This is a genomic window from Pandoraea sp. E26 (genome assembly GCF_000681415.1).
Classification (GTDB): domain Bacteria; phylum Pseudomonadota; class Gammaproteobacteria; order Burkholderiales; family Burkholderiaceae; genus Pandoraea; species Pandoraea pnomenusa.
The window spans coordinates 1-114,483 of record NZ_AYXJ01000030.1 but is presented as its reverse complement, the minus strand read 5'-3'; the positions used below and the strand labels follow the sequence as shown (position 1 = coordinate 114,483).

The following is a 114,483-nucleotide window of genomic DNA, read 5'->3' as shown; positions in this document are numbered from 1 at the left end:
GACCGCCCGCCGCCTGGATCGATTGCACCACGCGCAAGGCATCGGCTTCGCGTCCGGCGTAGTTCACGACGACCGCAATGCCGTCCGCCGCGAGGCGCCGCGCAATGGCGGCGCCAATACCGCGGGAGGCGCCCGTGACGATCGCGACCTTGGCAAATTCCGTGTTGTGGGCTTGGGTGTTCATGGCAAATCTCCTTGAGAAAACATCGTGGGTTGACTGCGATGAGTGAATTCTCGCGGGACACCTGGTTAAACGGTAGCCGAATAATCCAAATATCGGTTATGCTTTTTTTGTATGAGCATCTTCGACAATCTCGACCTTCTTCGCGCCTTTGTCGCCATCGTCGACAGTGGCAGCATTTCTTCGGCCGCCCGTCGGCTGCGGGTGAGCCAGCCCACGCTGAGCCGCCAGTTGCGGGCGCTCGAGACCGCGGCCGGCGCCGAGCTTCTGCGCCGCGACACGCACCGCATGAGTCTGACCGACACGGGTCAGCAAATCCTTGCCGACGCTCGCGCGTTACTCTCGATGGCCGAGGAATTCGAGGCCCGGTTGCACACGAGTGAGACCACATTGAGCGGACGGATTCGCGTCTTCTCCACCATCGACTTCGGTCAGTCGGTGGTAAGCCGCCTGATCAGCAGCTTCCTTCAGGCCAACCCGGCGGTACGCATCGAACTGGGGTACACGAACCGGCCCTTGCACATGATCGAAGAGGGATGCGACGCAGGCATTCTTGCCGGCACGTTGACCGACGATCGGGTCGTGGCGCGCTCGCTGGGCGAGATCCGGCGATTCGTCGTCGCGTCACCGTCGCTCCTCAAGGACCATGCAAAGGTGGGCCATCCTGATGCGTTGGTCAGGCTTCCGTGGATCGGGTTGTCAGGGAGTCAGTTCGGGGGGCCAAGGCAGGTCGCGCTGCACTCGGGGTCTGTGAGTCGTACTCTCGAAATGGAGCCATTGTTCGTCACGGAGGGCAGTGCCAGCATTCGCGAAGCGGTGCGAATGGGGCTCGGCGTCGCGGTGCTGCCCGAGTGGCTCGTGGAAGAAGACTTGCAGTCGGGAAGCGTCGCGCGGGTGCTGCCCAAATGGCACGCGACGCCGCTCGAAGCGCACATCGTCTATCCCGCGCAACGCGCGATGCCGATGCGAGTGAGGGCGTTTGTCGACTTCGCGACGCAATACATGGCGTCGGTGCTCAAGCCTCGGGGCGCGAAATAGCGCAAACGCCGACGTGCCTCGCGTTCGTCGGCACGACGTCGCATCGGTCAAGCCTCCTGCCGGAGTGGCCGAATGGCGGGAAACGCGCCGGGGGAAGGCGATCACTTGCGGGGATGATCGCGCGTCACGCGCTGCCGCCCAACAACTCGACCATCAGAACGTCCGTGTCGCTCAATGCGGTGAGCGACAAGTTGTCTTCGTCCATCGCCAGCGCACCGTCGCGTGCATCGAGCCGTACCCCCGCGAGGTCGATTCCGCCGTGATCGGGCACGAAGTACGCCGCATGAGGCGACGCCAGGGCCACGCGAATCGATGCCCCTTCGCGCAGGGTGGCAATCCTCACGCGCGCGTCGGCGTCGATCGGTAACGCCCCTGCCCGCACATCGGCAGGATCGCCGCTAGCGAGCGTCACGAAGCGTCCGTCACGCCGCCCCGGGCAGCAGCTCCGCATCGTCCAGCTCGGCGTGCCGCCGGGCGCACGGGGCCGCAGCCAGATTTGAAACATCCGCGCCGGTACCGCCTCCTCATTGCGCTCGGCGTGGTGAATGCCCGTGCCTGCGTGCATGGCCTGCACGCTGCCGGCAACCAGACGCGCACGATTGCCCGCATCGTCTTCGTGCGTGATGGCACCCGAGCGCACCCACGTGACGATTTCCATGTCGCGATGCGAATGCAGCCCGAAGCCTGAGCGCGGCGCCACTTCGTCGTCGTTCCACACCAACAACGGCGCCGGGGCGCAATGTTTCGGGTGACCGGAATTGCCCACGCGGAAGTGCAGTCGGGCCTTGAGCCAATCACGCGAGAGCGTGGACAACGTCGCAAACGGGCGATGTTCGATCATGATGCGTCCTCTGGCGCCGCCCGGTTGCGCCACCACGCGTCGTGCGCAGTCGGCCACCGGACTCGGCGCTCATCCCGTTCAGATCTGTTGTTGGCCGCCGTCGACGAACAACTCGGCGCCGTTGACGAAGCTGGCGTCGTCGGAGGCGAGGAACAGGGCCGCGCTGGCAATTTCCGTGGGCTCGCCCAGGCGTCCCAGCGGGATCTGCGCGGCGAGGTAATCGGCCAGCCCCTGGCGTTGTGCGGCGTCGTCACCGGCCAGATCCAGCAGGCCGGGCGTGCGGGTCGCCCCCGGGCTGATCGTGTTCACGCGGATGTGACGCGGCTTCAGGTCGAGAATCCAGTTGCGGGCAAATGCGCGCACTGCCGCCTTCGACGCCGAGTACACGCTGAACGCCGCCGTGCCGGAGCTGCCGGCCGTGGAGCCGGTCAGGATCACCGACGCGCCGTCCGCCAGCAGCGGCAGCGCCTTCTGTACCGTGAACAGCACGGCCTTCACGTTGCGATCGAACGTTTCGTCGTAGTGCGCTTCGGTAATGTCGCCGAAGGCGAGCATCGAGCCGCCGCCGGCATTGGCGAACAGCACGTCGAGACGCCCGTGGGCTTTGGCGATTTGCGCGTAGAGCGCATCGAGTTCGTCGAGCTTCGTCGAATCGATGCGCAGGCCGGTGGCCGCGCCGCCGGCGTCGCGAATCGATGCGACGGCCGCGTCGAGTTCGGCCTGACGGCGACCGGTCAGATAAACGTGCGCGCCTTCGGCGGCAAAGCGCTGGGCGGTGGCGAGACCGATACCGCTGGTGGCGCCGGTGACGAGTGCGATTTTGTTTTCGAGCTTGCGTGCCATGGTGTAACTCCTTCGTTTCGGTGATGTCGATGGTTGCGCCGGGTTTCGGGTTTCGGCGTTCGCGGCGAGTTGTTTGCTGCGATGTGTGAAGAATATCGACGGACCGATGATTTCGAAATAGAATCAATTGCAAATCAACGTTGCAAATTTGAAATGAAGAGTGATCATGTCGAAGCTGCCTGATTTCGAAGGACTCGCGATGTTCGCCAAGGTGGCCGAGGAAGGCTCGTTCGCGGCTGCGGCACGCGAGATGGGGGTGTCGGTCGCCACGGTGTCGCGCGGCGTTGCGCGTCTGGAGGAGCGTTTGGGTGCGCGGTTGCTCAATCGCACATCGCGCCAGCTCGCGTTGACCGAGTTTGGCCGGACGCTATGCGAGAAGGCGGGAGAGATCTATCGGCAGGCCGAGGCTGCCGAGGGTGCGGCACGCGAGTTGTCGGTGCAGCCGCGCGGGCTCGTGCGACTTGCGGTGCCGATGTCGTTCGGGCTGCGCTGGGTCGCGCCGCTGATGCCAGAGTTCTTCCGCCGTTACCCGGACGTGCAGGTCGATCTGCATCTGGCCGACTCGACCGTCGATCTGGTGGCCGACGGGTTCGATGCGGCACTGCGCATCGCCGCTTTACCCGATTCGTCGCTGGTGGCGCGGCGTCTGTGCGCGGTCACGCAATATGTGGTCGCCTCGCCCGGCTATCTAGCCCGCGAGGGACGACCCATGCATCCGCGCGAGCTGGTGGACCGGCCTTGCATGTCTTATGCCTATCGCGCGCGCAGCGATGTATGGCGCTTCGTCAACGACGCCGGCGACGAGGAACCTGTGCTGCCGAACGGCCCGCTGCGCGTGACGAATTCCGATGCCTTGTTACCGATGCTGCTCGAAGGTCTGGCGATTGCCGAGTTGCCGGAATTCATCGCGGCGGAGTATCTGAGCGATGGCCGGCTCGAAGCGATTCTGACCGACTGGTCGTTGACGAAAGGCGGGCTGTATTTCGTCACACCGTCGGCGCGCGCGCGCCCGGCCAAGGTGAGCGCTTTGTCGGACTACTTTGCCGAACACCTGAGCGAACCGACCTGGCGATGGCCGAAGTGATTGCCGGATGCGCCCGAGAGCGATCATTTCAATAACGCAACAATAAATTTCAATCTTTTCTATTTCGAGAATCATGTCAGGTATCTATTCTGGACGCCATGGACTTCACAGTCGTCCTTGAACACGCTTTGATACTTGATCGGATTCATCATGAAAAACGCTACCCAACTGCTTACCGACTACCTCCAGGCCATTCGTGATCCACGTAAGGCCGCTGCGCTGTTCGCCGATGACGGCGTACTGGAGTTGCCATATTTGAAATCGCTCGGCATCGATGCGCATGCCCGGGGTACTGAAGCGATCGAGCGTTTCATCGCGTCGTTGCTTACGAAGGTGCCCGACTTCCGATTTCACAACGCACGCTTTCTGATCGAGACACCTGAGCAGGTGTTTGCCGAGTACGAAGTCGAAGCTCTGGTTCCGTCGACGGGAAAAATCTACCGCCAGATGTACGCGGGACGACTTGTCGCGCGAGACGGAAAGATTGCACTGCTTCGCGAAGCGCTCGACACCGTCGCTGCGGCAACGGCGTTCTCGCCCGCCTGAGCGTCGTCTTGCTCGCGCCCGCCCAGCGAAGCCCAACCCGGTCGACTTCATCGGAGCCCAACATGCACCCATCTACCATTCCCGGCGATTACAGCGCGCAGTTTCCCGACCACGGGCGATCGCCGGCGGATCATGACAAGAACGTCTCGACAGGCATTGTCGTCACCGCTTACTACCGCGTGCATCCTTCGGATCGGCAGACCTTCATCGACGTCGTCATTCCGGAAATGACGGCCGCAAGGCGGATGCCGGGATGCGTCTACTACGCATTTGCGGCTGATCTTACGGACCCCAACCTCTTTCATCTGGTCGAGGGCTGGGTCGATCAGGCGGCATACGAGCGGCACGGGCGCGCCGACACCTTCCTCACTGCGTTGGCGTTGGTGGTGAAGCACGTGCGAATACAGGATCGCCAGGGCGTCCGATACGAAATCGCGCAGCAATTCATCGACGATCCGCGTGCAAAGGTGGCTTGAGACGTTTGAAAAATCGGCGCACGTTTGGTGCACCGTTGCGGAAGTGATCACCGTGGGAAATGCTCGTCACGGATGACTGCTTCCGACCCATTGCGGACAATCCGAGCCGGTGCTCGAATATGTCCGCTTTCAGTTTTCCTTCAGCCAATCAGCTCAAAGGAATTTGCGTTTCAGGAAGCCCTCGATGGTGGTCGCGAAATAAGGCGGGCACTCCTGCATTGGGTAGTGACCGCAGTTGGGGATAACGTGCAGTTCCGCGTTCGGATGCCACGCGAGGAAGGTTCGTTTCATTGCTTCCGGATCGAGTCCGGGGTCCCTGTCACCGACAATCACCAAAAAGGGCGTTTCAAGCCCCCGAATGTCATCGACGAAGTCGGCCGTGATCAGCATTTCAAGGTATCTCGTCCGGCAGACCGAGGAGACTGTGTCGCGGCTTTGTCGCACTTTGCGATCCGCCCACGCATCGGAAAGGCCGCCGGTGACGAATTTGAACAGTCGCCGAAGGGCCTCATCGCTTTCTATCGTGCTGCCAAAGAAAGCGCGGGCGTCCGGACTCAACCGATTACCAGCGGCAGAAACGGGACATACGGCGATCGCGCTCGTGATGCGAGACGGAGCGTCTGCAGCGACGCGTTGCGTAATCATCCCGGTCATCGAGTGACCAACTACGTGGAAGTACTCCCAACCGAGGTGGTCCGCAAGCGTGAGGCAATCGGCGGCGATCTCTTCTACCGTGTATTCACCGGCCAATTCAATGGACTGTCCGTAGCCACGCAAATCGACAAAGACATACGTGAACGCGTGGCCATCAAGCCAGGGCATGACTGCATCGTAGCTGGAGTGATCGCCCAGCCAGTCATGCATGACCAGCACACGAACGGGGCCATTGCCATACTGCACATATCCGAGGATTGCTTCAGATCCAGGGCGGATTTCAACGGGTACTTTCATTCCAAGGTTCCATCGTGATTAAGGGAACCAAAACGAAACGCCCTCCCGGCGAACCGGGAGAGCGTTTTGAAAGTGGTTCCATGCTATCAAGCTCTCGGACCTCGGTCAACAGGTAGAGGAATCGATGGAAGAATGGCTGGAGTTCAGGCATCAAGCGTCGCTCAAACGCGCGCATCGAGTCTTGGTCCAATGGCAGAATTTGGCCGATTGCTGCCGGTCACGAGAGCCCGTTGCCGACCCTGAAGCGTCGGTTAAGAGCGCGACTCGTATGACTCAAGGGAAGCCATGAACAGACGCCGGCAGTGAGGACACGACCACGTCAATATAGACAATCAGGTCTAGACAAACTACTCTACGTCATCCCGTCTTTGCACGAAGGTGCCGTCATGACCAAAGCTACTCCCGCGAACAGGCCGACTGCGGCTGAACTCGAACTCCTGCGGGTTCTATGGCCAATCGGCCCCGCCACCGTCAAGCAGGTCCATCAGGCCATGCATGAGGAACGTGCGGACGTTACCTATGCCAGCGTATTGCGCCAGATGCAGGTCATGCATGCGAAGGGGCTGCTTACGCGCGACGAAAGCGAGCGTTCCCACATCTACGCGCCCGCGCAAAGCCAGAACATGCTGCAAACCAGCCTGCTGAAGGAACTGATTCACAAGGCGTTCTCGGGTTCGGGCAAGGCACTCGTCATGGCCGCTTTGCGCAAGCACGTTAGTCAGGAGGAACGGGAGGAAATTCGCAAGTTTCTCCATGAAGATGAGCGATGAGCCCGTTTGCCTGGACGTTTGTTCAGGTATTGGGATGGGCGCTCATTCACTTCGCGTGGAAGGGCGCCTTGATCGGCGTGGTAACGGCACTGTCGTTGCGGCTAATGCGTGACGCCAGCCCGCAAGGTCGCTATGCGCTCCTCTGCCTTTCGCTTCTTTTGTGTCTCGCGATACCAGTGCTCGACGTGTACCGGGGTATCGAAGCCGCGTCGCGGCCATCCGGCTGGTTTCGCGCGACCGATTCTCTGATCGTGCCAACGGAACACACACGCGAGGTGGTTACGAATGAGAACGTCCTGCCTTGTCTGGTTGCGGCATGGCTAATCGGTGTCGCGGCCATGTCGTGCCGTCTGGCCGCCGGCTTGCTGTGGGTTCGTCGGATCGGCCACACGTTTCCCGATTGGCCGGATACCCGGTGGCAGGCCTACGTGTCGGCGCTGGCCGCGCGTTGCGGGCTGTCGCGTCCGGTGACGCTGTGCGTGGCAAGGCATCTCGCAAGCCCGCTGACGATCGGCTGGTGGCGACCGCTGGTGCTCGTTCCGGCTGCGTTGCTGGCGCGCATGCCACCCGATCTGCTCGAAGCGTTGCTTGCGCACGAAATCGCGCATATCAAACGCGCCGACTATCTGGTCAACCTGCTGCAAAGCGTGATCGAGGCGCTGCTCTTTTTTCATCCAGCAGCGTGGTGGCTGTCGCAACAAATTCGTATTGAGCGTGAATACGTCGCTGATCAAATCGCTGGCACGCTTATTCAAAACCCGCGACGTTTGGCGCTTGCGCTTGAGCAGCTGGACGCTCTTCAATCGACGAGTGCCGGATACTCGCCAGTCGCGCAATCGGCGCGGGGTGGCCACTTGCTGGATCGCATCAAGCGCCTCTGCCACCCCGTCCCGTCCTCGCCGCATTGGGTCGCGTACGCGGCTATCACAGCCGGCTTCGTCGCGTTGTGCGTGACGGCGCAGACACTGTGGCACGCGCCCGTGTCGCAACACGAGGCGGGCATCGTGCCAGTCGGGTTGCTCGCATCGAACCACGTCGTGGTGATCGACGACAACTCCGGTCAGGTCCTGTTCCAAAAGCGACCCGACGATATCGTGCCGATCGCATCGTTGACTAAATTGATGACGGCAATGGTCGTGCTCGACGCACGGCCCGACATGAATCGGATCATTCGTATCGACGCCGGCAACGCCGAGGCGGTGCGTCCCAGCCGCACAGGATTGCCAGTCGGCACGAGCCTGCCGCTTTACGCAGTGTTGCAACTCGCGCTGATGTCGTCGAACAACAGCGCCGCGTATGCGCTGGCGCATGGCTATCCTGGCGGCTTCCCGGCATTCCAGGCCGCGATGCGCGCCAAGATCGCGGCGCTCGGGCTGAAGCACACGACGATCAGTGAGCCGACCGGCCTCTCGCCGCTCAACACGTCGACGGCAAGCGACGTCTCGGTCATGGTGAACGCGGCGGCCCGCTATCCGGCCATCGTGCGTGCCACGACTGCCCCCCGCAGCGTCGTCCCGATCGACGGCAAGCTCGTCGAGTACCAGAACACGAATCCACTCGTTGGGCAAAAAGGCTGGGACATCGCGTTATCGAAGACCGGCTTTACCGACGCGGCCGGACGTTGCCTGATCATGCGGCTGCGCTCGGTTCGGGACAGCGTCACGATGGTGTTTCTGGACGCCGGGCCGGCTGCGTTCCCTGCGCGCGACGCGATCAACATCCGTCGCCTCCTGCTCGCCCACAAGCTGGCTTGACGTTCGTCGCGCTAACCGCGTTTCCTCACTCTGACTAACTGGACCTAACCTTGACTCACTCGATCACGCGTCGAAAGCTGTTGATTGGATTGCCGCTGCTCGCCGGCATGGGCGTGGCTCCCGCATTGCGTGCAGCCGATTCACCGTTCTCCGATATCGAGCGTCGCCATGGCGGCCGCCTCGGCGTGTTTGCGATCGATACAGGCTCGGGCCGCACATTGAGCCACCGCGCCGACGAACGCTTCTTGATGTGCAGCACGTTCAAGGGATTGCTCGCAGCGCAGATACTGTCACGCGTCGATAGCGGCGCGGAGCGACTCGATCGACTCGTTCACTACACGGAAAAGGACCTTATTTTCACGTCACCCGTGACCAAGGCCAACGTCGCGCGTGGTGCGTTGTCGATCGACGCACTCTGCCAGGCGACCCTGGTGGAGAGCGACAACACGGCCGCGATCTTGCTAATGCGCAGCGCCGGTGGTCCCGCGGCATTGACCCGGTTCGTTCGTGGACTTGGCGATCCGGTCACGCGCTCGGACCGCTATGAGCCGGAGTCGAACCGTTATCGCGGTGTGCTCGACACCACGACGCCGAAGGCCATCACCACCACGGCGCAACACCTTCTGCTCGGTGATGCTCTGAGCGCCAGCTCTCGCGCACAACTGGAACGCGGAATGACCGACTGCAAGCCGGGGCTTAACCGGATTCGCGCCGTGTTGCCGGCCGGCTGGCAGGCGGCCGACCGGCCCGGTACCAGCGTCGAGAGCGAGACCAACGACTACGCGCTCGTGCGCCCGCCTGGGCGCGCGCCGTTGCTCGTTGCTGTCTACTACGATGCGCCGGGCGTCAGCATGGACGCGCGTGAGGCCGTTTTGCGCGAAGCGGGCACGGCGTTCGTGCAGTGGGCCACGAGCGCGGCATGACCGACGTCGCCACGCGAAACCGGAAGATCGATTTCCTCCGTGGCATCTCGATCCTGCTCGTGCTGTTTCACCACTTCAATATCGCCTATCGGCTGAACGACACTTTTCTGTCGCGCGTATTCGGCTGGGAGGCGGTTCGTGCCGTTGTGAGAAACGGCAACTACGGGGTCACGATGTTTTTCGTGATTTCGGGCTATCTGATCACGAGCAACGCAATTCGTCGCTGGTCCGAACTCGGCCAGGTCGATGTCCGGGCGTTTTACGGCTTACGCATTGCGCGCATCGTTCCGTGCCTGTTGCTGCTATTGGCCGTCGTCAATGCGCTGGCGCTAGCCGGCATCGCCGTCTTCCAGAACCACTCGCCGGCCGGGACACCAGTTTCGTTTTGGCTAGTAAATCTGGCTTCGTTGACGTTCTGGATGAACGTGTTGATCAGCACGCACGGTTGGACCAACTATGCGCTCGGCGTGTTGTGGTCGCTTTCCGTCGAGGAGGTGTTTTACCTCTCGTTTCCTCTGCTTTGTCTCGCGTTTCGCAGGGAGGCGCAGCTCGTTGCTTTCTGGCTCGCGTGCATCGTCGTCGGTCCGGCTTACCGTTTCCTGCATCAAGGTGACGAGGGTGGTTATCTCTACGCGTATTTCGCCTGCTTCGACGCAATCGCCACCGGCTGTTGCGCGGCGCTGCTCGCGAGGCGCGCCGTGTGGCGTGGCCGCGCGTGGAGCATGTTGGCGTGGCCGACGGCGGTGGCCATGACGTTCGTTTATCTGGCCTGGCCGATCCACGAAAGCAACGTGTTCGGTGTCACGGCAATTGCCTTCGGCACTGCGGTTTTGCTGCTGGCCGCAAATGATCGCCCGGACGGATCAATAGTACGAAGCACGCGTGCGTCCACTGTGCTAGAAGGGTTCGGAAGGCTTAGCTATGAACTCTATCTGTTTCACCTTATCGTGCTGGGCCTGTTGCGGACGATTTTCCCGCCTTCCGGCGTGACGGGCGACGAGAAACTGGCGGTTCTGGTCGGTTATCTGTTGCTTTCTGCCTGCCTGAGCGTATCCATCGCGCGAATGTACGCTGAACCGTCGAGTCGCATTGTGCGCCGGTGGCTGATTCCGAGAAGATCTCGACCTAATAGCGAGTACAACGAGCGGAATCAACCTGACGCCGAACACCCTCAATCTCGAATCGAGTGAACAGGTTGAGCGACTGGTTCTGATCGGCGTGCGGCCGGTCCCATGACCACCACCAATGTCCGAGTTTGGCCGATTGCGGCCGGTCACGAGAGCCCATTTCCGACCCAGCCGAGTCACTTGACACACGGCCGGTTGAATGGCGATTCTCGCCTGTGAAGTAGCCGTTCGGCTTCCGGCCTCAATGGCCTTTACCTGCTCGTGGGAAGAGCCAAGGCGCACGAATGATCGACCGGACCGCCCCGTGGCCACCTCGGACGAATGCGAGCCCCGCGGATAGGCGGTTGATGCACTCGACGCGTTAGCGCCCGCTGCCAGGGCGCGGCCACTTCCACGATCGATTACAAGCCAAAAATGAGCGAGCGATGTGCCGCGACGCCCGCTGCAACGCCGGCGGCCGAGGCGAACGTCGCGTTGGACCATGCGCTCGCCGCATCGCCAGCGGCAAACACTCCCGGAACGGTGGTCTGCTTACAGTCGTCCACGCGGATAACGGGACCTATCGGACCTTCGTCGAACTCGCATCCGAGCTGCTTTGCGAGCGGACTTGCCATCTGGGTGCGCGGCCCCACAAACAGTGCATCGATGTCGATGGCGCGGCCGTCGGCGAGACGCAATCCTGTCATGCCGGGTACGTCGCCAAGCACTTCCACGACTGGCGTCCGTTCGATTCGCACATTGCGGGCTTCGAGCAACGCAGTCTCTTCGGGCGACGGCTCGACGATGCCTTGCGAAAACCAGGTTGTCGGCCCCCAGTCGGGAACGAGCATCGCCTGATGAATCGATAATGAATGCGTCGCCAGGACGCCGAGCCGTTTGTCCGCGACTTCGTAACCGTGACAATACGGACAATGCAGCACGCTGATACCCCATCGTTCATCCAGGCCGGGGAGAGAGGGCAGTTCGTCTCGAACGCCCGTCGCAAGGATCAATCGATCCGCGCTTGCGATGCTCCCACTGCTTTGCGTGACGATGAAGCCATCGTCAACACGCTCCGCCGTGCGTGCTTCGCCTGTCGCGAAGTGCGCCGTCGGATACGCCGAGAGTTGCGCCGTCGCCTCATGGATGATCTCGCCGGGCGCCTTGCCATCCTGCCCGAGAAAACCATGAGCGTGTGATGCGAATCGATTGCGTGGCGTTCTGCTATCGAGCACAAGCACACGCCGTCGCGCGCGCGCCAGCTGCATTGCGGCGGAAAGACCGGCGAAGCTGCCGCCGATCACGATGACATCGTAGTGCTCGTCCATACGTTCCCTCTCCAGATCATCACGCAACATTGAGAGTTGCATGATAGCGCCATGTTAAACTTTTACGCAACTTGAAAAGTTTCTTGAGATGAGTGCCCACGATGAAGACCGATAGCCGCATGTCTCGCGTCTTGCACGCGTTGATTCACATGAAGCATGCGGATGGTCCGCTCACCTCCGAAGCGCTCGGTGAAATGCTGTGCACGAACGCCGTCGTCGTGAGGCGCTTGTTCAGCGGCCTGCGCGATATTGGATACGTCACTTCGGGGAAAGGGCACGGAGGCGGTTGGGTGCTGGCCGAATCCCTCGAAAACATCACGCTACTGGACGTCTACCGTGCGGTCGGCGAACCTTCGCTTTTCTCGCATCTTGTTTCGGAGGATCATCCGGAATGTCTTGTCGAACAAGCTGTGAATGCCCATCTTTCGGCGACGCTTCTCGAAGCCGAGGCTGTCCTGCTGAAAAAGTTCGGGACGGTCACCATTGCGATGCTTGCTGGAGAGGTTGAAACTTCGGCGTTGCGGTCGAAATCGTCTCGCGCAGGGAATAAATAGCGGTCGCCGTATGCGGCCCGTCTGGTTCCACGATGCAGACCTGGGCAATTGGCAGGATTGGAATGCGAACCCGCCGCTTCGTTTAAGCGGAAGTTTTGCGGGACGGGCTAGTGACTGCAACTGGCCGAGATCTGCCTGATGCGGTTAGTCGAGATGAATTCAATGATCAGATGCGCTGGACTTCGTGGCTGCGCTTTATGTCTGTTGCAATCTCCCACGCCTTAGTTCTTAAAGCATCTATCTCATCGTTCAGTTCGAAGTACCCGGATTTCCCCGGTGGGCTGCCCCTCTATAGCGCGCTGTGGCGCAACAAAGTCATTGAACGAGCCCATACCTCCGTGCGCCTGAAGCAAATATTCAATACCGGAGTAATCCGAATTTTCTAAACGAGCTTTGGCACGAAGCAACCAAGCGCGCCAGTGCTGTCCCCCGTTGATTTCAAGTAGATCGGCGAGTTTGGCCAACACCTCGATCAGCTCTTGCCTTTTGGGTCCCATATTTGCCTCCATCCGTCCAACGCCGCTCTTGATAATGTCGAATTGTCGACGATCTGGTCGGGTCACGTCGACTGACCGAAATTGACCGACTGTTGCCGCAGACCTACTCTGTTCCATCAATCGCCGACGCAGCGAGCACAGAACCTCTATACATTCTGGCGTCGAAAGCAAACGGTCCAAACGCCTCTAATGTCTTCAAGTCAGATTCACTTGTCTGGTAGGCGAAGCTCTCCCATACATAGGATTCGCGTTCGCGTCGCACAAGGACCGAATATGCGCCGCAAGCGACGTCGCCGCACTCTGGACAGATATAAAGTAGTACGCGCTTTCCGCTCCCCGGTAAAACGCCGAGCAGCATCGAAGACATGTGCTCGCATTCCTTCGCGTAACCACTCGCGAAACAGCCCATGAAGTCGGCGTGTCCCCCGGCTCTTTTAACCAGCATTTCCAGCAAACACTGTCCGTCTATCAAAAAGTCCGCAGAGGTTCTCTCTGTGCAGGTCGCGCCCCCCGACCCGGTTGCGGGTCGATACCGTTTGCGATGAGCAAGTAGGTTCATGTTCGTGTGCGGAATAGGCTTAACTTGCCAAGATTGTTACCGATCGATGAGTCTGTGTCGAACGGCCGTTCCTGGCCGACTTCAGCCCGTCGTGCGTGCTAGCGGCACACTTGAACTACGTCCCGCCCTCGCGCAACGCATTCCGGATGCCTGTCGAGATCACCAGAACATCCTTGCGTGCCGGTGCGCCATTCCATACCACGAGCCACCCCACTAGACATACGCCTGCCCCCATACCAGCAGGAATCCGGTGACGGTCAGTGCATTGAGCAGATGGATGCTTGTGTAACCGCTTGACAGAGGCCACCGAACAGCCCACCGAAGCGCATAACGCCCACCAATACCAAGACTACTGCGGTAATGAAGCGGCCATAACCTGAAGACATAAACGATCCAACAAGTATCGACCCCTCGCCACTCGTCAGTAAGCGCCCTCGGGACCGCGTGCCATTTCCTCGCATGAAGACATGTGAGATGTGCAACTCGACAGTGTCGTTACTCACAGAGCCTATCAAGGAATTTTTGTCAGGACGCCATTCGGTGAGCATTTGCAACTGAGCGAGCGCCTGCGCACAAGGCAAAGGACTTTGAAAGTCGAACGGCTCGCCATCGAACACCTTCAAAAGGAGCCTCGCCGCCCCGTTCGGGACGAGGAGCCTTAGGACTTCCATCTGGCGTCAGACAGTTGAGAATTCGTGAACTTTTTGGTGCAAATTTCGGTGCAAATCTGGTGCACTGAGAAGCGAAAATAGCTTTCTTGGGCTACTTTTGACTACGCTATTGCACAACTACTGAAACAGAACATCCAACACAAGCCCCTGAAACAACAGGGATTACTGTGTCTGTCTTGATGTGGCGCGAAGCCTTGGTGGTACCGGGGACCGGACTTGAACCGGCAAGCCCGAAGGCGGCGGATTTTAAGTCCGCTATGTTTACCAATTTCATCACCCCGGCAAGGGCACGCATTCTAACATCCCCCACCGCGATACGTCAGTTGGGTATCATGAGGGCATGCACGCTCTGCGCGCGCCATCGGAGATCGACCCATGCTGGAAAATCTCGACCGCATCGCCCTTTCGCTCGACGCCATCGAAGCCGCCGCCCGCGACGTTGCACTGCAATCCCCTCAGAACGCGCAAGCCCTCTACACCGCGCTCATGGAAATCCGCAACGCCATCGCACTCGTCGCCCAGGAAGTCGTCCGGCTCGAACACGAGCTCCATGGCCCCGCCGGTAACGGACAATCGTGAGCACCGATCCCACTGCCACCACCGCGCCCCGCGCTTCCAACTCCCCGAGCGCCACTTACGACGTCGCCCGTACGCCAACCCCGCCCACCTGCTGGGAACTGGCCCTCGCCTTCGGCACCGTCGGCGCCACGGGTTTCGGGGGGGTGCTGCCCTGGGCCCGCCGGATGATCGTCGATCAGCGCCGCTGGCTCACCGACCGTGAATTCGCGGAACTGCTGCCGCTCGCCCAATTGCTCCCGGGCCCGAACGTCGCCAACATCGCCACCGTACTCGGACGCCGCTTCCGCGGTCCCCGCGGCGCGGCAGCCGCCGTCGCCGGCCTCTACACCTGCCCGACCCTCGTCATCATCCTGATCGGCTTCGCTTACGCGCGTTGGGGACAAACGCCCACTGTCCAGCATCTGCTCTCCGGCCTGATGCCGGCCGCCACCGGACTCGTGATCGCCACCGCGCTGCGCCTGCTCGCCGGGCTGGAACGACACTGGACCACCGCGACGTTCGCCGCCGCCACGTTCGTCGGCAGTTTCGTGTTCGGCCTGCCACTGTTGCTCGTGCTCGGCGTGCTCGGCCCCTGCGCGATCGTCACGGCCCATCACCTTCGCAGAAAACGCGACGCCGCTTCGTGAATACCCTCCTCGACCTGTTCCTGCATGGCTCGCTCTGGTCGCTGCTCGCCGTTGGCGGCACCAACGTCACGCTCGCCGATATCCATCGCTACGCCGTCGACACCCGCCACTGGATCACCGACGCACAGTTCGTCACGTTCTTCTCGCTCGCCCAGGCCGCCCCCGGCCCCAATGGCATGGCTGTCACGCTGATCGGCCTGCAAGCGGCCGGCCTCCCCGGCGCATTCACCGCCACACTCGCCAAATGTGCCCCCAGCTCGCTACTGGCCTATCTCGTCGGCGGCTGGGTCGATCGCCACGAAACGTCGCCGTGGGTGCGCGCCGTTCGCGCGGGCCTCGCGCCCATCACCGTCGGCCTGCTCGCCGCCAGCAGCGCCTTGCTCGCGCGAGAAATCGACATCAATGCGGCACGCGCTCTGGTCACGCTCGTGGCCATCGTCATCACGCTTCGCACTCGCTGGAACCCGTTGTGGCTCATTGCCGGCGGCAGCCTGCTCGGCCTGACCGGCTGGTTGACCTAACGGCCCCTCGCAACCGACGGCCCCGCGCCGTCAACCCCAGTTACGAACCGTCACACGGCGCCGGAACAACCGGTCTACAATAGGCAGCACGTTTCACAGTACGGTGTGTCCCATGACCCTGCCCTGTCGTACGTCGCAAGCCGAGGCGCCCTCCGGCGCCTCCCCCGAAGCCCCCCGATCCCGCACCGCGCGAGACGGCCCGTCGATCCGCGTATTGACGTCCACCGCGTCGCTGCCGGAACGATTCGATGCCGTGCGAGCCGCGTCGGTCGCTTTCGCGCAAGGCCTGTCGGATGCCGATGCCACCGTGCAGTCGATGCCCGATGCGAGCCCCGTCAAGTGGCATCTCGCCCACACGACCTGGTTCTTCGAAACCTTCCTGCTCGGCGAGCCCGGGCACCTCGGCGGCCAGCGCTACCGCCCCTACGATCCGCGCTTCGCCTATCTCTTCAACTCGTATTACGAAGCGGCCGGCCCGCGACATCCGCGTCCGCAGCGCGGACTGCTCACGCGCCCCACTCTCGACGACGTGCTCGCCTACCGCCGTCATGTCGACGCCGCCATGCACGCGTTGCTGTTGCACGCCGACCTGCATCCGGATGTCGCCGCCCTCGTGACACTCGGCCTGCATCACGAGCAGCAGCACCAGGAACTGATGCACACCGACTTGCTGCATCTGTTCGCGCAGAATCCGCTGCGCCCCGCACACCTCGCTTCGCCGCGCCGCATCGAGCCCGCGGGTCCGCTGCAATGGATCGAGCACGACGGTGGACGATACCGCGTCGGCCATGAAGGCGCGACGCACGAGCACTTCGCCTTCGACTGCGAAACCCCCGCGCACGACGTGCTGCTGCGCCCCTTCGCCATCGCCTCGCGCGTGGTGACCAATGCCGAGTGGCGGGCGTTCATCGAAGACGGCGGCTACCGCATGGCCGGCCTGTGGCTGTCCGACGGATGGGCAACCGTGCAGCGCGAAGGCTGGGGCCATCCGCTTTACTGGGAGTTGCGCGACGGCCAGTGGCAATCGATGACGCTCGCGGGCATGCATCCCGTCGACGATGACGCGCCAGTCCAGCACGTGAGCTACTTCGAAGCCGACGCCTTCGCCCGCTGGGCGGACAAGCGTCTGCCGACAGAACAAGAGTGGGAGGTCGCGGCGAACGCGGCATCATCCACGTCGACCGCCATGACGCAATGCTTTGGCCCGGTATGGCAATGGACCGCCAGTCCATATGTCGCCTATCCGGGTTTCCGCACGGCGGCGGGGGCCGTCGGCGAATACAACGGCAAATTCATGTGCGGACAGTTCGTGTTGCGCGGCGGCTCGGTTGCCACGCCGCCCGGCCACACACGCGCCACGTACCGCAACTTCTTCTACCCGCATCAGCGCTGGCAATTCAGCGGCCTGAGGCTCGCGGAGGACCGCTGATGTCGCAAGCTACCCAAGCCACGGCGTTCGTTTGCCCGTCGTTACCGGACAACGCCTTTGCCACCGACGTGCTCGCCGGTCTCGGCCACACGCCCAAGACCCTGCCCAGTGTCTGGCTGTACGACCGGCGTGGCAGCGAACTCTTCGAGGAAATCACCGGCCTCGACGAGTATTACCAGACGCGCACCGAAACCGCGCTGCTCGGCGAATGCGCGGCAGCCATCGCCGACGTGATCGGCCCCGACGCCGTGGTCGTCGAATTCGGCAGCGGTTCGAGCCGCAAGACGCCGCTGCTGCTCGATGCCCTCGTCACGCCGCGCGCCTACGTGCCCGTGGACATCGCCGACGACTTCCTCGACGACGCCGTCGCCACGCTCGCGCGCCGCTGCCCCGGCATTCCCATGCTGCCGGTGCGCGCCGACTTCACCCGGCCATTCCGCCTGCCGCCGCAGTTGCAGAACACGCAGGGTCCTCGACTCGGCTTCTTTCCCGGCTCGACCATCGGCAATTTCGCGCCCGGGCAGGCTGCGGCATTCCTCGCCCACGTGGGCAAGATGCTCGGCCCGCGCCGCCGCATGGTCGTGGGGGTCGACGCCTGCAAGGACCCCGCGGTGCTGCTGCCGGCCTACGATGACGCGCGTGGCGTGACGGCACGCTTCGACCTGAATGTGCTCACGCGCATCAACCGTGAGCTGGACGGTGACCTGCCGCTCGACGCCTTCCGCCACGAAGCCCGCTTCAATGCCAGCGCCAGCCGCATCGAAATGCATCTGGTGGCGCAGCGCCCGTTCCAGGCGACGGTGCTCGGCCGTCGCTTCGATTTCGCCGCCGGCGAGTCCATCCACACGGAGAACTCCTACAAGTACGGACAAACGGAGTTCCGGGCATTGGCCGCCTCCGCAGGCTGGGACGTCGAGCGCGTCTGGCTCGACGCCCGGGCGCGATTCGCCGTCTACCTGCTGCGCCCGGTCAGCGAAGAAAAATGACCGGCCGTCGCTAAAGTTTTCCCGCCGATCTGCCGTTGACCCATCCAGACGCCTGCCGCGCGCACCGGAGATTTTGAATTTTCGTGGCGCCCGGTCGGCATGCGTGGCGATGCGTACGCTAGCATCGCCGCCATATTTGCCATGGGACCCCGCACACCGGGACGCCGGTTCGTGTGCCCATCCGGCCATCTTCACAGCGCTCGGCCACGACCGCAGCGCAACGCTTACGTATCGCTGCAAATGACTTCACGCGCAATGGGGATGCACGTGGCACGAGCTTCGGCGACAGCGCCCGTGGCTTGCCGCACTCGGACAGACGCCGCACCGGGCGGCGTACACGCGCCCGCGCGCCCGCGCGCTGCGGCCGTGACCGGGAGTCCGTCACGATGAGCCGCATCGCCCTGACCCTCTCCGATACCGCCCTCGCCGACCTGAGGAAGGATTTCGACGCCTTCGTGCGCATCAGCGCCGCCGTCGATCGCCACTTCACCCCGCCGCCGTTCGACGACTTCCTGCGCGCCCGCTTGCTCGACAGCACCGTGCCGCTCACCGAAGCCGCCGTGGCGCAACTGCTCGCCGGCGGCCACTACGCCTGGGCAAAACGCACCTTCGACAAGCAATTCCCCGACGTCGTCTCGATCATCCTGAATCAGGCGCGCCAGCACGGGTTCTATTTCGTCTCTCGCCCCGAGTGGACGCGCGAGGACATGTCGCGCCAGGCAAGCCGCTGGGCCGAAGGCATCGTGCGCGAGGCGAAAGGCGAGGAGCGCATCGTGGAATCGCTCGCCGGTCAGATCGTCAGTTCGGCGCAGGACCTGCGCGCGCTCGAAGCCACCCTGCAAACGCCCGCGTGGCGCACCGCTTCGGTGCTTCGCGAACGCGTTTTCGAGGCCAAGCGCGCCGTCGAGTCGGTGCGCCCGCTGCAAGCCCGCGAGAAGCTCGGCGAATTGCGTGCGCTATTGGACCTGGCGGTGATTTACGGGTCGATCGGCACTCAGGAGGCCGAACAGATTCTGGAGTACCTGCGGGTGTTGCGTCCGGAACTGTTCAACGACGATCCGGGAATCTTCGAGCGCCTGGCCGCATGGCTGCGCCGCCTGCTCACGCCGAGCGTCGCTCGCCCGAGCATTGCGCCGCCCGTGTCGCCGCCGCAACTCACTGAAGAAGCGCCGCATCAGACCCGCGACGCCTTGCAGTCCCCGATGACGCGCTAGCGCACTCGGCGCCCCTCGCGCGCATCGCGATGCGCGCGCCGGATGTCAATACCGCGCCGGGGTGCCGAATCGTGGCCGCCCGATCGAGGTGGCTACGCGTCGAGTTACCGCGTGCCCCTCATCGATTGAAGATCAGCGCCACGCCGGCGCTTGCGATCAGCGCCCCCCACCACGCGCCTGCCGCCGGACGCTGACGCGTGCGAATCCACAGCAGGGGCAGCACCATGACCGGCGTGGTCGCCGAGAGCGTTGCAATGACGCCCGTGTTGCCATGCCCCATGCCATAGAGCAGCAGCGTCATGCCGACGGCCACGCCGACGAAGCCCGACGCCGCCGTAAGCGCCAGCGTACCGGGCGTGAAATTGGCGAAGACGGCGCGCCCACGCCGTGCCGCGACGATCGTGAGACCCAGCGCCGACACCCCCACTCGAATGGCCGACGCCCCAACCGGGTCCACGCCCGCCGCCATCACCGGCTTGGCGATCAACGTGCCGATGGCGTGGCACAACGCCGCCGTCAGTCCGATCGCCACCCCCACCCGAACATCGCCGCGCACCGACTCCCAGTGGTGCGCATCGTCCCGGCGTCCGCCGAACGCGATCGCCAGCGCCACGCCCGCCGTCACCAGCGCCACCCCGGCCACCGCGCGCCATCCGAGCGACTCGCCGAGCCACGCATAACCGAGCACGGCGGTCATCGGTGCGTTCGTCGCGAAGATGATCGAATTGCGGCGCGGCCCGAGCCGGCCGAGCGAGGTGTACAGAATCGTGTCGCCCACGAGAATGCCGATCAGGCCCGACGCCGCGAGCCGCAGCCATTGTTCCAGCGTGAGCGACGGCCAGCCGCGCAGCACCGCGAGCGCAACGAGCAGCATCGCGAAGACCAGCAGCATGCGGGCGTAATTGAAGGGGAACGAGCCGGCCCGGCGAACAGGCGTGATGGCGATCATGCCGCTGCAGGCCCAGCAGAGGGCGGCGCCGAGCGCGGCGAGGTAGGCGAGTTGGGTCGTCATGGTCAGGGGGCGGGCGGCGCGGAGCCGCAACCGCCCCGCCGTTGGGACGCCATTATACGAGCCGCATGCCCCATTCGGGGGCATGAACGGCGCCCCGGACTCAGATATCTTCGTCGAGACGATGCAGCGCGTCGAACATCCCCCGATAAGCCGCGGCCACGCCGCGTGCCCCGCGCAACATGCGAAGACGCGACGCCGCATCGGGCTCGCCCGCCTCGGTCACCCATTGCGCAAGCAACGGCACGCTGGCGCTGACGCTCGCGTCGTGCTTCGCGTGCGCGCAGACCGCCGCGAATCCGTCGGCAGCCGAGGGGTACCGTTGTGCGAGGGCATCGAACTGTGCCTCGATTTCGCTGACCGCGCGCACGGTCGCCGGTGCCTGGCAGAGCGCACAGCACCCGACGTACGACGCCATGTCGCCCGCCGCCCCGATGATGAAATCGATCAGGGCGTGCGTGGTGTCGAACGCCCCGCTGTCGAGAAACGTGCGCGCGGCGGGACCGCACCGCAGCAGGCCCGCCGCGAGCATCGTGGCCTGCCCGCGCTGCTCGCGATACTGCCGCAGCAACAGCGGTCGCAACGCCATGTCGGTGCAGCGCTCGACCGCAATTCGATTGTGGACGTCCGCCCCCGCGGCGCGATGATAGAGCTGCGCAAGAAATGCCAGCACAAGGATCTCACTCGACTCGCCCTCGAGAAAGCGAGTCCAGAACGGCGCGGCGAAAATGCCGCGCACCCAGGCGTCGCAGATCTCGCCGAAGGCCGTCACGGTGCCGTCGCGCGTCGCGGGCAGCGCCTGCACCAGCCCTTCGTCGACGAGCGTCGCCAGCCAGGTGCCTGGCGCCGGCGCGTGCGTGAGGAGTACGCCATGCCGAAGGCGTTCGAGCCATGTCATGGTATCGGCGGGCGCGCCGTGCAGCGTACAGCACACCTCGTCCGACGCGACGCTCAGCGCCTGAACGTCGCCCGAGGCGCTGGCCCAACGCGCATGGGGCGAAGCGATCATCCAGACCGCGTCGTGGCCCGCCTCGGGCACGTCGCGCCGGGCCGGCGTCCCGCCACTCTCGGGAACGGCGCTCATCGGACGATCGCCCCGAGCAGGGTCAATCCTTCGGATGCCGTACGACGCACCACCTCCACCCGGAACGCCCGAATGCCGTCCTCGTCCATCGCGGGGGGCGGCGCCATGCGTTCGGCGCCATGACGCGCCGCTGCCCTCCCTCCAGCGCCGGAAGCCCGCGCGGGACCGTCAGGCATTCGTTCCCGCCGCGCCGCCTTCGCGGGCGAGGAAGGGGGGAGCACAACGGGCAAAAAGGGAAATGGCATCGGCGACGATTTGGACGACATGGCGGCTCCTGTCGAAACGCGGAAAAACACAGAATGCCCACCTTAGGAAGCGCTGGCAGCTTTCGGAAAGAACCCAGACTCTAGGATCTTTCACATGTCATGCCGTCACTCGCCCCGCGCGCGCGCCACATTCACCGCCCATCAAGGCTTTCCGCCATTCCGCTTCACGCATATCGAGCCACGCCCAGGTTCCCCGTCAAAATAAAATTTGAGATTTTTCCCATGCATGCGAGTCGATTTTCGGAAGACGCCGCGGCGCCATTCACACGCAGCGCGGTCGACGCGCCACGCCGCGCGAGTACAATCGTTCGCACGCCATACGTCGCCACACGGGGAGTGCCAGCCATGCATCTTTATCAGCGTTTGCCGATCTTCGTTTTCGAGATCGAAGCGTGCGAGAACTTGAAGTACATCACGATGGCGATCCGCTTCAATCTGGATCGCAACGGCCTGCATCTTTCGCTGGCCGACTGGCAGCGCCTGCCGCAGGAAGCGCGCAATACGCTGGCGTCGTGCGTGCCCGGCGACGATGACTTCGCGGCGCGGCTGGCGGAAATCGCCCGCGACCATCTCGGACAGGCGGTCGAACGCTGCGAGGATGCCGCGTCCACCGCATGGCAGGATACGAACGCCTTGCCCCCGGGGCTGCTCAGGCAATGCGAGATGGCCGACTTGCTGCCACCCGACGTCGGCGACTGGGCTACGCTCACGCCGTTTCGTCGCTATGTACTCACGAAGCTGTCGCGCCGCGACACGCTCAATCACTGCTTCGTGCCTGCCATGCTCGAGTTCGGGCTGGCACAAACCCAGGCCGGGATCTAAGCGCCCACGGCACGCCAGGTTGGGACGCGCACCTCGGCCAGGCCCCAAGGCGGGCCGCGCGGCGGTGCGCCAGCGGGAGAGTCACGCCACCCGATGGCATCCCTGATGGCGTTTCGCCCTCCCCAGCCTACCCGTCCTTCCCGTCCTTCCCGCCTTTCCCGTCCGATGCGTCTGATGCGGCCGATGCGTCGTGCACTGCGCCGTCGCCGATCCGTGTGCGCGGTCGTGTTGCCCGGTTTCGACCGGGGGTCGGTTGTCGTTGATGTTGGCTCAACCGAGCATCACTTATGCGTCATCATACATCCAAGGTTGAGCCGGTCCCATATGCTGCAACGGTTCCGACAGGATCAGGGCAAACGCCTATAAAACCTCCATCATTGTTGTTTCCGGGTTTATCCCACTGCCGTTCGACACCGCCCCCTCTTGTCCGGCGTCATCACATGTTATACGATGACATATAACTAAGCGCCGAGCGCTGGTTGAGCGCCATCTTTCTTCATCGAATCCGGCCTTGTTGCCGACAGGAACTCTTGAAATGACCGCACCTCAAGAACTCAAGCAGATCGTCTCCGACGGCTTGTTGTCTTTCCCCGTGACCGACTTCGACGCCCACGGCGACTTCGATGCCCGTGGCTACGCCGCGCGCCTGGAGTGGCTCTCGCCGTTCGGCGCAACGGCGCTCTTCGCGGCGGGCGGCACGGGCGAATTCTTCTCGCTCACCCCGCAGGACTACAGCGCCGTGATCAAGACGGCGGTCGATACCTGCGCGGGCAAGGTGCCGATCCTGGCCGGTGCGGGTGGACCGACGCGCATGGCGATCGCCTATGCGCAGGAAGCCGAGCGCCTCGGCGCCAAGGGGGTGCTGCTCATGCCGCACTACCTCACCGAGGCGAGCCTCGACGGCATTGCCGCTCACGTCGAACAGGTCTGCCGGTCGGTGAACATCGGCGTGATCGTCTACAACCGCGCCAATTCGAAACTGGGCGCCGACGAGCTGGAACGCCTGGCCGACGCCTGCCCCAACCTGATCGGCTTCAAGGACGGTGTGGGCGACATCGAGCGCATGGTGCAGATCCGTCGCCGCATGGGCGAGCGCTTCTCGTATCTCGGCGGCCTGCCCACGGCGGAAGTCTATGCCGCGGCCTACCGCGCGCTGGGCGTGCCGGTGTATTCCTCGGCCGTGTTCAACTTCATTCCGAAAACGGCCATGGCGTTCTACCGCGCCGTGTGCGAGAACGATCAGGCCACCATGGGCCGCCTGCTCGACACGTTCTTCCTGCCCTACCTGGAAATCCGTAATCGCTGCCCGGGCTACGCGGTGAGTATCGTCAAGGCGGGAGCGAAGCTCGTCGGCCATGACGCCGGTCCGGTGCGTGCGCCGCTGACCGACCTGTTGCCGCAGGAAGTCGAAGCCCTCGACGCACTCATCAAGCAAGTCGAAGGCTAAGGAGCACAGGCATGCAGATCACTGGAGAGATGTTGATCGGTCGCGCCGACGTGCGCGGCAGTGCGGGCGCGCTCGAAGCCTTCGACCCGACGCGCGGCGAGCGACTCGCCCCCGCGTTCGGCGCGGGAACCGTGCAGGACGTCGAGCGCGCGTGCGAACTGGCCCGCGAAGCGTTCGATCCGTTCCGCACCCTGCCGCTCGAGCGACGCGCACAATTTCTCGAGGCCGTGGCGCAGGCGATTCTCGATCTGGGCGACGCGCTCATCGAACGCGCGCATGCCGAGACCGGTCTGCCTGTTGCACGCCTGCAAGGCGAGCGTGGCCGCACGGTCGGCCAGTTGCGTCTGTTTGCGCGCGTGGTGCGCGACGGACACTTCCTCGATGCCACCGTCGATCCCGCCCAACCGGCGCGCGAACCGATGCCGCGCAGCGACCTGCGGCTGGCGAAGATCGGCCTCGGCCCCGTCGCGGTGTTCGGCGCAAGCAACTTCCCGCTCGCGTTTTCCGTGGCCGGCGGCGATACGGCGTCGGCATTCGCGGCGGGCTGCCCCGTCGTGGTCAAGGCGCACTCGGCCCACCTCGGCACGTCGGAACTCGTGGCGCGCGCCGTACGCTCGGCCGTGCAGCAGCTCGATCTTCCGGAAGGCGTGTTCTCGCTGCTCGTCGGCGAAAGGGCCGTGGGCGAGGCGCTGGTCGCGCACCCGGCGATCGCGGCCGTGGGATTCACCGGATCGCGCACGGGCGGGCTCGCACTGCAACGCATCGCGCAAGCGCGTGCGGTGCCGATTCCCGTTTATGCCGAGATGAGCAGCATCAACCCCGTGTACTTGCTTCCGGAAGCTCTGGCCGCGCGCACGGACGCCATCGCCCGGGGCTTCGTGGACTCGCTCACGATGGGCGTCGGTCAGTTCTGCACCAATCCCGGATTGGTGCTGGCGATGTCGGGTGCGTCGCTCGAGCGATTTTGCGCCGTCGCGACCGAAGCCCTCGGCGCGAAGGCCGCCGGCACCATGCTCACACCGGGCATTCACCGGGCGTACGACACCGGCGTGGCGCGGCTGTCCGGCGAATCCGAGGTGACGCTGCTCGCGAAGGGCCAGACGGGCGGCGCGTGCCAGGGACAAGCGGCGCTGTTCCGCACCACGGCGGCGGCATTTCTCGCGACGCCGGCACTGCACGACGAAGTCTTCGGGCCGGCCTCGGTGATCATCGCCTGCGACACCGTCGACGAAATGATCGCCATCACGGAACGTCTGGAAGGCCAACTTACCGCCACGCTGCAACTCGATGCCGGCGACACCGCCATCGCGCGCCGCCTGTTGCCGGGGTTGGAGCGTCGCGCCGGACGCATTCTCGCCAACGGCTTCCCCACGGGCGTGGAAGTCTGTCATGCCATGGTGCACGGCGGCCCCTTCCCCGCCACGTCGAACGCGATGTTCACCTCAGTCGGCGCGTCGGCCATCGACCGCTTCCTGCGTCCAGTGTGCTATCAGGATCTACCTGACGCCTTACTGCCCGACGCCCTCAAGGAAGGCAATCCGCTCGGCTTGTGGCGCCTTCGCGACGGCGTACGCTCGCAGGCGTGACCGCGCGGCCCCGACAGGGGCCGGCGTCGCAGCACCGGCCGCAGCGCAAAACGCCCTCGATTCGAGGGCGTTTTGCATCAAGTGGCGCGGTTCGACGCCGTCAGCGAGTCCCGTGCGCCGACAACGCGTATCGCACTCGCGGGCTGAACGCTCCCCCTTGACGTCACCCGTTGAATTCGCGCATCGGCATCGATCAAAGATACGGTTTACGAGGACGCCTGCGACCGGGTCCCGTCGGTTCCATCGGGCGGCAGCGCCAGACCGTACAACGGCGCCACGGCCCCTTCGGCGAGCGCCTTTGCCACCGCCTTCAGATCGACCGAACTGCCCGGCGCGCCGATGAGCGCGTAACCGAGCTTGCCCTTGCGCCACGTCACCACGCCCATGCCGTCGATCGTCTGCTCGGCCACGCCCTGATCCGCACGCCCGTCACGCACCACGCACAAGGCGATCGGATCGCCGACGTGCGGCAGATAGACCATCTGCACCAGCGCCCGATCCTGCCAGCGAAGGCGCTGCACGCGCTTGAACGAGAGCCCCTGCGCGGTCAGGTCGGGCACGCGGATGTCGAGGCTGTCGCTCTGGCGGATGTCTCGCACCGTCTGCTCGACATCGCGCGCCTCCACCGGCAAGTCGGCAACGGTGTCGCGCACGTACAACTGCTGATAGTCGGCCGCCGCACGCACCCATGTCACGCCCTGCGGCGATTTCGGCGGTGCGTCAACGGCGGCCGTGGTCATCGGACCGGCACCGGCATTTTCGCCAGGTCGCGACAGCACGCCGGAGACGATCGGCAACGCGACCACGGTGGCCGCCACGCCGGCCGCAAACGCAGCGCCCAACCACCACGCGCGTACCCGCCGGCCCCCTCGAGGCTCGTTGGCCGCGGGCGTTCGCCGCGTGTCATCGTGCTTTCCGCTCGCGGGCAGCTCGCTCGCCGCCTCCGTCCGGGCCGCGGACGTCTGGCGCTGCGCATGCTCACGCAACAACGCGTCGAGCCCGGCGCTCAGCCGTTCCGGCACCGGCGGCATCACTTGCGCCGCGAACGTCTCCCGATATGGCAGGCGCGACGCGCGCAGCGACGCCACCACGTCAGCGAGCACCGGAGACGCCGCGATGGCCGCCTCCACGTCGGCTCGCGCTTCGGGGGACAGCGCTTCGTCGACGTACGCGAGCAGGCGGATATCGTCTTCGTTCATCACGCGTCCTCCTCTCGTGCGCCGAATGTCGGGCCGGAACTGCGGGAACTGCCGGAAGCGCCGGCATCGGGGGCATGGCGGCCATGTTCCCCGGATTGGCGGAACTGCTCGCCGATGGTGCGGCGTGCGCGCGAGAGCCGACTCATCACGGTGCCGACGGGCACGTCGAGCACCAGCGCCGCCTCGTGGTAAGTCAGGCCTTCCACGGCAACGAGCAGCATCACGAGCCGCTGCGCCTCAGGCAGCCTGTCGACAGCGCCGAACACCTGGCGATAGCTCGCGAGGTCCTCGGGCGTGGAGGCGTGCAGATCGGGGACGGTCTCGACGTCGGCGTCCTCCCAGGCGAGACTGCCGCGCGAGCGCACACGGCGTGCGCGGATCTCGTTGATCCACGTGGTGTGCACGATGCGATACATCCAGCTCAGGGCCGAGGTACCCGGCTGCCATTGATGCGTGCGCTCGAGGGCATGCACGCAGGCGCGTTGCACGAGATCTTCCGCGTCGTGGCGGTCGCCCGAAATGCGCAACGCGAACGCCCAGAGGCGTGGCAGCAAATCCGGTAGCAGGCTCGGCAAATCCTGGGCGGTCATCGGCGCATGTCCTGACGGAGGAGGCGCGGCGGCAAGCCGGCGCGAAGCATCGTCAGCGCGCATCGCCAACGCCTGCCGCGAAATTATATCGAGCCGGCGCGGCGCTGCACTGCGCCGCATGGCATCGATGGCCGCCCACACCGCCCTCACGTTCCCACTCCACGCCGCACGGGCGCCATGCGCCCGCTCGCTGGCGCCTCAGGGCTTGACGACGTGCCACACGTCCTTGAAGCCGTCCCCCTTCATCTCGCCGGGCGCGGTGTCCTTGCTGAACAAGTAAACGGGCTTGCCCTTGTAGGCCCACTGCTTCGTGCCGTCGTCGCGCGTGACGATGGTGTAGTCGCCCTCGGCCTTCGCGCCGGCGGGTGCCATCACCGGCGGCCAGGCCTCGGCGCACGGGCCGTTGCAGGCGCTCTTGCCACTGCCTGCCACATCCTTGTCGAAGGTGTAGACAGTGTGGTTCTTGCCGTCGACCAGCATGCCGCTCATTGCCTTGAGCGGGGCCTCGGCGTGGGCCGCGACGGCCCCGAGAAGGCCGGCGGCGGCCACAAGCGCGGACAGGACGGCGGACATCGATTGACGTTGGTTCATGGCATTGGCTCCTTGGATGAATGTCGATGACGACACTCTCAGAACGCCTGCCGCGCACGTGTTATTCCCCGCGTCGGTCGATATTTTTCTGCTGCGACGCAACATACCGACCGAACGCAATGCCGTTGTCCGGGCACCACTGCCCGGACAGGCCCGGCCTTGCTGCGATCACTCGCCCTTGGGCGCCTCCTTGACCCGGCTGACGAGCTGCGTCGGGCTTACGAACTGCAACGCTATCAGCACCCACAGCAGCGTGATGGCCATGTAGATCATCGCCATTGCGTCAATGGACTGTGGCGCACGCACCCCGGTCGAGAACACCGCGTAGTACAGCGCGACCACGAGCGTCTGCGTGTCCGGCCCCGCGGTAAAGAACGTGAGTTCGAACATGCCGATCGTGCGCACCAGCACCAGCAGTCCGGCCGCGAGAATGCCGGGCACCAGCAACGGCAACAACACGTGACGGAAATACTTGAAAGTGTTGGCGCCGAAGATGCGCGCCGCCGCTTCGAGATTCGGGTCGATCTGCTCGATGAACGGCGTCATCACGAGAATCACGAACGGCAGCGATGGCACGAGGTTCGCCAGGATCACACCGGTCAGCGTGCCACCCAGTCCGACCTTGTAGAGCACCGTTGCCATCGGGATGCCGTACGTGACCGGCGGGACCATCAGCGGCAACAGGAAGACCAGCATCGCGAGCTTCTTGCCGGGGAACTGCGCACGCGCGAGCGCGTACGCCGCAGGCACGCCCAGTGCGATCGACAACAGCACCACGGCACCCACGACCTCGACGGTCACCCACAGCACGTCCGCCAACTGGAAGTCCCGCCACGCCTGCGCGTACCAATGCAGCGTGAAACCCTCGGGCAGCGGCGTGCCGAACCAACGGGTGGCGACCGAGTTCATCGTCACGGTCGCGATCATCAGCCCCACGTTGACCAGGAAGAAGATCATTGCGCCCCACACCAGCATGCGCCACAGACGCGATCCCGGCCCTTCGCGGCGCGTCTTATGCCGCGACGCGGGCGCCGCGGCGGCCGGGCTCACGGAAGAAGGGGTCGTCATGAAGTCTCCATTCTGCGCGGCCAGCGTACCGGCCAAAGGCTTTTTCGTCGCGTTCATCCCTTGCCTCCCGTGGTCGGACCGCTGTAGAACGCCCGGCGCGCGCCGAGCATGCCTGCCACGATCAGCAACTGCACGAAGCCCATCACGATTGCCACGCACGACGCGAGCGAATAGTCATAACTTTCGAACGCCGCCTCGTAGGCTGCGATCGACACCACGCGCGTGGCGCCTGCGGGCACCCCGAGCAGCACGGCCGACGGGAACACCGAAAACGCCTGCACGAACGACAGGCATGCCGCCATCGTCAGCCCCGGCACGAGCAACGGCAGATAGATCAGGCGGAACTGCTGCCAGGGTCCGGCGCCGAGCGTGCCGGCCGCGCGCGCAAGCGTGGGGTCGATGCCCGTCACGTACGACAGGATCAGCAGGAATGCAAACGGAAATCCCGAAATCACCAGCGAGATCAGCACGCCCCAGTAGTTGTGCGTGAGACGAACCTCGTCGTGATACAAGCCCAGGGCGTGCAACGCCTGCGGGAACCAGCCATTGGGCCCGTAGTAAGTCAGCATGCCGTCGGCGATGAGCACGGTGCCGAGCGTGACCGGCACCACCAGCAACATCGTCACGAACTTCGACGCCCGCGTGCTCTTGCGAAGCGCGAAGGCCGCCGGCACCGACGCCCCCACGTTGATCAGCGTCGCGGGCACCGCGAGCTTGAGCGTGATGAGCACCGTCGGCCACAGCGTCGGTTCGCTGAAGAACTTCAGATAGTTCGCAAACACGCCACCGCCGTCCATCGGCTGGAACGACAGGAACAGGCCGTAGGCGAACGGGTACACGAACATCGCCACCAGGCATACGAGCGCGGGCGCGACCAGCCAGCCACGGCCGTCGAAGCGTGGGGCCGGCGTCATCGAGACGCCGGCAGAGGGTGCCACGGTACTCATGCGCGTTCCCCTGCGTAGACGAGCGTGCGTTCGGCCGGCACACACAGCGGTACGCGCTCACCGACCGCGTAGTCGCCGGGCAGGCGTGCATAGAGCTGGCCGAACGGCGACGCCACGCGCAACAGCGAATCGCGACCGCCGTACTCGACCGTCTCGACCACCGCCTCGAAGGCGTTGTCGTTGGCCGCCGGAGCGCGCTCGAAGTCGTCCGGACGGATCGCCACGCTGACCTTGCCTCCGGTGCCCGGCGGTTCCATGAGCACGCCGTCGAACGACGCGTCGCCGCACGACACGCGCGCGTGATCGCCCTGTGCCGAGGTGATCGACACGTCGAGCACGTTGCGATAGCCCATGAAGCGCGCCACATGCAGATTGCGCGGGCGCGCGTACACATCGCGCGGCGCGCCGATCTGCTGGACCACGCCTTCCTTCATCACCACGATACGGTCGGCCATCGACAGCGCTTCGTCCTGATCGTGCGTGACGTAGATCGTGGCCCGGTCCAGCTTGCCGTGAATGCGGCGGATCTCGGCACGCATCTCGATGCGCAGCTTGGCGTCGAGGTTCGAGAGCGGCTCGTCCATCAACACCACCGGCGGCTCGATCACGATGGCGCGGGCGATCGCCACGCGCTGCTGTTGTCCGCCCGAGAGCTGGCCGGGCAACTTGCGCTCATGGCCGACGAGCTGCACGAGCTGCAAGGCTTCGCGCGAGCGCGCTTCGATCTCGGCGCGCGGCACGCCGCGCATGCGCAGGCCGAAGCCGACGTTATCGAGCACGCTCATGTGCGGAAACAGCGCGTAGTTCTGAAAGACCATGCCGAAGCCGCGCTTCTCGCTGGGCAGCACGTCGATACGCTCGTCGTCGAGCCAGATCGCGCCGCCCGTGAGCGGCGTCAATCCGGCAATGCAGTTGAGCGCGGTCGACTTGCCGCAGCCCGACGGCCCGAGCAAGGCGATGAACTCGCCGCGCTCGATGGTCAGGTCCAGGCCGTTCAGGGCAGCCACGGACTGCCCCTCGGCGTTGGTGAAACTGCGCGCGACGCTATCGAGACGCAGATGTTGAAAGTTGTGCTTCATTGACGACTCCGATCGCTCCGATCACTTCGATTTCAGTGCACCGATCTCGGCATCCCACTTCTGGAACGCCGCGACCATCGCCGTCGCGTCGAGCGGCACGGCGTGCGGGTAGTCGGCAATGAGCTTCGCGTACTCCGGACGGCCGTACTTCGCGATCACTTCCTGGCTCTTCGCCGGGGCGGCCGAGAGCGGCACGTCCTTCACCGCAGGACCCGGATAGAAGTAGCCATCGTCATACGTCAGCGCCTGCTGGGCCGGTTCGAGCATGAAGTTGATGAGCTTGAGAATGACCTCCATCTTCTCTTTCGACACGCCCTTCGGAACCACCATGTAGTGCGCGTCGTTGACCCACGTGAGCTTGTCGAATGCCTGCACCCGGAAGCTCGCCGGCACGATACCCAGCGCGCGCGGATTGATGTCCCAGCCCGTGACGGTCAGCGTCATGTCGCGGCTGCCCTCGCCCAATTCCTTCATCACCGCCGAGGTGCCGCCCGGATAGTACGGAATGCACGAATCGAGCTCCTTCAGGAACGCCCAGGTCTTGTCCCAGCCCTTGATCGGATCGTGCGGGTCCTTGTCGCCGAGCAGATACGGCAGCCCCATCAGGAACGTGCGCCCCGGGCCCGAATTGGCCGGGCGCGCGTATATCAGCTTGCCCGGGTTCGCCTTGCACCAGGCCAGCAGTTCGGCGGGCGTCTTCGGCGGCTGCGTCACCTTCGCCGGGTTGTACTCCACGAGCGGACCGGCGGGCATGAAAGTCACCGTCAGTCCGTACCCCTTCGAGAGATCCTGCATCGCGCGCACATTGGGCGGGTACTTGTCGAGCACGCCCGGCAGCTTCGCGCTGTAGTCGGGCAGCAGGCGCTGCCAGAGGTTCTGCTGTATCCCCGCGGCCAGCGCATCGGTGCCCGTGAGCACGATGTCGATATCGGCGCGACCGGCCGCCTGCATGGCCTTGATCTTGCCCGGCAACTGCGGCGCGGGCGCATTGGTAAACGTCATCCTGGAAACGAGATCCGGATACTTGTCGCGGAACGCCTCGAAGCCCTTTTGCGTGAGCGCGAGGTTGCCCGCCACATCCACGATGTTCAGCGCGACCGGCGCGGCGGTCGCGGTACCCGCCATGCTCCCCAATGCGGCGGCACATGCCAGTGCGCCAAGCGTGCGTTGCCAGAATCCCCTGCGACTGAAGGCCATGCTGTCTCCTCTTTGCGTTGAATTTCTCGTAAGTCATCATATGACTGAGGTCGCGAATTTGCAATCGGAAGACATGCCGAATCGCCTCAGAGATTTCCCTAACAGGGCGAGACAACCCCGATAATTCAGGCGTTTATCGGCGATCTCAACGAAGTTTCATGCCCTCGATCAGGGATATTACTGATAGAGGAATGATCGGCCGCTCACTAAATTACGGCCAGTCATACGATGACGTAAAAGCTACGTCGCAACCCCAAAACGACACCTCACCATGCCTCCGCGGCCGGTGGGGTCCAAGGACACGCCGCAGTGAAAATCCAACGCATCACGATCACCCCGATCGCTTTTCGCGATCCGCCGCTGCTCAACGCGGCGGGCATTCACGAGCCGTACGCGCTTCGCTCCATCATCGAAATCGAGACCGACAACGGGCATGTCGGATTGGGCGAAACCTATGGCGACGCGCCGATGCTGGCGCTGCTCGAGAACGCTCGCGAGAGCCTGATCGGCATGGACCCGTTCAACACCAACGGCCTGCGCGAGCGGGTCGCGGCAGTGGTTCGCCAGGGTGTGCGCGGCGAGCGCGTGGAGTACGAACTCGCGCCTGGCACCGATCCGCGCAAGGACGCCGAGAAGCTTTACTCCGCCTTCGAGGTCCCCTTTCTCGATTTGCAGGCACGTCACCTTGGTGTTCCGCTGGTCGAACTGCTCGGTGGCGCCGTGCGCGACGAGGTGCAATACAGCGCCTATCTGTTCTTCAAGTACGCGCAGCACATCGACGCGCCTTATGCGTCCGATCCGTGGGGCGAGACGCTGAACGCCGAACAACTCGTCGCGCAGGCGCGCACGATGATCGACACCTACGGTTTCGGCAGCATCAAGCTCAAGGCCGGCGTACTCGAACCCGCCGAGGAAGTGAAATGCCTCAAGGCGCTCAAGCGCGCCTTCCCCGACAAGCCGTTGCGCATCGACCCGAACGGCAACTGGTCGCTCGCCACCGCGATTGCGATGGGGCGTGAACTCGCGGGCGACCTCGAGTATTACGAAGACCCGACCCCGACACTCGAGGGCATGGCGCAACTGCATCGCGAGACCGGCATGCCGCTCGCCACGAACATGGTCGTGACCGATCTGCGCCAGTTCCGCGAGAACGTCCGCCTGAACGGCGCGCAGATCATTCTCTCCGACCACCACTACTGGGGCGGTCTGCGCGACACGCAGACGCTGGCGCGGATGTGCGAGACGTTCGACCTCGGCCTGTCGATGCACTCCAACTCGCATCTCGGCATCAGCCTGATGGCCATGACCCACCTGGCCGCGAGCGTGCCACGCCTGTCCTACGCCTGCGACACCCACTACCCGTGGCAGGCCCCCGACGAGGAGGTCGTGCGTGGCGGAAAGATCGCCATTCGCAACGGCGCGGTCGCCCTCACGCAGGCGCCCGGGCTCGGCCTGGAAATCGATCCGGACCAGTTGGCCAGGCTGCACGAGCAGTATCTGCGCTGCGGCTTGCGCACGCGCAACGACGCGGTCCAGATGCGCAAGTACCGCCCCGACTGGAGCGGCAAGGCCCCCCGTTTTTAGTACCGGTAGCACGCATCAGCGATTCACAGGAAGTCAACGAAAACACATCAGAAGAGGAGAAGTCGTGAGACATTCGAAACGGTTTGCCGGGCTGGTATGGGCCGGTCTCGCTGTCGGCGCCATGCCGGCATTCGCGCAGTCGAACGTGACGCTCTACGGGATCGTCGACGACGCATTGACGTATAGCAGCAACCAGAACGGCAGTTCCAACACGTATCTGCGCAACGGCAACCTCGCGGGCAGCCGCTGGGGCTTGCGTGGCACGGAAGATCTCGGTGGGGGCACCAAGGCGCTGTTCCAGCTGGAAAACGGGTTCGACGTCAATAACGGCACAATGAGTTCGTCGGGCGTGATGTTCAACCGCCAGGCGTTCGTCGGCCTGAAGAACGACCGGGTCGGCACGGTGACGATCGGCCGTCAGTACTCGCCGTACTACCTGATGGTCGGCACCATTGGCCCGACGTCTTACGTGACGGGCGCGACCGGCGCCCACCCGGGCGATATCGACGGCCTGGACACGACGATTCGCATCAACAACTCCGTCACGTACACCTCGCCGCTGCTCTGGGGGGTGACCGCGAGCGTGCAATACGGCTTCGGCGGACAGGCCGGCGCCATGAGCAAGGGCAACACATTCTCCGGCGCGCTGCGTTACGACGGCGGCCCCCTGTCGCTGGCGGCCGGGTACCTGCGCCTGAACAACATCGGTGGCGGCACCACGTGGAACAGCGCGTCGACAGGCGTGCCGGGCACGTCGGCCGTCAATCAGGGCTACGTCACCGCCGACTCGTTGCAGCACATCGCGGTGGCCGGCATCTATACGATCGGCAGCGTGACGCTGGGCGCCACCTACAGCAACGTGCAGTACAAGCCGGGCGCGGCGTCGCTCTTCCACGACACGGCGATCTTCAACACGGCGGGCGTGCATGCGTCGTGGACGGCGTCGCCGCAGTGGCGCCTGGCGGCGGCGTACAGCTACACGGCCGCGTCCAAGGCGAATGGCATCACCGATTCGGCGACCTATCACCAGATCTCGCTCGCACAGGTCTATTCGCTCTCGAAGCGCACGTCGCTGTACGCGCTCGAGGCGTGGCAACACGCGAACGGCAAGTCGCTCGCGGCAAACGCCACGAGCATCATCAACGCCGGCCCGGTGGTTGGCGATTCGCAGAACAGCACGCCGTCGGCCACGAGTTCGCAGTTCGTCGGCATGCTGGGGGTACGCGTCGATTTCTGACGCGCCAGGGTGTTCGCAATACGATCCGGGCGGCGCCGTGCGCGTGCCGCCCCGGATCGATCCGAAGGGTCGCGAGAAGTCGCACGAGGCAGCATTTTCGACCGCCGACGCCTGATGTGGACTGGGCCGTGGCGTTGGCGGTCGATTCTTATCGGTTGTCGTATGTATGCGACGGTCGATGAGGTAAACTGGGAGCGTTTTTTCACGCTCTCCACATTCGAACCGACGCCATGTCCATGTCCAGCTCGTTGCCCGCTCGTCCTCGCCGCAAGTCCCGCAGCCTCACCGAAGAGGTCGTGAGCGCCTTGTCCGAGCAGATTCGCAGCGGCACGTTCCGCCCGGGCGACAAGCTGCCGACCGAGTCGGCCATCATGGAAAGTCTGGGCGTCAGCCGCACCGTGGTACGCGAGGCCATCTCGCGACTGCAGGCGGCGCAGCTGGTCGAGACGCGTCACGGCATCGGCACCTTCGTGCTCGAGGCGCCGCGCGAGAACGCGCTTCAGGTCGATACCAACAGCATTCTCACCATGCTCGACGTGATGGCGATCCTGGAGCTGCGCATCTCGCTCGAGACGGAGGCCGCCGGGCTGGCCGCCAACCGTCGCACGGACACGCAACTCAAGCTGATGCGCCAGGCGCTCGACGACTTCGAGATGCATGTGCGCCAGCGCACGGGCAATGCCGTGACCGCCGACGTGGCATTTCACCTGCAAGTTGCCAACGCCACCGGCAACCGCTACTTCCACGACATTCTGGAGCAACTCGGCAACACGATCATTCCGCGCACGCGGGTGAATTCCGCCGCGCTGGCCGACGACGACCAGGTGTCGTACCTGAATCGCGTGAACCGCGAGCACGAAGACATCTACAACGCCATTGCGCGACGCGACCCGGAAGCGGCGCGCGCGGCAATGCGCACGCACCTCACCAACAGCCGCGAGCGTCTGCGTCGCGCTCAGGAATCCGCAGCCTCACCGAGCTGAGCCCGCGCGGCGCGAACGCGGCGAGTCCGTACGGATCGCTGCGAATCGCGCGGCGGTACCCTGCATCCATCTCGGCCGCTCCGGCCATGTCGATGCCGGCCATCGCCGTCTTCATTTCGCCCAGCGACGGCATCGCCACGCGATTCGGGCCGATTAGGCCGTCATCTTCGATGTCCGCTGCGACACGCGCCGAGGGTCGCGATCAGGGCGTCAGATGACTGGCCTCGTCGAGCAACCATCTGGCGAACGCCTGCATCGGTGACGCGCTCAACTCGATGGGGTCGGGCAGCACCAGACAAAAGCGCTTGGTGACCGCGCGGCTGTCCGGCCATGGCGTGATCAGGCGGCCCTGCGCCACTTCCGCGGCAATGTACAGACGTGGCACCAGCGCCACGCCAAGACCGGCAATGGCGGCTTCGATCAGCATGGAGTGAAGATCGAACCGCGCGCCCACCGCCGGGTTGGACAGGGCGATGCCGAACTCCTGCGCGTAGCGTTGCCAGGCATCCGGATTCTGACGTCGGTGCAGGCGAGGCAGTGCGTTGAGCGAGACGTGCTTGCCGGCGCCGGCGAGCAGCGCCGGACTGCACACCGGCACCAGCACTTCTTCCATCAACGCATGCACATGCATGCCCGCCCATGCCGGGTGCTCGAAATGGATCGCCGCGTCGAAGCCGCTTCCCGCCAGAAGAAACGGCTCGATGCGTTCGGCGATGTGCACCGTGATGTTCGGATGCTTGTCGTGAAAGTGCTTCAACCGGGGAATCAGCCAGCGGATCGCGAACGTCGGGCTTGCCGCCACGTCGAGGCTGGCACCCTCGCTGGGCTGCCCCATCAGGTAAAGACTGTCGCGCTCGAGCCGGTCGAGAATCTCGCGCACCTGCCCGGCGTAGCGAGCGCCATTGGGCGCGAGCCGCACGCGGTTGCCGATGCGCTCGAACAACGTGACGCCCAGGAACGCCTCCAGCCGCCCGATCTGGCGGCTGACCGCGCCCTCCGTACGCGACAACTCTTCGGCAGCGCGCGCGAAGCTGCCATGCCGGGCCGCCGCCTCGAAGGCCTGAAGCGCGGAATTGCTCGGAATCTTTCGGCTCATGAATGTCTCGCGGGTACAGGGTGGGTCGCCTTCAGCTTGAGCAAATGTCACTGAAGCCTGAGCATTATTCGATTTATTGACGGAAATCTGGAGCCTAGCATTACGTTACCGCAATGAACACGCGTTATCCGCGCCAACCCGTCAATGATCTACACCGTCGAATGCAGCTTCGCCGACCCCACTTGCGAAGCCGAATGGAACGACTTCTACAGTCTCGAGAAACTGCCGGCGCTCATTGGCGTGTCGGGATTTCACACATCGCAGCGCTTCAAGGCGATCAGTGACGGATGCCCGACTTATCTCGCGCTTCACACCGTGCACGGAATCGACGTGCTGCACGGCGAGGAGTATCGACGCAAAGGCGGCGGCAATTTCGCGAAGTGGCAGCCGCACATCACCGATTGGCACCGCAATCTGTACGGCGGCATCGGGCCGGCGCCGGCCGTGCAAGTCGACGAATGCCTCGCGCTCGACGCGCGCGGCCCCGAGCACCTGCATGCCGTGGGATTGGAACCATTGGCCATGCGCGCCGTGGCACTCGAGAAATCTCCGGCGCTACGTTGGCTCGCCGTACTGCCGCGGACAATGGCGCAAGCACTGCAGCGCGCCGGTCGGATCGCGAATGGCGTCTGTCTTTATGCACCGATGACGAAGCAGCTCACACACGCCGACGCGCTCGCGCGTCGCCAACGATGAACGGATCCGATATGTCGAATAGCGCCATTTTCCCCACACAACACGTCGGGGACTTCACGATCACTGCCATCAGCGACGGCTATCTCACCGCAAGTCTCGATCTTCTGTCGAACATCGACGCGCAAGACGCGTCCAGAATGCAGCGCGCCGCGGGACAGACGGAACCCGGCGCGATCCACATCAATAGCTACGTCGTGCGCGGCGCGGGCCGCACGCTGCTCATCGATGCCGGCGCCGGCGGCATCCGGCAATGGGGTGGGCGCCTGGTGGCGAATCTCAGGCGCGCCGGCATCCAGCCGGACAGCATCGATACGGTACTGCTCACCCACGCCCATCCGGACCATGTCGGCGGACTAGTGGACAGCGAAGGGCACGCGGCCTTCGGGAACGCGTCGCTCGTGGTGCATCGCAAGGAAATCGCATTCTGGCAGGACGACGCGAATCTCAACCGGGCCAACGAGCGCGCACGCGGGAATTTTCTGATCGCACGCACGGCGTTCGACGTATATCGCGACCGGCTTTGCCTCTTCGACGACGGCGAGGTGGCGCCCGGTATTCACGCGATGCCATTGCCGGGACATACCGAAGGGCACACGGGCTATGTGGTCGAATCGGGCGACGAGGGCCTGCTGGTCTGGGGCGACGTGGTGCACTTCCCGCACATCCAGATTCAGCGCCCCGAGGTTTCCATCGCCTTCGATCAGGACGCATCGCTGGCCGCCGTCACTCGTTCACGCCTGTTGGATCGTGTGAGCGCCGAACGCCTGCGCATCGCCGGGATGCATCTCGGCGAACTCGGGTTCGCGCGGATTGGTCGGGTCAATGGGGGATTCGATTTGCAGTACGAAGCATAGTCGCGCCCTCGGGGCGACGTTCTCGTGAAAGCCGTAAGACCTGCCGCGTCAGGGCCTTGCGATGTTCTGCAATTGACGAGCCGGTCCGGCCTCATGGATCGCCATGTCCTTCATCCACTGCTCGAAAGCGGACACGGCGGCATCGTCGGCGCGGTCGGCGTTCGTCACCAGCATGTAGTCGTCGGCACGCCATGCGGGCGACGCGATGGGACACACGAGGCGCCCTTCGGCGAGATCGCGCGCGATCAGCGGCAGCGACGCCAGCGCCACGCCCAGTCCCTCGATGGCTGCGCCCAACTGAAGATTCACGTGATCGAACTCGACGTGACGCGCCGCTCGCAGATCGGGAGCGCCCGCCTCCTTCAACCAGTGAGACCAGGCGGCGCGTGTCGTCGCGGAGTGGAGCAGTGTATGTTGACGCAGGTCGGCCACGTGCTGAATCGGATGCCGGCGCAGCAACGCGGGACTGCAGGCCGGGATGCGCACGTCGGGCATCAACGGCCGCGATACGACCCCCGCACCCTGCTCCGGACCGGAACGAACCCCGATATCGAACGCGTCGGCGACGTAGCGCAGCCTGCGCGATGTGGTCGACACCCTGACGTCGATGTCCGGGTATCGCGAGTGGAAATCGGCCAATCGCGGCAGCAACCAGCAGAACGCAAAACTCATCGGCACGTTCACCCGCACGACCCCGGATATCCGCTGCCTGGCCGTGTTGTGACGCAACCGCACCACCGCGGTACCGAGGGACTCGAACGCACTGCTCACGTCGCTCAGCAGCGCGGCGCCCTCGTCGGTCAACACGACACCCCGCGGCCGACGGTCGAACAGCGGCAGGCCGAACCAGTCCTCCAACAACCGGATCTGCTTTCCGATGGCCCAGTGCGTCACGTGCAGTTCCGCTGCCGCGCCCGCGAAACTGCCATGCCTCGCAACCGCATCGAAGGCACGCAATGCGTTGAGCGGGGGCAACTCGGTGCGGGACTTCGAAGCGCCTGGGTTCGCATTCATGACGTGACTTTTTCTCTCTATTGACGCGATTTTAGCTCAATTGAACTATCGGGCATCCCGGCCATAGAATTTTCCACATCGAGCCAGAAAGTGACAGCGCGAGCGGCTTTCGATGACAATCCGCCCCCCGCTCGCCCGGAGAGAATAACGATGCGCCTGCCGGTTTTTTCCCCTCCGCTTGCTCGGGAGGCCATGCCATCACGACCACGCGTGCTGTGGCTGTCCTGCGTTGCGCACGCCATGCACGACGGCTACACCGACATGATCTATGCGCTGCTGCCGGTGTGGCAGTCCGAATTCGGACTCGACTTTGCGGCTCTGGCGATCCTGCGCGGCATCTACGCAGGTGCAATGGCGGCATTGCAGTTGCCCGCCGGATGGCTGGCACAGCGACTGGGCAGTCGCGTCACGCTTGCCAGCGGTACGCTCCTGGCCGCGCTCGGCTACGCCATCGCAGGCATGTCCGGCGGCCTGATCGGTTTGTGCGTGGCGCTGGCGATCTCGGGCAGCGGATCGAGCACGCAGCACCCCATCGCATCGGGCGCCGTCTCGCGCACCTTCGGACGCGATGCAAGAGGTCCGCTCAGTCTTTACAATTTCTCCGGCGACCTCGGAAAGTCGATCCTTCCGGCGGCCATTTCGGTGCTCGTGACAGTAATGTCGTGGCGACACGCGCTATGGATCGTCGCCGCCATGGGCGCCATTGTTGCGGCCGTCATCGTACTCATGTTTCCCGCCGTCCCCCGCAGCGCCGGCACGGCGGCGGAAGCGGAAGCGGAAGCGGAAGCGCCGCCCGGGCAACGCGGTGATCGCGGAGGTACCGGAAAGCGCGGATTTTCCACCCTGTTTTCCATCGGCGTGCTGGACACGGCGGTCCGCATGGGGCTGCTAACCTTCCTGCCTTTCCTGCTGGAGGCCAAGGGCATCTCGCCTGGACTTCTTGGAACAGCGCTCGCGCTGGTCTTCGTTGGCGGCGCGGCGGGCAAGTTCGTCTGCGGCTGGCTGGGGGCGCGCATGGGGGTGGTGCGCACGGTGTTGTTCACCGAGGGCGGCACCGCTGTGAGTATCGTCGCGCTGATCTACCTGCCGCTGCCCCTCGCCATGGTGCTGCTGCCGATGCTGGGCATGATGCTCAATGGCACATCGTCGGTGTTGTACGGCACCGTTCCGGAGTTGACGGCGCCCGAAGGCGCCGAGCGCGCATTCGCGATTTTCTACACGGGCACGATTGCGTCCGGCGCGATATCGCCGGTCCTTTACGGCTTTCTGGGCGACGGCATCGGCGTGCAGGCGGCCACCTACGCGACCGCGCTCACCGCCCTGGCGATCGTTCCTCTTGCCCTGGCCCTGCGCCCTCACCTTGCAGATGATCGAACCGGATGAACCCTATGACAACGCGAGACCTCCCCTCTGTCGCCCTCGTCGGTCCGGGCGCCATCGGAACGACAGTGGCGGCATCCCTTCATGAGGCGGGACGCACGCCGATGATCTGCGGCCGCTCGGCGCACGAGCGGTTGGTGCTGCGCCATGATGACGGCGAGATCGTCGTGCCCGGACCGGTCGTGACCGATCCCCGGGCGGTGAAAGACAAGTTCGATCTCGTGTTCATCGCGGTGAAGGCGACGCAGGTGACAAGCGCGGCGCCCTGGATCTCCGCGCTTTGCCATGCGGAATCGGTTGTCTGCGTGTTGCAGAACGGCGTCGAGCAGAAGACCGCCTTCGCACCGTATGCGTCAGGCGCGACTGTCCTGCCTTCGGTCGTCTGGTTTCCCGCGCAGCGCGAATCCGACGCGTCGGTGTGGTTGCGCGCAAGTCCCCGGATCACGCTGCCCGATGTGCCGGAAAGCCGAAGCGTGGTCTCGGCATTGGGCGGCACGCGATGCTCGGTGGAGGTGGCGGAAAATTTCGTGACGCTCGCGTGGCGAAAGCTCTTGCAGAACGCGGTGGCGGGCCTCATGGTGCTGACGGGGCGTCGCGCGGGCATGTTCTCGCGAAGCGACATCACCGCATTGTCGCTCGCTTACCTGCGGGAGTGTCTCGAAGTCGCCCGCGCCGAGGGTGCGAAGCTGGACGATGACGTGCCGCGTGCGATCGTCGATGGGTTCCACCGGGCGCCGCCCGATCTCGGGACGTCGATCCTTGCCGACCGGCAGGGGAATCGCCCGCTCGAGTGGGATTGCCGCAATGGCGTCGTGCAACGATACGGTCGCGCTCATGGAATTCCGACGCCGATCAGCGATCTGATCGTGCCGCTTCTCGCGGCGGCCAGCGATGGGCCGGGCTAGGCGTGGCAAGGCGTCATCGTGTCGGCGGACGCTGCGGTTGATCCAAACGACGACGCAACGACATGGCAAGACAAAATTGCTATCCCCATCGGCCTGACTGGGGCGGGCATGTGTCGTCGCCGGGGTGACGGCAATGACTGTTACGTCACGAGACGTCGCCAGCCGGAGTGACTGACGGCTCATAACAACGGTGCGGCTTGCATCGTGTTCGCGAGCCGCGCGACGTCGTCAGGCCGTCAACCGTGAGGCGGAATGGCGTCCGGGTCCATCCACATCACCTCCCAGATATGACCGTCCAGATCCTCGAAGCTGCGTCCGTACATGAAGCCGAAATCCTGAACAGGCGTGGGGTCCGCCTTGCCGCCGGCGTCGGTCGCCTTCTGCACGAGTTCGGACACCTCCGCCCGTCCACCCGCTGACAGACACAGCAATACCTGGGCCTCCGCGTGCGCATCGACGATTCGCTTACCCGTGAACTGGCGCCATTTGTCGTGGGTCAGCAGCATGACGTAAATCGTCTCGGAGATCACCATGCATGCCGCGGTTTCATCCGTAAACGCGGGGTTGTTGACCGCGCCGATGGCCTCGTAGAAGGCCTGGGATCGCGGCAGGTGTGTCACGGGCAAGTTGATGAAAATCTGCTTGGTCATGATCTGGCTTCCTGTCATCGAGCGATATGTGGACTTGGGGGTGAATGTAAGCCGTGCAGCGATTGTCACGGCACTGTACTGACGACCGGGGCCGTCGATCCGGCGTACCTTACCGGCTCGCTCCCGTGACAGGAAGCCTACAGGTTGCAACGAGGCGTTGCGGAACTGGAACGCCCCCCCCAACGGACATGAGGACGGGAGGACACCAGCGATCAGGCGGTGGCCGGATCGGACGCCCACCTTGCGCGCAAGAGTTCGAGGAACACACGCACGGCCGACGTGATGCCGCGCCGGCTGGGATACATGGCGTAAAGCGTGGCCGGGCGCGAGCGCACGGCTTGCAGCACGGGCACCAGCGTGCCGCCATCGATGGCGTCCTGGCAAAGATAGGACGGCAACTGTGCCATGCCGGCGCCGCGCAGTGCGAGTTCGCGGATGACCAGCAGGTTATCCACGGCAATGCCTGGCGTGATGGCGATATCGATCGGTTTGTCATCTGCGTCGACGAACTGCCATGGCCGCGGATTTGCCAGCGTGCCCTGCGCGAGACAGGGGTAGGCGGACAACTCGTCGAGGCGCGCGGGCGGACCGTCGGCATTCAGCAAGGACGGATGGGCTACGACCATCGACGCCGATGTCGCCACCGGCATGGCGATCACGTCCTCCGAGGCGAGAGGCACAACGGCCGCGCGAATGACCAGATCCAGTCGCTCCTCGGCAAGATCGACAAAGCGATTCGAAAGCGTCAACTGCACCCGCACGCCCGGGTGCGCGCGCGCGAACTCGGCCAGGATGGGGGGAAGCGTGGTCTCGGCGATCAGCACGGACGTGTGGAGGTGGATCACGCCCGATGGCTCCGCAACGGCATTGCGCGTGAGGGCGCCGATCTTGTCGACGTGCACGGCGGCCTCTCGCGCGTGCGCGAGCACGGCCTCGCCCACCGGCGTGAGGCCGAAGGCTTGCCCCGAACGGTGCAGCAGCCGCACGCCGAGCGCGCGCTCGAGTGTCGCCACCCGGCGGGACAACCGCGACTTGGCGATCCCGGTCTCCCGCTCCGCGGCACTGAATCCGCCGGCATCGACCACGAGGGTGAAGAGCAGCAAGTCGTCGAGATGTGCGCCGCGACTCTGCAGCATAGGGACGGATGCGCTATGGACGACGGAAGCGGCTCGTGAACCTGGCATAGGAGGCGCAATAGGAGACGGAGAGGAGACTCAAACGCGGGGCCGCGAGATTGCGGTCATGCCGATGCTACCGTCAAGACGAGCCGCTGGGAAGGTCGCGGTCTTTCCGTCATCCGATTGGGGAGCCATTCCCGGGGGGGGGACAACTGTCGAGCCGCCATTGTGGATGCCCTCGTCTGGCCGAATGTTCTCGGCCGTGACAGGGCGCTAACGCCCCAATGCGGCCCCTCGCATTTCTCAAAACCAGTCACTGGGACAGCGTGTGGTGGGAGAGTCGTGCTATCCCTTCTGCCAGAGAACGTAGGCGTTGGTACCCATGGCGTCGACATTGGGCATTTCGCCGACCCGCACATGCTGAAAGAAGCCCAAACAATGACTCCATGGCGATGTGTCGGGATCGGATTCAATCCGACACGAATACCCCAACTGCTTCCACGCTATCGACCTGTCGTTATTGCAGCACGAAAGGACCTCTTGGGCGATTGCCTCGCACCAAATCAAAGCATCTTCTGCTGACTCCGCCGCGATGAAAACTCCGGTCATCGATTCATAATCTTCGATCACTCCGCGCTCGAATAGCTGTCGTGGTTCAGGTTCGTGGTATTGAAAAATGACGAGGTATTCGTGTGCCATGTCGAAGAAGATTTGTTTAACGACATCAAGTCGTGGCCTGTCGTTGCAGATTGCCGAAGAACCCAGCACAGACGTCAATCGTCCGCTTCTGACCGCACTCAGACGAACAACGTCGTCTCGCTCGCTCTGGAACCACCAAAGACACACGTCGATTCATCCCAATCGAAAAACCCTCCCGATCCATTTACAGAGATTCAACGATCGTCCCTTGGTGGTAGAGGATCTTCCAGCCTTCGGACGAACGCCTCCAAAGTGTCGCGCGCCGTGTAGTCTTAGCGCCCTGCAGCAGCGTATATGTCAGCAGGTAAGTATCGGGAGCAATTTCCTGGCAGAAAAAGTCCTTCGTCTCCCAATTGTCTTCGACCGGGCTGGCGTATCGCTCCTCCAGCGTGTCGAGCACGTACTGCCGACTATAGAGTCGTCCCGACGCTCCCACCTCCCAAAAACTGGCGTCGGTCATCGATTCGAAAGCCGCACGGTCGGTTCCACGCTCTGGCCGGTGGAAAATCGGTTCTCTCGATGACAATTCGGTTTGCACGGAGAGAAGCGCTGGGTCCGTGATTCGAGCGCGTTCCATTGCGTGGATGGCAAGGTGTCGAGATTGGGGACCAATTATCACCGCATCGGGAATCTACGTCGAGCGACCGCTCTTGGCCGATCGCAGTCGTCGGCACACTCGACATGGCGCGCCAGCGATATACAGATGAACTCGCCGATTAGCGCTGAAGCACCATAGCAGCGTAGAAAAAGAAAAAGCCCTGACAAGTCAGGGCTTTTGAATTTTGGAGGCGGGAGTCGGAATCGAACCGGCGTACACGGCTTTGCAGGCCGCTGCATGACCACTCTGCCATCCCGCCATCGGGATATGCCGCATTGTAACCACTCGCTGTCGCCATCGAGGGCGCCCGTCGGATCGATCGCCGTGGGCTCTTCGGCAAATAAAAAGGGAAGCCAGGCTTCCCTCTGGATTTGGAGCGGGAGACGAGTCTCGAACTCGCGACCTCAACCTTGGCAAGGTTGCGCTCTACCAACTGAGCTACTCCCGCATGACACCGAACACCAAGGATTCACTCACTCAATGTCCAGTGTGAAAACTGGAGCGGGAGACGAGTCTCGAACTCGCGACCTCAACCTTGGCAAGGTTGCGCTCTACCAACTGAGCTACTCCCGCATTGTCATGCGTACTACCAATCCAACCACTTCTTAAAACTTCGCTGCCGGGCTAGTGCCGTAGCAGCGAGAAGGAGATTATGTCCAAACCGCGATTCAGTGTCAAGCACCTGCACCGAAAATTTGTGGAGATTTTTCTCCTCCACCGCGCAAATCCCGCATCCTCAGAGACTTGCGCTCACATCTTGACGCCACCACGCTCGCGAATCTGCGGCCATGCGCGGCGCAGATAATACAGCATCGACCACAACGTGAGAACCGCCGCCACGTAAATCAACCACGTGCCCCAAAACCGCGTGTCGAAACGCAACCCGCCCCACGCCAGTACGCCGTTGAACAGCAACAGTGGAATCGCCACCATCTGCGCCGCCGTCTTGATCTTGCCCAACTGGTGCACCGCCACGCTGCGCGACGCGCCAATCTGCGCCATCCATTCGCGCAACGCCGAAATCGTGATCTCGCGGCCAATGATGATCAATGCCACCAACGCGTTGATCCGTCCCATCTGCAACAGCATCAGCAGCGCCGCCGCCACCATCAGCTTGTCGGCCACCGGGTCCAGAAACGCCCCGAAGGCCGACGTCTGGTTCCAGCGCCGCGCCAGAAACCCGTCGAACCAGTCGGTCAACGCCGCCAGCACGAAGATGGCGCACGCCACCCAGTTCATCTCGACCGACGACAGCCACGTCGTCGGCAAATAGTAGACGCCGACCACCAGCGGGATCAGCACGATCCGAAGCCAGGTCAGGAAGATGGGGACGTTGAAAGGCATGGCAGCATGAGTTCGGCACACAGCAGTCGACACACGGCGCACTCGGCAGCCGTACCAGACCCGCATTGTGCCGTGTATGCCCCGCAGCGACAAGGCCGGAGCGCCCGCGCGCCTGTTGACATGTGCGCCGGTGTGCCCCTATCTTGCTCGCAACCACCTGCCAATAGCGCCGATCTCGTGAAACTGCCCTGGCCCCTGTCCGCCCCGCGACGGCCGCTGCTGTCGCCGCACATCCTCATCGCGGCGCTCGTCGGGATCGACGGTCTGCTGCTCGTCGCCTCCGTGCTGCTGCGCGTGCCCGGCACCCTGCTCATCGACCTCTTCGTGCGCGGCGACATGTCCGCGCTCGAACGCATCGAAGCCACCCACCTGCCCCGGCTGCTGTTCGGCCTGAACGCCATCGAGCGCATCGACTTCTCTCACTTGCCCCGCGCACTCGTCGGCCTGGCGCTCGTCGCGCTCGCCTGCGGACTCGCCATTCGCGCACGCACCGCCTGGGCCTTCACGCTCGTGATGCTCACGCTCGCCGCCGCGATCAATTTCCACCTCGACATCCGCTTCGATCTCACGTTCGTTCTCTCGGTCGCCTGCTTCGCGCTGCTGCTTTGGTATTGGCGCGAATTCGACCGCGCCAGCTTCGCCGCCGCCACGCTCTACACACTCGTGGCCGTGTTCGCACTGCTCGTCTACTCGACGTTCGGCACGATGTACCTCGGCCGCGAATTCCAGCCCGCCGTCACCGATCTCGCCACGGCGTTCTACTTCGCCATCGTGACGATGACCACCGTGGGCTACGGCGACATCGTGCCGCATACGACCGATGCACGATTGTTCACCGCATCCGTCATCCTGTTCGGCATCAGCGTGTTCGCGACCTCGTTGACGGTCGTGATCGGCCCGCTCGTCGGCGGCAATCTCAGGAAAATTCTCGCGGGGAGATTCACTCACGTGATCAGAAAGAACCACTTCATCGTCGCCGGTACGTCGCCGCTCGCCGTCAACGTCCACCACGAACTGACCAAGCGCGGCTGGCCCGTCACAGTCATCATCGCCAACGGCTCCGACAACCCCTACCCGGAAGATGCCGACGTAATGCACGGCGACGCCAGCGACAACAATGTGCTGAGCCATGCCGGCATCGAACGCGCGAAAGCCTTGCTGGCGCTGCGGGCCGACGACTCCGAAAACGCCTTCATCGTGCTCGCCGCCAAGGAAATCGCACCGTCGGTGCGCACCATCGCTTCGGTCAACGACAGCAAGCATCTGAGCAAGCTCAAGCGCGTGCAGCCGGACATGATCTTCGCGCCGCCGGTGGTCGGCGGCGAACTGCTAGCACGCACGCTCTCCGGCGAAACCGTCGACAACGAGACCGTCATGCGGCTGCTGTTCCACGGCGACACCTGAGACGCCACCGGGCCGTTGACTCGAACCTCGCATCGGCGACACGCCGCTCAATGCAACTGGCGGTAAATCTGCTCGGCCAACGTTGTCGAGATGCCCTCCACGCTTGCCAGTTCGTCGATGCTCGCGGAAGCCACGCCCTGCAGCCCGCCGAATCGCATCAGCAACCGCTGACGGCGCTTCGCGCCGATGCCCTCGATCTCCTCGAGCCGCGACGTCTGGCGCGCCTTCGCGCGCTTGGCCCGCATGCCGGTGATGGCAAAACGGTGCGCCTCGTCGCGAATCTGCGCGATCAACATCAGCACGGCGCTCTCGCGCCCAAGCTCCAGCGGGGCGCGTCCGTCGGCGAAGATCAGCGTCTCGAGGCCCACCTTGCGGCCCTCGCCCTTGGCCACCCCCACCAGCCGTCCGATGTCGATGCCCAGCTCGACGAAGACCTGTCGCGCCACTTCGACCTGCCCCTTGCCGCCGTCGATCAGCACCAGTTGCGGCAGATTGCCCTCCACGTCCGAAGCGTCCGACGGCGCCGACGGCGCAGCCGCCGTCCCGGGCGCGCCGCTAACCTGGCTTGCATCGCCCGCCGACACTGCGGCGCTGTCGGGCATCACCTCCGTGCCGGCCTCCGCTCGCGCGACATCGGCCGCCACGGACGACGGGTCAGTCGCGTCGCTCACGGTCGAGGCGGCCGCCTCCATCAAGCGGCCGTACCGGCGCGTGAGCACCTGACGCATCGCCGCGTAATCGTCGCCCGGCGTAATGCCGGTGATGTTGTAGCGACGGTATTCGCTCGTCTGCATCTTGTGATGATGGAACACCACGCACGACGCCTGCGTCGCTTCGCCCTGCGTGTGGCTGATGTCGAAGCATTCCACGCGCAGCAGCGCCGGGTCGTCGATGTCGAGCCCGATCGTCTGCACCAGCTCGCGCGTTCGGGCCTGCTGACTGCCCTGCTCCGTCAACAACCGGGTCAGCGCCAACTGCGCCCCCTGCAACGCCATGTCGAGCCATGCGCGGCGCTGGCCCTGCGGTTGCCGCACCATGGCGATACGGCGGCCGGCCTGCTCCGACAATGCGGCGAGCAACTCGTCGCTCGGCAATGCGTGGCTCACGATCAGCACCGGCGGCACGGACTGGCCCAGATAGTGCTGCGCGACGAACGCCTCCAGCAACCTCGACTCGAGCGATGCCGACGGCGTATCCGACGGCATATCCGACGGCATCTCGCCCGCGATGTCGCCGGCGGTTCCGGCTTCGTGCGATTCGTCATCGGCGGCCGTCGCCGGAATGGCGGCGTCCTCGTCGAACTCGTCGGCAATGCCGCCCTCGACGCCACGCTCCACATGCGCCGGAAAGTACGCTTTGTCGCCCAGGTGACGCCCGCCGCGCACCATGGCGAGGTTCACGCACGCGCGGCCGCCCGCGTAGGCGACAGCAAGAATGTCGGCATCGACATCGCCCGCGGTCTCCACCGACTGCTGCTGGAGCACGCCGGAAAGCGCCTGCATCTGATTGCGCACGACCGCCGCCTGCTCGAACTGAAGCGCCTCGGCGTACGCCATCATCTTGCTCTCCAACGCGCCGAGCACTTCGTTCTGGCGCCCCGAGAGGAACGCCGCCGCATTGTTCACGTCGCGGGCATAGTCTTCGTCCTGAATCGCGCCGACGCATGGCGCGCTGCACCGCTCGATCTGATGCAGCAGGCACGGGCGCGTGCGATTCGAAAAGACCGAGTCCTCGCAGGTCCGCAACTGGAAAACCTTCTGGAGAATCTGGATGCTCTCACGCACGGCCCACGCGCTCGGGAACGGCCCGAAGTACTGCCCGCGACGATCCACCGATCCCCGGTAATACGCCATGCGCGGATACTTGTGCTGCGTGAGCTTCAGAAACGGATACGACTTGTCGTCGCGGAACAGAATGTTGTACCGGGGATGCAGCGCCTTGATCAGGTTATTCTCGAGCAGCAGCGCCTCGGTTTCCGATCGCGTGACGGTCGTCTCGAGTTTCGCGATGCGCGCGACCATCAATGCGATGCGCGGCGAGAGCTGCGTCTTGTTGAAGTAGCTCGACACGCGCTTCTTGAGATTGCGCGCCTTGCCAACGTACAGCACGTTGCCCGCCGCATCGTAGTAGCGGTAGACGCCCGGCAGATTGGGCAGTTGCGCGAGCAACTTGCGGGCGTCGAACAGCGGCGCGTCGTTCGCCGTCTGTGCCGAAGGGGCCGGCGGTTGCGCGGCATCCGTCGCCGTGGCGGCTTTCGCCTTGCGGGACTTGCGCGGAGGGACGACGTCGTTGGCGTCTTCTGTCATGGACTCTGGCGATCGGGGCTTCACTGCGAGTGCCGCGCTGACGACTTGGCGCCGATGGCGAACGTCACGCGTCACAGGGACTAAAATCAGAAGTTTAGACCAATCCGCGTTGCCGCTTCTCAATGTCCCTGTCCACCTCATCCCACGCTGCGAGCGCCTTTCCCCTGGTGCCCCGCTGCGATCTGTTCTGCACCGTCGTCGACAATTTCGGCGACATCGGCGTGTGCTGGCGACTCGCCCGGCAACTCGTGCGGGAGCATGGCTGGTCGGTGCGGCTGTGGGTCGACGACCTCGCAAGTTTCCGTCACCTGCGCCCGGACATCGACACCTCGCGCGCCGCACAGCGGTGCGACGGCGTTGACGTGAGGCGCTGGGATGCCGACTTCGGCCCGGTGACCGACGACAATGCGCCGGGCGACATCGTCATCGAGGCGTTCGCCTGCCGGATTCCCGAGACCTACGTCGAGGCGATGCACGCGCGCAAGCTGGCCGGCAATGCGCCGGTCTGGATCAATCTCGACTATCTGAGCGCCGAAGACTGGGTGGAAGGCTGCCATCTGCAGAAATCGGTGCACCCACAACTGGGGCTCCTCAAGACGTTCTTTTTCCCCGGCTTCACCGAGCGCACGGGCGGCCTCGCACGCGAACGCGAACTGCTTTCGCGCAGAGACGCCTTCCTCGCATCGCGCGAGTTGCAGGACGCCTGGTGGCAACGCGTGCCCGGACTCGCCGAGGCGCCGCGAGACGCCCTCGTGATTTCGCTCTTCGCCTACGAAAACGCCGCGCTGCCGGCGTTGCTCGACCAATGGGCCAGCAGCACGACGCCGATCGTCTGCCTCGTCCCGCAGGGGCGCATCGCGCCTGCGGTGGGCGCCTGGTTCGGCCGCGATGCCCTTGCCCCACGCGAGTCGGCGTCGCGCGGGGCGCTGACGGTCCTTGGGCTGCCGTTCGTTCCGCAGTCCGAATTCGACACGCTGCTGTGGGCCTGCGACCTGAATTTCGTGCGCGGGGAAGATTCGTTCGTGCGGGCGCAATGGGCGGCCAAACCGTTCGTCTGGCACATTTATCCGCAGCGCGAAAACGCCCACCATGAGAAGCTGGACGCCTTCCTCTCACGCTATCTGAGCGACTGGGCCGCTCGCAAGGCCGACGCCGGCACCGATGCCGCGCCATTGAGCCACGCTGCCCGTGAGGCGCTGCGCACTTTCTGGCATCTCTGGAACGGTTACGCCAGCACGGCGCCGGACTGGCCGGCACTGGCCGCCGCCTTGCCGGAATTGCAGCGGTACGCGCGGGTGTGGGCCAACGCGCAGGCGACGCTCCCCGACCTCGCGCGACAACTGGCAAGCTTTGCGGAAAATCAGGTAAAATAGCTGGTTTTTCAACGCTTTGCTGCTGAACCGCTGTCCCGGATCGTTCCGGCGGATGCGGGAATCAAGCGGCGAATGAGCGTATGGAAGCGCTCAACAAGCGGCAAATCGCTTATTTCGTCACAGGATCTCGTTTTTTATGAAAACCGCTCAAGAACTCCGCGTCGGCAACGTCGTCATGATCGACGGCGAGCCCAATGTCGTACTCAAGACCGAATACGTCAAGTCGGGCCGTAACTCCAGCGTCGTCAAGATGAAGTACAAGAAGCTGCTGAGCGAAGGCCGCGGCGAATTCGCGTACAAGGCCGACGACAAGTTCGACGTCGTCGTGCTCGACAAGAAGGAAGTGACCTACTCGTACTTCGCCGACCCGATGTACGTGTTCATGGACGCCGACTACAACCAGTACGAAGTCGAAGCCGAGAACATGGACAACGCCATCAAGTACCTGGAAGACGGTATGCCCTGCGAAGTCGTGTTCTACAACGACAAGGCCATCTCGGTCGAACTCCCGACGTCGCTCGTGCGCACTGTCGAATACACCGAGCCGGCCGTCAAGGGCGACACGTCGTCGGGCCGCGTGCTGAAGAACGCCAAGATCAACGATCTGCTGGAAATCCAGGTGCCGCTGTTCGTCAACACCGGCGACAAGATCGAAATCGACACGCGCGACGACTCGTATCGCAGCCGCGTCTAAGCGTTAGCGGACCGCCGCGGCGCCCTCGGGCAACGCGGCCGTCACGTAACGAAAAAAGCGCTCGTCCCTTCGGGATCGAGCGCTTTTTGTTTGCGCGTCGCGGTTGGCGATCGGGTCGTCCGGCCACCCGCCCGATCACCCACTCGGCCTATGCGCCGAACGTCTGCGCGATGAGGCGCTTCGCGGCCTGGTACTCCGGCTGGGTCTGCATCTTCTCCCAGCCGTGCGCCTTGCCGCGCCCCTTCAAATGCTTGATACGACGTTGCGACACCGGATCGGGCGTCGACGTCATCTCGCGCAGCAGACGATCGGCTTTCTCCGGGCTATTGCAGATGAGCACCATATCGCAACCGGCTGCCATCGCCGCATGCGCGGCGCTCACGACGTCGCCTGCCGCGCTGGCGCCCTGCATCGACAGATCGTCGCTGAAAATCACGCCATCGAAGCCATATCGCCCACGCAGGATGTCCTTGAGCCACTTCGACGAAAAGCCCGCGGGATTCGGATCGACCTGCGGGTAGATCACGTGCGCCGGCATGACCGCCGAGAGCGACATGCCGAGCCAGTCGTACGGCTGCGCGTCGACGGACAGGATTTCGTCGAGCGAGCGCTCGTCGACCGGAATCTCGTGGTGCGAATCGGCCGCGACAAAACCATGCCCCGGGAAATGCTTGCCGCAGTTCGCCATGCCGGCGAGCAGCAGGCCGTGATTCAGACTCTTGGCCAGCATGGCCACCACGCGCGGGTCGGCATCGAACGCGCGGTCGCCGATGACCGTCGACGTGCCATAGTCCAGGTCCAACACCGGCGTGAAGCTCAGATCGATGTCACAGGCACGCAGTTCGGACGCCAGCACGTAGCCCACCGCCGTCGCCGCGCGCGTGGCCGTGAACACGTCCTCGTGCCAGAGCTTGCCCAGCTTGCCCATCGCGGGCAGATGCGTGAAGCCGTCGGTGCGAAAACGTTGCACGCGCCCGCCCTCGTGGTCCACCGCGATCAGGATGTCGTCGCGCACCTCGCGAATCTGCTTCGTGAGCGAACACAGTTGCGCGCGGTCGTCGAAATTGCGGGCAAACAGGATGACACCCCCGGTCAGCGGGTGATCGATGCGGCGGATGTCGTCCTCACTGAGGGTCAGCCCGACGACGTCCAGCATCACCGGGCCCGGCCTGCGCTTCGTCATTGCGTATTCTCCGATGCAATATTGCCAATGTTGCCTAAGTTACGTGACGCGATCGCAAACGCGACCGCATATTCCTTCTCGTCCGTGATCGAGATTTCGATCGTCAACTGCCGCTCGGCCAGCCACTGCACCAAGGCGCCCGAGGCAACCACTACGGGCTTGCCCGATGGCGCATTGAGCGTTTGCACGGCACGCCACGTCATGGGCGAGCGCATGCCGAGCCCGATGGCCTTCGACACGGCTTCCTTCGCCGCGAAACGGGTACACAGATAGGCCAGCCCGCGCGCTTCGGAGCGATTCCGACGCGCGTGATACACCTTGAGTTCCTCCGGACCCAGCACGCGCTCGGCGAAACGTCCACGGGTGCGCTCCATCACGCCGATCACGCGGCTGATCTGAAGAATGTCGGTGCCAACGCCGTAGAGCGTCGTGGCCAGCGGGGCCGCCGGCGTCGACACCGGCGTCGGCGACTGGGGTTGCGACTGAGATGGCGACGGGGTCGGCGCCTGGGACGACGGTGAGGACACCGGGGACGGCGGAGTGGATTCGCTCATGGGCAGACGTAGACCATGTTGCCGCGGTTCAGCCGCGCGCCGCGATACGGCTGGCGACCATGATGGCCTTCATCTCGCGAACGGCGTTTTCCCAACCGGCAAAAATGGCGTGGGCCACGATCGCATGGCCGATGTTCAGCTCGGAAATACCCTCGATGGCGGCGATCGGCTGCACATTTTCATAGTGCAACCCGTGCCCCGCGTTCACGCGAAGGCCCAGCGACAGACCCAGCGCCACGGCACGCTCGATGCGCGCGAACTCCGCCTCGCGCGCGGCTTCGTCGTGGGCTTCGGCATACCGCCCGGTGTGCAGCTCGACCACGGGCGCCCCCATGCGGGCGGCGGCACGAATCGGCGCCTCGTCCGGGTCGATGAACAGCGACACGCGACTGCCCGCCGCGGCAAGCTGCTGCGTGGCCGCAGCCACCCGGTCGTAGAGGCCGACGACATCCAGCCCACCCTCGGTCGTCAGTTCCTGGCGACGCTCCGGCACGAGGCAGACGTCGTGCGGCTTCACGCGGCACGCGATCGCCAGCATCTCTTCCGTCACGGCGCACTCGAGGTTCATGCGCGTCATCAGCTTGTCGCGCAGGTTCGTCACGTCGTCATCGCGAATGTGACGACGATCCTCGCGCAGATGCAGCGTGATGACATCCGCGCCCGCTTCTTCGGCCAGCAACGCAGCCTTGATCGGATCGGGGTACGAGGTACCGCGCGCATTGCGCACGGTCGCGACGTGATCGATGTTCACCCCCAGGTCGATGGGGTTGCCTTGGAAGAAGAGGCTCATAGTTTTTGCAGGTCGAGCAGGATCTGCCGGGTATTGAGCGGCACACCGCCCAAATGGTGATTGAGAAGAAAGCGCATGAGCAGCTTGCTTTGCTGCACGGTCTGCGCCCGCGAGTAGTCGTCCTGCTCCATGTCGAGCAAGGTCTGCCCGCTGATGACGGGCCAGTCGGACGGCTCGTCGCCGAGCGCCGGTCGCACGCCCCAGTCGGGATGGAACACGTAGCGACGTTCGGGCACGACCTTGCCGCGCGTTTGCGTGCAACGGTCGAATGCCACGGCGTAGCCAGTCTCGCGCAGCAGCACGCGTTCGAACGCCCGCAGGATGATGCCCGCCGGCTCGCCGTGCGCGAGATGATGCAGGGTCGTGAGATAGTGCTGGAACAACTTGTCGTGCGGGTCGTCGCGCGCGCAGAACTTCACCAGCAATTCGTTGAGGTAGAAGCCGGAGAGCAAGGCGTCGCCCTCGAGCGGACGCAAGCCACCGACCCATTCGGCCTTGGTCAATGTCCTTAGCTCGCCTTTGCCGAGCCAGGCGAGCGAGAGCGGCTGGAACGTCTGGAGCACACCGCGCAGTGCCGAATGTGGACGCTTCGCCCCCTTCGCCACCAGCGCAATCCGACCATGGTCGCGCGTGAGCACGTCGATAATCAGGCTGGTCTCGCGATACGGATAGCTGTGGAGCACAAAGCCGGGCTGCTCCGTCACCCGGCTTTGCTCGCGCTCGGCCGCCTTCGCTGGCGACGTCACGCGACGCACCCGCTTCGTCTCGCGTTTCGCGGCGTCGGCGTTTGTTTCGGCCTGCTGGAAGGCCTCCGACGCATCGTCGTCCACCGCACGGGGGCGCGCGCTGCGCGGCTGACGCGAGCTCCGCGCACCCGATGCGGCCGTGCTGCCTGCCGTGGCCTCGCTTCGCGATGCGCGCGGCGCGGCCGCCGCAGCCGGCGTTACCGATTCCGGCGCGGAAACTTCGTCACGGGTCGTGTCGAGTTCACTCGTAGCCATACGCCCGCAGGCCGGCCTCGTTGTCGGCCCAGCCGCCCTTGACCTTGATCCAGACCTCCAGATACACCGGCCCGTCGAAGAGCTTCACCATGTCGAGGCGAGCATCGGTGGAAATCTGCTTGAGCTTGGCCCCCTTGTTGCCGATGATCATCGCCTTGTGGCTGTCGCGATCGACCAGGATAGTGGCAAAAATACGCCGCAGATTGCCTTCCTGCTCGAACTTGTCGATGATGACCGTGCTGGTGTAGGGCAACTCGTCGCCGGTCCAGCGGAAGACCTTCTCGCGAAGGATTTCAGCGGCCATGAAGCGCTCGCTGCGATCGGTAAGATCGTCTTCGCCGTAGATTGGATCTCCTTCGAGCAGGTACGGACGCAGCACGCCCAGCAGGCGCTTGATGTCGTCCGGACGCTTAGCCGAAAGCGGCACGATCTCACGGAAGTCGCGCGCCTCACCCACCTTGCGCAGGAACGGCAGCATTTCGGCCTTGTCGGCAATCCGATCGAGCTTGTTGACGATCAGCAGCACCGGCGTGGTCTCCGGCAGGAGCTTGAGCACCTTTTCGTCGTCCGGGCCGAAGTTGCCCGCTTCGATGACGAACAGCACGACATCGACGCTCGACAGCGTGGACGTCACGGCGCGATTGAGAGAACGGTTCAGCGCCGTTGCGTGACGCGTCTGGAAGCCCGGCGTATCGACGAAGATGTACTGCGCGTCGTCCGTGGTGCAGATGCCGGTAATGCGATGTCGCGTCGTCTGCGCCTTGCGCGACGTAATGCTGATCTTCTGACCGACGAGGGCGTTGAGCAACGTCGATTTGCCGACGTTCGGACGCCCGACGATCGCCACGGTCCCGCAGCGAAAATCCGTCTTATCGTTCATGGTGGGTAACTCTCTTGAAAGGGGCCGGCGCGATGCGCGCCCCTTGAATGGGACTCAGGCGGCTGCCGGGGGTTGCTTGGCGGCGTCGATCTTGTCGGACGCCTTTTCCGATGTCTTTTCCTGCGCTTTCTCGGGCGTTCGCTCCACCGCCTTTTCGGCCGTCGCCGCGCGCGACGCGACGTTGCCGCCCGATGCCGTCATGGCGGGTGCGCTGGACGCGCCGGCGGTACCTTCTCTCGACTCCCTGCCGTCCTTCACATCCTTCACGTCCTTCGGTTCGCGAATTTCCACAGGGGCCACAACGCTCATCTGCCCCGCCTTCTCCGCCTTCTTGGCCTCGGAGGCGGCGGCCTTCGCCGCGCGTTTTTTCGCCGCCTTGGCGCTCTTCTCGGCCTTCGGCTTCGCAAGTGCCGGCATCTTCTGCACTTCTTCCAGCGCCTTTTTCGCGGCCGCCTGCTCCGCGGCGCGACGGCTGGCACCGGATCCGCCCACCTTGATGTCCAGCTTCGGCACCGTGCACTCCACCTCGAATTGCTGGTTGTGCGCGGCACCGTGCGTGGCGATCACTGTGTACTGCGGCAGTGCAATCTTGTGACCTTGCAGATACTCCTGCAGCAGCGTCTTCGCATCCTTGCCGAGGGTCTTCGGATCGACATGCTCCAGTACCGGCGTATACAGACGCTCGATCACCGCGTAAGCCGCTTCGAACCCGCCGTCGAGATACATCGCGCCGAACAGCGCCTCCAGCGTATCGGCCAGAATCGACGGGCGACGGAATCCACCGCTCTTGAGCTCACCTTCGCCCAGACGCAGGAAATCCGACACGCCAAGCGTCTGCGCAATTTCGTACAGGGACTGCTGCTTGACGAGATTGGCGCGCACACGCGAGAGGTCGCCTTCGTCGAGCTTGCCGTAGCGACGGAACAGAATGGCCGCGACGGAACAGTTCAGAATGGAATCGCCGAGAAACTCCAACCGCTCATTGTTGGCGGCACTGTGGCTACGATGCGTCAATGCTTGGCAAAGCAATTCCGCATCGTGGAAGCGATACTGGAGGCGTTCTTCCAGTTGGTTCAGAGATTGAGGCATGGCGCAAGTATAGCGCGACGCTCCCGCCCCGGCGTGCGTCGTCGCCAAGAAACGACGCGCTTAACGGCCGTCGGACGGGCTTTTCGGACTCGCTTGAGCGTGATGGATCGGAGATTTCCGAGGTGAGCATGACGTCATCTCCCCGGCGGTCACTACCCGCCACATCATTACCCACGAATCACAAAACAATAATGCGAAAATTGGCAAATTATTGCCAATTTTCGCATCAATAAAATCTTACCTCGGAAGGATGATTTCCCCGGGGCGCGCGAGCGGCTTACTGGAATTTGCCGAGGCGCTTGAGATTCGAGAAGTTCATCCAGATGAAGAATGCGCGCCCCACGATGTTCTGCTCGGGCACAAAGCCCCAGTAGCGACTGTCCGCACTGTTGTCGCGGTTGTCGCCCATCATGAAATAGTTGCCCGGCGGCACCTTGCAGATCACGCCCTGGCTGTTGTACTGGCAGTTCTGCTTGTTCGGGAAGTCGTCGGCGCCCATGATATACGGCGGCACGTTCGGATCGTTCAGAATCCGGTGCTTCACGCCTCCCACCGTTTCTTCGAATTGCTTGAAGTAGGCGATGTGTTCGTCGTCGAAATAATCCGGCATGGCGGTTTCCGGCACCGGCACGCCGTTGACCGTCAGCTTCTTGTTCTGGTACGCCACCACGTCGCCCGGCACGCCGATCACGCGCTTGATGTAGTCCATGGACTCATCCTTCGGGTAGCGGAACACGACCACGTCGCCGCGCTTGGGCTCGCCCACGTCGATGATCTTCGTGTTGATCACCGGCAGGCGAATGCCGTAGTCGAACTTGTTCACGAGGATGAAATCGCCCACGAGCAGCGTCGGGATCATGGAACCCGACGGAATCTTGAACGGCTCGACCACGAACGAGCGCAGTACGAACACCGCCAGAATCACCGGGAAGAAGCTCGCCGAGTACTCGAGCCACCACGGCTGGCGCAGCTTCTCGTCGCGTAGCTTCGCGCGCGCGCTTGCCACCGCGCCGCCTTCCTGGGCACCGGAGCCCTGAATGCCGGAACCCTGCAACGAGAGCTGCTGCTGATCGAACTGCGCCACGGCCTCCTGTGCGGCCCGGCGGCGCGCCGGTTGAAACACCAACTTGTCGGCCACCCAGGCCACCCCGGTCACCAGCACCAGGATCAAAAGAATCAGGGCGAAATTCATGCGGGACCTGTCGCTACGTTATTTGTCTTCGACTTGCAAAATGGCAAGGAACGCTTCCTGAGGAATTTCAACGCTCCCCACCTGCTTCATGCGCTTCTTGCCTTCCTTCTGTTTCTCGAGCAGCTTCTTCTTGCGTGTGATGTCGCCACCATAGCACTTCGCCAGCACGTTCTTGCGCAGCGCCTTGATATTTTCACGCGCGATGATGTTCGCGCCGATGGCCGCCTGGATCGCAACATCGTACATCTGGCGCGGAATGATCTCGCGCATCTTCGCGGCCACCTGCGCACCGCGGCGACGGCTCTCCGAACGGTGCACGATGATCGACAACGCATCGACCTTGTCACTGTTGATGAGCATGTCGACCTTGACCACGTCCGACGCGCGGTATTCCTTGAATTCGTAGTCCATCGAGGCGTAGCCGCGCGACACCGACTTCAGACGATCGAAGAAATCGAGCACGATTTCGGCCATCGGAATTTCATAGATCAGGCGCACCTGGCGGCCGTGATACTGCATGTCGATCTGGACACCGCGCTTTTGCTGGCACAGCGTGACGACCGGGCCGACGTATTCCTGCGGCATGTACAGATTGACCGTGACGATCGGCTCGCGAATTTCTTCGATGCGGCCCGGGTCCGGCATCTTCGACGGGTTTTCCACCGACACCACCGTGCCGTCGCGCTCGGTTACCTCATAGATCACGGTCGGCGCCGTGGTGATGAGGTCCATGTCGAACTCGCGCTCGAGACGTTCCTGCACGATTTCCATGTGCAGCAGACCGAGGAAGCCGCAACGGAAGCCGAAGCCCAGCGCCTGCGACACTTCCGGTTCGTATTGCAGCGATGCGTCGTTGAGCTTGAGCTTTTCGAGCGATTCGCGCAGCGCGTCGTACTGGTTCGCCTCGACCGGATACAGGCCCGCGAACACCTGCGGCTTGACTTCCTTGAAGCCCGGCAACGGTTCCGGCGCGGGCTTGGTCGTGGTCGTCAACGCGTGCGTGACGGTATCGCCCACCTTCGCGGCACCCAGTTCCTTGATGCCCGAAATGATGAAGCCCACCTGACCGGCCGACAGCGACGTGCGTTGCTGCGACTTCGGGGTGAACACGCCGACCTGCTCGACCAGATGGGTCGAACCCGTGGCCATCAGAAGAATCTTGTCCTTGGGCTTGAGCGTGCCGTTCACGACACGCACGAGCATCACCACGCCCACGTAGCTGTCGAACCACGAGTCGATGATCAACGCCTGCAGCGGCGCGTTGGCATTGCCCTTGGGCGGCGGCACCTTGGCGATCAGCGCCTCGAGCACGTCTTCCACACCGAAACCGGTCTTTGCCGAACAGCGCACGGCGTCGGTCGCCTCGATACCGATAACGTCCTCGATCTCCTGGATCGCGTTCTCGGGCTCGGCCGACGGCAGATCGATCTTGTTGAGCACCGGCACGACTTCCACGCCCAGTTCGATGGCCGTGTAGCAGTTCGCCACGGTCTGGGCTTCCACCCCCTGCGAGGCGTCGACCACTAGCAGCGCGCCTTCGCATGCGGACAGCGAGCGGCTCACTTCGTACGAGAAGTCGACGTGTCCGGGCGTGTCGATGAGATTCAGGTTGTAGATCTTGCCATCACGCGCCTTGTATTGAAGCGCGGCCGTCTGGGCCTTGATGGTGATGCCGCGCTCGCGCTCGAGGTCCATCGAGTCGAGCACCCGCGATTCCATTTCACGATCGGACAAACCGCCGCTCAACTGGATGATGCGATCGGCCAGGGTCGATTTCCCGTGGTCGATGTGGGCGATGATCGAAAAATTGCGAATAAGGTCCATGAGGCGGGCTATAGAAAAGTCGGTGCCATCGGATTCGGCTCGGCAGCGGCTTTCGAGAGAATCGGCAAACACGACATTTTAGCCGAAAGCGCATCGATTCCGTCCGGAATCGGATGCCTCGCGGCGTTTTACCGGTAATGACGGGAAGGTTTCGAGGACGTTCGTGGAATACGCTCGCGGCGTGGCGTGGATCCGCCTCACTCGGCGGGGAAGACGGCGGCAACGGCAGCCGCGTCGAATCGGTACCGGCACAACTCGCGATCGCCGAGCGCAAGCACCGGCACGATTTCATCGTACTTCGCTTCGAGCGCCGGGTCGCTGTCGACATCGACGACAGTGACGGAGAAATCGCGCGCCGGACGCCACGCTTCGAGGGCCGCCAGCATGTCATCGCACAGATGACACCACTTGCGGCCGTATAGCGTGAACGCCGGCGCACTCATGAGTCGGCGGCTGGCTTACTTGCCCTGCGCGCGGGGGCGCAACGGCACGAACTGCGTGGCATCGCCGCGGCGCACGAGGATCGGGACGAGACGCTTGGGATCGAGCGCCTTGACCACTTCCTCGAATTGCTTCGCGCTGGTGATGTCCGCATCGCCCACCCGCAGGATGATGTCGCCCTGTTGCAACCCCGCGCGGCCCGCCGGGCCTTCGGCCAGTTCGACGGCCACACCGCCGCGCAGCTTCAGATCCTTCTTCTGCGCGTCGGTGAGATCCGAGACGACCAGGCCCAGCGCGTTGGGATGCGGCGTATCGGCGCTGCCGCCCTGCGCCTTCGACGCCTTCGGCGTGTCGACGTCGGCCTCGGCGATCGTGATACGCAGATCCTGGTTCTTGCCCTTGCGCAGCACCTGCAGCGTGGCGGTCGAGCCCGGCTTCGTCTCGCCGACCATGCGTGGCAGGTCGGTCGCATGATCCACCGGCCGTCCCTCGAACTTCATGATGATGTCGCCCGGCTGCACACCCGCCTTCTCGGCCGGACTGCCCGGCTCGATGCTGCGCACCAGTGCGCCTTGCGCACGCGGCAGGCCGAGCGAATCCGCGACGTCCTTGCTGACTTCGCTGATCGCCACGCCGATGCGGCCACGCACGACCTTGCCCGTTTTCTTGAGCTGATCGACCACGCGCATGACCTCGTCGATCGGAATCGCGAACGAGATGCCCATGAAGCCGCCGGTCTGGCTGTAAATCATCGAATTGATGCCCACCACCTCGCCGCGCATATTGATGAGCGGACCGCCGGAGTTGCCGGGATTTACCGCAACGTCGGTCTGGATGAACGGCAGGTAATCGCCCGTGTCGCGCCCCTTGGCCGACACGATGCCCGCGGTTACCGTATTTTCGAGGCCGAACGGCGAGCCGATGGCCACCACCCATTCGCCGACCCGCAGCTTGTTCGAATCGCCGACCGGCACGGTCGGCAGGTCCTTCGCTTCAACCTTCACCACGGCGACGTCGGTCCGCTTGTCCGCGCCCACGAGCTTCGCCTTGAACTCGCGCTTGTCGGTGAGGGTGACGTAGATGCTGTCCGCACCGTCCACCACGTGGGCGTTGGTCAGGATATAGCCGTCGCTCGACATGATGAAACCTGACCCCACGCCGCTGTTCTGCTCTTCGTCCGGCTGTGGCTGGCCACGCTTGGGCGCACCGCCCTTGGGTCCCGGCTGCGGCATGGGTACGCCGAAGAAGCGCCGGAACAGTTCGGCCATGTCGTCGTCCATGCCGGGCGGCAAGCCTCGCTGGGACCGACTTACGCGCTCGGTCGTGCGGATGTTCACCACGGCCGGGCCGACGCGATCGACGAGCTGGGTGAAATCGGGAAGATTGGTGACAAGCGGGGGGTTCGACGCTATCGATCCGCTGCCCGGCGCCGAGGCCGGAGCAGCGAATGCGGCGGGAACTCCCGCCAATTGCGCGGCGATGGCGCCGCCAAGGATGACACGAAGCAGGAGAGTCTTCTTCATTGGAAGATCGTAGTGCGCGAAAGTCTCGGAATTCCTGAGAGCCGTCCGGCGCCTGACACGGCATTGCGTCTCTTGTGCGCCTCGCTGCCCGGACCGCGCCGTTACCGGCGACGGCCCACCCGACAACCGGTCACTTCGCCGGCTGTTTGTACTCGATGCTGGAGGCGAACTGCTGCAGCGTGGCCTGCGGCACTTCGCCGAGCAAGGTCAGCCAGAAATCGCCGTGGCGCTTGATGAGAATGTTCGTCGCACCGGCGCTGCCGTGACCTTCCTTGCGCTCGCGCGTGGCCGGCTCGATGAACACCGAAAGTCCGGCCATGCCGTCGGAATATACCACCTGCTGCACTTCCAACGGCTTCCCGTCGGCCGTCGAACGCATCGTACGGCGCACTTCACGAACGGCCTTGAAACCCGGCACCTTCTTCGGCGCATCGATGGTCCACCCGGCATCGGACAGACGCATGGGCACGATCTGTGGCTTCACGACATGCCAGCCATGCGTGGCCTGAATCGCATGAACGATGCGCGTACGTTCGCTCGGCACCCCGATGGCGATCTGCGAGAACGCCGCCTGCTCGAGCAGGTGCCCGTCGGCATCGATCGTCTGGGCGCGCAGCAACAGACCGGTGTTGCGGTCGGCCCACAAACGGTAGCCGAAACGGTATTCGTCCTTCGGCGTGAGCTCGATCACCATGCAGTCGAAACCCGCCATCCGTTCGTTCGGCAGCAGCTTCGGAGCGTAATAGTCGAGTACGTCGCGATTGGGCGTTGCGAGCAACGCGGGGAACGAGTCCTTGCTCTCGCGCTTTTCCTGGAAGACGGTCTTCTGCTCGGGAATGAGCGTATAGACGTCCTCGTTCTGACGAAGAATGCGGCGCTGACGACCGTCGAGGGTTTCAAGCTCTTCGTACTCGTTGCCCTTATCAGCGAAGTGGCTGATCTTCGACGAACGCATGGTCGAACCACGCTGATAGACGAAGGTGCCGATGTAGTTCTGCGTCTGTGCCGCACGGTGGATCTTGTTGAGCCACGCCGCGACTTCGCGTCGCTCGACGAGCGGATCGGCGGACGGCGCGGACGCCTGGGCCCACGCCTGCGATTGCAGCGTGGTTGCCAGCAGGAACGCGAACAGTAAGAAAGTGCGCCCGATGGGCGCACGCGGCAAGGATTCGGTACTCAGGCGCTGCATTTATTCGTCCGCTTGCGCCGAGGCTCGCATGTAAGGAGAAACGCTCTGGCCGATGGGGGCCGGCGCGTATTGCTGGTGTGCGGCCAGATATTGGTCCAGGCGCGCATCGCGCAGCACGATCACGTCGTTCGTGGCCGCGTTGGCCGCCACGGCGGCCTGGGGCTGCTGGGCAAGCGCCACACGCGTGACGTTGGCCCCGGCTGGCGCCGGTGCCGCGGTCTGGGCCAGCACCTGCGGCTGAGCCCCGCCCGCCGGATGATCCTGCAGACGCGGCACCACCACCCACGACAACGCAGCCACGGCAGCGGCGGCGGCAGCCGTCGGCAACACGCGGCGCACGCGCAGGAAAGGATTGATGCGCGTCACGCGCGATCCCGAAGCCTTCACCGCCTGGGCGGCACCGGCCTGAGCGTCGGCCAGGGCGGCCGGCGCGAGCAGGTGGGGCTCGGCTTCGAGGCGTGCCGCGAAGGCCGCCATGAAGGCCGACTCCGAACGCGGCAGCGTCAGTTCATCGGAACGCAGCGCGTCGCCGATCAGATGGTAGTCGCCCCAGAGCGGACGGCCAGAGGTGTCGGCCTCGTCCAGCAGGGCAGCCAGTTCGTCCGGATCGAATTCCCCGTCCACCAACGCGGAAATCCGCTCGGCTTGCAGCCCCCGCTGCGTTTGCACCGTCGCTGATCCCATGATATCCCCCAACGAAATTAACTTTCCCGGCGGCGCGCTCACCAGCGCTTGCCGTCAGGCGTGTCCAGCAGCGGCCGCAGCCGGCTGGCAATCGCTTCACGCGCCCGGAAAATTCGCGAACGGACCGTTCCGATCGGGCACCCCATGGCTTCGGCGATCTCTTCGTAGCTCAACCCCTCGATTTCCCGCAGGGTAATGGCCGTTCGAAGTTCATCGGGCAAAGCCTCCATCGCCAGATTGACCGTTTGAGCAATCTGCTTGCTCATGAGCATCGACTCAGGCGTGTTGATATCCCTTAGTTGATCGGCCTCGGCAAAAGTTTCCGCTTCTTCAGCGTTCGCTTCAGTCGAGGTCGGGGCACGGCGCCCTTGCGTTGCCAGGTGGTTCTTCGCCGTGTTGACAGCAATACGATACAACCAGGTATAGAACGCCGACTCGCCGCGAAACTGCGGCAAGGCACGGTAGGCTTTGATGAAAGCCTCCTGCGTCACATCCTCGACCTCGGCGGCGTCGCGCACGAGCCGCGATACGAGGCGGATGATCTTGCGGTGATATTTCGCGACCAACAGCTCGAAGGCGGCTTTGTCGCCCTTTTGCACGCGCTCGACGAGCGCCTGGTCGATTTCTCGTTCACTCACCTGATATGGATCCGTATTTTCTCTGGCTGCCGGACCCGGTCGGGCCCGATGGCGCCACGCCGGCGCCTGGCCGCCGTGGCTGGAAGTGTCTTGAACGCCGCACGCCCGGGCACACTCACCGGAGCGTGGGTCAGCGGGACGGGACGCCGGCAAGGCGTCCCGCGAACATCAGACGCGCTGGAAGACCAGCGTGCCGTTAGTCCCGCCAAATCCGAAAGAGTTCTTCAATGCGACGTCAATTTTCATGTCGCGGGCCACGTTTGCGCAGTAGTCCAGGTCGCAAGCAGGGTCCTGATTGAAGATGTTGATCGTCGGCGGCGACTTCTGGTGATGCACGGCCAACACGGTGAACACCGACTCCAGGCCGCCCGCGCCACCCAACAGGTGGCCCGTCATCGACTTGGTCGAGTTCACCACGACCTGCTTCGCCGCGTCACCCATCAGGCGCTTGATCGCAACCGTCTCGGCGATGTCGCCCAGCGGGGTCGACGTGCCGTGGGCATTCACGTAATTCACGGTGTCGGCGTTCAGGCCGGCGTCGCGCAGGGCGTTCTTCATGGAGCGCAGCGCGCCGTCACCGTCTTCGCAAGGTGCCGTCATGTGATACGCGTCGGCACTCATGCCGAAACCCGTGAGTTCGGCGTAGATCTTCGCGCCGCGCGCCTTGGCGTGTTCGTACTCTTCGACCATCATCACGCCGGCGCCTTCGCCCAGCACGAAGCCGTCGCGATCCTTGTCCCACGGACGGCTGGCCGTTGCCGGGTCGTCATTGCGGGTCGACAGCGCCGTCATGGCGGCGAAACCGCCGATGCCCAACGGCGAAACGGTCGATTCCGCGCCGCCGGCGAGCACAGCGTCGGCATCGCCGTACTGGATCATGCGCGCGGCCTGGCCGATACAGTGCAGGCCGGTCGTGCACGCCGTGACGATCGCCAGGTTCGGGCCCTTCAACCCGTACCTGATCGACAGGTGGCCCGAAATCATGTTGATGATCGAGCCCGGCACGAAGAAGGGGGAGATCTTGCGCGGACCGCCATTGAGCAGGTCGGTCTGCGTGTCTTCGATCATCGGCAGGCCGCCAATGCCCGAGCCGACCAGCACGCCAATGCGCTCTGCGTTCTCTGCGGTGACCTGCAGGCCGCTATCCTCAAACGCCTGAATACCGGCGGCGAGACCGAAATGGATAAACGTATCCATACGGCGCGCTTCCTTGGGCGACAGGTACTTATCGGTATCGAAGTTTTTGACTTCGCCTGCGAAGCGCACCTTGTGCGCGCTCGCATCGAACTTCGTGATGTTGGCGATGCCCGAACGGCCCGCGACCAGATTTTCCCAACCCTCGGCAACGGTGTTGCCGACCGGCGAGATCAGGCCCAGACCGGTAATGACGACGCGACGACGACTCACGATACTCCCCTTCTTCTGCTGGGTCATACAAAACAAAAGCCACAGAGGCAGCAGGGTTCGACCCCGCGCTCCCTGCGGCTCACAGGCATGCCTGGCGCCAGGAACCGGTCGGCACCCCGGCCAGCCAGGCGAACCATGATGATTACTTGGCCGAGTTAGCCGTCACGTAATCGATAGCCTGTTGCACGGTGGTGATCTTCTCGGCTTCTTCGTCCGGAATTTCCGTTTCGAATTCTTCTTCGAGGGCCATCACCAGCTCAACCGTGTCGAGCGAATCGGCGCCAAGATCGGTCACAAAGTTCGAATCGTTCTTGACGTCGGCTTCCGCCACGCCAAGTTGTTCCGCGACGATCTTCTTGACGCGTTCTTCAAAGTTAGCCATGCAAACCCTCCGGGGTAGTTAGTTCAGACAAGTGCGCGCATTTTAACAGGTTTGCCAAGCAAAGTTAGCCTGCGCCAAATAATGTTCAACGTCGCGCAAATTAATCGATTTCTCCAGTAAATTGCGCGATTTTCATTCAACTCATGAACATGCCGCCGTTCACGTGGAGCGTCGTGCCGGTGATGTAGCCGGCTTGCGGCGACGCGAGAAACGCGACGGCATTGGCAATATCCTCGGGCGCACCGAGGCGCCCCAGCGGAATACGCGCCTTGAGCGCTTCCTGCTGGGCTTCGGGCAACGCCTTCGTCATGTCGGTATCGATGAATCCCGGCGCGACGCAGTTGACGGTGATGTTCCGGCTACCAATCTCCGCGGCCAAGGAACGCGCCATGCCGGCCACGCCGGCCTTGGCGGCAGCGTAGTTCGCCTGTCCGGGGTTGCCGGCCGAACCCACCACCGACGTCACGTTGATGATGCGGCCGTTACGCGCCTTCATCATCGGCTTGATCACCGCGCGCGACAAACGGAAGATCGCCTTGAGATTGGTGTCGATGACGTCGTCCCACTCGTCGTCCTTCATCCGCATGGCGAGATTATCTCGCGTGATGCCGGCGTTATTGACGAGGATGTCGAGTTTGCCGTACTGCTTCAGGATGTCGTCGAGGGCGGCGGAAACACCGTCGGCATCGGTCACATTCAGGACGATGCCCTTGCCGCCGGCCAGACCGGCTTCGGCGAAGTAGGCGTCGATGCCTTGCGCGCCGGCTTCGCTCGTGGCGGTGCCGATGACCGTGGCTCCCTGACGGGCCAGTTCCAGGGCGATCGCGCGACCGATGCCGCGCGAGGCACCGGTCACCAGTGCCACGTGGTTGTCGAGTTGCTTGCTCATGAGAGAATTTCCCTGCCTGTTGCTTACGAGAGTTGGGCGCGCACGTCGGCGAGCGACGCCGGGTCCGTGATCGCCAACCCCGTGAGATTGCCGTCGATACGCTTGGTCAGACCGGTCAGCACCTTGCCCGGGCCGCACTCGATCACTTGCGTCACGCCTTGCGATGCGAGCCATTTCACCGACTCGACCCACCGCACGGGTGCTGCGGCCTGGCGCACCAAGGCGTCCTTGATGCGGGCCACGTCCGTCTCGACCGCAACGTCGACATTATTGACCAGCGGGATTTGCGGCGCATTGAACGTCACGTTTGCCAGATATTCGCGCAGGCGGTCCGACGCCGGCTTGAGCAGCGACGAATGGAACGGCGCGGAGACCGGCAGCACCAGCGCGCGCTTGGCACCGGCGGCCTTGGCCAGCTCGCAAGCCTTCTCCACGCCCGCCTTGGCACCCGCGATCACGACTTGCGCCGGCGCGTTGAAGTTGACGGCTTCGACCACGCCAGCGGCCGACGCCTCGGCGCAGACCTGACGCACCGTGTCATCGTCGAGGCCAAGAATGGCGGCCATGCCACCCTGGCCGACCGGCACCGCTTCCTGCATGGCTTGCGCACGGAAGCGAACGAGCGGCACGGCGTCCTTGAACGCGATCACGCCCGCAGCGACCAGTGCCGAATACTCACCCAGGCTATGGCCTGCGACGAATGCCGGCGTGGCGCCGCCCTCGGCCAGCCATGCGCGGTACATCGCGTAAGCGGCGGTGAGCATGACCGGCTGGGTGTTGGTGGTGAGGTTGAGTTCCTCGGCGGGACCGGCGGCGATCAGTTTGGCCATATCCAGTCCGAGGGCATCCGAGGCTTCGGCAACGGTCTCGCGCACGACCGCGTTATCCGCGAATGCATCGAGCATGCCCACCGATTGGGACCCTTGTCCCGGGAAAACGAAAGCGAATGTCATAGCGCCTGGTTTTGCAGTCAGATTCAGAAATAAGGCAGCGTCCTGTCGTGCGCCAAAATGAAGACGACGAGACAGGAAGCGGCACGATCACACCTGGCGCGCACTTCCGTGCGCCCGCGTCGGTCACCGCGCCGCAGCGCCGGGGCAATTACATGCGGAACAGTACCGCGCCCCACGTGAAGCCACCGCCAACGCCTTCGATCATGACGTTCTGGCCCGGCTTGATGCGCCCATCGCGCACGGCCACGTCGAGGGCCAACGGAATCGAAGCGGCAGATGTGTTGCCATGCTGGTCGACGGTCACGACCATCTTCTCGTCCGGCAGGCCCAGCTTGCGTGCCGTGCTCGACATGATGCGCAGGTTGGCCTGGTGCGGAATCAGCCAGTCGAGCGCCGACGGCGCCATCCCGGCCTTTTCGAGGGCCTCGTGGGCCACTTTGTCCAGTACCTTGACGGCAAGCTTGAACACCGCCTGGCCGTCCATGTGAAGGAATGCCGCGCCCTGCACGGCACCGGCGTTCACGTTGCCCGGCACGCACAGGATGTTCGAATGGCTACCGTCCGCGTGCAGCGCGCTCGACAGGATGCCCGGCTCGCTCGATGCCTGAAGCACCACGGCACCCGCACCATCGCCGAACAGCACGCACGTCGTGCGGTCATTGAAATCGAGGATTCGGGAAAACGCCTCGGCGCCGATCACCAGCGCGTTCCGATACGTACCGGAGCGGATGAAGTTGTCGGCCGTGGCCATCGCGTAAGCGAAACCCGAGCATACCGCCTGGATGTCGAATGCCGCGCAGCCGTTGGTCACGCCAAGCTTGCTCTGCACGAGACATGCAGTGCTCGGGAACACGAAGTCGGGCGTCGACGTAGCCACCATGATCAGGTCGATCTGATCGGGGCTGAGTCCGGCCATGTCGAGTGCGTGCTTTGCCGCCTCCACCGCCATGTCGCTGGTCGTCTGGTCGGGCGCGGCGAAATGGCGGGCCTTGATACCGGTACGCGCGACGATCCACTCGTCGCTCGTCTCGACGCCGCGGGCCGCAAGCTCGTCGGCCAACTGCTGATTGGTCACGCGTCGTGCCGGCAGGTAGCTGCCGGTACCGACGACACGGGAATAAATCGCGGACTGGGTCATCTTATGATCGATTAGCGCGCCGGGGGAGCCGCCGGCTTCAAAGCGCCGGAATGGCGCTCACCGGCTTGTTGTCCTGGAGCTGGGTCTGGTTCTCTTGCATGGCGTGCGACAAACGGTCGAGCACGCCATTGCGAACTGCATCATAGCCGCGTTTGATAGCCCATTCAAACGAGTAGGCATCGGCGGAACCGTGACTCTTGATGACGAGCGCACGCAATCCGAGCAACGCCGCACCGTTGTAACGGCGATGATCGACGCGGTTCTTGAAGCGGGTAAGAATCGGCAGCGCAACGACAGCGATCACCTTGGTCCACCACGTGCGGGTGAATTCCTCGCGGATCATGTCGCCGAGCATCTGGGCCAGGCCTTCGGAGGTCTTGAGTGCAACGTTGCCCACGAACCCGTCGCACACCACGATGTCCGTCGTGCCGCGATAGATGTCGTTGCCTTCCACGTTGCCGTAGAAATTCAGCGTGGAGCCACGCAGCAGCTCGCCGGCCTGCTTGATGACGTCGTTGCCCTTGATGACTTCCTCGCCGATGTTGAGCAAACCGATCGACGGGCGGTCCTTGCCGTCGACGGCCGCGACGAGCGCATGGCCCATTTCGGCGAATTGCAGCAAGTGCGTCGGCTCGCAATCCACGTTGGCGCCCAGATCGAGCATCGTGGTGTAGCCGCCCTTCTGGTTCGGCAACACCGTGGCGATCGCGGGCCGCTCGATCCCGGGCAAGGTCTTGAGCACGTAGCGCGAGACGGCCATCAGCGCACCGGTATTGCCGGCGGACACGCAAGCCTGCGCGCGCGCTTCCTTGACCAGATTGAGCGCCACGCGCATCGAGGAGTCTTTCTTCCTGCGCAGGGCGGTCTCGACGGAGTCGTCCATGGCGACGACTTCGGTCGCATTGACCACGGACAGGCGTGGGTGATCCGTCACGCGCAGCTTCGCGAGCTGCGCGTTGATGATCTCCTGCTGTCCGACCAGCACAAGTTCGACATCGTCGGTGGATTGCACGAAGCGAACCGCGGCCGGCACCGTCACCGATGGGCCGTGATCTCCGCCCATACAATCGATCGTCAGGGTGACTGTCATGTCGACGTGATTGGCTTGCGGTACAGGTAACAAAAAAAGCGGCAGGATGAGTGCCGCTTTTGCCACATCAAACGATCAAACAGCGCCATGATGGGCGCGTATCGCCTGGAGGGCCGAGTTAGTCGTTCTTGGTCTTGATGACCTTACGACCACGGTAGAAACCGTTCGGCGAGATGTGGTGACGCAGGTGCGTCTCACCCGACGTCGGCTCGACGGCGGTCGACGGTGCGGTCAGGAAATCGTGCGAACGGTGCATGCCGCGCTTCGACGGCGACTTCTTGTTCTGTTGAACGGCCATGATAACTCCTCAAAATATCGCGAAATTTTAACACAGTTCGAGCGCCGCCCTACGGTGTCGGCCTGTCGGCCCGACCTGTGCGACTAACGCAAACATGTACTTTGGTGAGCCGGAAACCCGGCCGCACATTACTTTCCGTCCTTGTCCGGCGAGCGCTTGAGCGCTGCCAGCGCCGCGAACGGAGACGGCTTATCCTCTTCTTCGGGCGGGGGCGGCGGCTCCGCCAACCCGTCGTCGCCCGTGGCCAGGCTTTCGTGCACAGTCGGACAAACCTCATGCTTCGGCACGATTGGCAAAGCCAACAGCAATTCTTCCTCGATCAGCTCGCGCAGATCGAAATGCCGGGAGCCGACCAGCGCCTCGAGTTCGTCTTCATCGAGGGGGCGCGCTTCCGCGGCCGCTTCGTCGCGCACGATCTCGAAGGTCGTCTCCGAGTCGAGCAGCTCCTGGTACGGCGTCAGGCAGCGCTGGCATTCGAGCCACATCGGTCCGCTGACCGACAGCGTCAGAAACTGCGCCACCGTGGGCTTGCCATCCGCCCGCAACACCGGCTTCTCGACGCCTTCGGCGCGCCAGTGGAAAACGCCCTGCGCACGCCCGGACGCCGAGACTTCGGCAGGCACTTCGGTTACCATGCGCGGCAATGCCGCAAGTTGCACGTCACCTTCCGCCACCCGGCCGGTACGCGCGAATTCGAACAGATCGACGATGTATTCGCTCATCACGCTCATCCTTGCCCTGGCGCATCCGAACGCGTCTTTCATGCCCCGTACCACTCGCAGCGCCTTGATTCGACACCACTTCCAGGCATTCGAACAGGGATCGCGCGGGCTGGCGGGACCGAGCGCCAGATTGCAAAAGCCGTGAATTCTAAATAGTTTTTCGTTTCTCGTCAAACACTTAAACCCGATGACCGCACAGCCCCATCCACCGCTGATCCTGGCCTCCGGATCGCGCTATCGCCGTGAACTGCTCGAGCGCCTGCGCCTGCCGTTCTCGGTCGACGTCCCGGACATCGACGAAACGCCCGCCCCGGGCGAAACGCCGCGCGATACGTCGCTGCGCCTGGCCCGCGAGAAGGCCGTCGCCGTGGCCGCGCGGCGCCCCGGCGCCGTCATCATCGGCTCGGACCAGGTCGCCACCTTCGAAGGCCGCCAGATCGGCAAACCCGGCAACTTCGAGAACGCCATGGCACAGCTACGTGACATGCGCGGCAAGATGGTCGAATTCCACTCCGCCCTTTGCGTCTATGACGCACGCAACGGCGAGACCCAGGCCACAGACGTCGTGACACGGGTGAAGTTCCGCGACCTGCCTGACACCGTGCTGGCCGCGTATCTCCACGCGGAGACCCCCTACGATTGCGCCGGCAGCGCCAAGTCCGAGGGACTCGGCATCATGCTGCTCGAGTCGATCGAGAATGACGACCCGACCGCGCTGATCGGCCTGCCACTCATTGCGCTGACGTCGATGCTCATGCGCGCGGGAATCGCGCTCCCGGGCGCAGCCCCAGCCCTTGCGGGGAGCGCGGCATGAGCGGCACGCTGTATCTGATTCCCAACACACTCGGGACCAACACGCGCGGTGGCCTGCCGGCGGTACTCCCGGAAGAAGTGCGAGCGGTCACGGCACATCTGAAGTACTTCGTCGGCGAACAGGCCAAGAGCACGCGCGCATTCCTGAAGCTGGTGGGGGTGAGCACACCGATCCAGGAAATCGATATCCGCGAACTGAATGTCAACACGCCGGCCGCTGCCGTCGATGCCCTTCTCGCCCCCATTCTCGCCGGCGCGAACGGCGGCCTCGTATCCGAAGCCGGATGCCCGGCCGTCGCCGACCCGGGCGCATTGCTGGTTCGACGCGCCCATGAAAAAGGCGTGCGCGTCGTGCCATTCGTCGGCCCGAGCTCGATTCTTCTGGCGCTGATGGCCAGCGGCCTGAACGGCCAGAGTTTCGCCTTCCACGGTTACCTGCCGACCGACGCCGGCGAGCGCGCCAGGCGGCTGCGCGAACTCGAGCAACGTTCGCGCAAGGAAAAGCAAACGCAGGTCTTCATCGAGACGCCCTACCGCAACAAGGCCATGCTCGACGCCCTGCTGCAGCATTGCGACGCGTCCACCCTGCTCTGCGTTGCGGTCGATGTCACGCAAGAGGCCGAGCAGATCGTGACGCACCAGGTCAAGGGCTGGCCTCAGGCGAGCGTCGAGCTCCACAAACGTCCCGCGATTTTCCTGTTCCTCAGCCAGTAACCTCCGAAAGGTCGAAAATCCCGGCATTCGCGACAGCAACGAAAAACCCCACGGAAATCGGAATCTCCGTGGGGTTTTGTGCTCTTTGCGTACGGACGGATTACTTCATCGACAACGCAGAGCCCATCATCATCGTCTTCATCGCCGCCGCGCCGACCGCCGCGCCGAAGCGACGCGCCACACGCTCAGGCAGATTCTCCTTGACGGTGTAGTCGACGAGATCCGGCGCCTTGAGCACGTCGCGCGCGACCGAATCGACCGTGCCCAGTCCGTCGGCGAGCCCCAGCTCGATCGAGCGCTGCCCGGTCCAGAACAGGCCGCTGAACAGGTCCGGATCGTCTTTCAGGCGGTTGCCGCGCCCTTTCTTGACCGCCCCGATGAACTGCTGATGGACTTGCTCGAGCATATCGAGCGCATACGTCTTCTGCTGGTCGGTTTGCGGCGAGAACGGGTCAAGAAATCCCTTGTTGCGGCCGGCGGTCAGCAAACGCCGCTCGATACCGAGCTTGTCCATCAGACCGGTAAAACCGAAGCCGTCCATCAACACGCCGATGGAGCCGACGATGCTCGCCTTGTCGACGTAGATCTTGTCGGCCGCCGCCGCGACGTAATACCCGCCCGAGGCGCAGATTTCCTCGACGACGACATAAAGCGGCTTCTTCGGATATTTCGCCCGCAAACGCGCGATGTCGTCGTAGATCATGCCAGCCTGCACCGGGCTGCCACCCGGGCTGTTGATGCGCAGGATCACGCCGGCGGCCGAGCTGTCCTCGAAGGCGGACTCCAGCGCCGAATTGATCTTCTGCGCGCTCGCCTGCGAGTCGGGCGCAATTTCGCCACTGAGCGTGACGAGCGCGGTGTGCTTGCCGGATGTCGCGCCAACGGTCGTCGAACCGCCGTCAAAGTCGGAGATCGACCAGACAACCAAGGCGACGATCGCGAGCACCAGCAGCCGGAAGAAAATCTTCCACCTGCGAGCGGCGCGCTGCTCGCGGATACCGGCCATCAGCACCTTTTCCAGCATCTCGCGCTCCCACGGCTTCACTTCCTGGGGGTCGCGGCCAGTGCCGCCAGCTCCGGCGGCCGGGCGGGCACCCGGCGCGGCAAAGCCGGGTTCGGAGCGGGATGAGTCGGGCGGCAAAGTGTCGGCCATACGTTATCCAGAGAGCGTGGGAGAAATAGATGAAAGTGGCAAGGCGTCCCCGATTCCCGCTTCCCGCGCGATCAGTTCAGCGCGGTGTCGGGCGCCTCGATATAGGCATCGGGCCACCAGACGACGGTCGTCCCGGACGGCGCGGCGACGCCCGCGGCAGTCGATGCATCAGACGCGCCAGAGGTGTCGGGTGCGGTCGGTGCGCTGTTCGCGCCGCTCGGGCATTCCGCGTCTGCCCGCCGCTCTTCGACGCGCACGGGGTGCAACGCCCCACCCTGACACGGGCCACCCACGCAGTGTCCGGTGTCGGGCTCGTACACGGCGCCATGCGTCGCGCACATCAAGTATAAGCCGGACGTCTCGAAAAACTGGCCTTCCGACCAGTCCAGCTCCATGGGGACGTGCGCGCACTGGTTGAGATAACCATAAACGCGCCCTTCGTAGCGAATCACGAACGCCGGTGTGCGGCGGCCGGCGACGCACACCTCGAAGCGCACACCGCGCCCGCCGTCCTCGAGCGCGTCACCTCGACAGATCGGCAGTGGCCCCGCGGGCGGCGGCAGGTCCGTCACACGCGCTCCAACAGCCAATCGCGCAACTCGGTCACGCTGCCGGCACAGTACGCCGGTTCGAGCGCCACCAGTTGTTCGCGCGGATGTGCACCACCATAGGCCACCGCCACGCCCGCCGTGCCGGCGCTGCGCGCCATCTGCAGATCGTGCGTGGTATCGCCGATCATGACCGTGCGACGCAGGTCCTGACCGAGCTCGCGCGTGAGTTCCTGCAGCATGGCCGGGTGCGGCTTCGAAAATGTCTCGTCGGCACAACGGGTTGCATCGAACATGCGCATCAGACCGGCCGATTCGAGCGCGCGATTGAGCCCCACACGCGATTTGCCCGTCGCCACCGCCAGAAAGCGTCCCCGCGAACGCAGTTCCTCGAGCAGTTCGCGAACACCCGTGAACAACACGGTCTCCTTGTCACCTATCAAATAATGAAAGCGATAGCGCTCGGACAGACGCGGGTAATGCGCGGGATCGAGTGACGGCACCGCCATCTGGAGCGCATCGCGCAAGCCGAGGCCAATCACATGGTTGGCCACCTCGTCGGACGGTACGGGCAACCCCAGATCGCGGCAGGCGGCCTGGATGCAGCGGGTAATGGTGGGCGTTGAGTCCATCAACGTCCCATCCCAGTCGAACACGACCAGGTCGAATTCAGAGCTTGGCATCGGCGGAAGCGCCTCGAAGTTGATTCAGGAATTGCTCACATTCTGGCGGCAACGCGGCTTCCAGTGCAATCGGCGTGTCAAGCACCGGATGGGTGAATTTCAATCGCCATGCATGCAAAAACATCCGCTTGATGCCGGGCCGGCTCCCCGGGCGCGCCAGCGTCTTGTTCAGCGTGAAGTCGCCATATTTGTCGTCCCCGACAATGGGCGTGCCGCAATGCGCGAGGTGAACGCGAATCTGATGGGTGCGTCCCGTTTTCAGTTCCGCTTCGAGCAACGTGTATGGCGGCAGGGATTCCATCATCCGAAATACCGTATGGGACGCCTGGCCATCTTCCTGCACCCGGACACGACGCTCCCCTTCCGCCGTCACATATTTATATAGCGGTGCCTTGACCGCACGTTGCCGATCGCGCCATTCGCCGGTCACGCACGCCAGATAACGCTTGTCCATCCGGTTGTGGCGGATCTGCTCGTGCATGCCGACCAGTGCCGCGCGCTTTTTCGCCAGCAGCAGAATGCCGGATGTCTCGCGATCCAGACGATGCACCAACTCGAGGAATTTCAGATGCGGCAGGGCACGACGCAGTTGCTCGATCACGCCGAACGAGACGCCGCTGCCGCCGTGAACGGCCACGCCGGCGGGCTTGTCGATTGCCAGCAGGTAGTCGTCTTCGAACAACACGGGAAACGTGGCGGCCGGTACGTGGACGGCCGCGTCGGCGACCGGCGTGGCGACCCTGACCGGCGGAATCCGCACGATATCGCCAAGGACGAGTCGATAGGCGGCGTCTACCCGCCCCTTGTTGACGCGGACTTCCCCGCTACGCAGGATGCGGTAGACGTGGCTTTTCGGGACTCCTTTGCACTCGCGCAAGAGGAAATTATCGATACGCTGCCCGGCCGAGCCGTCGTCGACTTCGACGAGGCGGACCTGCGGTGCGGACGCCGGCGAAACCATTTTCTGCCGACTTTTGCCTAACTCATTCATTATGAATATAATTTGCCCAACAGGGGTGGTGGTAGCGGGAATCATGCCAAATCCCCACGTCTGTCGGTGCATACCCCAAAACGGTATTTTACTTGCACCCCGGACCGGCTGCTCGTTCGGTGAACCTGGAGCAGCGAGCGCACGCACGTCACGCAGCGTCGGCAGGAAGTGGGCCCATAGGCCGCTTCGGTCGCAGCGCGCGGGACGCGGATAGAGTTGGTGGTTATAGAATTTTTTGGCGATCAGACCGGGCTCCATTGTCAGGGCTGATCGCTTTGTGAATATCGTTCGCGCAATAGTCGAAGTGAGGCGCCGTCACAAGAAGAATAAGTGTCGGCAGGCGCCCCGAGAAAACGTTGATGAAGTTTCTCGTCCAGTTTCTCTTGGTATGGACTGCAAGCCCGAAGTGACTCGCGCCGGGCCGGAATTTTCCGGTGCCTGGGCGGATCCGGGTGAGCGCGAAAACGTATTCCTGGCGCCATAGCGTCCGTCGGCCTCATCGCCCGGACCCCCCGGCAATTCTTCCACTCCCGGCTCGAACCTCGCGTGTTGGATAACTCGAGTGATACGTGCCCGACGCACTGCACATTGGCATCTGCGGCGGGTGGGAGTCGTTTTCATGAAACGCATGTTGTTCAACGCCACGCAGCAGGAAGAACTGCGCGTGGCAATCGTCGATGGGCAGAAACTCATCGACATCGATATCGAGACGGCCGGACGCGAACAGCGTAAAGGCAATATCTACAAGGGCATCATCACCCGTATCGAACCCTCCCTCGAAGCCTGCTTCGTCAACTACGGCGAAGGTCGCCACGGCTTCCTTCCGTTCAAGGAAGTGGCTCGCGCATACTTCCGCGACGGTGCCGATGTGCGCAATGCGCGCATTCAGGACGCCCTCTCCGAAGGTCAGGAGCTCATCGTTCAGGTCGAAAAGGAAGAGCGCGGCAACAAGGGCGCAGCCCTGACCACGTTCATCTCGCTGGCCGGCCGCTACCTCGTGCTGATGCCGAACAACCCGCGCGGCGGTGGCGTATCGCGCCGCATCGAGGGCGAAGACCGTCAGGAACTGCGCGAGACGATGGGCCAGCTCGAGTTGCCGGAAGGCATGAGCATCATCGCCCGCACCGCAGGCATCGGCCGCTCGGCCGAAGAACTGCAGTGGGATCTGAACTACCTGCTGCAACTCTGGAACGCCATCGAAGGCGCCGCCAAGAATATCGAGCTGCCGCGCGACTCGGCGCTGATCTATCTCGAATCGAGCCTGGTCATCCGCGCCATCCGCGACTACTTCCAGCCGGACATCGGTGAAATCCTCATCGATACCGAAGAAATCTCCGAACAGGCGCGCAATTTCATGCAGGTGGTCATGCCCGATCACCTCAATCGCGTGAAACAGTACCGCGACGACGTGCCGCTGTTCTCGCGCTTCCAGATCGAACATCAGATCGAGACGGCATACTCGCGTCAGGTGCCGTTGCCCTCGGGCGGCGCCATCGTGATCGACCACACCGAAGCCCTGGTTTCGATCGACGTGAACTCTGCGCGAGCCACCAAGGGCGCCGACATCGAGGAAACGGCCCTGCGCACCAATCTGGAAGCGGCCGACGAAGTCGCGCGCCAGTTGCGCCTGCGCGATCTTGGCGGCCTGATCGTGATCGACTTCATCGACATGGAGTCGGCCAAGAGCCAGCGTGAAGTCGAACAACGTGTGAAGGATGCGCTCAAGCACGACCGCGCGCGCGTCCAGATGGGCAAGATCTCGCGTTTCGGCCTGATGGAGCTCTCGCGCCAGCGCCTGCGTCCGTCGCTGTCCGAAGGCACGCACGTGACCTGCCCGCGCTGCAACGGCACCGGCCATATCCGCGACGCCGAATCGTCGGCGCTTCAGGTCCTGCGCATCATCCAGGAAGAAGCGATGAAAGAGCACACGGCAGCCATCCACTGCCAGGTGCCGGTCGAGGTCGCCGCATTCCTGCTCAATGAAAAGCGTCAGGAAATCAACAAGATCGAAGCACGCTTCAAGGTCGGCGTGCTGCTGATCCCGAACAAGCATCTCGAAACGCCGCACTACAAGCTCGAACGCCTGCGCTTCGACGATCCGCGTCTGGACGCCCCGAAGGCCAGCTACTCGCTCGCCGAGGAAGCGGCCCGTTCGCTGGAAGACGATCCGGCCGGCTACAGCAAGAAGAAGGAAGACGTGCGCCCGCGTCAGGAAGCCGCCGTCAAGGGCATTACGCCCGAGCAACCGGCACCGACGGCACAGCCGCGTCCGGAGCCGGTTGCTGCGGCTACGCCCGCCGCCGCTCCCGCCCGCAGCGGTGGTTTCATCGGTTTTGTGAAGCGCCTGCTGGGCCTCGAGCCCGCCGCGGCACCCGCACCGGCCGCGGCTGAAGCGCCGGCCAAGCCGGCAGCCCGTGCACCGCGCGAGCGCCATGAGCGCCCGCATCAACAGAACCGAAACCGCCGTGGCAACGCTCGCGACGACAAGGCAGGCAAGGACAACGCCGGCCAGCCGGCACGTGAGGGTCGCGAAGGACGTGAAGCTCGCGAGGGTCGTGGCGAGGGTCGTGGCGAGGGTCGTGGCACCCGTCCGGAGCGTGGCGAGCGCGCCGACCGCAATGAGCGCAACGAACGTAACGAGCGCGCGGAACGTGGCGAGCGTGGTGATCGTCAGGAGGGCCGTGACAAGCGTGAGCGCGACGACGCTCAACGTCAGCCGGCTCAGGACGTCCGCGCCGATGAGGCCCGCGAGCCGCGCGAAGGCCGTGAGCGCGGTAGCCGCCGCGACCGCAACGAGCGCCGCGAGCGCCGCCAAACCGAAGGTGCGGAAGACCAGCAGGTCGCACCGCAACGCGCCGTCGTCGCCGCAGCAGCAGCGCCGGTCGTCGCCGATCAGGACGCGCTCGAACAGGATCACCTGACCGCACAGGTCGAAGGCGCGCCGGTCACCACCGAGGAAGGCGAGCAAGCGGGTGAAGAACGCCGCCGCAGCCGTCGCCGTGGTCGCCGTGGCGGCCGCCGCGAGCGCGAAGCCGGCGAGCAGCAACTGAGCGCCGACGGCGAGCACGCAGAGGGCGCAACGTCCGAAACCGTGGAAAGCGCCGCCGCAAGCACCCCGCTGCCGACGCACGAAGGCGTGGAAAACGCGGCTGGCGAAGCGCTGGAGCGCGCCGAGCAAGCTCCGGTCGCCCCCGCCGCGATGGCACCCCGTACCGAACCGACGCCCGCCCCGGCCCACGCCGAGCGCGCTGAAGTCCCGGCAGCCCCGGCAGCCCCGGTTGCAACGCTGACCGAAGCCGCGCCGGTGGCCGTGCCCGCAGTGCAGGCGCCGGTGATCTCGGAGCCGGTCGCACCGGTGAACGTGACGCCGCTGCCGGTCGAGCAGGTTGCCACCGCGCCGGTCGTACCGCCGGTCAGCGCGCCGCTGCCCGTGGTGACGCCGGCGCCGGCCCAAGCCGAAGTCCCCGCACAGGCCTTGACGGAAATCGCGGCGACCGCGGCGACCGCCAGCGCCCCGTCGGCCAGTCCGGCCACGGAAGTGGCAGAGGTCGCCGGAAGCGCGGCGGAACCCGTGCAGGCCCAGGTCGAGACGGAGGCGCCCCAAGCTGCCCACGCCGCCAAGGTGGTCGAAACCGACAAGGTGGTGGAAGCCGTGGAAGCGCCCGCCGCGGCCGCAACGGTTCAGGCCGTGTCGGCAGCACCGGAAGCGGCCGCCGCCGCGACCGAAGTCGTCACACAACGCGCCGCTCCGGTGGCCGCGGCACCGACGCTCAAGCACAGCGAGCTGGAATCCACGCTTGCGAGCGTGGGCCTCGTCTGGGTGCATACGGACGCCGACAAGCACCGTGCGGCGCAGGAAGCCGCGGCGCAGGTCGTCCCGGCCCCGCACGTGCAGCGTGAGCGCCGCGCGCCGACACCGCTCAATAGCGGCCCGATGGAGCAAGTGGAAACGCGCGGCACGTCGCATCACGTGGTCTGAGGCCGATCGCATGACGCTCGGGCGGTGATGCCGTCCGGACGTCGAGCGACACGCCCCACCACCCCACGCGTGACGCCAGAAAAGGAGGCTTCGGCCTCCTTTTTTTGTTGATGGTGGCGCACGCCCTCTCGCCGCAACCCCGCATTGTCCCGACTTGTCTCCGTCTCCACCTGTCCGTATCGTGTGCCGGCATGCGGGTTTGACGTCTTGCAACGCATGTCCCGGTACCGATATCCGATGTCCGCGATGCCCGCTGCGGGCACTTTTCGGCGTCTTCGGCGCCCGACAGGCCAATTCGTTAGAATGGAGACGCAAGCCAAGACCCCGCCATGACCGAAACGATCATCCGACTCACCGATTTGCGAAGCGATGCGCGTTATACGACGCATTCGCCGCAGTTGCCCGCACAAGTGCGTGCCGCGACCGGCCATCTCGAAGATGCGCTGGCGCGGCCGCTGCACGACCTGCGGATCTCGGTGACCGATCGTTGCAACTTCCGCTGCGTGTATTGCATGCCGAAGGACGTGTTCGACAAGGACTACGCCTTCCTGCCGCAATCGTCGCTGCTCTCGTTCGAAGAGATCGAGCGCGCGGCACGCCTGTTCATCGAGCACGGCGTGGAAAAGCTGCGGCTCACGGGCGGGGAGCCGCTGCTGCGAAAGCACATTGAACGCCTGATCGAGATGCTGGCCCGGCTGCGCACCCCGTCGGGCAAGCCGGTGGATATCACGCTCACCACCAACGGTTCGCTGCTGGCGCGGCGAGCGCAGTCGCTCAAGGACGCCGGCCTGACGCGCGTGACCGTCAGCCTGGACAGCCTCGACGACACGATCTTCCGCCGGATGAACGACGTCGACTTCCCGGTCGCCAAGGTGCTCGAAGGAATTGCCGAGGCGCAACACGTCGGCCTCGGTCCGGTGAAGGTGAACATGGTGGTCAAGCGCGGCACGAACGACGCCGATATCGTGCCCATGGCGCGCCATTTCCATGGCAGCGGCGTGGTCCTGCGTTTCATTGAATATATGGACGTCGGCACGTCGAACGGCTGGCGCATGGACGAAGTGCTGCCGTCGGCCGACGTCATCGCGCGAATCAACGACGCATTGCCGGTCGAGCCGCTCGAGCCCAACTATCCCGGGGAAACGGCACAGCGCTGGCGTTACCGTGACGGCGGTGGCGAAGTCGGCGTCATTTCCTCCGTCACGCGCGCCTTTTGCGGCACTTGTTCGCGGGCGCGGTTGTCTACGGAAGGCAAGCTGTACCTGTGCCTGTTCGCGAGCGCCGGTCACGATCTGCGCTCGCTGCTGCGCAATGGCGCGAGCGACGCACAAATCTCGACCGTCATCGGCGACATCTGGCACGCACGCACCGACCGGTATTCCGCCCTGCGCACGGCGGCCACCGGCCTGCCCGAAGGCGCCCCACCGAAAGTGGAGATGTCCTACATCGGCGGATGAGCGCGACGGGCATCGCCCGTCCGTTCGTCGGCACGCTTTCGACTCACCGAATTCTTTTTCTCAACTCATGATCCCTGTTGCCCCGGACGGTAGTGGTGTCCGAGACTCTCTGACCATTACTCGTCGCACCCGTCGTCTCATTGCCGCCAGTGCGAGCGCAATGGCACTGTCCTTCGTTGTGCTCTCGCCTGTCACCGCGCGTGCCGATTGTGACCCCGCCGGGCGCGACGTCGCGAACCGGCTGATGACTTACAGCGGTCAACTCGGCGATCGCAATCCGCTGCGCCTCGTGCTGCGTCCGTCGTCGGGTGGCAAGCTCGAAGGTCGCTACGCCAACGCGTCGTCGCAAAGCGACACGCATCTGACCGGCAAGATCGAGAACAAGACCCGCGTGCACCTGACCGAGTTCGACGCCGGCGGCATGCCGCGCGGCACCTTCGAGGGCGCGTTCGCCGCCAACGGCGATATCGACCGTCAGCGCGGTGCGTCGTCGAGTTGCGAAGTCATCTCCGGTCAGTGGAAGGATCTGCGCAGCGGCCGCTCGGTGCCGTTCGAGCTGGCACTTTCCAGCATCCAGACCGGCAAGATCGACCACCTGTACGGTGCGGCCGGCGTGAGCGACGACGAGACCGTCAACCGCGCCGCCACGCAGTTCCGCAAAGGCGTGCTCGACGATCGTCGCGATGTGGTCGCCCAATCCATCCGATATCCGCTGCACGTCTCGCTGCGCGGCAAGACATTGATCCTTCGCAACCCGAAGTCACTGCTGGCGCGCTACAACGAGATTTTCACTGACGGTTACGTTCGCACGATCGGTGCCGCGGTGCCGCGCCTCATGTTCGCGCGCGATCAGGGCGTGATGCTCGGCGACGGTGCCGTCTGGTTCGACGCCAACGGCCGCGTCATCGCGCTGAACCGCTCCTGACGCCGTTCGGGAAGCCACCGCTCATGCCCCCCGCCCTCTCCCGTCACGCCATCACCGGCCTGGTGCTCGCGGGCGGGCGCGGTCAGCGCATGGGCGGACGCGACAAAGGGTTGCAGCCTTTTGCCGGACGTCCACTCGCCGCACATGTCATCGAACGCTTGCGCCCCCAGGTCTCGGCGCTGATCATCAGCGCCAACCGGAATGGCGACGCCTATGCGGCGCTCGGTGCCCCGGTGGTCAGCGATGAGACCCAGGATTTCGCCGGCCCGCTCGCTGGCATGCTGGCGGGTTTGCGTGCCGCACGTACGGACTATGTCCTCACCGTGCCGTGCGACACCCCCTATTTGCCGGAGGACCTGGCCACGCGGCTGGCGGCCGCGCTGATCGACACGGGCGACACCACGCCGCCGTTGGCCGCCTATGCCGCAACGGCACACGGCCCGCATCCAGTATTCGCGCTTTTGCACCGATCGCTGGCCGACGACCTTGCCGCGACGCTCATGGCGGGCGAGCATCGGGTCCGGGCGTGGCTGGCGCGCCACAAGGCCGTACAAGTTCACTTCGGCGACGAGCGTCCGTTTTACAATGTCAACACGCTGGACGACCTCCACACCGATACGCCGCGCGCGCCCTGACGCTCCGGGTTCCGACGCAGCCCGTTCCGTCGCCACCGCTTTTACGGGATTCATGCCGGACTCAAGCCGAAAGCGAGCCGGATGACGACGCCACACCGATGACAACACTAGACGAAGCCCTGGCCGGCTTGCCGGACTACGACCCCAACCACATGACGGTCGAATTGGCGCGCGCCATCATCGCGCGCACCGCGTGTCCCGTGTCCGCCATCGAGCAGGTTGCCGTTCGCAGCGCGTTGGGCCGGGTACTCGGCCGCGACGTGATTTCCCCGCTCGACGTCCCCGCGTTCGAGAACGCCGCGATGGACGGCTACGCCTTTCACAGTCGCGCCCTTGCCGCAGGCGGCAACGTGCGCCTGCGCGTGGCGGGCCGCTCGTTCGCCGGCCATCCGTTCGAGGGTGACGTAGGCGCTGGCGACTGCATACGCATCATGACCGGCGCCTTGCTGCCGACAGGCTGCGACACGGTCATCCCTCAGGAGCAGGTGCAGCGCGAAGGCGACACGGAAATCGTCACCTTCGCCGCGAATGCCGTCACACCCGGCCGTCACGTGCGCCACGTCGGCGAGGATCTGGCGGCCGGTCACCCTGCGCTGCATGCGGGCAAGCGCCTGCGTCCGGCCGCGCTCGGGCTGCTGGCCTCGCTTGGCGTGGCCGAGGTGCCGGTGCGCCGCCGCATTCGCGTGGCGTTCTTCTCGACCGGCGACGAACTTCGCTCGGTGGGCGAGCCGCTGGCGCCGGGCAATCTGTACGACAGCAACCGTTACACCCTTTTTGGCATGCTGACGCGTTTGGGCGTCGAGGTGCTCGACCTCGGCGTGGTGCGCGACGATCCGCAAGCCATTGAAGACACCTTGCGCAACGCGTGCCGCGATGCCGATGCCGTTATCACCTCGGGCGGCGTGTCCGTTGGCGAGGCCGATTTCACGCGCGAGATGATGGCGCGCCTGGGCAACGTCGTGTTCTGGAAGATGGCGATGCGTCCGGGCCGACCGTTTGCGTTCGGCGAACTCGAGAGTGAAGGTCACCGCGCCTTGTTGTTCGGGCTGCCGGGCAATCCGGCGGCCGTGATGGCTTCGTTTTACCACCTGGTCCGCGACGGCCTGTTCGCATTGATGGGCGCCGAGCCGCAAATTACGCCGAGCCTGCCGGTGCCGTCGGCCACGGCCATCGCGAAGCGTCCCGGGCGCACCGAATTCCTGCGCGGCGTGCTCGCGCCCGACGATCACGGGCGCTGGCAGGTCACCGTGGCCGATGCGCAAAGCGCCGGCATCCTGCGCACGATGAGCGAAGCCAACTGCTTCGTCACGTTGGGGACTGCGCGCGGCGACGTCAAGGCCGGCGAACCGGTCGACGTCATCGCGTTTGACGGACTGGTGTGACGCGAAAGACGAACGACCCTCGGATTTTTTCCAAAGCGAAGCAACGAAATAACGACAAATCGCCGGCGTCGGCGCTTCGACGATGACGGCAACACAGAAAGCACACGTCAATGACCACGACAACGACAACGACAACGAAAAAGCAGATCACGTACATCAGCCCGGGCCAGACGGCCAAGGCGCTGGTGCTGGTCTATCTCACGTTCAGTATTCCGCTGGTGCTGCTCGCCTTCCTGGCGGCATTCCTGCGCTATGGCGAACTGCCTGGCCTGGCCTTCATTTCCGCGCTGGTGCTCAACGCCATCGTGGGCTTCGTGCTGCTCTGGATCGCCTGCCACGCCTATAACTGGGTCGCGGAGCGCTTCGGCGGCATCGAGATCGCCTTGAGCGACGCACCCGAAGACGAGTACTGACGCCCGCAACGGCGGCCGACGGCGTTCGATCGACAACCGGATCGCCGAGGCCGCCTGCCGTCCATCTCCGTGCGCACGTGCGCATTCCCCATTCCTGCATTTCCTCATTTGCCCCTGCCCCATGTCCCTTACCCTGCGTGCTGCCACGGCCGACGACGTCGGCGCCATTCATGGCCTGATGCGAGAACTGGCTGTCTTTGAAAAGCTGCTGGATATATTCGAAGCGACGCCCGAAAGCGTGCATGAAGCGCTATTCGGCAACGCGCCCGCGGCGGAGTGCCTGATCGCGCAATGGGACGGCCAGGTGGTCGGCTACGCGCTGTACTTCCACAACTTCTCCACGTTCCTCGGACGACGCGGTCTGTATCTCGAGGACGTCTATGTCCAGCCGTCGATGCGTGGCAAAGGCGTTGGACAGGCCCTGTTGCGCGCACTGGCCCGGATTGCCGTCGAACGCAACTGTGCCCGCTTCGAGTGGACGGTACTCGACTGGAATCAGCCGGCCATCGACTTCTATGCTTCGCAAGGGGCGACCGTGCTGCCCGACTGGCGGGTGGTGCGCATGACGGGCGAAGCGCTCGAACGCTTCGCCGGGGGCGGCAACGCCTGAGGCCCCGCCGGGTGAACCGGGCGGATCGGGCGGATCGGGCGGCTCAGGCGTCCTCGTCGGTATCGAGTTCTACGCCGAGCACTTCGACAGCCTGCTCGCCCGGCAACGCCTCCACCGCCTTGAGCTGACGCGCCATCGCGCGCGTACGAACCTCGGCCTTGTCGATGGAGCGGGTGACGGTCTCGAGTTGCGACTTGGTCTTGGCGAGCACGTCGCCGAACTTGGTGAATTCCGTCTTCACGGCGCCCAGCACCTGCCACACTTCGCTGGAGCGACGCTCGATCGCGAGCGTGCGGAACCCCATCTGCAAGCTGTTGAGCAACGCGGTCAGCGTCGTCGGGCCGGCCACGGTCACGCGATATTCCCGCTGAAGGAGATCCGAGAGCCCCGGCCGCCGCAGCACCTCCGCGTACAGCCCCTCCGTGGGCAGGAACAGCAACGCGAAGTCGGTGGTATGCGGTGGTGCGAGGTACTTCTCCGCAATGGTTTTCGCTTCGAGGCGGATGCGTGTCTCGAGCGCCTTCGACGCCTCTTCGACCGCGACCGGGTCGGCGCGCTCCTGTGCATCGAGCAAACGCTCGTAGTCCTCGCGCGGGAACTTGGCATCGATGGGCAGCCAGACCGGCGTGCTGCTGTCGCCGTTCTGGCCTGGCAATGCGATGGCGAACTCCACGCGTTCAGCGCTTCCCGGACGGGTCGCGACGTTCTTTGCGAATTGATCGGGCGTGAGCAACTGTTCGAGCAGCGCCTGCAACTGCACTTCCCCCCAAATGCCTCGCGTCTTCACATTGGTCAGCACGCGCTTGAGGTCGCCGACCCCGGCCGCGAGCGTCTGCATTTCGCCAAGTCCGCGGTGCACCTGCTCCAGACGGTCGGAGACGAGCTTGAACGATTCACCGAGCCGCTGCTCGAGCGTTGCGTGCAGCTTCTCGTCGACGGTGCGGCGCATTTCCTCGAGCTTCGCCGCGTTGTTGACCTCGATGTCCTTGAGCTTTTGTTCGAGCGTGGCGCGCACCTCGGCCAGCCGCCGCTCGTTGCCCTCCGCCAGTTGCGTCAACTGCTGATGCTGCGCCTCACCGAACCGACGCAGCGTTGACGCCTGCTCCTCGCGCATCTGTTGTCCGCTGAGCACAAGACTTTGCCGCACCGCTTCGATCTGGGCCGCATTCGATTCGGTGAGCTTCGCCAACTGCTGGGCGAAGCCGTCGATCTGATTGTTCTGCACCGTGGCCACGCTCGTCATCTGTGCGGCGAGCGTCTGCTGGAACTGTGCCATTTGGGCGCTCTGTTCACCGCGCCCGGCGCGGGCCGTTTCCGCGAACTCCTGACGCAAGCCGCGCTCGCTGCGATCTGCCGCCTGCAACAAATCGTCACGCACATTCGCGAGCGAATCGACGAGCGTTGCACGAAGCGACGCGTCGCCACCGCGCTGCCAGACCTTCACCGCGATCGCGATCATCGCCAACAGATTCAGCGCTGCCAGCGCCACCAACACCATCTCCACCATCGCGTTGCGACTCCTGTTGAACCTTCCTGTCCTGCCCCATAGAGGCGTCGGGCATGCCCGGCGCGATTACGCCTTGCGGGCGTCCGGATTGAGCAGGCACGGCGGCTTGCCCGCGGCGGCACCGAAACCGAGCGCAGCGATCAGATTGTCGGCCGCCAGACTTGCCATGCCGCGACGTGTCGCCGCGGACGCGCTGGCGATATGCGGCGTCAGCACGACGTTGGGCACCTGCAGCAACGCGGGATGCACCTTCGGCTCACCCTCGAAGACGTCGAGCCCGGCCGACGCAATCTGCCGCTTCGCGAGCGCGGCGGCAAGCGCCGCGTCGTCGACGATACCGCCGCGAGCCAGGTTCACCAGCGTCGCCGTCGGCTTCATCATGGCCAGCTCCGTGGCACCGATCGTATGATGCGTTGCCGCCGAATACGGCAACACCAGAATCACGTGATCGGCCGTGCGCAGCAGCGCGTCCTTGTCGAGATAGCTCGCCTTGCAGGCAGCTTCCGTCGCCGCGTCGAGACGCGATCGATTGTGATACACGACACGCATGTTGAAGCCCATGGCGCGACGGGCGATCGCCTGCCCGATGCGTCCCATGCCGATGATGCCCAGCGTGCTGCCATGAATGTCGGCCCCCAGGAACATGTCATATGCCCACTTGTCCCAGTGCCCTTCGCGAAGCCAGCGCTCCGACTCCGTCACGCGGCGCGCGGTCGCCATCAGCAATGCCCAGCCGAAGTCCGCGGTCGTCTCGTTGAGCACGTCGGGCGTGTTCGTCGCCATGACGCCGGCAGCGGTCATCGCATCGATATCGAAGTTGTTATAGCCCACCGCCATGTTCGCCACCACGCGCAACTGCGGCGCACCGGCCAGCACCGACGCGTCGATGCGCTCGCTCGCCGTGGTGATCGCACCGGCCTTGTCGGCCAGGCGCGCGCGCAGTTCGTCGCTCGAAAACACGGTGTCGGCGTCGTTGCGCTCCACATCGAAATACTGCGCCAGACGCTCGATCACGTCGGGAAAAATAGCTCGGGCTACCAGGATCTTCGGTTTCACCAGGAGTCTCGCAAGGAAGGTCGCGGGGTCAGAAGAATATCAGGGTCGTCAGGACGAACAGCGGCAGCAGGATCGACCCCGACCACAGCATATAGCCAAAGAAGCTTGGCATGCGAATACCGCGCTGCTCGGCAATGGCTTTGACCATGAAGTTCGGCGCATTGCCGATGTACGTGTTTGCTCCCATGAACACTGCCCCCGCCGAGATCGCGGCGAGCGTGGCGGCACCGGAAGTCATCAACGTGGCGGCGTCGCCGCCGGCGGTATTGAAAAACACCAGGTAGGTCGGCGCGTTGTCGAGGAACGACGACAGCAGCCCCGTCGCCCAGAAATACATGTCGTTGTCCGGTGCGCCGTTGGCGCCGGTGACCAGACGCACGACCCAGCCGAGTGCGCCGGCTTCCCCCGCGCGCAGAATGGCCACCACCGGGATGATCGTCAGGAAAATGCCGGCAAACAGCTTGGCGACTTCCTTCATCGGCTCCCAGTTGAATCCGTTGCCTTCGCGAGCGGTGCGCGGCGTCATCGCGAGTGAAATGAGCGTCACCACGATCAACCCGACGTCACGGGCGATGTTCTGAAGCTCGACGTGCGTGCCGAAGACATCGAACGTCACGCCCGGCTTCCACAGGCCGCTCATGAGCACCAACCCGACGGCGGCCGCGAGCAGCACGAAATTGCGCTTGCCTTCGAGACGCAGCGGCGCGGCGTGTGGCGTCGGATCGAGTTCCTCGATGAGACGTTCGCCCTTCTGGCGGAAGTGATACGCATCGATCAGGAAGAACAGCAGCAACAGCGTCACGCAGATGAACAGCGTTTCAGGCCAGATATGGGCCGTCGTCCAGAAGAAGTCGACCCCCTGCAGAAAGCCGAGGAACAACGGCGGATCGCCCAGCGGCGTGAGCGAGCCCCCGGCGTTTGCCACGAGGAAAATGAAGAACACGACCACGTGCACGTTGTGCTTGCGGTTGTCGTTAGCGCGAATCAGCGGGCGAATCAGCAGCATGGCCGCCCCCGTGGTGCCCATGATGCTCGCCAGAATCGTGCCGAGCGTGAGCAATCCGGTGTTGAGCCAGGGACCGCCACGCAGGTTGCCGTGCACACAGATGCCGCCCGCGGTGGTAAACAATGCCGTGAGCAGCACGACGAATGGAATGTACTCGGCGACCACGGCGTGCACCGCGCCATACCACGCGGCCCCGACGCCGAACGCCGCCGCGAACGGTACGAGAAACGCCGCGCCCCAGAACGCCGCGATCTTGCCGAAGTGGTGATGCCAGAACGCGGGCGCAAGCAGCGGCCCGAGTGCGATCGAGAGCAGCAGGCCCGCGAACGGCAGCCCCCACCACGCAACGAGTTGCGCGCCGTCCGGTCCGGCGGCGCGCGCCACCGGGCTCGCCAACATTAGCGCCGTTGCTGCCGACGCACCCCAAATCCCCTTGTGCATTGCTGGTTCCTGTTCATTGAAGATCGACTCGGTACGAGTCGACGCCGGCCCCGGAGTGCCCGAAGCCGCACGAGCTTGGGAAATTTCCCAAACTTAGGCACAACATCGCTGGATGCACCAATCCCGACAGCCCCGGTGGGCTCACGTTAGTCGGTTCGCGCGCCCGTGCAAGCCAACGTTCGCCCGGTCCGCTTCGGCGCGCGGCGCCCGCGCGACCGCCGCCGGCTGCCGGGACAACGACGCCTTCGATCCGGCGTTGCGCTTGCGACGCCGCGCGTCAGGCGCCGTCGACGATGATGACGTGAACGCGGTACGGGCCATGGGCACCCAGCACCAGCGTCTGTTCGATGTCGGCCGTTCGCGACGGGCCGGCGATGAAATTGGTCGCACGCGAGAGCTGTCCGCGCTCGCTTCGCATCAGCGCAAAGCCATCTTCATGACCGGCCACGATGCGCGAGGCCGGCACGATCGCGATGTGGGTCTCGGGCAGCAGCGTTGCCGACGCGAACGTCTCTGGCCCTGACATCATCATCAGCGCGCCGGTCTCGGCGATGGCGCAGAAGCAGCCGGTGACGCCGACCATATCGTCGCCGTGCGGCTTGCGGAATTCCAGCTGACAACCTGCGCCGGCCCAGTCGAGCTCACGCAGCGTCGGCCACGCGACGGCCCGAGTCGCGAGGCCGTTCGCTTGCAGGTAGGTCGCGGCGGCGGCGGGAACGTCCTGCATGGCGGGCACGCGCGCAATCGTGGTGGATAGCGCTTCGGCCTTCGCGATGAAGGTGGCAACGAGGTCGCCCGTCATGGCCGGGCGCGGTCCTTGCGGATGCCGCGCGAGGTAGTCTTCGGCGTCCGCCTGCTCGTTCGCACGGGCGACATCGGGACGATGCTGAGCGTTGCGAATGCGGGCAAAGATGCGATTGCGGGCGTCGGAGGTATCCATGGTCTGTCCTGTGAAGCCGACGCGTCGGACTGCTGCCGATGTCGTCGCCTGTCGTCTCTCGGGGTGTCTCTTGTCATCGCGAGGCCGCCGGCATCGAAGCCGGCGGGCGATGCGCAATTATAGCGGTTGCCCTCGGGCGAACGACCTGCGTTCGCGAACAATCGGAAGGGTCTGCACCCCGCGTCGGAACCGGCCGGGCCGACCTTCCACGCCCGCCGCCACACGCGTCGTCATTTCCGCCAGTCATTTCCGCCTTCACATCGCGGCGAACCCCCTTCGGCGCCCCGGTCGTATCCGCCGTGCCGTCAGGCGCCGGCTTCCGGCATGGGTGCGATCTCGAAGACCTGACGCAGATAGGCTAGGTAGGCGTCGTCCTCGCACATGTTCTTGCCCGGCGAGTCCGACAGTTTCGCCACAGGCTGGCCGTTGCAGCGCACCATCTTGATGACGATCTGCAACGGCTGATAGCCGAGATCGTTGGTCAGGTTCGTGCCCACACCGAACGCGAGCTTGCAACGATCGCGAAAACGCTCGAAGAGCTGCAGGACCTTCGGAATGTCGAGACCGTCCGAGAAGATCATCGTCTTGGTGCGCGCATCGACACGATTCTGCGCGTAGTGCTCGAGCAGGCGTTCGCCCCACGCGAACGGATCGCCGGAATCGTGCCGCGCCCCGTCGAAAAGCTTGCAGAAATACATATCGAAATCGCGCAGGAACGCCGACATGCCGTAGACGTCCGAGAGTGCGATGCCCAGGTCGCCGCGATACTCCTTCGCCCAGGTCTCGAAGCCGAAGATCTGCGAGTCGCGAAGACGCGGCCCCAGCGCCTGGCATGCCTGCAGATACTCGTGCGCCATGGTACCCAGCGGCGTAAGTCCGTGCTTGAGCGCGTAGTACACGTTGCTCGTTCCCGCGAACTGTTCGCCCAGCTCGTCTCGCAGCCTGAGAATCACCTCCTCGTGCCACTCCTTCGAGAAGCGGCGCCGCGTGCCATAGTCGGCGATCTTGCAGTCACGATAGTCCACGCGCTCGGCGAGCATGCAGATCTTGTCCCTGAGACGCTGACGCCCCTCCTGATAGGCCGGTGTGCGCTGCGTATTGCGGAAATACACCTCGTTGACGATGGCCAGCACCGGAATCTCGAACAGGATCGTGTGCAGCCAGGGCCCCCGGATCGCGATGTCGATCTCGCCGTTGCCCTTCGGCGACGGCTGCACCGTGATGTACTTCTCGTTGAGATGAAACAGGTCGAGAAAGTCGATGAAGTCGCTCTTGATGAAGCGCATGCCTGCGAGGTAGCGCAGCTCGGACTCGGTGAAGCGCAGGCCGCAAAGCAAGCGGATCTCGTCGCGAATCTCGTCGACGTACGGCGTGAGGTCGACGCCTTCGGTGCGGCACTTGAAGCGGTATTCGACCTGCGCGGCCGGGAAGTGATGCAGGACGACCTGCATCATCGTGAACTTGTAGAGATCGGTATCGAGCAGCGACGTGATGATCATGACGACAGGCCCCGAAGGGAGCACGCACGTGAGAGCAGCGAGCGCCGACGCTCGGATGAGCGACGGCGCGCGGGGAAACAACGAACATCGTACCGCAAAGCGGCGTCACGCATGACGTTGCGCCGTCCCGGGACTGCCCGCCGCGCCACGCACGGGCGGCCTTTCCGGTCTCGCACCCGCGACGTCGGGCTGCGTTACAATATGCGTTTTAACGGCCAATCGAAGCCGTTTCGCGCCCTACTCTGGAGTTGGCATGACGCACGTTGTCACCGAAAACTGCATCAAATGTAAATACACCGACTGTGTGGACGTTTGCCCTGTGGATTGCTTCCGCGAAGGCCCGAACTTCCTCGCCATCGATCCGGACGAGTGCATCGACTGCGCCGTTTGCGTGGCCGAATGCCCGGTGAATGCCATTTATGCCGAAGAGGACGTGCCGGGCGATCAACAGGCGTTCATCGCGCTGAACGCGGAACTCTCGCCGAACTGGCCCAGCATTACCAAGACGAAGCCTTCGCTGCCCGACGCGGACAACTGGAAGGACGTTACCGACAAGCTCCATCTGCTCGAGCGCTAAGCCGCGAGCGATAGTGGCGAATGTCGCTCGGCGGATGCAGAAAAAATGCGCCCTGAGTGTTGACAGTGTGCGAAAGCCGCCTCTATAATCGCTTTCTCTTTTGATCCCCGATAGCTCAGTTGGTAGAGCGCCGGACTGTTAATCCGTAGGTCCCTGGTTCGAGCCCAGGTCGGGGAGCCAAGAATACCGAAGCGATGGCCTCGCGCACGCGGGGCCTTTGTTTTAGTCGATGCATCGTGACAGCGATGCGCGACACCCAGTTTGATCCTCGATAGCTCAGTCGGTAGAGCGCCGGACTGTTAATCCGTAGGTCCCTGGTTCGAGCCCAGGTCGAGGAGCCAAAACACAGAAAGGCCCGTCTATGACGGGCCTTTTTTGTTTCTCGCCGCCGATGTCCGGCCGCCGCATCCCGACCCGACATTCGAAAGCCGGCTTTCACGCCCGCCCCCCCCCCGTCCGTCGCCCCGACTCACCGCCTTCCCCGGGCGGCGCAAACCAAAACGGGGCGCCGTCACCGGCGCCCCGCTCAGTCTGCTTTCTCGACGCTCACCGCGTCTTGCCGCGAACTCACTCGCTGGCCGGCGCTCCGATCGCGACCGACGGGCTCGCCACGGTCTGCGTCTCGTTGTTCACGCTTTCGATCCAGCGGCGGCGCATCGGTGCGAGCACGAACTTCGCCGCCACCGCTGCCGTGATGCTGATCACCGCTGCCGCGATGAACACACGATCCCAGTGGCCGCCCACTGCCAGCACCGACGCCAGCGGCACCAGCAATGCGGCAGTGCCCTTGGCGGTGTAGAGCGTACCCGCGTTCGACGCTGCATTCTTGCTACCGAAGGTGTCCGCGCACAGCGCCGGGAAGATCGAGAAGATTTCGCCCCAGCAAAGGAAGGTCATCGCGGCGAAGAACACAAACATGTACGGGTTCTGACCGAAGTGCATCAGGCCGAGCATCGCCACGCCTTCCCCCAGGAAGATGATGAACATGGCGTTCTCGCGACCGATCTTGTCCGACACGAAACCGCACAGCGGACGCGTAAAGCCGTTGCACAGGTTGTCGATCGACAGCGTCATCGTGAGCAGCGGCAGCGTTGCACCGAAGAGCGTCATCGGCATCGACGCGATGCCATAGTCCTTCGCGATCGGACCGATCTGTGCCGTCGCCATCAGGCCACCGGCGGCGACCGCCACGAAGCACACATAGATCACCCAGAACACCGGCGTGCGAACCATCTGTCCCGAGGTGTAGTCCACCTTCGTCGCCAGATTGCGGCGCGACGCCGTCAGGCCCTTCGGCACACGCGGCTTGACCAGCAGCAGTGCGAGGATGAAGATCGCCACGCCCTGGATGATGCCGAAGTTGAAGAACGCGGCCTCGTAGCCCGACTGGCGAATCATGTTCGCGATCGGAATCACCGTGATCGCCGCGCCGGCGCCGAAGCCGGCGGCCGTCAGACCCGCCGCCAGACCGCGCTTGTCCGGGAACCACTTCAGCGCGTTACCGACGCAAGTACCGTACACGCAACCCGCACCGATACCGGCGATGACGGCCGCCGTGTAAAGCACCGTCAGCGTCTGCGCGTAGGAGTACAGGACCCACGACAGCGCCACGCAGATTGCGCCGCCCGCCACCACGGGCCGCGGGCCGAAGCGGTCGACCAGCCAGCCCTCGATCGGCACGAGCCACGTTTCCACCACGATGAAGATCGAGAAAGCCACCTGGATGGCTGCGATGCCCCACTGATGCTTGGCCTGCATCGGCTCGACGAACAACGTCCACGAATACTGCAAATTGGCCACAAGGCCCATACAGATGATGCCGATCACCAGTTGTGACCAGCGCCCTCCCAGAAAAGAGGTCTTCTCCTCCGGTTGCGCAGTTGCTTGCATGACTTGCCTCCTGTTCCTGTCAGACGATTGACGACGGCCCGCGATTCGTAGTGCGGTGCCCGACGTCATCGCGCGCCCCGTGCATCGGCACGTATGGCACGCCTCCTGGCGTTACTTGCGGCTCATGCTTGGCCGCTTGATCGCGGAACGCAGCCTGGCGGCGCGCTCGCAGGGCTTGAGCCCCGGCTGACTGACTATCGAAAGCGTCAAAGGACACTTCCGGCCCCCACTTCGGCGCGGCGACGCGGGCTTTTCCAAGCCCGCGCCGGCAAGTTGCCGGCTGCCGAAGGGTGACAAATGAAACGACTTCGAGTGCGGACCAGCTTGTGATGCCGAAAGGTCATGGTCGATGCCTTCCGTCCCATCGCAAGCCGCGCCCTCTCACTCAGGCGAGCGCGCCGCGCGGACGCGTAATCGCCAGATCGCCTGCCCGCGACGGGCGGCAGGGAGATGAGACACACCGCGAGTCCCGGGCGACTTCCCCGGAGGATCGCGGCGTATGCGTCAGGGCAGTCCGTGCAGATGTAGTCATCCACACACACTGCCCGAAAGGAAAGACTGGTTTACCCAATTGCCGTCTCCGATGAACCTGCCAATCCAGCCCTCGACCCTTGATTTCCAAGCCGTCCGTTCGGGCTGTTTCGGCACTTTGAATCTGATATACAAGATTCAATATATCGAATTAAGTATTTTTTATGGTTCCAAAATTAGTCGATGGCCGGATGGCTGTCAACCCGAGAGCGTCGGCAAGCGGTGCGCGTGCCACCCCCATCAATGCCCCGGACAAACCGCGTATGGTCGGCGTCGGAATGGCGGTAAACGTACGGAATTCAAGCGTTTGCGTCGTACGGCACCCGCTTGCGACGGGGTGTTCAATCGTCAGGCCACCCCTTCGGTGCCCATGCAAGCTCAGGGAAAACGATGACATTTTCGGCGCTCGTCAATCGCGCTCGAACGCGGGAGCGAGGCCTGCACGGCCGAAAGGAGGAAGGCGCGGAGGGCGGAGGCGTGGGACGTGAATGTCGCGGAAGTGCTGAGGGTCGAGGGAAGCCGCATCGCGCGCGAATCCCCGGGAGCAGGCGAGCCCGAGCGAACCGGCCTGCGGTGCCCGGCAGTCGCCTGCCCTCGGGCAGGACAGGCGACGTCGACGCGTCGGTAATGACACGTGGACCGCGGACTCGCACGAACTCAATCCGGCGCAACGTCGCCTGAGTTGGTGCGGATAAAAGCGAGGTGTTCGCGCAGCGAACGTTGCGCGCTGTCGGCGTCGTGCGAAGCCACGGCACTGAAGATGCGGCGATGCTGGTCGATCAGTTCCGCCAGATCGGCCCCGTGGCCGACGATCGCCCGGTAATTGTCGACGACCGAACCGCGCAACAGCTCGAAAATCGCGTGCATCAGATGCACCAGCACGAGATTGTGCGTCGCTTCGGCCAGTGCAAGGTGGAAATGCGCATCGAGTTCCGGCACACGGGTGAGCAGTGTCTGGCCGCGCGCATCGCCCTCGCCGTCCAGGCCGTCGCGCCCCGCCGCATACGCCGCCTCCAGCGCTTCGAGCGCCTGTGCGAGACGCGCGATGTCCTCGGGCGTCGCACGCTGTGCCGCCAGCTCCACGGCCTTGGCCTCGAGTACCTCGCGCATCTCCAGCACGTCGTCGACCGTCTTGGTGTGGCGCGACATCAACTGCGAAAGCGGCTCGGCGAGCAACGGCTGGCTGGCGTTCGCCACCAGATATCCGCCCCCGGCCCGTCCGACGATCAACCCGCGGGACTCGAGCCGCAGCAGCGCCTCGCGCAACGAGGGGCGCGACACGCCCATCTGTTGCGCCAGATCGCGCTCGGACGGCAATGCCGAGCCCGGCGCAAGCCGGCCTTCGACCACCATTGTCTCCAGTTGCTCGTACACCATGTCGGAGAGCCGCAGGCGCGGCGGCGGCGTGACCGGGGCGAATCCTGCGGCGGTGCCCGGCGATTCACCGGCGGAAAGAGATGACATAGACGGAGAAGGCTCGTTGGACGGCATGTCGGCTTCGGTTCTCGACGAAATTCACAGATGCCACGATACAGGATGCCGACGTGCCAGGGGCGCCCGTCCGGCCAGGGAAACGACCCGACCGGAGGAATTCCCTTTTAGCAAGGGTTAACCCTGTAGTCGGAATCAGATCATTCCCTATACGATAACGTCATCAGATTACTGGTCGACCAGTCTACCAGTAGACCATATAAAATTCATCACACCTCAACGATCGTCCGAGAGCAAGCCTGATGGCATCGAATGCGTCGCCCTATTCTCCCCACTCGTCGGCCGCGACGGGTGCCGAACCGCAGCGTTCACCAGGTCCCGACGTGGTGGCCGTGCCGCCCCCGGAGCCGAACGAACCCGTATTCGCGCCGGTGGACGAGCTCACGCGGGCCAGGCGCCTCGCCGCATTGCGTGCGGCCGCGCCCGATGCCCTGTGGTTGACTGATCGCGAACAGATCACCCCCTACGAGTGCGACGGGCTGGCGGCCTATCGCAAGCTGCCCCTGGCCGTGGTGCTGCCTGCCGACGAAGATCAGGTGTGCCGCATCCTGCGGGCATGCCACGAACACAAGGTGCCGGTCGTTCCGCGCGGCGCCGGCACGGGCCTGTCGGGCGGCGCCATGCCGATCACCGACGGCATCGTGCTGTCGCTGGCGAAGTTCAAGCGCATTCTCGAAGTCGACCCCTACGCCCGCACCGCCACCGTTCAGCCCGGCGTGCGCAATCTCGCCGTCTCTGAGGCGGCGGCCCCGTACGGTCTGTATTACGCACCGGACCCGTCTTCCCAGATCGCCTGCACCATCGGCGGCAACGTTTCGGAAAATTCCGGTGGCGTGCATTGCCTGAAATATGGCCTGACGGTTCACAACGTGCTGCGTGTGCGCGCCGTGACAATGGACGGCGAGGTCGTCGAATTCGGCTCGCACGCGCTCGACGCACCGGGTCTGGACCTGCTGTCCGTGTTCATCGGCAGCGAGGGCATGTTCTGCGTCGTCACGGAAGTCACGGTGAAACTCGTGCCGAAGCCGCAGGTGCAGCAAGTCATCATGGCGAGTTTCGACGATGTCGAAGCGGGCGGAAATGCCGTGGCCGCGATCATCGCCGCGGGCATCATCCCGGCAGGTCTGGAGATGATGGACAAGCCCGCGACGCAGGCCGTGGAAGAATTCGTTCACGCGGGCTACGACCTCGACGCCGCGGCCATCCTGCTGTGCGAGTCTGACGGCACCCCTGAAGAGGTCGCTGAGGAAATTGCGCGCGTCTCGGCGGTGCTGCGCGCCTCGGGCGCGACGCGCATTCAGGTCTCGACCTCCGAGGCCGAGCGTCTGCGTTTCTGGTCGGGGCGCAAGAACGCCTTTCCCGCCGCCGGGCGCATCTCGCCCGACTACTACTGCATGGACGGCACCATCCCGCGCCGCACGATCGGCACGTTGCTCAAGCGCATCGAAGCCATGGAAGTGCAATACGGTCTGCGCTGCATCAACGTCTTTCACGCCGGCGACGGCAACATGCACCCGCTGATTCTCTTCAACGGCAACGATCTCGACGAGTGGCACCGCGCCGAAGCCTTCGGCAGCGACATTCTCGAGGCGTGCGTCGAACTCGGCGGCACGGTGACCGGCGAGCACGGCGTAGGCATCGAGAAGATCAATTCGATGTGCGTACAGTTCTCGCCGGAGGAACGCGACGCCTTCTTTGCCGTGAAGCGCGCCTTCGATCCGGCCGGCCTGCTCAACGCCGACAAGGCGATTCCGACACGCGCGCGCTGCGCCGAGTACGGCAAGATGCACGTGCGCGGCGGACTGTTGCCTCACCCCGAACTGCCGAGGTTCTGATGTCGCAAGTCCCCCACGTACCTCACATACCTCACGCACCTCACGTGCCTCAGGTCCCTGAAGCCCCCCGGGCGCCCGCATCGCGCACCGCGGCGCCCCTTCCGATGCAAGCCGCCGCGCAGGCGCTTGCGGCCATCCGCGAGCGAGTCCTTGCGGCCACGTCGAGCGGGACACCGCTGGACATTCGCGGCGGCAACACCAAGCGCTGGTACGGCCAGGCCCCATCGGGCGAGGCGCTCGACATGCGCGCCTATCGCGGCATCGTCTCGTACGATCCGGCCGAACTGGTCATTACCGCGCGTGCCGGCACGCCGCTCGCCGAGATCGAGGCGGCGCTGGCCGAACGGGGCCAGATACTGCCGTTCGAGCCACCGCACTTCGGCCCGCACGCCACCCTGGGCGGCTGCATCGCCGCCGGTCTGGCCGGCCCGCGGCGCCCGCACGTGGGGGCGCCGCGCGATTTCGTCCTCGGCGCCGTGGTGATGAATGGCCGGGGCGAGGTGCTGCATTTCGGCGGACAAGTCATGAAGAACGTGGCGGGTTACGACGTCTCGCGCGTACTCGCCGGATCGCTCGGCACACTGGGCGTGCTCCTCGAACTGTCCATCAAGGTCCTGCCCTGCCCCGTGGCCGAGGCCACGTTGCGCTTCGCGATGACGCAGGCGCAGGCGATCGAACAACTCAATCGCTGGGGCGGCCAGCCGTTGCCGCTCATGGGCTCGGCGTGGCACGACGGTATGTTGAGCGTGCGTCTGGGTGGCGCCGCGGCCGCGATTGCCGCGGCACGCGCCGCCATGGGCGGCGAGCCGCTCGACGCGATCGCGGCGCATGGCTTCTGGCAGTCGCTGCGCGAGCAGACACATTCGTTCTTCTCGGCGGCGCCGGTCGCCGGTGACGGCCAGCCGCTGTGGCGACTGTCGGTGCCGCCGACCACGCCGCCGCTGGTGCATGGCGACGAGCAACTGATCGAATGGGGCGGCGCGCAGCGATGGTGGATCACGCCGCGCGACGCCGCCGAAGTCCGCGCGATTGCCGCAGCCGCGGGCGGTCATGCTACGCTGTTTCGCCATGGCGACAAGTCGGCAGGGGTGTTCACCCCACCACCGGCCGCGTTGCACGCTATCGGCGAACGATTGCAGCAAGCTTTCGACCCGAGCCGCATCTTCAACCGCCATCGGCTGTATTGCTAAAGAAGACGATGCAAACGAACCTCGCAGAATTCCTCCGTCAGACCCCGGATGGCGACGAAGCCGAAGCCATTCTCCGCAAGTGTGTGCATTGCGGATTCTGTACCGCGACCTGCCCGACATATCAATTGCTGGGCGATGAACTGGACGGCCCGCGCGGTCGCATCTACCTCATCAAGCAAATGGTCGAAGGCCAGGGCGTGACGCGCGAGACCCAGCGCCACCTGGACCGGTGCCTGACCTGCCGCAGTTGTGAATCGACGTGTCCGTCGGGGGTGCAGTACGGACGTCTGGCCGACATCGGCCGTCGTCATGTCGACGCGCAAGTGGGCCGACCGGCCGGGGAACGCGCCCTGCGCTGGACGCTCGCACGCGTGCTGCCCAACCGCGCCCTGTTCACACCGGCACTGCGTCTGGGCCAGCAGTTCCGCACCTTGCTGCCGCGCTCGCTGCGCGAGAAGGTGCCCCATCGGCAGCGCTCCGGCAGTTGGCCGCAGGGCAAGCACGCCCGACGCATGCTCATGCTCGAGGGCTGCGTGCAGCCGGGCATGCTGCCCAACGTCAACAAGGCCACCGCGCGGGTCATGGACGCGCTCGGCATCGAGATGATCCGCCCCGCGTCGGCCGGCTGCTGCGGTGCCATCCGCCTGCACCTGAACTATCACGACGACGGTCTCGACGACGTGCGCCGCAACATCGACGCCTGGTGGCCCGACATCGAAGCCGGCGCCGAGGCGATCGTGATCAATGCGTCCGGTTGCGGCGCGACCGTCAAGGAATACGGCCATCTGCTCCGACACGATCCGAAGTATGCGGGCAAGGCGCAACGCGTCGCCGAACTCGCGCGCGATTTGTCCGAAGTGCTCCTCGACAACCTCGAAGCCCTCCAGCGCCGCGTCCCGAATCGCAAGCTTGGCAAGATCGCGTACCATCCGCCGTGCACACTGCAACACGGCCAGCAACTCAAGGGCGTGGTGGAGAAGGTGCTCGCCGGCGTGGGCGTGAACGTGGTGCTGCCGCAGGACAGCCATATCTGCTGTGGCTCGGCAGGCACCTATTCGGTGACGCAGCCCGCGTTGTCCCATCAGTTGCGCGATGCCAAGTGGAAGTCGCTCGACGCCCTGGCGCCGGAGCTGGTCGTCTCGGCCAACGTCGGATGCATCTGTCACCTGCAGGCGACCGCCAAGGGCGAGCATGCACGCGATCATGCGCCGGTCCAGCACTGGATCGAGCTGCTCGACCGCATGATCGCAACGGCATAGGCCCCCGGGTCGCAGGCCGCACCTCGCGACGGACACGCACGCCTTCCGTGGCGTCCGCGTTCGTCGCGGATATTATCCCGACATGCGGGACAATCAATCCCTCATCCCCTCGTTTATCTGAACGATGACGCTCCCTAGAATCGGGGTTGTGTCGGCGATCCGCCGGATTGCCGAGCCCACGCTTCCCCCGATTTCCCTTCCGGAGCCTGTCATGATCGATACGAAAACCGCCCCGTACGCCGCGCTGTTGCTGCGTGTCTCGCTGGGTATCCTCTTCCTCGCGCACCTCTCGCTCAAGGTGTTCGTGTTCACCGTTCCCGGCTTCGTCGGCTTCATGGGCTCGCTGGGCCTGCCGCCGGTCGTCGCCTATGCGACCATGGCGCTGGAGTTCGTCGGCGGCCTGATGCTGATCACCGGCTTTTACGCCCGCTGGGCCGCTCTGCCCCTGGCCGCACTGATGCTCGGCACCATCGTCTCGGTGCATGGGCACAATGGCTGGATGTTCGCCAACAAGGGCGGTGGCTGGGAGTTCCCCGCGTTCTGGCTCGTCGCGTTGCTCGTCGTGGCCCTGCTGGGTGACGGCGCCTTCGCGATCCGTCGCGCGCGCACTGCCTGAACGACGGCGGCGGCGGCGAAGCCATCTTCGCCGCCCGTATTGCCGTTAATGCTGTTATTGCCGTACTTGCCGGAGTGATTGCCATGTCTGCCCTTCCCACCCTCTTCGTCTCTCACGGCTCGCCGCTGCTCGCGGTCGATCCGGGCCGCACCGGCCCGTTGTTGACGGCGTTGGGACGTGCGGTGCCGCGTCCGAAGGAGATTCTCGTGATCTCCCCGCACTGGTCGACACCGACGCCGCGCGTGGGCAGTCTCGCGCAACAACGCACGATCCACGACTTCGGCGGTTTCCCTCGCGAACTCTACGCACTGGAGTATCCGGCGGCCGGCGCGCCCGCGCTGGCCGGGCGTACGGTGCAATTGCTGCGCGACGCCGGATTGCCCGCATCCACCGACGACCAATGGGGGCTCGATCACGGCGCCTGGGTGCCGCTGCGCTACCTTTACCCCGATGCGGACGTACCGGTCACGCAGTTGTCCTTGCAACGGCACATGGGTCCCGAATACCAGTATCAGCTCGGGCAGCGCCTCGCGCCGCTCGCGCGCGAAGGTGTCTTGATCGTGGCGTCGGGCAGCTTCACGCACAACCTGCACGAGGTGTTCCGTGCGCCGTCGGAAGATCGTGCCGAAGCACCGTATCTGTCGGAGTTCGTCGCCTGGTTCACGTCGCATCTCGCCGCCATGGATCTCGACGCCCTGTTCGACTATCGGGCGCGCGCCCCGCATGCCGAGCGCGCGCATCCGACGGACGAGCATCTGTTACCGCTCTACATTGCGCTGGGTGCGGCCGACAATGCCGCGCAACAAACGCACTTCGACACGGGCTCGACCTACGGCGCACTGCGCATGGACGCCTTCGCATTCGGCGATGCCGCCCCGTCGCTCGCGGACGTGAGCGCGCTGGCACAATAGCGGCATCGACGCCGATAGCGGAGCCCTGCGGGGGATGGACGGACGACGAGGGAACGGTGGTTCCCTCGCTCGCTCCGCCGTCGCCCGCGAGCGCGTCCGGCGGCCCCCCGCCCATCCCATTCCGAGGAGCCTGTACCCGGCATGAACAAACTTCGCGAGATCGAGTGCTTCATCGCCGTCGTCGAATCGGGCAGCTTCGTGAAAGCCGCGGTCACGCTCGGCATCTCGAAGACAGCGATCTCGCGCTACGTCGCCGATCTCGAGGCGCGCCTCGGCACGCGTCTGCTCCAGCGCACCACGCGCCGGCTGTCGCTCACCGAGCCCGGGCAACGATACGTCGAGCGCTGTCGCCAGATCCTCGCGGAACTCGACGAAGCGGATGCCATGGCAGGCGAGCAGGACGGGCAACCGGCCGGGCCGCTGCGTATCAACGCGCCACACACGTTCGGCGTGCTGCATCTCGCGCCGCTCTGGCCGACTTTTCTCGCACGGCACCCGCAGGTCTCGCTCGACATCACGCTCAGTGACCGCCTCGTGGATATCGTCGACGAGGGCTTCGATCTGGCGATCCGGATCACGCGGCTGCCCGACTCGTCGCTGGTGCACCGCCGGCTGGCCGGAACCCGGATGGTGCTGTGCGCGTCCCCCGATTATCTGGGGCGGCATGGCATCCCCCAGCATCCCAGTGAGCTGGCGCATCACGAGACCGTGGGCTACAGCTACTTTTCCCATCGACGCGAGTGGCGTTTCGACGGCCCCGACGGGCCCGTCTCGGTACGCACACATGCGCGATTGATCGCCGACAACGGCGACACCTGCCTGGCGGCCGCCGTGGCCGGCGCGGGCATCATCCTGCAACCGGCGTTTCTGGTGCAGGACGCCCTGCGCGATGGCCAACTCGTCGAATTCCTGCCCGAATACACGCAGGGCGAGACGGGCATCTACGTGGTGTATCCCACGCGCAAATACCTGAGCGCCAAGGTCCGCGTGCTCATCGACTTCCTTGTCGAGGCGTTTGCCATGCCCGGCTGGCGGGCGCTCGACGAGAACGCGCGCACCACGAATCTTCCTGCATCCGCCGCGAAAGCCCCCTGAATGGCCGGTCAACGGCCGACAAAACACCAGAACTTCACGGAAAATTATGACGCCGGGCAAATGTCACTTATACTGACGGGCCTGTTGTCCCATTACTGATATTTTGGAAAACTTCTTACTGATCGTCGCTGCGATCCTGCTCGTGTTGCTCAACGGCTTCTTCGTGGCGGCGGAATTCGGCCTCGTCAAACTGCGCCAGACGCGCGTTCATGTCATTGCCCGCCAACGCGGTTGGCGCGGCCGTATCCTGGCCAAGGTGCACGGCCAGCTCGACACCTACCTCTCCGCGTGCCAACTCGGCATCACCCTCGCGTCGCTCGGTCTGGGCTGGATCGGTGAACCCGCATTCGCCCGCGTGCTTACACCGCTGTTCGCCGCACTGGGCATCAGCTCGCCGGAATTGATTCACGGGCTGGCGTTCTTCATCGCCTTCTTCACGATTTCGTATCTGCACATCGTCGTGGGCGAACTCGCACCGAAATCGATGGCGTTGCGCATGCCCGAAGCGATTTCGATATGGACGGCCGCACCGCTGTATGGCTTCTACTGGTTGATGTTCCCCGCGATCTGGGTGCTCAACCACAGCGCCAACCGCCTGCTGCGCTGGACCGGACTCGATCCGTCGCACGGTACCGACGCGCATTATTCGGCCGACGAAATCAAGTTGATCGTGCGCCGGGGCGCCACGAGTGAAAAGCTCTCGCGCGATGACTGGAACGTGGTCGCCTATGCCATCGACTTCAGCGATCTGACCGTGTCCGACCTGATGCGTCCGATGAGCGAAGTCGCGGCATTTCACCGCGACGCGACGTTCGCGCAGAACATGGATACGGCCTATCGTCACCGCTATAGCCGCTATCCGTTCTTCGATAACGACGGCGAGACGGTACTAGGCGTCGTTCACCTGAAGGATCTGTTCCTCGCCGAACACCACGGCCAGTCCATCGACGACCTCGGCAGCATGGCCCGCCCGGTCGAACGCGTGAAGCCTGACATGCCCGCGCGCGAGCTCTTCAGCCGCTTTCGCCGAGGCGCGCCCCACTTCGCGATCGTCGGATGGCCCGACCAGAAGCCGATCGGCTTTCTGACGCTCGACAACCTGCTGTCCGCACTGGTCGGCAAGATCCGCGACGAATTCCGTCAGACCGAAGACGACTGGACGCGCATGGAAGACGGTACGCTCATCGGCCGCGGCAGCCTGCCGATCCTCACGCTGGAGCGCGCCCTGGGCCTGGAGATTCCCAGCGAGCATGCGGAATCCGTCGGCGGACTGATCATGAACGCGCTGGGTTACTTGCCTCGTGAGGGTCAGAAGGTCGACTTCGACGGCTTCTCCGTCGTCGTGAAGAAGATGCAGGGCCCACGCATCGTGCTGGTGCGCGTCTACCCCGACGGGGTACGCGAAGCGCGCGGCGAATCGCCGCACGCGACCATGCAGCACCACGAGCACTGAGCGGCTTGACCTTCGCTGGCCGCTGACGGCACGGTCGGCGCGAGCTACGCAATGGAAACGAATAAGGGCGGCCTCAGGGCCGCCCTTTGGGTGCAATGCGTCGAGACACGCATGCCGGGAAACGTCAGCCGCGCGCGAACGCCTTGCGGTTGAGTTCGAGTTGCGTGATGAGCTTCTGCAGGCGCGACTCTGCCGCGCGCGACAGGGCGATGAAGCGGCACCCGATGTGATACTCGACGTCCTTGGCGAGCGGCACACTGCGAATCGCGCACACTTCGAGGTCGACCGGCACGGTACCGTAATCGCGCAATTCGATCTCGGCCTGCATGAGCATCGACCCCTTGGGGATCTCGGCAGCCACTTCCGCCTTGGTGCGCAGCCCTACGCCGCCGAGCGACAGGTCGAACACCGACAGGCGCATCGGCGTGTCATCCGGGAATTTGACCGTGCACTGGTACGGATCGAGGATCGGGGTCTTCACGCGGAAGTTGTCGCGTCGCTGCAGACGCACGAGCGTCTCGGGATACGACGAATAGAACGCCGGATAGCCTTCGTACTCGCGCTCTTCCACATCGCCGATGGGAAAGTGCACCTGAATCCCCTCGGGCACGCCGACGAACAATGCGCGCTTGTTCGCGAGCAGCGCCCGGTTCTCCGACTCCACACCGCCCCAGTCGAAATAGAATCCGCGCGCCTGCGGCTCCACCTTGAGCAATCGCGTGACGAGCTGACGCTGGCCGTTGGCGAAGTACACCGTCATGAAATCGCCGCGCGTCGCCAGATGACGTAGCACACCGCCGATTTCCAGCGGATTGCTGATGCGATACGAGTCGTGCAGTTGAGACTCGTCGTCCGTGGGCGCCGGTGTCACCTGCGGTTCTGTCGTTTCCATACCTGATCTTTTATTTGTTCCCGTGACGGCTGCCTTGCGGCGCGGACCGTACGAATGTAAGCCTTTGCGAAACGCGCTACCTCGCTACTGCGCCATGCCTCGGGTCGTGGACGGGGTCATGGGCGTGGTCAACGACGTTCACGGACGTTCACGGACGTTAACGGTCGCCGGCCGGAAATATTGAGCATCACTGCGGCGCACGAACCTACTGCTCCCCGTGCCGTGCGCCCCGCTCAGGCGTGTCTCCACGCCCGTAGTTGCCCCGACGACTCAGCGGTGAACCGCTGCCATCAAGGCGCCAAACCCCATGAACACCCCGCCGCTGATGCGGTTGAACGCCTTGAGCACGCGCGCCTCGCGCAGGTAGGGTGCGATGCGAAGGCCGCCGGTCGCGTACACCAGGTACCAACTCACCTCGATCACGGCGAACGTGCCGAGCAGAATCGAGAACTGTGGCAGCTTGGCGGCCGTCGGATCGATGAACTGCGGCAGGAACGCGGCGGCGAAGAGAATGGCCTTCGGGTTGCTGCCGGCAACGAGGAAACCCGCCTTGAAGAGCTTGCCGAAACTCGACTCGGTGGCCAGCGGCGCCCGGAGCCGGGCGGCGGCCTCATTCGTGTCGACCGGCGAGCGCCAGCTCTTGTAGCCGAGATAGACGAGATAGGCGGCGCCAATGTAGCGCAGCGTGTCGAACAGCATCGGCCATGCCTTGAGCACGGCACCGAGACCGGCGGCCGAAATCGACATCATCGCGATGAGTGCGGTCATGCAACCTGCCATCGTGCCAAGCGACGGCCGCAGCCCATGGCGCGCACCGTGCGTCATGACGAGCAGCATGTTCGGACCCGGCGTCGCGGAGACGAAAAAAACGGTGACGACATACAGCCACCAGGTTTGCAGGCTCATGATTGCCTCGAAAGAATGCCGACGGAAATTCGATCTGGCATTGTAGCGTCGAACCGCGACGGTGACATGGTTCGCGTGCACCTCCCGCTGCCACGGCGCGGCCGGGCTGCGCGATGGGCGCGACCGGAAAACAAACAGGCCCGATGACTTTCGTCATCGGGCCTGTCTATCGCGGGATTCCGCCTCGCCCGAAGGGCTGGCGCGGTATCACGTGAATGCGAGCAAGACGCTTACAGCGGCTTGATGTTCGCGGCTTGCTTGCCCTTCGGGCCAACCTTGACCTCGAACGACACGCGTTGGTTCTCTTGCAGCGACTTGAAGCCGTCAACCTTCACTTCCGAGAAGTGAGCGAACAGGTCCTCACCGCCGGCGTCCGGGGTGATGAAGCCGAAGCCCTTTGCGTCGTTGAACCACTTAACAATACCGGTTTCCATGTTTTTTCCTAATAAAACAATAGCCTGGGATCGGAATGACCCCGTCCAGCGCTGACAATCAAGGGAAAATGAAGGACTAGAAACCAGCGAGAAGCAGGAAAACTACGTCGGACAACAACTTCGCGGCTTGACAATCTGCAGTTCGTTTTATACGTGGCCCGCTCGCGCTTGTCAACAGGAGAAATACCGCAAATTAAGTAACAATTTTCCCAATTGACGGGGAATTTGGACGCTCATCGGTGGTCCGACCCCGCGTCGCTGCCCGTACAATGGGCGTTTTGTTCCGCGCCTATGCCGTTGTCGCGCGTCTGGCCCGCGTTTTGTGCTGTCCGAAGGCGTTTTCGGGGGTTTTTCCCCTCTTTCTCCGTTCCCGGATCCAGCGCTGTTTTCCTTGACGCCCTCGCTGCCACGTTGCGCCCTCGCCATTGGGCCTCTCACCTGCCTACGGATGGAGCCTAACCGCCTCAAGCGATCCAATCGATCGCAATCTGCAGTCCCGACGACAAGCCAATCCCGCTGGCTCGCCCGTTGCCGCACGCACACGCTCAGTCTGACCGTCTGTCTGACGCTCGCCGCCTGTGCCGGTTCGCCGACCTATGGCCCGGTACCCGCGGGCAGCTATCGCGTCCAGTCGGGCGACACGCTTTACGGCATTGCCCGCGCGAACAACACGAGCACGGCCAATCTGGTGCGCTGGAACGGGTTGACCGATCCGGACAAGATCGAGGTCGGTCAGGTGCTGCGCGTCGTGCCGCCCGCGGGCGCGAACGCCGCGGCCGGTGCGCCTGCCACGGCCGCGGCGTCGAGCGGCAGTACGTCGCCCTCGACCGCCCGGCCGCGCCCGCAGACCAAGCCAGCGGCTCGCCCGGCGCCCGCGCCGGCCGCGCCACGCGTCGCCACGAACAAGATCCCGATGATCTGGCCCGCCGACGGTCCGGTGCTCGCCAACTTCAACGGCAGCAGTAACAAGGGCGTGGACATCGGCGGGCGGCCGGGCGACAAGATCTACGCCGCCGCCGCGGGCAAGGTGGTCTACGCCGGCAACGGTTTACGCGGATACGGCAACCTGGTGATGATCCAGCATGAGAACGGCTATCTGACCGCCTATGCCCATAACCGGGCGATTCTGGTCAAGGAAAGCCAGTCGGTGAGCAAGGGCCAGACGATTGCGGAGATGGGCGACACCGATTCGCACGGCACGGTGAAGCTGCATTTCGAAGTGCGTCAGAAGGGCACGCCGTTCAACCCGAGAGACTTCCTGCCATCGCGTTGACCCGCGTGACGTCATGATGGCAAAACGGCAAGGCGCAATGCCTTGCCGTTCTTTTGTTGCGCGCGGCGCAACGCCGTCCCGCAGGCCTTGCCTCCCCCCGCGTTCAGGCGGATGCGAGAAATCCCTGCGACAGTCCGTTGGCCCGGGCGTCGCGCCATTCCCGATGCGCCCGCGGATCGGTCCACACGAGCAGATGCAGCGCCGCGAGACCGCGCGGGTCGTTGAGCAATTCCCACTTCTGCGTGTTGGTCAGACGGGTGGGCCCCTTGAGCAACGCCGTCTCCACGCGCCCGGCGCGCAAGGCGCCGCGCTTGGCGTCGTCGCGGGTCGGCGCCACGCTCGACGCGACCAGCGCGTTGGCCATGGGATCGACCACGGCGTCGACGAAGTCGACATGCTTGCCCGCCTCGTCCGTGTACTTCTCCGTCATGCGCAGTTCCTTGGGCGGCCACGACTCTTCGGGAATCAGGAACAGGCGGGCGCGCTTGAGCGCGCGTCCGAGCGACACTCGGCTCGAGAACACGGACACCGGAATCGAGATCATCATCGAACCGACGATCGGCATGAGCCACCAGATGAAGTCCGGATTGAGCCAGTAGACGACCGCCCCCCAGCCCATACCGATGACGGTTTGCAGACCGTGGCGACGAATCGCCTCACCCCAGTGCGTTTCGGCGTCCTCGCGCGGCGGCGACTTCCACTGGATGGCAATGCCGGTAAGCGCCGCGAGCACGAATTGGGTGTGAAAGAGCATCCGCACGGGCGCGAGCAGGGCCGAGAACACCATCTCGATGAACATGCTCACGGTCACGGCAAACCAGCCGCCGAAGCGCTTCGCGCCTTTCACCCAGATCAGCAGCACGGCCAGGATCTTCGGCAGGAAGAGCAGTGTTGCCGTCGCCGAGAACAAGGCCAGCGCGCGCTCCGGGTGCCATTCCGGCCAGACCGGAAACAGCTGGCGAGGCGCCGTGAAGTATTCGGGCACCACGAGGGTGTGCTTGGCGAGCAGGCACGTCGAGAGAATCAGGAAGATGAACCATAGCGGCGCGGACACATACGCCATGGCGCCCGTGACGAACACCGCGCGATGCACGGGGTGCATGCCTTCGGCGAGGAACAGCCGGAAGTTCATCAGATTACCCTGGCACCAGCGGCGGTCGCGCTTGAGCTCGTCGAGCAGGTTCGGCGGCATTTCCTCGTAGCTGCCGGGCAGGTCGTAGGCGATCCACACGCCCCAGCCCGCACGTCGCATGAGCGCGGCTTCGACGAAGTCGTGCGAGAGAATCGCACCGGACATCGCGCCCTTGCCGGGCAATGGGGCGAGCGCGCAATGGTCCATGAAAGGCTTCAGGCGAATGATCGCGTTGTGCCCCCAGTAATGGGATTCGCCCAGTTGCCAGTAGTGCAGGCCGGCGGTGAAGAGCGGACCGTAGACGCGGCCGGCAAACTGTTGGAGGCGCGCATAGAACGTTTCGCGACCGGCCGCGAGCGGCGCGGTCTGGATCAGGCCGGCGCCCGGATGGGATTCCATCATGCGCACGAGCTTGGTCAGGCATTCGCCGCTCATCACACTGTCGGCATCGAGCACGATCATGTAGCGGTAGTTGCTGCCCCAGCGACGGCAGAAGTCGTCGAGGTTGCCGCTCTTGCGCTTCACACGCCGTTGGCGGCGGCGGTAGAAGATGCGTCCGAACCCGCCGACTTCGCGGCACAACGCCTGCCAGGCGTCGACTTCCGCGGTGCAGTTGTCCGCCTCGTTGGAGTCGGACAGGATGAAGAAGTCGAAGCGATCGAGCGAGTCGGTCTTGGCGAGCGACTCGTAGGTCGCGCGCAAACCGGCGAACACGCGACCGACGTCTTCGTTGCAGATCGGCATGACGATCGCCGTGCGCGCATCGGGCGCGATCGGCGCATCGCCGGCGGCCATCTTCGAGATCATGTGACGCTCGCCGCCGAACAGCAGGACGAAGAAGCCGAAGACGGCCGTCCAGAAGCCGGCCGACACCCACCCGAAGAGCAGCACGAACAGCACGAGCACGGCGAATTCGAGCGGATCGGCGCCATGGTAGGGCAACACGGATGCCATGAAGTGCGTGGCGAGTGCGGTCTGCGCGATCATCAGCGCGAGCAGCATCCAGCGGCGGCGGCGGCCGGCCTGCGACCATTTCCCCTTGGGGTCGGGCGCGTCGCGCACGAGTGGATCGGGGTCTTCGCGGCCGATGAGCTTGCGCCACAGGCGAGCGAGCGGATTGAGCGACCATTCGCGCGGAATGAGGGATGCGCGACGCACGGGCGGTGCGATGCGCAGCGTCTGCACGCCGCGCACTTCGTTCAGGCCGGCCGCGCTCGCCAGCGAACCGCCTTCGGCCAGGGCAAGACGCGCGGGCTGCGAGTCGAGCACGGCCGCGCTGTCGGATTCGATCTCGGCGAGGTCGTGCGGGTGCCACGCGGCGGTTGCCACGTGGGCATCGGTCACCGTGGCGCCCTGGCTCGAATTGCCGGCGTCGCCCTCGGGCGAGCCCACCATGGGTGTCGCATGCGCGGGGTCGACGTCCGGCGCCGCGTCGCTCGCGGGGTGCGTCAGGCGCGCGGCGAGCAAGCGCTGCAAGCGCGTCAGAACGTCGAGCGAATCGCCGCCGTCGCGCTTCGCCTGGGCGAGCAGCGCGCGACGCTTTTCAGCGGGCAGGGGCAACCGGTCGATGTACAACTCGTCGACCGGAATGTCGGAGCGGTCGCTCACTCGGGGGGTAACAGGTAGCTCCACGTTTCGGATAGGGTATTGCTGCCGTTGCGCAGGTAGGCGCGCATTTCGACGGGTTTCTCGGAATCGAGGCGGCGCATGCGCAGCATGACGCGATAGCCTCCCGTGACGTCATTGCGCTGCGTCTGCACTTCGAGGATCTTGCCATTGCCGTCGATGGACACATTCCCTTCGACCTTGGCGTCTTCCGGCAGTTTCTTGAGCGCCGGGCCTTCGAAATCGAGCGCGAACAGCAGACTGTCGTCTGGTTTTCCCCGGTAGCCATGGCCGCGACGGCTTTGCGACACCCACGCCATCGGCGGGCGCTTGTCGTTATCCTTTTGCCACGACAGTCGGTATTCGAGCGAATACGGCTGTTTGGGCTTGGGCGGCGCATCGGGTACCCAGTACGCCACGATGTTGTCGTTGGTTTCGTCCGGCGTGGGAATCTGCACGAGTTCGACGCGGCCTTGTCCCCACTTGCCCTTGGGTTCGACCCAGGCGCTCGGACGCGACTCGTAGTGGTCCTCGAGGTCCTGGTAGTCGCTGAAGTCGCGATCGCGCTGCATGAGCCCGAACCCCGCCGGGTTGGACAAGGCGAACGAGGAGACCAGCAGGCGCTTGGGATTGACGAGGGGACGCCAGATCCATTCGCCGGTGCCGGACTGGATGGACAGGCCGTCGGAGTCGTGCACTTCGGGGCGATAGTCGGGCACGGCGGCCGGTTGGTTCTCGCCGAAGAAGAACATGCTGGTGAGCGGCGCAATGCCGAGCTTGGTGACGTTCTCGCGCAGGAACAGTTCGGCCTTGACGTCGACGGTGGTGTCGACGCCGGGTCGCAGCGTGAAGCGATAGGCGCCACTGGCGCGCGGCGAATCGAGCAGCGCGTAGATGGTCAGTTCCTTGGCGCCCGGCGCGGGCCGCTGGATCCAGAATTCGGTGAACCGCGGAAACTCCTCGCCGGAGTTCAGCGCGGTGTCGAGCGCGAGGCCACGTGCCGACAGGCCGTAGGTCTGGTTCTTGCCCAGCGCGCGGAAGTAGCTCGCGCCGAGGAACACCATCACTTCGTCCTTGTATTTGGGCGCGTTGACCGGGTAGTGAATGCGAAAGCCCGCAAAGCCGAGACCCTTGAGCTGCTTCGGGTCGACCTTGAGCGCGCCGAACTCGAACATGTCGGGGCTGTAGCGCACTTCGCGCACGGCGTTGCCGACCACTTCGTTGATCTTGACCGGCCGGTCGTAGTACGAGCCTTCGTGGAAGAACATCAACTCGAACGGCAGTTTCTGCGCGCGCCAAAGTGCCTTTTCAGGCTTGAAGCGGATGTTGCGGTACCGGTCGTACGAGAGGTTCTGAAGCTCCTTGGGGAGGTTCGGATCCTTGGGCTTGTACCGATTGTTCGCCAGCGTGCGCGCCTGTTTGGCGACGTCGTCGAACGAGAAGGCATGGGCGGCGCCGGAGCACAACGCGCAAATGCCGAGCGCGCCGGCAAGCGCCAGGCGCAGGACACGGCGGGATATCACGCGGAAACTCGCGGTGGACAGGAATTCCATCGGCAGTGAGGAGTGGCATGTAATGCGCGTGCTGACCGCAGCCAGCGTGCGCCGAACGCGCAATTTTACCCGTTCATTTCCCGATTGACTAAAGGCGCATCGGCAAAACCTTCGAAGCAGGCACTCACATTACCCCGATCGTCAGCTATGACGGCACTTCACGGCGGTCATAAATTTGTGACTATTTGTGACTAACGGACATTTCGAAAGGATTTCTTTTCCTTTTTTGCCGGATTCCCGCCATTCAACCGCCATTTTCGCGTCATTCCTGCAGCATTCCGGAGCGATTCGGATAATTACCACCAAATTATCATGATGTTATAACGTGAGTGTCATGCATCGGCCGGACCCGCATTTTTCGTCGCTCCCTGCGCCGCCCCCTGCTTCAGCGACTGGCCACGGCCAGCAATCCCCCCAACGCCATGAGCGCCCCGCCAATGGTCCGGCGAACCGCCCGCTGGCGACGCACCATCGCCGCCCGCATCCATCCCGCCGAAACGCCCAACGCGACCAGACTGAACCATGCCCAATGCGCCAGCGACATGAACACCCCATACGCCAACCCCAACCCCCAACCCGCCCCGGGATGGATAACCTGCGTGAACGTACTCACCACAAACAACGTGGTCTTCGGATTCAACACGTTCGTGAAAAACCCCGTGCGCACCGCCACCATCGCCTTCCCCCGAAACCGGCGTCCACCTCCGCAGTCCGCGCGCTGCAATCCCCCACCCGATACCACGCCCCCCGTCGACTCGCCCTCCCGCACCACATCAACCACCAGCGACCGATCCCGCAAGGTCCGCCAACCGATGTACACCAGGTACGCCGCCCCCACCCACTTGATCACCCCAAACATCCACGGCACCCGCGCGATCAATATCCCCACCCCCACCAACGTGTAAAACACATGCACCTGCACGC

At 64.3% G+C, this 114,483-nt stretch carries 107 protein-coding genes and 6 tRNA genes (1 of these 113 only partly in view); 48 read left to right on the top strand and 65 right to left on the bottom strand.

Annotated features, from left to right (window positions below):
- A protein-coding gene (locus tag W930_RS0119205) for a glucose 1-dehydrogenase (RefSeq protein WP_023594472.1) crosses the window boundary here: on the bottom strand, positions 1 to 184 show its 5' end (the start). 578 nt of this gene lie to the left of the window's left edge; only the first 184 of its 762 coding nucleotides appear in the window; its start codon is at positions 182 to 184; its stop codon lies off the left edge, out of view.
- A gap of 111 nt (positions 185 to 295) precedes the next feature.
- Here W930_RS0119205 and W930_RS0119200 point away from each other — a divergent pair, with 111 nt between their 5' ends.
- On the top strand, positions 296 to 1,219 hold the full coding sequence (locus W930_RS0119200; protein ID WP_023594471.1) for a LysR family transcriptional regulator: 924 nt from the start codon (positions 296 to 298) through the stop codon (positions 1,217 to 1,219).
- A 124-nt stretch (positions 1,220 to 1,343) separates the two neighbouring features.
- Here the strand turns inward: W930_RS0119200 and W930_RS0119195 are convergent, their stop codons facing one another.
- Both W930_RS0119195 and W930_RS0119190 read right to left on the bottom strand, forming a co-directional pair.
- Positions 1,344 to 2,060, bottom strand: coding sequence for a pirin family protein (locus W930_RS0119195; protein ID WP_023872166.1), 717 nt, complete (start codon positions 2,058 to 2,060; stop codon positions 1,344 to 1,346).
- Positions 2,061 to 2,138: 78 nt separating this feature from the next.
- Positions 2,139 to 2,903, bottom strand: a complete 765-nt coding sequence (locus W930_RS0119190; RefSeq protein WP_023872167.1) for an SDR family NAD(P)-dependent oxidoreductase — start codon at positions 2,901 to 2,903, stop codon at positions 2,139 to 2,141.
- A gap of 166 nt (positions 2,904 to 3,069) precedes the next feature.
- Here W930_RS0119190 and W930_RS0119185 point away from each other — a divergent pair, with 166 nt between their 5' ends.
- The 3 genes from W930_RS0119185 to W930_RS0119175 all read left to right on the top strand — a co-directional run bounded on the left by W930_RS0119185 (position 3,070) and on the right by W930_RS0119175 (position 5,009).
- Entirely contained in the window at positions 3,070 to 3,987 is a 918-nt protein-coding gene (locus tag W930_RS0119185) for a LysR family transcriptional regulator (protein ID WP_023872168.1), read from the top strand.
- 150 nt (positions 3,988 to 4,137) lie between these two features.
- Positions 4,138 to 4,533, top strand: coding sequence for a nuclear transport factor 2 family protein (locus W930_RS0119180; protein ID WP_023872169.1), 396 nt, complete (start codon positions 4,138 to 4,140; stop codon positions 4,531 to 4,533).
- Between the two features lie 62 nt (positions 4,534 to 4,595).
- Complete coding sequence (locus W930_RS0119175; RefSeq protein ID WP_024788596.1) at positions 4,596 to 5,009, top strand: putative quinol monooxygenase; 414 nt, start codon at positions 4,596 to 4,598, stop codon at positions 5,007 to 5,009.
- 153 nt (positions 5,010 to 5,162) lie between these two features.
- Here W930_RS0119175 and W930_RS0119170 read toward each other — a convergent pair whose 3' ends face one another.
- Positions 5,163 to 5,960, bottom strand: coding sequence for an alpha/beta fold hydrolase (locus W930_RS0119170; protein ID WP_023872171.1), 798 nt, complete (start codon positions 5,958 to 5,960; stop codon positions 5,163 to 5,165).
- Between the two features lie 386 nt (positions 5,961 to 6,346).
- On the opposite strand from W930_RS0119170, the gene W930_RS0119165 reads away from it, so the two are divergent.
- The 4 genes from W930_RS0119165 to W930_RS28160 are packed head-to-tail and all read left to right on the top strand — an operon-like array spanning position 6,347 to position 10,597.
- Complete coding sequence (locus tag W930_RS0119165) at positions 6,347 to 6,730, top strand: BlaI/MecI/CopY family transcriptional regulator (protein ID WP_023872172.1); 384 nt, start codon at positions 6,347 to 6,349, stop codon at positions 6,728 to 6,730.
- Positions 6,727 to 8,484, top strand: coding sequence for a M56 family metallopeptidase (locus tag W930_RS29295; RefSeq protein WP_023872173.1), 1,758 nt, complete (start codon positions 6,727 to 6,729; stop codon positions 8,482 to 8,484). Before W930_RS0119165 ends, W930_RS29295 begins: the two co-directional genes overlap by 4 nt.
- Before the next feature lie 50 nt (positions 8,485 to 8,534).
- The gene (bla, locus tag W930_RS0119150) at positions 8,535 to 9,407 is read left to right on the top strand and encodes a class A beta-lactamase (protein ID WP_023872174.1); all 873 of its coding nucleotides are present in this window, start codon (positions 8,535 to 8,537) and stop codon (positions 9,405 to 9,407) included.
- Positions 9,404 to 10,597, top strand: coding sequence for an acyltransferase (locus tag W930_RS28160; protein ID WP_023872175.1), 1,194 nt, complete (start codon positions 9,404 to 9,406; stop codon positions 10,595 to 10,597). The genes bla and W930_RS28160 overlap by 4 nt, the downstream gene beginning before the upstream one ends.
- Before the next feature lie 338 nt (positions 10,598 to 10,935).
- Here the strand turns inward: W930_RS28160 and W930_RS0119140 are convergent, their stop codons facing one another.
- Entirely contained in the window at positions 10,936 to 11,841 is a 906-nt protein-coding gene (locus W930_RS0119140) for an NAD(P)/FAD-dependent oxidoreductase (RefSeq protein ID WP_023872176.1), read from the bottom strand.
- Between the two features lie 101 nt (positions 11,842 to 11,942).
- On the opposite strand from W930_RS0119140, the gene W930_RS0119135 reads away from it, so the two are divergent.
- A complete protein-coding gene (locus W930_RS0119135) occupies positions 11,943 to 12,395 on the top strand; it encodes an Rrf2 family transcriptional regulator (protein ID WP_023872178.1) in 453 nt (150 codons plus the stop codon).
- Between the two features lie 242 nt (positions 12,396 to 12,637).
- On the opposite strand, the gene W930_RS29795 is transcribed toward W930_RS0119135, so the two are convergent.
- Positions 12,638 to 12,958, bottom strand: coding sequence for a helix-hairpin-helix domain-containing protein (locus W930_RS29795; protein ID WP_196761160.1), 321 nt, complete (start codon positions 12,956 to 12,958; stop codon positions 12,638 to 12,640).
- Between the two features lie 1,362 nt (positions 12,959 to 14,320).
- A tRNA-Leu gene (locus W930_RS0119120) sits at positions 14,321 to 14,405 on the bottom strand.
- Positions 14,406 to 14,497: 92 nt separating this feature from the next.
- Between W930_RS0119120 and W930_RS0119115 the strand changes: the two genes are divergently transcribed.
- From W930_RS0119115 to W930_RS0119090, 6 genes are all read left to right on the top strand, one after another.
- Positions 14,498 to 14,701: a hypothetical protein gene (locus W930_RS0119115; protein ID WP_023594466.1), complete on the top strand. Its 204-nt coding sequence runs from the start codon at positions 14,498 to 14,500 to the stop codon at positions 14,699 to 14,701.
- Positions 14,698 to 15,327 (top strand): chromate transporter, encoded by a 630-nt coding sequence (locus tag W930_RS28155; protein ID WP_023594465.1) that lies wholly within the window; start codon positions 14,698 to 14,700, stop codon positions 15,325 to 15,327. The genes W930_RS0119115 and W930_RS28155 overlap by 4 nt, the downstream gene beginning before the upstream one ends.
- Positions 15,324 to 15,848, top strand: a complete 525-nt coding sequence (locus W930_RS0119105; protein WP_023594464.1) for a chromate transporter — start codon at positions 15,324 to 15,326, stop codon at positions 15,846 to 15,848. Before W930_RS28155 ends, W930_RS0119105 begins: the two co-directional genes overlap by 4 nt.
- Positions 15,849 to 15,960: 112 nt before the next feature.
- Positions 15,961 to 17,277: an ergothioneine biosynthesis protein EgtB gene (gene egtB, locus W930_RS0119100; RefSeq protein WP_080685166.1), complete on the top strand. Its 1,317-nt coding sequence runs from the start codon at positions 15,961 to 15,963 to the stop codon at positions 17,275 to 17,277.
- Positions 17,277 to 18,263: an L-histidine N(alpha)-methyltransferase gene (gene egtD, locus W930_RS0119095; RefSeq protein WP_023872181.1), complete on the top strand. Its 987-nt coding sequence runs from the start codon at positions 17,277 to 17,279 to the stop codon at positions 18,261 to 18,263. Before egtB ends, egtD begins: the two co-directional genes overlap by 1 nt.
- 386 nt (positions 18,264 to 18,649) lie before the next feature.
- On the top strand, positions 18,650 to 19,477 hold the full coding sequence (locus W930_RS0119090; protein ID WP_023872182.1) for a DUF4088 family protein: 828 nt from the start codon (positions 18,650 to 18,652) through the stop codon (positions 19,475 to 19,477).
- A gap of 118 nt (positions 19,478 to 19,595) precedes the next feature.
- Here the strand turns inward: W930_RS0119090 and W930_RS0119085 are convergent, their stop codons facing one another.
- Positions 19,596 to 20,489, bottom strand: coding sequence for a DMT family transporter (locus W930_RS0119085; protein WP_024788598.1), 894 nt, complete (start codon positions 20,487 to 20,489; stop codon positions 19,596 to 19,598).
- Positions 20,490 to 20,589: 100 nt separating this feature from the next.
- On the bottom strand, positions 20,590 to 21,570 hold the full coding sequence (locus W930_RS0119080) for a hypothetical protein (protein ID WP_023872184.1): 981 nt from the start codon (positions 21,568 to 21,570) through the stop codon (positions 20,590 to 20,592).
- Between the two features lie 611 nt (positions 21,571 to 22,181).
- On the opposite strand from W930_RS0119080, the gene W930_RS0119070 reads away from it, so the two are divergent.
- The 3 genes from W930_RS0119070 (at position 22,182) to W930_RS0119060 (ending at position 25,691) form a co-directional block, all read left to right on the top strand.
- A complete protein-coding gene (locus tag W930_RS0119070) occupies positions 22,182 to 22,658 on the top strand; it encodes a nitrate reductase associated protein (RefSeq protein ID WP_023872185.1) in 477 nt (158 codons plus the stop codon).
- A gap of 535 nt (positions 22,659 to 23,193) precedes the next feature.
- Complete coding sequence (gene kdgD / locus W930_RS0119065) at positions 23,194 to 24,105, top strand: 5-dehydro-4-deoxyglucarate dehydratase (protein WP_023594456.1); 912 nt, start codon at positions 23,194 to 23,196, stop codon at positions 24,103 to 24,105.
- 11 nt (positions 24,106 to 24,116) lie between these two features.
- A complete protein-coding gene (locus W930_RS0119060; RefSeq protein WP_023872186.1) occupies positions 24,117 to 25,691 on the top strand; it encodes an aldehyde dehydrogenase (NADP(+)) in 1,575 nt (524 codons plus the stop codon).
- A gap of 206 nt (positions 25,692 to 25,897) precedes the next feature.
- Here W930_RS0119060 and W930_RS28150 read toward each other — a convergent pair whose 3' ends face one another.
- From W930_RS28150 to W930_RS0119025, 7 genes are all read right to left on the bottom strand, one after another.
- Positions 25,898 to 26,890, bottom strand: a complete 993-nt coding sequence (locus tag W930_RS28150) for an anti-sigma factor (protein ID WP_023872187.1) — start codon at positions 26,888 to 26,890, stop codon at positions 25,898 to 25,900.
- Complete coding sequence (locus W930_RS0119050) at positions 26,890 to 27,480, bottom strand: RNA polymerase sigma factor (protein ID WP_023594453.1); 591 nt, start codon at positions 27,478 to 27,480, stop codon at positions 26,890 to 26,892. The genes W930_RS28150 and W930_RS0119050 overlap by 1 nt, the downstream gene beginning before the upstream one ends.
- A 198-nt stretch (positions 27,481 to 27,678) precedes the next feature.
- Positions 27,679 to 28,071 carry a hypothetical protein gene (locus W930_RS0119045; protein WP_023594452.1) on the bottom strand — a complete coding sequence of 131 codons (393 nt, stop codon included), beginning with the start codon at positions 28,069 to 28,071 and terminating at the stop codon, positions 27,679 to 27,681.
- A 168-nt stretch (positions 28,072 to 28,239) separates the two neighbouring features.
- Entirely contained in the window at positions 28,240 to 29,139 is a 900-nt protein-coding gene (locus W930_RS0119040; protein ID WP_231107033.1) for an ABC transporter permease, read from the bottom strand.
- 53 nt (positions 29,140 to 29,192) lie between these two features.
- Positions 29,193 to 30,086 (bottom strand): ABC transporter permease, encoded by an 894-nt coding sequence (locus W930_RS0119035; RefSeq protein WP_023872190.1) that lies wholly within the window; start codon positions 30,084 to 30,086, stop codon positions 29,193 to 29,195.
- A complete protein-coding gene (locus W930_RS0119030) occupies positions 30,083 to 31,165 on the bottom strand; it encodes an ABC transporter ATP-binding protein (RefSeq protein ID WP_023594449.1) in 1,083 nt (360 codons plus the stop codon). Before W930_RS0119030 ends, W930_RS0119035 begins: the two co-directional genes overlap by 4 nt.
- Positions 31,166 to 31,186: 21 nt before the next feature.
- Positions 31,187 to 32,290, bottom strand: a complete 1,104-nt coding sequence (locus tag W930_RS0119025; RefSeq protein ID WP_223272247.1) for an extracellular solute-binding protein — start codon at positions 32,288 to 32,290, stop codon at positions 31,187 to 31,189.
- Positions 32,291 to 32,671: 381 nt separating this feature from the next.
- On the opposite strand from W930_RS0119025, the gene W930_RS0119020 reads away from it, so the two are divergent.
- From W930_RS0119020 to W930_RS0119010, 3 genes are all read left to right on the top strand, one after another.
- Positions 32,672 to 33,946, top strand: coding sequence for a glucarate dehydratase family protein (locus tag W930_RS0119020; protein ID WP_023594447.1), 1,275 nt, complete (start codon positions 32,672 to 32,674; stop codon positions 33,944 to 33,946).
- Between the two features lie 64 nt (positions 33,947 to 34,010).
- The gene (locus W930_RS0119015) at positions 34,011 to 35,183 is read left to right on the top strand and encodes a porin (protein WP_023872191.1); all 1,173 of its coding nucleotides are present in this window, start codon (positions 34,011 to 34,013) and stop codon (positions 35,181 to 35,183) included.
- Positions 35,184 to 35,419: 236 nt separating this feature from the next.
- Positions 35,420 to 36,166, top strand: a complete 747-nt coding sequence (locus W930_RS0119010; RefSeq protein ID WP_024788599.1) for a FadR/GntR family transcriptional regulator — start codon at positions 35,420 to 35,422, stop codon at positions 36,164 to 36,166.
- 202 nt (positions 36,167 to 36,368) lie between these two features.
- Here W930_RS0119010 and W930_RS0119000 read toward each other — a convergent pair whose 3' ends face one another.
- Positions 36,369 to 37,262 (bottom strand): LysR substrate-binding domain-containing protein, encoded by an 894-nt coding sequence (locus W930_RS0119000; protein ID WP_023594443.1) that lies wholly within the window; start codon positions 37,260 to 37,262, stop codon positions 36,369 to 36,371.
- 144 nt (positions 37,263 to 37,406) lie between these two features.
- On the opposite strand from W930_RS0119000, the gene W930_RS0118995 reads away from it, so the two are divergent.
- Positions 37,407 to 37,958, top strand: a complete 552-nt coding sequence (locus W930_RS0118995) for a hypothetical protein (RefSeq protein ID WP_023594442.1) — start codon at positions 37,407 to 37,409, stop codon at positions 37,956 to 37,958.
- Positions 37,959 to 37,969: 11 nt separating this feature from the next.
- Positions 37,970 to 38,812: an MBL fold metallo-hydrolase gene (locus W930_RS0118990; RefSeq protein WP_023594441.1), complete on the top strand. Its 843-nt coding sequence runs from the start codon at positions 37,970 to 37,972 to the stop codon at positions 38,810 to 38,812.
- Positions 38,813 to 38,860: 48 nt separating this feature from the next.
- Here W930_RS0118990 and gcvA read toward each other — a convergent pair whose 3' ends face one another.
- The gene (gene gcvA / locus W930_RS28145) at positions 38,861 to 39,826 is read right to left on the bottom strand and encodes a transcriptional regulator GcvA (RefSeq protein WP_023872192.1); all 966 of its coding nucleotides are present in this window, start codon (positions 39,824 to 39,826) and stop codon (positions 38,861 to 38,863) included.
- 150 nt (positions 39,827 to 39,976) lie between these two features.
- Between gcvA and W930_RS0118980 the strand changes: the two genes are divergently transcribed.
- Positions 39,977 to 41,209, top strand: a complete 1,233-nt coding sequence (locus tag W930_RS0118980) for an MFS transporter (RefSeq protein WP_023872194.1) — start codon at positions 39,977 to 39,979, stop codon at positions 41,207 to 41,209.
- Positions 41,210 to 41,214: 5 nt separating this feature from the next.
- Positions 41,215 to 42,111: an oxidoreductase gene (locus W930_RS0118975; RefSeq protein ID WP_023594438.1), complete on the top strand. Its 897-nt coding sequence runs from the start codon at positions 41,215 to 41,217 to the stop codon at positions 42,109 to 42,111.
- 236 nt (positions 42,112 to 42,347) lie between these two features.
- Here W930_RS0118975 and W930_RS0118970 read toward each other — a convergent pair whose 3' ends face one another.
- The 8 genes from W930_RS0118970 to pgsA all read right to left on the bottom strand — a co-directional run bounded on the left by W930_RS0118970 (position 42,348) and on the right by pgsA (position 46,520).
- Positions 42,348 to 42,761 (bottom strand): VOC family protein, encoded by a 414-nt coding sequence (locus W930_RS0118970; RefSeq protein WP_023594437.1) that lies wholly within the window; start codon positions 42,759 to 42,761, stop codon positions 42,348 to 42,350.
- A gap of 212 nt (positions 42,762 to 42,973) precedes the next feature.
- The gene (locus W930_RS0118965) at positions 42,974 to 43,897 is read right to left on the bottom strand and encodes a LysR family transcriptional regulator (protein WP_023872195.1); all 924 of its coding nucleotides are present in this window, start codon (positions 43,895 to 43,897) and stop codon (positions 42,974 to 42,976) included.
- Positions 43,898 to 44,224: 327 nt separating this feature from the next.
- Positions 44,225 to 44,647, bottom strand: a complete 423-nt coding sequence (locus W930_RS0118960) for a hypothetical protein (RefSeq protein ID WP_224785287.1) — start codon at positions 44,645 to 44,647, stop codon at positions 44,225 to 44,227.
- 115 nt (positions 44,648 to 44,762) lie between these two features.
- Positions 44,763 to 45,155, bottom strand: a complete 393-nt coding sequence (locus W930_RS0118955) for a DUF4440 domain-containing protein (RefSeq protein ID WP_023594434.1) — start codon at positions 45,153 to 45,155, stop codon at positions 44,763 to 44,765.
- 206 nt (positions 45,156 to 45,361) lie between these two features.
- A tRNA-Cys gene (locus W930_RS0118950) sits at positions 45,362 to 45,435 on the bottom strand.
- 113 nt (positions 45,436 to 45,548) lie between these two features.
- Positions 45,549 to 45,624 (bottom strand) — tRNA-Gly (locus W930_RS0118945).
- A 49-nt stretch (positions 45,625 to 45,673) separates the two neighbouring features.
- Positions 45,674 to 45,749, bottom strand: a tRNA-Gly gene (locus W930_RS0118940).
- A 177-nt stretch (positions 45,750 to 45,926) separates the two neighbouring features.
- Positions 45,927 to 46,520 (bottom strand): CDP-diacylglycerol--glycerol-3-phosphate 3-phosphatidyltransferase, encoded by a 594-nt coding sequence (gene pgsA / locus W930_RS0118935; RefSeq protein ID WP_023594433.1) that lies wholly within the window; start codon positions 46,518 to 46,520, stop codon positions 45,927 to 45,929.
- A gap of 177 nt (positions 46,521 to 46,697) precedes the next feature.
- On the opposite strand from pgsA, the gene kch reads away from it, so the two are divergent.
- The gene (gene kch, locus W930_RS0118930; protein WP_024788600.1) at positions 46,698 to 47,924 is read left to right on the top strand and encodes a voltage-gated potassium channel protein; all 1,227 of its coding nucleotides are present in this window, start codon (positions 46,698 to 46,700) and stop codon (positions 47,922 to 47,924) included.
- Between the two features lie 47 nt (positions 47,925 to 47,971).
- Here kch and uvrC read toward each other — a convergent pair whose 3' ends face one another.
- Positions 47,972 to 50,230, bottom strand: coding sequence for an excinuclease ABC subunit UvrC (gene uvrC, locus W930_RS0118925; protein ID WP_023594431.1), 2,259 nt, complete (start codon positions 50,228 to 50,230; stop codon positions 47,972 to 47,974).
- Positions 50,231 to 50,352: 122 nt separating this feature from the next.
- Between uvrC and earP the strand changes: the two genes are divergently transcribed.
- Both earP and efp read left to right on the top strand, forming a co-directional pair.
- Positions 50,353 to 51,603: an elongation factor P maturation arginine rhamnosyltransferase EarP gene (gene earP, locus W930_RS0118920; RefSeq protein ID WP_023872198.1), complete on the top strand. Its 1,251-nt coding sequence runs from the start codon at positions 50,353 to 50,355 to the stop codon at positions 51,601 to 51,603.
- 136 nt (positions 51,604 to 51,739) lie between these two features.
- Positions 51,740 to 52,297 carry an elongation factor P gene (gene efp / locus W930_RS0118915; RefSeq protein ID WP_023594429.1) on the top strand — a complete coding sequence of 186 codons (558 nt, stop codon included), beginning with the start codon at positions 51,740 to 51,742 and terminating at the stop codon, positions 52,295 to 52,297.
- 148 nt (positions 52,298 to 52,445) lie between these two features.
- Here the strand turns inward: efp and nagZ are convergent, their stop codons facing one another.
- The 21 genes from nagZ to W930_RS0118810 form a co-directional block, all read right to left on the bottom strand.
- On the bottom strand, positions 52,446 to 53,480 hold the full coding sequence (nagZ, locus tag W930_RS0118910) for a beta-N-acetylhexosaminidase (RefSeq protein WP_023872199.1): 1,035 nt from the start codon (positions 53,478 to 53,480) through the stop codon (positions 52,446 to 52,448).
- Positions 53,477 to 53,938 carry a holo-ACP synthase gene (acpS, locus tag W930_RS28140; protein WP_023594427.1) on the bottom strand — a complete coding sequence of 154 codons (462 nt, stop codon included), beginning with the start codon at positions 53,936 to 53,938 and terminating at the stop codon, positions 53,477 to 53,479. The genes nagZ and acpS overlap by 4 nt, the downstream gene beginning before the upstream one ends.
- 124 nt (positions 53,939 to 54,062) lie before the next feature.
- Positions 54,063 to 54,824, bottom strand: a complete 762-nt coding sequence (gene pdxJ / locus W930_RS0118900; RefSeq protein ID WP_023872200.1) for a pyridoxine 5'-phosphate synthase — start codon at positions 54,822 to 54,824, stop codon at positions 54,063 to 54,065.
- Positions 54,821 to 55,825 carry a DNA repair protein RecO gene (recO, locus tag W930_RS0118895; RefSeq protein WP_023872201.1) on the bottom strand — a complete coding sequence of 335 codons (1,005 nt, stop codon included), beginning with the start codon at positions 55,823 to 55,825 and terminating at the stop codon, positions 54,821 to 54,823. Before recO ends, pdxJ begins: the two co-directional genes overlap by 4 nt.
- Positions 55,812 to 56,705 (bottom strand): GTPase Era, encoded by an 894-nt coding sequence (era, locus tag W930_RS0118890; RefSeq protein ID WP_023594424.1) that lies wholly within the window; start codon positions 56,703 to 56,705, stop codon positions 55,812 to 55,814. Before era ends, recO begins: the two co-directional genes overlap by 14 nt.
- A gap of 54 nt (positions 56,706 to 56,759) precedes the next feature.
- Complete coding sequence (gene rnc / locus W930_RS28135) at positions 56,760 to 57,794, bottom strand: ribonuclease III (protein ID WP_023872202.1); 1,035 nt, start codon at positions 57,792 to 57,794, stop codon at positions 56,760 to 56,762.
- Between the two features lie 277 nt (positions 57,795 to 58,071).
- Positions 58,072 to 58,986, bottom strand: a complete 915-nt coding sequence (lepB, locus tag W930_RS0118880) for a signal peptidase I (RefSeq protein WP_023594422.1) — start codon at positions 58,984 to 58,986, stop codon at positions 58,072 to 58,074.
- 18 nt (positions 58,987 to 59,004) lie between these two features.
- A complete protein-coding gene (gene lepA, locus W930_RS0118875; protein ID WP_023872203.1) occupies positions 59,005 to 60,810 on the bottom strand; it encodes a translation elongation factor 4 in 1,806 nt (601 codons plus the stop codon).
- A gap of 197 nt (positions 60,811 to 61,007) precedes the next feature.
- Positions 61,008 to 61,253, bottom strand: coding sequence for a glutaredoxin family protein (locus tag W930_RS0118870; protein ID WP_023872204.1), 246 nt, complete (start codon positions 61,251 to 61,253; stop codon positions 61,008 to 61,010).
- Positions 61,254 to 61,268: 15 nt separating this feature from the next.
- The gene (locus tag W930_RS0118865; protein ID WP_023594419.1) at positions 61,269 to 62,774 is read right to left on the bottom strand and encodes a DegQ family serine endoprotease; all 1,506 of its coding nucleotides are present in this window, start codon (positions 62,772 to 62,774) and stop codon (positions 61,269 to 61,271) included.
- A 130-nt stretch (positions 62,775 to 62,904) separates the two neighbouring features.
- Complete coding sequence (locus W930_RS0118860; protein WP_023594418.1) at positions 62,905 to 63,963, bottom strand: MucB/RseB C-terminal domain-containing protein; 1,059 nt, start codon at positions 63,961 to 63,963, stop codon at positions 62,905 to 62,907.
- Positions 63,964 to 64,647, bottom strand: coding sequence for a sigma-E factor negative regulatory protein (locus tag W930_RS0118855; protein WP_023594417.1), 684 nt, complete (start codon positions 64,645 to 64,647; stop codon positions 63,964 to 63,966).
- Between the two features lie 38 nt (positions 64,648 to 64,685).
- A complete protein-coding gene (rpoE, locus tag W930_RS0118850; RefSeq protein WP_023872206.1) occupies positions 64,686 to 65,285 on the bottom strand; it encodes an RNA polymerase sigma factor RpoE in 600 nt (199 codons plus the stop codon).
- Positions 65,286 to 65,453: 168 nt separating this feature from the next.
- Positions 65,454 to 66,692 (bottom strand): beta-ketoacyl-ACP synthase II, encoded by a 1,239-nt coding sequence (fabF, locus tag W930_RS0118845; RefSeq protein ID WP_023872207.1) that lies wholly within the window; start codon positions 66,690 to 66,692, stop codon positions 65,454 to 65,456.
- Between the two features lie 142 nt (positions 66,693 to 66,834).
- A complete protein-coding gene (gene acpP / locus W930_RS0118840; RefSeq protein WP_023594414.1) occupies positions 66,835 to 67,074 on the bottom strand; it encodes an acyl carrier protein in 240 nt (79 codons plus the stop codon).
- A 136-nt stretch (positions 67,075 to 67,210) separates the two neighbouring features.
- Positions 67,211 to 67,963, bottom strand: a complete 753-nt coding sequence (gene fabG, locus W930_RS0118835; RefSeq protein ID WP_023594413.1) for a 3-oxoacyl-ACP reductase FabG — start codon at positions 67,961 to 67,963, stop codon at positions 67,211 to 67,213.
- 23 nt (positions 67,964 to 67,986) lie between these two features.
- On the bottom strand, positions 67,987 to 68,916 hold the full coding sequence (gene fabD / locus W930_RS0118830) for an ACP S-malonyltransferase (RefSeq protein WP_023594412.1): 930 nt from the start codon (positions 68,914 to 68,916) through the stop codon (positions 67,987 to 67,989).
- Positions 68,917 to 69,064: 148 nt separating this feature from the next.
- Complete coding sequence (locus tag W930_RS0118825; protein WP_023594411.1) at positions 69,065 to 70,054, bottom strand: beta-ketoacyl-ACP synthase III; 990 nt, start codon at positions 70,052 to 70,054, stop codon at positions 69,065 to 69,067.
- A gap of 37 nt (positions 70,055 to 70,091) precedes the next feature.
- Positions 70,092 to 71,144: a phosphate acyltransferase PlsX gene (gene plsX, locus W930_RS28130; RefSeq protein WP_023594410.1), complete on the bottom strand. Its 1,053-nt coding sequence runs from the start codon at positions 71,142 to 71,144 to the stop codon at positions 70,092 to 70,094.
- 118 nt (positions 71,145 to 71,262) lie between these two features.
- On the bottom strand, positions 71,263 to 71,442 hold the full coding sequence (gene rpmF, locus W930_RS0118815; RefSeq protein ID WP_023594409.1) for a 50S ribosomal protein L32: 180 nt from the start codon (positions 71,440 to 71,442) through the stop codon (positions 71,263 to 71,265).
- A gap of 128 nt (positions 71,443 to 71,570) precedes the next feature.
- The gene (locus tag W930_RS0118810) at positions 71,571 to 72,173 is read right to left on the bottom strand and encodes a DUF177 domain-containing protein (protein WP_023594408.1); all 603 of its coding nucleotides are present in this window, start codon (positions 72,171 to 72,173) and stop codon (positions 71,571 to 71,573) included.
- A gap of 178 nt (positions 72,174 to 72,351) precedes the next feature.
- Here W930_RS0118810 and W930_RS0118805 point away from each other — a divergent pair, with 178 nt between their 5' ends.
- Both W930_RS0118805 and W930_RS0118800 read left to right on the top strand, forming a co-directional pair.
- A complete protein-coding gene (locus tag W930_RS0118805) occupies positions 72,352 to 72,978 on the top strand; it encodes a Maf-like protein (protein ID WP_023594407.1) in 627 nt (208 codons plus the stop codon).
- A complete protein-coding gene (locus tag W930_RS0118800; RefSeq protein WP_023872208.1) occupies positions 72,975 to 73,691 on the top strand; it encodes an SAM-dependent methyltransferase in 717 nt (238 codons plus the stop codon). Before W930_RS0118805 ends, W930_RS0118800 begins: the two co-directional genes overlap by 4 nt.
- 100 nt (positions 73,692 to 73,791) lie before the next feature.
- Here the strand turns inward: W930_RS0118800 and W930_RS0118795 are convergent, their stop codons facing one another.
- From W930_RS0118795 to W930_RS0118780, 4 genes are all read right to left on the bottom strand, one after another.
- Complete coding sequence (locus W930_RS0118795; protein ID WP_023594405.1) at positions 73,792 to 74,844, bottom strand: S49 family peptidase; 1,053 nt, start codon at positions 74,842 to 74,844, stop codon at positions 73,792 to 73,794.
- Positions 74,845 to 74,915: 71 nt separating this feature from the next.
- Positions 74,916 to 75,407 carry a Rieske 2Fe-2S domain-containing protein gene (locus tag W930_RS28125; protein WP_024788602.1) on the bottom strand — a complete coding sequence of 164 codons (492 nt, stop codon included), beginning with the start codon at positions 75,405 to 75,407 and terminating at the stop codon, positions 74,916 to 74,918.
- A gap of 5 nt (positions 75,408 to 75,412) precedes the next feature.
- Positions 75,413 to 76,075 (bottom strand): HAD family hydrolase, encoded by a 663-nt coding sequence (locus W930_RS0118785; RefSeq protein WP_023594403.1) that lies wholly within the window; start codon positions 76,073 to 76,075, stop codon positions 75,413 to 75,415.
- Positions 76,062 to 77,066 carry an RluA family pseudouridine synthase gene (locus tag W930_RS0118780; protein WP_023872210.1) on the bottom strand — a complete coding sequence of 335 codons (1,005 nt, stop codon included), beginning with the start codon at positions 77,064 to 77,066 and terminating at the stop codon, positions 76,062 to 76,064. Before W930_RS0118780 ends, W930_RS0118785 begins: the two co-directional genes overlap by 14 nt.
- Before the next feature lie 619 nt (positions 77,067 to 77,685).
- Between W930_RS0118780 and W930_RS0118775 the strand changes: the two genes are divergently transcribed.
- From W930_RS0118775 to W930_RS0118745, 7 genes are all read left to right on the top strand, one after another.
- Positions 77,686 to 81,045 carry an Rne/Rng family ribonuclease gene (locus tag W930_RS0118775; RefSeq protein ID WP_023872211.1) on the top strand — a complete coding sequence of 1,120 codons (3,360 nt, stop codon included), beginning with the start codon at positions 77,686 to 77,688 and terminating at the stop codon, positions 81,043 to 81,045.
- Positions 81,046 to 81,374: 329 nt separating this feature from the next.
- Positions 81,375 to 82,502: a GTP 3',8-cyclase MoaA gene (moaA, locus tag W930_RS0118770; protein ID WP_023594400.1), complete on the top strand. Its 1,128-nt coding sequence runs from the start codon at positions 81,375 to 81,377 to the stop codon at positions 82,500 to 82,502.
- A gap of 160 nt (positions 82,503 to 82,662) precedes the next feature.
- A complete protein-coding gene (locus W930_RS29290; RefSeq protein WP_023594399.1) occupies positions 82,663 to 83,427 on the top strand; it encodes a hypothetical protein in 765 nt (254 codons plus the stop codon).
- Between the two features lie 23 nt (positions 83,428 to 83,450).
- Entirely contained in the window at positions 83,451 to 84,062 is a 612-nt protein-coding gene (gene mobA / locus W930_RS0118760; protein WP_023594398.1) for a molybdenum cofactor guanylyltransferase MobA, read from the top strand.
- Between the two features lie 98 nt (positions 84,063 to 84,160).
- A complete protein-coding gene (gene glp / locus W930_RS0118755; protein WP_023872212.1) occupies positions 84,161 to 85,444 on the top strand; it encodes a gephyrin-like molybdotransferase Glp in 1,284 nt (427 codons plus the stop codon).
- Between the two features lie 110 nt (positions 85,445 to 85,554).
- Complete coding sequence (locus tag W930_RS0118750) at positions 85,555 to 85,857, top strand: hypothetical protein (RefSeq protein ID WP_023872213.1); 303 nt, start codon at positions 85,555 to 85,557, stop codon at positions 85,855 to 85,857.
- A 121-nt stretch (positions 85,858 to 85,978) separates the two neighbouring features.
- Positions 85,979 to 86,467 carry a GNAT family N-acetyltransferase gene (locus W930_RS0118745; RefSeq protein WP_023872214.1) on the top strand — a complete coding sequence of 163 codons (489 nt, stop codon included), beginning with the start codon at positions 85,979 to 85,981 and terminating at the stop codon, positions 86,465 to 86,467.
- Positions 86,468 to 86,510: 43 nt separating this feature from the next.
- On the opposite strand, the gene rmuC is transcribed toward W930_RS0118745, so the two are convergent.
- The 5 genes from rmuC to pncB form a co-directional block, all read right to left on the bottom strand.
- Positions 86,511 to 87,974, bottom strand: a complete 1,464-nt coding sequence (gene rmuC, locus W930_RS0118740) for a DNA recombination protein RmuC (RefSeq protein ID WP_023594396.1) — start codon at positions 87,972 to 87,974, stop codon at positions 86,511 to 86,513.
- Positions 87,975 to 88,040: 66 nt separating this feature from the next.
- Positions 88,041 to 89,033, bottom strand: a complete 993-nt coding sequence (locus W930_RS0118735; protein ID WP_023872216.1) for a D-glycerate dehydrogenase — start codon at positions 89,031 to 89,033, stop codon at positions 88,041 to 88,043.
- 25 nt (positions 89,034 to 89,058) lie between these two features.
- Positions 89,059 to 90,477, bottom strand: a complete 1,419-nt coding sequence (locus tag W930_RS0118730) for a sodium:proton antiporter (protein ID WP_023872218.1) — start codon at positions 90,475 to 90,477, stop codon at positions 89,059 to 89,061.
- 277 nt (positions 90,478 to 90,754) lie between these two features.
- Complete coding sequence (locus tag W930_RS0118725; RefSeq protein WP_023594393.1) at positions 90,755 to 91,417, bottom strand: lactate utilization protein C; 663 nt, start codon at positions 91,415 to 91,417, stop codon at positions 90,755 to 90,757.
- Positions 91,418 to 91,722: 305 nt separating this feature from the next.
- Positions 91,723 to 92,916 carry a nicotinate phosphoribosyltransferase gene (gene pncB, locus W930_RS0118720; RefSeq protein WP_023594392.1) on the bottom strand — a complete coding sequence of 398 codons (1,194 nt, stop codon included), beginning with the start codon at positions 92,914 to 92,916 and terminating at the stop codon, positions 91,723 to 91,725.
- Positions 92,917 to 93,169: 253 nt separating this feature from the next.
- Here pncB and fdxA point away from each other — a divergent pair, with 253 nt between their 5' ends.
- The 3 genes from fdxA to W930_RS0118705 all read left to right on the top strand — a co-directional run bounded on the left by fdxA (position 93,170) and on the right by W930_RS0118705 (position 93,834).
- Complete coding sequence (gene fdxA, locus W930_RS0118715; RefSeq protein WP_023594391.1) at positions 93,170 to 93,493, top strand: ferredoxin FdxA; 324 nt, start codon at positions 93,170 to 93,172, stop codon at positions 93,491 to 93,493.
- 104 nt (positions 93,494 to 93,597) lie between these two features.
- Positions 93,598 to 93,673 (top strand) — tRNA-Asn (locus W930_RS0118710).
- Positions 93,674 to 93,758: 85 nt separating this feature from the next.
- Positions 93,759 to 93,834: transfer RNA gene (locus W930_RS0118705), tRNA-Asn, on the top strand.
- Between the two features lie 226 nt (positions 93,835 to 94,060).
- Here the strand turns inward: W930_RS0118705 and oxlT are convergent.
- Positions 94,061 to 95,383, bottom strand: a complete 1,323-nt coding sequence (oxlT, locus tag W930_RS0118700; RefSeq protein WP_023594390.1) for an oxalate/formate MFS antiporter — start codon at positions 95,381 to 95,383, stop codon at positions 94,061 to 94,063.
- A gap of 1,188 nt (positions 95,384 to 96,571) precedes the next feature.
- Positions 96,572 to 97,378 (bottom strand): FadR/GntR family transcriptional regulator, encoded by an 807-nt coding sequence (locus tag W930_RS0118690; protein WP_023594388.1) that lies wholly within the window; start codon positions 97,376 to 97,378, stop codon positions 96,572 to 96,574.
- Between the two features lie 269 nt (positions 97,379 to 97,647).
- Between W930_RS0118690 and W930_RS0118685 the strand changes: the two genes are divergently transcribed.
- The 7 genes from W930_RS0118685 to W930_RS0118655 all read left to right on the top strand — a co-directional run bounded on the left by W930_RS0118685 (position 97,648) and on the right by W930_RS0118655 (position 105,764).
- Positions 97,648 to 99,240, top strand: coding sequence for an FAD-linked oxidase C-terminal domain-containing protein (locus W930_RS0118685; RefSeq protein ID WP_023872219.1), 1,593 nt, complete (start codon positions 97,648 to 97,650; stop codon positions 99,238 to 99,240).
- Positions 99,241 to 99,344: 104 nt separating this feature from the next.
- On the top strand, positions 99,345 to 100,430 hold the full coding sequence (gene glcE / locus W930_RS0118680) for a glycolate oxidase subunit GlcE (RefSeq protein ID WP_023872220.1): 1,086 nt from the start codon (positions 99,345 to 99,347) through the stop codon (positions 100,428 to 100,430).
- A gap of 8 nt (positions 100,431 to 100,438) precedes the next feature.
- Complete coding sequence (gene glcF / locus W930_RS0118675) at positions 100,439 to 101,689, top strand: glycolate oxidase subunit GlcF (protein WP_023872221.1); 1,251 nt, start codon at positions 100,439 to 100,441, stop codon at positions 101,687 to 101,689.
- A 211-nt stretch (positions 101,690 to 101,900) separates the two neighbouring features.
- Entirely contained in the window at positions 101,901 to 102,305 is a 405-nt protein-coding gene (locus tag W930_RS0118670) for a DoxX family protein (protein ID WP_023594384.1), read from the top strand.
- An 83-nt stretch (positions 102,306 to 102,388) separates the two neighbouring features.
- Positions 102,389 to 103,216, top strand: a complete 828-nt coding sequence (locus W930_RS0118665) for a dioxygenase (RefSeq protein WP_023872222.1) — start codon at positions 102,389 to 102,391, stop codon at positions 103,214 to 103,216.
- Between the two features lie 141 nt (positions 103,217 to 103,357).
- Complete coding sequence (locus W930_RS28115; RefSeq protein ID WP_023594382.1) at positions 103,358 to 104,311, top strand: LysR family transcriptional regulator; 954 nt, start codon at positions 103,358 to 103,360, stop codon at positions 104,309 to 104,311.
- A 103-nt stretch (positions 104,312 to 104,414) separates the two neighbouring features.
- Positions 104,415 to 105,764: a hemolysin family protein gene (locus W930_RS0118655; protein ID WP_023594381.1), complete on the top strand. Its 1,350-nt coding sequence runs from the start codon at positions 104,415 to 104,417 to the stop codon at positions 105,762 to 105,764.
- A gap of 124 nt (positions 105,765 to 105,888) precedes the next feature.
- Here the strand turns inward: W930_RS0118655 and W930_RS0118650 are convergent, their stop codons facing one another.
- From W930_RS0118650 to W930_RS0118635, 3 genes are all read right to left on the bottom strand, one after another.
- Positions 105,889 to 106,656 (bottom strand): flagellar brake protein, encoded by a 768-nt coding sequence (locus W930_RS0118650; RefSeq protein WP_023594380.1) that lies wholly within the window; start codon positions 106,654 to 106,656, stop codon positions 105,889 to 105,891.
- A gap of 270 nt (positions 106,657 to 106,926) precedes the next feature.
- On the bottom strand, positions 106,927 to 107,562 hold the full coding sequence (locus W930_RS0118645) for a LysE family translocator (RefSeq protein WP_023594379.1): 636 nt from the start codon (positions 107,560 to 107,562) through the stop codon (positions 106,927 to 106,929).
- A gap of 230 nt (positions 107,563 to 107,792) precedes the next feature.
- Positions 107,793 to 107,996, bottom strand: coding sequence for a cold-shock protein (locus W930_RS0118635; RefSeq protein ID WP_023594378.1), 204 nt, complete (start codon positions 107,994 to 107,996; stop codon positions 107,793 to 107,795).
- A 448-nt stretch (positions 107,997 to 108,444) separates the two neighbouring features.
- Between W930_RS0118635 and W930_RS0118630 the strand changes: the two genes are divergently transcribed.
- Positions 108,445 to 109,269: a peptidoglycan DD-metalloendopeptidase family protein gene (locus W930_RS0118630; RefSeq protein WP_023872223.1), complete on the top strand. Its 825-nt coding sequence runs from the start codon at positions 108,445 to 108,447 to the stop codon at positions 109,267 to 109,269.
- 103 nt (positions 109,270 to 109,372) lie between these two features.
- Here the strand turns inward: W930_RS0118630 and mdoH are convergent, their stop codons facing one another.
- The 3 genes from mdoH to W930_RS0118615 all read right to left on the bottom strand — a co-directional run.
- Complete coding sequence (mdoH, locus tag W930_RS28110) at positions 109,373 to 111,868, bottom strand: glucans biosynthesis glucosyltransferase MdoH (RefSeq protein WP_369798678.1); 2,496 nt, start codon at positions 111,866 to 111,868, stop codon at positions 109,373 to 109,375.
- A gap of 137 nt (positions 111,869 to 112,005) precedes the next feature.
- Positions 112,006 to 113,559 (bottom strand): glucan biosynthesis protein G, encoded by a 1,554-nt coding sequence (locus W930_RS0118620; RefSeq protein WP_023594375.1) that lies wholly within the window; start codon positions 113,557 to 113,559, stop codon positions 112,006 to 112,008.
- Between the two features lie 385 nt (positions 113,560 to 113,944).
- On the bottom strand, positions 113,945 to 114,483 hold a 539-nt coding region (locus W930_RS0118615; RefSeq protein ID WP_028731235.1), incomplete at its 5' end, for a LysE family translocator.

Bases quoted from the DNA above. Each gene is read 5' to 3' on its own strand.
- W930_RS0119200 (WP_023594471.1), top strand. From the start codon at position 296: ATGAGCATCTTCGACAATCTCGACCTTCTTCGCGCCTTTGTCGCCATC.
- W930_RS0119195 (WP_023872166.1), bottom strand. From the start codon at position 2,060: ATGATCGAACATCGCCCGTTTGCGACGTTGTCCACGCTCTCGCGTGAT.
- W930_RS0119190 (WP_023872167.1), bottom strand. From the start codon at position 2,903: ATGGCACGCAAGCTCGAAAACAAAATCGCACTCGTCACCGGCGCCACC.
- W930_RS0119185 (WP_023872168.1), top strand. From the start codon at position 3,070: ATGTCGAAGCTGCCTGATTTCGAAGGACTCGCGATGTTCGCCAAGGTG.
- W930_RS0119180 (WP_023872169.1), top strand. From the start codon at position 4,138: ATGAAAAACGCTACCCAACTGCTTACCGACTACCTCCAGGCCATTCGT.
- W930_RS0119175 (WP_024788596.1), top strand. From the start codon at position 4,596: ATGCACCCATCTACCATTCCCGGCGATTACAGCGCGCAGTTTCCCGAC.
- W930_RS0119170 (WP_023872171.1), bottom strand. From the start codon at position 5,960: ATGAAAGTACCCGTTGAAATCCGCCCTGGATCTGAAGCAATCCTCGGA.
- W930_RS0119165 (WP_023872172.1), top strand. From the start codon at position 6,347: ATGACCAAAGCTACTCCCGCGAACAGGCCGACTGCGGCTGAACTCGAA.
- W930_RS29295 (WP_023872173.1), top strand. From the start codon at position 6,727: ATGAGCCCGTTTGCCTGGACGTTTGTTCAGGTATTGGGATGGGCGCTC.
- W930_RS28160 (WP_023872175.1), top strand. From the start codon at position 9,404: ATGACCGACGTCGCCACGCGAAACCGGAAGATCGATTTCCTCCGTGGC.
- W930_RS0119140 (WP_023872176.1), bottom strand. From the start codon at position 11,841: ATGGACGAGCACTACGATGTCATCGTGATCGGCGGCAGCTTCGCCGGT.
- W930_RS0119135 (WP_023872178.1), top strand. From the start codon at position 11,943: ATGAAGACCGATAGCCGCATGTCTCGCGTCTTGCACGCGTTGATTCAC.
- W930_RS0119115 (WP_023594466.1), top strand. From the start codon at position 14,498: ATGCTGGAAAATCTCGACCGCATCGCCCTTTCGCTCGACGCCATCGAA.
- egtB (WP_080685166.1), top strand. From the start codon at position 15,961: ATGACCCTGCCCTGTCGTACGTCGCAAGCCGAGGCGCCCTCCGGCGCC.
- egtD (WP_023872181.1), top strand. From the start codon at position 17,277: ATGTCGCAAGCTACCCAAGCCACGGCGTTCGTTTGCCCGTCGTTACCG.
- W930_RS0119090 (WP_023872182.1), top strand. From the start codon at position 18,650: ATGAGCCGCATCGCCCTGACCCTCTCCGATACCGCCCTCGCCGACCTG.
- W930_RS0119085 (WP_024788598.1), bottom strand. From the start codon at position 20,489: ATGACGACCCAACTCGCCTACCTCGCCGCGCTCGGCGCCGCCCTCTGC.
- W930_RS0119080 (WP_023872184.1), bottom strand. From the start codon at position 21,570: ATGAGCGCCGTTCCCGAGAGTGGCGGGACGCCGGCCCGGCGCGACGTG.
- W930_RS0119070 (WP_023872185.1), top strand. From the start codon at position 22,182: ATGCATCTTTATCAGCGTTTGCCGATCTTCGTTTTCGAGATCGAAGCG.
- kdgD (WP_023594456.1), top strand. From the start codon at position 23,194: ATGACCGCACCTCAAGAACTCAAGCAGATCGTCTCCGACGGCTTGTTG.
- W930_RS0119060 (WP_023872186.1), top strand. From the start codon at position 24,117: ATGCAGATCACTGGAGAGATGTTGATCGGTCGCGCCGACGTGCGCGGC.
- W930_RS28150 (WP_023872187.1), bottom strand. From the start codon at position 26,890: ATGAACGAAGACGATATCCGCCTGCTCGCGTACGTCGACGAAGCGCTG.
- W930_RS0119050 (WP_023594453.1), bottom strand. From the start codon at position 27,480: ATGACCGCCCAGGATTTGCCGAGCCTGCTACCGGATTTGCTGCCACGC.
- W930_RS0119045 (WP_023594452.1), bottom strand. From the start codon at position 28,071: ATGAACCAACGTCAATCGATGTCCGCCGTCCTGTCCGCGCTTGTGGCC.
- W930_RS0119040 (WP_231107033.1), bottom strand. From the start codon at position 29,139: ATGACGACCCCTTCTTCCGTGAGCCCGGCCGCCGCGGCGCCCGCGTCG.
- W930_RS0119035 (WP_023872190.1), bottom strand. From the start codon at position 30,086: ATGAGTACCGTGGCACCCTCTGCCGGCGTCTCGATGACGCCGGCCCCA.
- W930_RS0119030 (WP_023594449.1), bottom strand. From the start codon at position 31,165: ATGAAGCACAACTTTCAACATCTGCGTCTCGATAGCGTCGCGCGCAGT.
- W930_RS0119025 (WP_223272247.1), bottom strand. From the start codon at position 32,290: ATGGCGGGTACCGCGACCGCCGCGCCGGTCGCGCTGAACATCGTGGAT.
- W930_RS0119010 (WP_024788599.1), top strand. From the start codon at position 35,420: ATGTCCAGCTCGTTGCCCGCTCGTCCTCGCCGCAAGTCCCGCAGCCTC.
- W930_RS0119000 (WP_023594443.1), bottom strand. From the start codon at position 37,262: ATGAGCCGAAAGATTCCGAGCAATTCCGCGCTTCAGGCCTTCGAGGCG.
- W930_RS0118995 (WP_023594442.1), top strand. From the start codon at position 37,407: ATGATCTACACCGTCGAATGCAGCTTCGCCGACCCCACTTGCGAAGCC.
- W930_RS0118990 (WP_023594441.1), top strand. From the start codon at position 37,970: ATGTCGAATAGCGCCATTTTCCCCACACAACACGTCGGGGACTTCACG.
- gcvA (WP_023872192.1), bottom strand. From the start codon at position 39,826: ATGAATGCGAACCCAGGCGCTTCGAAGTCCCGCACCGAGTTGCCCCCG.
- W930_RS0118980 (WP_023872194.1), top strand. From the start codon at position 39,977: ATGCGCCTGCCGGTTTTTTCCCCTCCGCTTGCTCGGGAGGCCATGCCA.
- W930_RS0118975 (WP_023594438.1), top strand. From the start codon at position 41,215: ATGACAACGCGAGACCTCCCCTCTGTCGCCCTCGTCGGTCCGGGCGCC.
- W930_RS0118970 (WP_023594437.1), bottom strand. From the start codon at position 42,761: ATGACCAAGCAGATTTTCATCAACTTGCCCGTGACACACCTGCCGCGA.
- W930_RS0118965 (WP_023872195.1), bottom strand. From the start codon at position 43,897: ATGCTGCAGAGTCGCGGCGCACATCTCGACGACTTGCTGCTCTTCACC.
- W930_RS0118955 (WP_023594434.1), bottom strand. From the start codon at position 45,155: ATGGAACGCGCTCGAATCACGGACCCAGCGCTTCTCTCCGTGCAAACC.
- pgsA (WP_023594433.1), bottom strand. From the start codon at position 46,520: ATGCCTTTCAACGTCCCCATCTTCCTGACCTGGCTTCGGATCGTGCTG.
- uvrC (WP_023594431.1), bottom strand. From the start codon at position 50,230: ATGACAGAAGACGCCAACGACGTCGTCCCTCCGCGCAAGTCCCGCAAG.
- earP (WP_023872198.1), top strand. From the start codon at position 50,353: ATGTCCCTGTCCACCTCATCCCACGCTGCGAGCGCCTTTCCCCTGGTG.
- efp (WP_023594429.1), top strand. From the start codon at position 51,740: ATGAAAACCGCTCAAGAACTCCGCGTCGGCAACGTCGTCATGATCGAC.
- nagZ (WP_023872199.1), bottom strand. From the start codon at position 53,480: ATGACGAAGCGCAGGCCGGGCCCGGTGATGCTGGACGTCGTCGGGCTG.
- pdxJ (WP_023872200.1), bottom strand. From the start codon at position 54,824: ATGAGCCTCTTCTTCCAAGGCAACCCCATCGACCTGGGGGTGAACATC.
- recO (WP_023872201.1), bottom strand. From the start codon at position 55,825: ATGGCTACGAGTGAACTCGACACGACCCGTGACGAAGTTTCCGCGCCG.
- era (WP_023594424.1), bottom strand. From the start codon at position 56,705: ATGAACGATAAGACGGATTTTCGCTGCGGGACCGTGGCGATCGTCGGG.
- rnc (WP_023872202.1), bottom strand. From the start codon at position 57,794: ATGCCTCAATCTCTGAACCAACTGGAAGAACGCCTCCAGTATCGCTTC.
- lepB (WP_023594422.1), bottom strand. From the start codon at position 58,986: ATGAATTTCGCCCTGATTCTTTTGATCCTGGTGCTGGTGACCGGGGTG.
- lepA (WP_023872203.1), bottom strand. From the start codon at position 60,810: ATGGACCTTATTCGCAATTTTTCGATCATCGCCCACATCGACCACGGG.
- W930_RS0118870 (WP_023872204.1), bottom strand. From the start codon at position 61,253: ATGAGTGCGCCGGCGTTCACGCTATACGGCCGCAAGTGGTGTCATCTG.
- W930_RS0118865 (WP_023594419.1), bottom strand. From the start codon at position 62,774: ATGAAGAAGACTCTCCTGCTTCGTGTCATCCTTGGCGGCGCCATCGCC.
- W930_RS0118860 (WP_023594418.1), bottom strand. From the start codon at position 63,963: ATGCAGCGCCTGAGTACCGAATCCTTGCCGCGTGCGCCCATCGGGCGC.
- W930_RS0118855 (WP_023594417.1), bottom strand. From the start codon at position 64,647: ATGGGATCAGCGACGGTGCAAACGCAGCGGGGGCTGCAAGCCGAGCGG.
- acpP (WP_023594414.1), bottom strand. From the start codon at position 67,074: ATGGCTAACTTTGAAGAACGCGTCAAGAAGATCGTCGCGGAACAACTT.
- fabG (WP_023594413.1), bottom strand. From the start codon at position 67,963: ATGAGCAAGCAACTCGACAACCACGTGGCACTGGTGACCGGTGCCTCG.
- fabD (WP_023594412.1), bottom strand. From the start codon at position 68,916: ATGACATTCGCTTTCGTTTTCCCGGGACAAGGGTCCCAATCGGTGGGC.
- W930_RS0118825 (WP_023594411.1), bottom strand. From the start codon at position 70,054: ATGACCCAGTCCGCGATTTATTCCCGTGTCGTCGGTACCGGCAGCTAC.
- plsX (WP_023594410.1), bottom strand. From the start codon at position 71,144: ATGACAGTCACCCTGACGATCGATTGTATGGGCGGAGATCACGGCCCA.
- rpmF (WP_023594409.1), bottom strand. From the start codon at position 71,442: ATGGCCGTTCAACAGAACAAGAAGTCGCCGTCGAAGCGCGGCATGCAC.
- W930_RS0118810 (WP_023594408.1), bottom strand. From the start codon at position 72,173: ATGAGCGTGATGAGCGAATACATCGTCGATCTGTTCGAATTCGCGCGT.
- W930_RS0118805 (WP_023594407.1), top strand. From the start codon at position 72,352: ATGACCGCACAGCCCCATCCACCGCTGATCCTGGCCTCCGGATCGCGC.
- W930_RS0118800 (WP_023872208.1), top strand. From the start codon at position 72,975: ATGAGCGGCACGCTGTATCTGATTCCCAACACACTCGGGACCAACACG.
- W930_RS0118795 (WP_023594405.1), bottom strand. From the start codon at position 74,844: ATGGCCGACACTTTGCCGCCCGACTCATCCCGCTCCGAACCCGGCTTT.
- W930_RS0118785 (WP_023594403.1), bottom strand. From the start codon at position 76,075: ATGCCAAGCTCTGAATTCGACCTGGTCGTGTTCGACTGGGATGGGACG.
- W930_RS0118780 (WP_023872210.1), bottom strand. From the start codon at position 77,066: ATGAATGAGTTAGGCAAAAGTCGGCAGAAAATGGTTTCGCCGGCGTCC.
- W930_RS0118775 (WP_023872211.1), top strand. From the start codon at position 77,686: ATGAAACGCATGTTGTTCAACGCCACGCAGCAGGAAGAACTGCGCGTG.
- moaA (WP_023594400.1), top strand. From the start codon at position 81,375: ATGACCGAAACGATCATCCGACTCACCGATTTGCGAAGCGATGCGCGT.
- W930_RS29290 (WP_023594399.1), top strand. From the start codon at position 82,663: ATGGCACTGTCCTTCGTTGTGCTCTCGCCTGTCACCGCGCGTGCCGAT.
- mobA (WP_023594398.1), top strand. From the start codon at position 83,451: ATGCCCCCCGCCCTCTCCCGTCACGCCATCACCGGCCTGGTGCTCGCG.
- glp (WP_023872212.1), top strand. From the start codon at position 84,161: ATGACAACACTAGACGAAGCCCTGGCCGGCTTGCCGGACTACGACCCC.
- W930_RS0118750 (WP_023872213.1), top strand. From the start codon at position 85,555: ATGACCACGACAACGACAACGACAACGAAAAAGCAGATCACGTACATC.
- W930_RS0118745 (WP_023872214.1), top strand. From the start codon at position 85,979: ATGTCCCTTACCCTGCGTGCTGCCACGGCCGACGACGTCGGCGCCATT.
- rmuC (WP_023594396.1), bottom strand. From the start codon at position 87,974: ATGGTGGAGATGGTGTTGGTGGCGCTGGCAGCGCTGAATCTGTTGGCG.
- W930_RS0118730 (WP_023872218.1), bottom strand. From the start codon at position 90,477: ATGCACAAGGGGATTTGGGGTGCGTCGGCAGCAACGGCGCTAATGTTG.
- W930_RS0118725 (WP_023594393.1), bottom strand. From the start codon at position 91,417: ATGGATACCTCCGACGCCCGCAATCGCATCTTTGCCCGCATTCGCAAC.
- pncB (WP_023594392.1), bottom strand. From the start codon at position 92,916: ATGATCATCACGTCGCTGCTCGATACCGATCTCTACAAGTTCACGATG.
- fdxA (WP_023594391.1), top strand. From the start codon at position 93,170: ATGACGCACGTTGTCACCGAAAACTGCATCAAATGTAAATACACCGAC.
- oxlT (WP_023594390.1), bottom strand. From the start codon at position 95,383: ATGCAAGCAACTGCGCAACCGGAGGAGAAGACCTCTTTTCTGGGAGGG.
- W930_RS0118690 (WP_023594388.1), bottom strand. From the start codon at position 97,378: ATGTCATCTCTTTCCGCCGGTGAATCGCCGGGCACCGCCGCAGGATTC.
- W930_RS0118685 (WP_023872219.1), top strand. From the start codon at position 97,648: ATGGCATCGAATGCGTCGCCCTATTCTCCCCACTCGTCGGCCGCGACG.
- glcE (WP_023872220.1), top strand. From the start codon at position 99,345: ATGCAAGCCGCCGCGCAGGCGCTTGCGGCCATCCGCGAGCGAGTCCTT.
- glcF (WP_023872221.1), top strand. From the start codon at position 100,439: ATGCAAACGAACCTCGCAGAATTCCTCCGTCAGACCCCGGATGGCGAC.
- W930_RS0118670 (WP_023594384.1), top strand. From the start codon at position 101,901: ATGATCGATACGAAAACCGCCCCGTACGCCGCGCTGTTGCTGCGTGTC.
- W930_RS0118665 (WP_023872222.1), top strand. From the start codon at position 102,389: ATGTCTGCCCTTCCCACCCTCTTCGTCTCTCACGGCTCGCCGCTGCTC.
- W930_RS28115 (WP_023594382.1), top strand. From the start codon at position 103,358: ATGAACAAACTTCGCGAGATCGAGTGCTTCATCGCCGTCGTCGAATCG.
- W930_RS0118650 (WP_023594380.1), bottom strand. From the start codon at position 106,656: ATGGAAACGACAGAACCGCAGGTGACACCGGCGCCCACGGACGACGAG.
- W930_RS0118645 (WP_023594379.1), bottom strand. From the start codon at position 107,562: ATGAGCCTGCAAACCTGGTGGCTGTATGTCGTCACCGTTTTTTTCGTC.
- W930_RS0118635 (WP_023594378.1), bottom strand. From the start codon at position 107,996: ATGGAAACCGGTATTGTTAAGTGGTTCAACGACGCAAAGGGCTTCGGC.
- W930_RS0118630 (WP_023872223.1), top strand. From the start codon at position 108,445: ATGGAGCCTAACCGCCTCAAGCGATCCAATCGATCGCAATCTGCAGTC.
- W930_RS0118620 (WP_023594375.1), bottom strand. From the start codon at position 113,559: ATGGAATTCCTGTCCACCGCGAGTTTCCGCGTGATATCCCGCCGTGTC.